We start from the raw sequence: 115,343 nt of genomic DNA on the forward strand, positions 1-115,343 counted from the left end.
AGGGTGGCGATCAGTACCTTCTTGCGGCCGATCACATCGCCGAGGCGGCCGAAGACGAAGCCGCCGAGGGGGCGGGAGAGGTAGCCGACCGCGTAGGTGGAGAACGCGAGGAGGGTGCCGGTGAGCGGGTCCTCGGAGGGGAAGAAGAGGTCGCCGAAGACGAGGGCCGCGGCGGCGGAGTAGACGGCGAAGTCGTACCACTCCAGGGCGGTGCCGGTGAGGCTGGCGACGAAGGCGCGGCGGACGCCGGATCGTTTCGCCGCGGCGGCGGTGTCGCTCCGGGGGGCGCCGGCGTCGCTCTTCGGAGCGTCGGTGCCGCTCTTCGGGGTGTCGTGCATGGTGCCCATCCTTGCTCGGAGACATCGACCTTCCGGCATACTTCTTGTATACAGGTCGTATGCGCAAGCCCTGCGCCGGAAGTCAACCGCGGAGAAACCAGATTCCGGGGACCGCTCTCGGCTCTCCGATCCCCGGTCCTCGGTCCCCGTTTTCCGTGGTCCGTTCCCTGTTCCCCGATCCCTGGGAGTGCCCTCATGTCCGTGCTGACCTTCGAACTGCCCGACGGATCGACGCGCGAGGTCGATGTCGTCCAGGTCCTCAACGCCGGGTACGCCGGGCGCAGCCAGGACGATGTCGCCGCGCACGTCGCGGAACTCGCCGAGCTGGGTGTGCCGGGCCCGTCCGTGACGCCGGCGCTCTATCCCGTCTCGCCGTACCTCGCCCAGCAGACGGAGCGGGTCGCGGTCCAGCACGGGCGCACGTCCGGCGAGGCCGAGTGGGCGCTGGTCGTCGCGGAGGGTGGGGAGCTGCTGCTGACCGCCGCGTGCGATCACACCGACCGCGAGCTGGAGGTGCACGGGGTGGCGTGGAGCAAGAACGCCGGCCCGGACGTCCTGGCGCGCCGCGCCTGGCGGCTGGCCGATGTGGAGTCCCGTATCGACGAGATCACGCTGCGGGCCTGGGTCGGTCATGCCGGCACGGAGACGGAGATCCAGACCGGCACGCTGGCCGAACTCCTCACTCCGGGCTACTGGGTCGACGTGCTGCGATCCCGCGGCGACCTGATCCCCGGGACCGTCCTGATCTCCGGAACCATCCCCATGGCCGCGGGTGTCGACCAGTTCGCCGACAGCTGGCGCGTCGAACTGGCCGACCCGGCGGGCGGGGACGTCATCGGCCTCTCCTACGACGTCCGGCCTATGCCGGAGCCCATCGGCTGACGAGGTGAGCGGGCGGGGCGAACTCCCGGCGCCCGTCCCTGTTTCCGCCCGATGCCCGATGCCCGATCAATCAGGGAGAGTTACCAAGGGAGTTGGGGAGCCAGGAAGCTGCTGAGGGAGCCACTAGGGGAAGTACAGCGCGGCCTTCTCCAGCACGTGCCCCGTGAACATCCCGCCGTACCTGCTCCCGCCCCGGTACATGGTGACCCGGGTGACTCCCGATCCCGACGTCTCCACGGTGATGGGCCGCCCGATCAGGGACGTTCCGAGGACCCGGGCGTCCTTGGCGGCCCACGTCCGCGCGTCGGGCTGGGCGGTGCCGGTGACCAGCGCGGGCAGGATCAGGGCGGCATTACGGGCGCCGGACAGTCCGCCGCGCAGGTTCTTCGCGTAGTCCAGCGCCCACCCGGTGTACTCGGTCAGCAAGGCCTGGTCGACCTGGGGGACCGAGGCGGCGAGGACGAACAGTTCCGCCTTGGTGCCGAACCACCGCGCCTTGCGGTCCGACCGGCTGCCTATCATCACCGGGCGGTCGCGCCAGGTGGTCCCGGTCACCACCGACCCGTCGGCGGCAAGCCGTTCACGAAGCCCCGCCAGATAGGAGTCGGCCGCGCCGGTCGCCGACGCCGGGTCGCTCTGATGTTGAGTCATACGGGGATCTTCCGTCACATCAAGGCCGGGGCACAGCGGATTCCTCGATTTCGACGACCGGGCTCCGGCCGCCAGAGTTCGGAGGATGTTCCCCACGGGTGAGGGGACGGTCGTAGACCACAGAGCACCGCTTTGTCCGATCCTGCGTGCTCCACGCGCCCGGGGTACCTTCCCCCTGGTTGTCTCCGGACCTCTGCCCTCTTTGAGGTGAAGACCCCCCAGGCCATGCGCGCAATCGCCCAGGACCGTGGCAGTCAGGAGATCGCGGACGAGCCCTTCATGGAAATGGAGATGACTTGTTCGCCACCTATGCCACAGCGAGCGGTTCAGCCCTCCAGGTAGGCGAGTACTGCCAGGATCCGGCGGTTGTCGTCGTCGGAGGGTTCGAGGCCGAGTTTGGTGAAGATGTTGGCGCTGTGTTTGCTGACGGTCTTCTCGCTGACGTACATCCGGCCGGCGATGGCCGCGTTTGTGCGGCCCTGGGCCATCAGGGAGAGGACCTCGTGCTCGCGCGGGGTCAGTTCCAGCAGGAGGGGGTCTGTGGAGCGGTGGGTGAGGAGGGCGGCGACCACGTCGGGGTCCATGACCGTGCTGCCGGCGGCGACCTGCCGGACGTTGGCGACGAACTGGTCGACGGCCATGACCCGGTCCTTCAGCAGATAGCCCACCGCCCCGGCGCGGTCGGACATCAACTCCCTTGCGTACAGCTGCTCGACGTACTGCGAGAGCACCACGACGGGCAGGGCGGGGATGAGCTTGCGAGCGTCGATCACGGCGCGCAGCCCCTCGTCGGTGAAGGTCGGGGGCAGCCGCACGTCGACGACCGCTACATCGGGCCGGTGGGTGGTCAACGCCCGCATCAGGGAAGGGCCGTTGTCGACGGCGGCGACGACCTCGAAGCCGTTGGCCCGGAAGATCCTGATCAGGCCCTCGCGGAGCAGGGCGAGATCTTCGGCTAGGACGATGCGCATGGCAGCGACATCCTTATCTCGGTGGGTCCGCCGGGCGGACTGTCGGCGGTCAGCGTGCCGTCGAAGGCCGACAGGCGGCGTGCGACGCCCCGCAGACCGGTGCCGGCGTCGAGGGCGGCACCGCCGCGGCCGTCGTCGTACACCCACATGGTCAGCAGTCCCGCCGTCGTGCCGGGGCGGGGCGTGAACTCCACGCCGATCTCGATGCGTTGGGCCTGGGCGTGCTTGATGGCGTTGGTCAGCGCCTCGGCGACGGCGAAGTAGGCCGCGGACTCGACCGGCGCGGGCAGCCGTCCGGGCAGGCTGGTGACCACCGTCGTGGATATCGGGTTCGCCAGCGCCAGGGCTTTCAGGGCTCCGTCGAGGCCACGGTCCGCGAGCACCGGGGGATGGATGCCGCGTACCAGGTCCCGTAGTTCGGCCAGGGCACCGGCGGTCGACGCACGGGCCTCGGCCAGCAACTCCGCGACGGCCTGCGGATCTTGGGGCAGGAGCTGTTCGGCCAGCCCCAGGCTCATGCCCAGTGACACCAGCCGGGCCTGTGCCCCGTCGTGCAGGTCCCGTTCGATCCGGCGCAGTTCGTCCGCCCCGGTGTCGACGGTCTCGGCCCGCGAGGCGGCCAACTGAGCCACACGCGCCCGTAGTTGTGCCTGCGCGGTGGGCCCGAGCAGGGAGTGGATCACCAGGGCGTTGAGGTTCGCCAGCCGTACGGCGGTGGTGTACCAGAGCAGAAGGAACACCGGGCCGAGCGGGACCATGGCGAACGACTCCCCGACGCCGTGCAGACGGAAACCGTTGCCCAGCGGTGTCCGGAACACCGCAGGAGGGGTCAGCGCGAACACCAGCGGATAGCTGAGGTAGAAGACGCCGCAGAGGAAGAGCAGGAACGACAGCCCGCAGGTGAACCACCCGGTGACCGAGTTGACCGCCAGCCAGGCCCAGTCCCGCCAGGTCGCCGGATCGCGCAGGACGGCCCACAGCTGTACCGGCCAACTGCCCTCCTGGGTGGGCGAGTAGGACCGGGCCACCGGTTCACCGAGTCGGTCGGCGGCCCACCGGCGGTGCAGGTCGGCGAACCAGCGCACCAGGACGGTCGAGAGCAGCGTCAGCGGGATACCGACCCAGAACGCGACGACCGTCAGCGAGGTGGTCCAGAGGGTGAGCAGGCCAAAACCCAGGACCGAACCGAGCAGCAGGACGAACGACCAGCCCAGCAGGCCCACTCGCAGGGTGAGAGCGGCCCTCCAGCCGACGCCGAGCGCGGGACGTTCCACCAACTTCCCTGCGCCGACCGGGACTTGCTGCTCGCCGGTATGGGTCATCACGCTCCATCGTCGTGCATCGGTACCGCGTCGAACGGACGGCCGACGGCAAGTCACCGTGACGGGGCGGCAGTTCATCATGCGCCGGAAGTTGATGATGACCCGCCGACTTGGGTCCGCGCACTGGGGATACCTCCACCATCGCCGGGGCCCAGCACCAGTGTTCTTCGTCCGCGTCACCGGAAGCCTGGAGCTGTCGGAAGGCGTCGGCGCGGCAGCCCCCTCAGGGATCCGCTCCCCGGCCGCCCCGGCAACCCATGCCCCGTATCGAGGAGGACACCTCATGCCCCGGAACACCCCCTGCCCGCGCTCCACTCGGCAGGTCTGCCTGACGCTGGCCCTGGCTGCGGCACTGACGTGCACGGTCACGGCCTGCACGGCGGCCGACGCGGCGCAGGACACCGCGCGCACCTCGACCGGACGGTCCGGCGTGACGGACGCTCAGGAGGCCCAACTGGCAATGCTCGCCCAGCAGGTCGTCGGCGCCGGGGCCCCCGGCGTTCTCGTGCGCGTCGACAACGGCCACGGGCGGGCGGCCACGATCGCCCGTCAGGCGTCCTGGGCCAGGGCCGACCACACGCTGACCGCGAGCGACGAGTTCCGGATGGGCTCCAACACGAAGACGATGGTTGCCACCCTCGTTCTCCAACTGGTCGCCGAACACCGGCTCAAACTGACCGACCCGGTCGAGAAATGGCTGCCCGGCCTCATCCCGAACGGCTCCGCGATCACCCTTCGGATGCTGCTCAACCACACCAGCGGCCTGTACAACATCATCCCGGACGACGCCGATGTCCTGAAGACGTTCACGGGTCAGGACGACCGGCAGTGGACCCCCGAGGAGCTGATCGCCGCGGGTGTCCGGCACGACCCGCTGTTCCCGCCCGGTACGAAGTACTCCTACAGCAACACCGGTTACATCGCGCTCGGCCTCGTCGCCGAGAAGGCCACCGGACACAGCCTGAGCGACCTGGTCCGGGAACGGATCGCCGAGCCGCTGCATCTGAGGAACACCTACCTGGTCAACGGCTCCGACACGACGAAGAGCCCCCGGCTCACCCACGGCTACGAACCCGACCCCGCCCACCTGGGCCCGGTGCTCTGGCCCGGCATCCCCGCAGGGACTGTGTTCGTCGGCCCCGCCCGCCCCGCCGGTCACGTCGACGCCACCTGGATCAACGAGAACACGGAGTGGGCCGCCGGGAGCATGGTCTCCTCCGCACAGGACTGGGCCCGCTTCGACACCGCGCTGCTGTCCGGCAAGCTCCTGCCGCCCGCCCAGCTCAAGGAGATGAAGACCACCGTCGCGGAGGAGAACGGCAATCCGAACCGCTACGGACTCGGCCTGGAGCGGAAGTTCACGCCCTGTGGCGCGGTCTGGGGCCACGACGGTCAGGCTCCTGGCTACTCCAGTTGGGACTACACCGACGACACGGGCCGACGCACCGTCTCGGTCCATGTCCCGACCATCTTCGGCATCGCGGCACCCAAGCCCGCCGCAGCCACCGAGGCCCTGCTGAACGCCGCGATCTGCACCATGCTCGGCAAGCCGATTCCCACCACGGCCCCTTCCCCGTCGACCGGTTGATGGACGTAGAAACCGTTCCGTCCCGCTTGCTCCTCTCCTCAACTCCCCACATATCAAAGGAAGTTACTCAGCCATGTCCGCACTGGCCAGATGGTGCTTCCGGCACCGCCTCCTCGTCGTCGGGATCTGGGCCGCCCTGCTGGTCGCGCTCGCCGTTCCGTACGCGACGCTCGGCACCAGCTACTCCGACGCGTTCAGCCTGCCGGGACTGGAATCGTCCAAGGCACAGGCTCGGCTCCAGACGTCCGAGCCCCGACAGGCCGGGGACAGCGATCAGATCGTGGTGCACGTGCGCCACGACGGGTCGGTCCGCGACCCCGCTGTCCGGCGGAAGGTCACCTCGATGCTGGACCGGGTCGCGGCACTGCCCTCGGTCACTTCGGTCAGCAGCATGTACGGCCCCGACGGAGCGGCCCGGATCAGTAAGGACGGCCGGACCGGCTACGCGACGGTGACGTTCGACGCGCAGGCCGAGCGGATACCGGCCGCCGACGTCACCCGGGTCATCGACACCGCCCGGGCCGTGCGTGACGGTGATCTGCGGGTGGAACTCGGCGGTCAGGCCATCAGCCTCGTGGCCGAGGGCGGGGGACAGGGCACCGAGGCCATCGGGCTGCTCGCCGCCGGCATCATCCTCTTCGTCGCCTTCGGCTCACTACTGGGCATGCTCCTGCCCTTGTTGGTCGCGGTCGCCGCTCTCGGTGCCGGGCTGCTCGCCGTCGGGCTGACCTCGCATGTGATGACCCTGGGCAGCGACGCCCCGACCGTCGCCGCCCTGATCGGCCTCGGCGTCGGCATCGACTACGCCCTGTTCATCGTCACCCGTTGTCGGACCGGCCTGCAACGGGGCCTGACGCCCGAGCAGGCAGCGGTACACGCACTGGACACCTCCGGACGGGCGGTGGTCTTCGCCGGACTCACCGTCGTCACCGCCCTCCTCGGTCTGCTCGTCCTGCGGATCGGCCCCCTCAGCGCAATGGGGATCAGCGCCGCGACGGCCGTACTGGCCACGGTTCTCGCGTCGGTGACCCTGCTGCCGGCCCTCCTGGGCCTCTTCGGCAGCAGGCTACTGACCAGGCGTCAGCGGCGAGTTCTGTCCACCCACGACCCGAGGGCCGGTGCGCAGCCGCAGGGAACGGCACGCTCCGGAGGCCGCTGGGCCGAACAGGTCGAGCGACGCAAGACCCTGTTCGCCCTGACCGCGCTCCTCATGGTCACCGTCCTCTCGCTGCCCGCGCTGTCACTGCGCCTGGGCACCTCGGACGCGGGGAACGACCCGAAGGGCACGACCACCCGTGCCGCGTACGACCTGCTCGCCCAGGGCTTCGGCCCCGGCTCCAACGGCCCGCTGGTGCTGGTCGCGCAACTGGACGCGCCCAGCGACAGGCCGGCCCTGAACAGACTGGTCGAGGCCGTACGCCGTACTCCCGGAGTGGCGTCGGCGACGGCCGGCCGGGTCACCGCGGCGACCGGACTGTCCGTCATCGACGTGGCGCCGACCGGCGCACCGCAGGACGAGTCCACCAGCACCCTGATTGCCCACCTGCGTAAGGAGGTTGTCCCCAGCGCCGAGCGGGGGAGCGGCCTGACGGTCTACGTCGGCGGTACCACGGCCGCCTCGGACGACCTCGCCGACCTGCTGACGGGCAAGCTGCCGCTGTTCCTCGGAGTGATCGTCGTACTCGGCTGCCTGCTGCTGATGCTGGCCTTCCGCAGCGTCCTGGTGCCACTGACCGCCGCGCTGATGAACCTGCTCGCCTCGGCCGCGTCCTTCGGAGTCGTGGTCGCCGTGTTCCAGTGGGGATGGGGCTCCGAACTCCTCGGCCTGGGGAAGGCCGGGCCGGTGGAGGCCGAGCTCCCGGTGATCATGCTGGCCATCCTCTTCGGCCTGTCCATGGACTACCAGGTCTTCCTCGTCAGCCGGATGCACGAGGAGTGGGAACGCACCCGCGACAACCACCGCGCCATCCGCACCGGTCAGGCCGAGACCGGTCGGCTGATCAACGCCGCCGCCCTGATCATGATCTGTGTCTTCACCGCCTTCGTCTTCGGCGGCGAGCGGGTCATCGCCGAGTACGGGGTGGGACTGGCCGCGGCCGTCGCCATCGACGCCTTCGTCCTGCGCACCGTGCTGGTCCCGTCACTGATGCACCTGCTGGGACGGGCGAACTGGTGGCTGCCCGCCTGGCTGGAGCGGACCCTGCCGCGCGTGTCCATCGAGGGCGCGCCGTCCCGCGAATCCGTCCCCGCCGCCCCCGCCCCCGCGCCCGCGGCTCGGGTGGAGCGGACGGGGTCGGTTCCTCACCACCCGGGCGTGGCGCCCGTTCGCCACGGGTCACCGCAACGACAGGACCGCGGGCCGCGTGTTCCGAAGTCGGTCCTGGCGGCGTACCTGTGGTGGTTCTTCTTCGGCCTGTTCGGCATGCACCACTTCTATCTCGGCAGGACCGGCCGTGGGCTGCTGCACCTGTGCACCCTCGGCATCTGCGGGCTCGGTTGGCTGGCCGACGCGCTCACCCTGCCCCACCAGGTCCGGAGTGCGAACGTCCGCATCGCCTTGGCGGACATCGCACTCCATGCCGACGCCACGGCCGACCCGGCCTCGAACGACTCGCTCCGCTGACCGAACCGACGCATTCACCGGTCACTGTCGATCCGGCCAGTCGCGAACCCGCTGACCCCGGCCGCGCCGGACACACCTGGTGGCCTGGCACCTGCCCGACTTCGTCGACCAGATCCGGCGCCCGGCCGCCCGGACCGCCGTCAGCGGACACGTGTACCTGGCCGAACTCGACGACCTCGGTCGGCCGTCAGGGACAGTCGTACGAGAAGTGTGCGGTGGTCGCCCGGTGACCGGGAGACAGGATGCGCAGTTCCGCCCGTGCCGCGCGGTGGCCCGGTCCCCGGTAGGTCCATCGAAGGTGCAGGCGCGCGTGTCGCTCCCCCCGGACCATCACCTCGTGCAGAACGTCGGACGCTGTGCCGTCGCTTCGGACCCATCGGTAGGAGAGGGTGCCGGGACGGCCGTTGGTGGTGACCAGACCGACGATGTCCGCGGTGCCGTCGCATCCCAGAACCGTCGGACTCGCCGTGACAGCGACCTGGGTGACCGCCACGGACTGCCCGAAGCGCTGCCAGGCCAGGAAGACGAGGACGGCTACCACCAGCAGCGTCGGCAGAGTGTTCCTGCGCAGCCTCCGACCGGAGGGCGCGGGAGCCGACGACGTCGCGGAAAGCGTCTGGACGGTGCGGTGCGCGACGGCGGCCGTCACGCCGGGCCCGAATCGCAGCACGCTGCCCTCGACGCGGTCGGGCCGGGTCGGGGAAGCGCTCGCCGGGACCGGCTCGACGAGGGTGTCGTCCGTTTCGGGGCGCTGGATCCAGTGGCTGGCCAGCACGGTGGCGCTGTACTCGCTGTCGGGGCCGGAGGTCCGGTCGTCGGGGACGTGGCCTTGGGTGGGCCCGAGACGGAGTGTGGTGCTGTGCGCGTCGGCGGGTGCGAGCGCCCACGTGGGCTCTTCACCGTTCACCGCCGGCGTGGGCGCGTTGTCGCTCTGAGCGGTCATCGGATCTCACACCGCCTGGTCAGGATCTGCTGCGAGGCGCCGCCGGAAGCCGGCGCCGGAGTGGTCGTGGCCTGGACCGTCCAGTAGCAGCCGTCGTTCTGGAAGGTGTGGTCGACGGTGATCGTGTACTGGGTGGCTCCGCTGCGCTCGAAGGTCTGGGACGCACCGTCGGGGGAGCCGGCCCCTCCGCTCGCCTGTTCCGTGAACCACGAGACGCTGACGGAGATCGGCCCGCTGCCGTCAGTGGTGACGGTGATGGTCGCGGTGGAGGTCGTGGGGCCCGTCTGGCTGAAGGCCGATACCGCGACGTTCTTGACGGCGGGAGCGACAGGCGGGGTGGAAGAGGCGGTCGTCGGTGTCGCCGGCGTGGACGTGGGCGCCTCGCTGGGCGTCGTCGCCTGTGTGGGGGAGCCGGTGGCGGAGGCGGTGGCGGAGGGTTGACCGGTCGGGGTGGCCGACGGGCCCGAGGGGGAGACGCCGGATGTCGGCGACAGGTCGCCTGACGGAGTGGGCGCCGTGGGCGGGGCGGTGGGCGGCGCCGCTCCGGTGCCGGCCCGGGCCGTGGTGGTGGCCAGGGCATCGACGGTCGGCTCGGCGGCGCCCGCCGAAGCCTGCCGCACTCCGTAGGTGAGCAGGAGGCCCAGGACTACGGCGGCAGCCGAGACGAGCATGCCGGCTCGGCCGGGCCGCCATGACCGGGCCCAGTCGTGCCGTGGAGCCTGCCTCAGGATCGTACGCGCGGTGTCCGTGGTGGATCGGGGGGAGCGGGCCGAGGGCAGCAGCAGCGCCAGAAGGGCCACCAAGGCGGCGAGCCGGGCGCGGCCCCGTGCCTCCCAATCGGCCCCGTACACGGCGCCGGCGATCGTCTCCAGTTCCGTCACGAACGCCTCGGCCTGTGCCGGCCGTTGGTCCGGTTCCTTGGCCAGACCGCGACGGACCAGCTCGCGCACCGCTGCGGGGACCTCGTCCACGGGGACGGGGGCGTCGACGTGCTGGAGGGCCAGTTCGGCGATGTTGTCACCCGAGTAGGGTCTGTGTCCCGTCAGGCACTCGAAGAAGGTGGCCGTGGCCGCGTACACGTCCGCGGCGCAGGAGGCGGGGGCGCCGGTCCACTGCTCGGGGGCCATGTAGGACGGGGTTCCGGCCACACCCGCGCTGGTGCCCGCGTCCACCGCGATACCGAAGTCGACGAGCTTGGACGATCCGTCCGTCTCGACCAGGACGTTCTCCGGCTTGTAGTCGCGGTGGACGACGCCGACGCGGTGTGCGTCGGCGAGACCGAGCAGCGATCCCTTGAGAAGGACGAGCGCGGCTTCGGGATCGAGTGGCCCCTGACGGGTCAGCAGCGTCCGCAACGAGACACCGTCCACCAGTTCCATGACGATGGCGGCGCCCTGCGGGCTCTCCACGTACTCGTACAGGCCAGTCACGTACAGGCTGTGCAGTCCGCCGAGCAGGCGCGCCTCCGCCCGGAAATCGTGCACGAAACCGGGCCGCGTGCGCAGGGACTCGCTGAGGTACTTCACCGCGACCCGTACGCCGGTGTCCGCGTGCACGGCCAGCACGACGCGACCGCTCGCACCAGACCCGAGCTCAAGAGACTCGGTGTATCCGGGCACCACCCATGTGCTCACGTCATCCCCCAGACGGCTGCCGCCGTACCTGACCGATTCCCGAGGCGGCTGGACCATTGCGTTGAGAGACACCTTTTCAGCCACGGCGGTTGCGGGACAGGACAATGCCGGTCCCTCTTCGTCGGCGTGAGCGGTCGGGTCTGCCGGTGGCGACAGCGCAGCCAACCAAAGTGCGCTTGCCACTCGTCCCCATCCGTCTGGCCCGGCGTCCCGATTCGCTGTGGGAGCTCGTCTGCGCCGCCTGCCGGCTGGGGACGCTCGTCCCGGCCGTCGGCTACCTCCCCGACTTCCTCACCCCGTCCGTTCCGGACGAGGGTCTGCCCGCGGCCCTCGCGCAGGTACGCGCGACGCCCCTCCGCCGTCTGCGGCGGGAGTCGGGCGTCCTCGCCGGCGCCCGCCTTCTCCCGGTGTGGACGACGGCGCTCGGCAGGCCGGGAGATCGCGGTATGGGATCGCTGGTCAGGGCGTTGGAGGTCTCCTCCAAGGCGCTGCTCGAACCGCGGTGGGGGCAGGTTCGCAGGGCCGTGCAGGACGAGGAGACAGATCCTCTCGATTCAGGTCTAGAAGAAGCCCAGCTTCTTCGGCGAGTACGACACGAGGAGGTTCTTCGTCTGCTGGTAGTGGTCCAGCATCATCTTGTGGTTCTCGCGACCGATGCCGGACTGCTTGTAGCCGCCGAACGCCGCGTGCGCGGGGTACGCGTGGTAGCAGTTCGTCCACACCCGGCCCGCCTGGATCGCCCGGCCCGCGCGGTACGCCGTGTTGATGTCCCGGGTCCACACGCCCGCCCCGAGGCCGTACAGCGTGTCGTTCGCGACCTTGATCGCGTCGTCGAAGTCGTCGAACGACGTCACCGACACCACCGGCCCGAAGATCTCCTCCTGGAAGATCCGCATCCGGTTGTCGCCCTCGAAGATCGTCGGCTGGACGTAGTAGCCGCCCTTCAACTCGCCGTCGTAGTCGAGGCGTTCGCCGCCCGTGAGGATCTTCGCGCCCTCCTGCCGGCCGATGTCCAGGTAGGAGAGAATCTTCTCCAGCTGGTCGTTGGACGCCTGCGCGCCGATCATCGTGTCCGTGTCGAGCGGGTGGCCCGGCTTGATCAACTCGGTGCGGGCGACGGCCGCTTGGAGGAAGTCGGCGTAGTGGCCGCGCTGGATGATCGCCCGTGAGGGGCAGGTGCACACCTCGCCCTGGTTGAGCGCGAACATCGTGAAGCCTTCGAGCGCCTTGTCGAGGAAGTCGTCGTTCGCCGACGACACGTCGTCGAAGAAGATGTTCGGCGACTTGCCACCGAGTTCCAGCGTGACCGGCTTGATGTTCTCGGAGGCGTACTGCATGATCAGCCGCCCTGTCGTGGTCTCGCCGGTGAAGGCGACCTTCGCCACCCGCGGGCTGGACGCGAGCGGCTTGCCCGCCTCGACGCCGAAGCCGTTGACGATGTTCACCACGCCGGGCGGCAACAGGTCCGCGATCAGGCTCATCCAATAGTGGATGGACGCCGGGGTCTGCTCGGCCGGCTTGATGACGACCGCGTTGCCCGCCGCGAGCGCCGGCGCCAGCTTCCAAGTCGCCATCAGGATGGGGAAGTTCCACGGGATGATCTGCGCGACGACCCCGAGCGGCTCGTGGAAGTGGTACGCCACCGTGTCGTCGTCGACCTCGCCCAGCGAACCCTCCTGCGCGCGGATCGCCCCCGCGAAGTAGCGGAAGTGGTCGATGGCGAGCGGGATGTCGGCGGCGAGCGTCTCGCGGACCGGCTTGCCGTTCTCCCAGCTCTCGGCGACCGCGAGCGGCTCCAGGTTCGCCTCCATCCGGTCGGCGATCTTCAGCAGGATGTCGGAACGCTCGGTCACCGACGTCCGTCCCCACCCCGGCGCCGCCGCGTGCGCCGCGTCCAGCGCCCGCTCCACGTCCTCCGCGGTGCCGCGCGCGATCTCCGTGAACGGCTGCCCGTTCACCGGTGACGGGTTCTCGAAGTACTGCCCGCGGGCCGGCGGCACGTACTCGCCGCCGATGAAGTGGTCGTAGCGCGCCTGGTAGGAGACGATCGCGCCCTCGGTGCCGGGTGCCGTGTAACGGGTCATCCTGGTCTGCCTCCCGGAACAGCGCTGCCCGCCGTTGGGCAGCTTTCGGCGCGAGGCTAGGGGGCAGGACGTTGCATGTAGGTTGCGCGGGTGTTGGGGTGTTGGGGTGTCGGGGTGTTTGGGGTGCGGGTGCCCGGTGCCGGGGGTGGAAGCCGGAAGGTGGACGTCCGAAGGTGTGCGGGGTGCTGGGTGCGGGGGTGCCGGAAGGCGGGGGTGGAAGTCGGAAGGCGGGCGGGGAGCCGGGAGCCCGGTGCCGGAAGCCAGAAGGCGGGCCGCGAGGTGGAAGGTGCGAGGCGGAAGGCGCGAACCAGGAGCCGGAGGGCGGAAGCTGGAAGGTGGGCTGGGTGCTGGGTGCTGGGTGCGGGGTGCCGGAGGGCCGAGACCGGAAGCCGGAAGGTGGAGGGTGGGAGCCGGAAACGAGGAGCCGGAGGGCGGAAGCCGGGAGGTGTGCCGAGAGCCGGAGGGCGGGCTGGGCGGCAAGTGGCTTGCGTCGAGCGTGAGTTACGTCAGCGGCCGGCCTGCCGTGACCACCCCGCCGGCGCCGCCAGCTCTGACTCCAGCGTGGCGAGTCGCGAACGTACCGGTGCCGTCGGCCGTATCGCCGCGAGGGCCCGCCACACGTCGAGGTCGTCCTCGCCCCACGGCGCGTGCGCCCAGTCCGCCAGCAGGTCGGGGTCGCGGCGGGCGATCAGCGCCGTCCGGAGGCCGTCGGCGAGGCGGGTCCTGAGCCGGACCACCGCCGGTGCCTGCGAACCGGGCAGCAACGGACCCGTGTACGCCGTCGCCGCCCCCATGACCGCACCCCCTTCCAGCCGCCGCTCTACGATCGCCACATCGGACTCGACCGGTGACGTGAGCCGGTACGGACGCGAGGCGAGCAGGCCCGGCCCCAACAGCCGCCGCAGCCGCGCCAGTTCGGCCCGCAACGTCACCGGCGGCACCGACTCGTCCTCGTACAGCGCGCACAGCAACTCGTCGCCGGTCAGCCCCTCGGGATGCCGGGCCAGCAGCACCAGGATCTCGCTGTGCCGGCGGCTCAGCCTCATCTTGCGGCCGTGGACGCACAGTTGGGCCTCGTCCCGGCCCAGTGCCGTCAGCTCGGGCCCGTCGACATACGTCTGTTCCGGTGCGAGCAGGGCCAGTTGGGATTCGGCGGCCCGCGCCACCGCCTGCACGAAGCCCAGGCTGTGCGGATGCGCCAGCCCGTTCCCGCCGGTGATGTCCACTGCACCGAGGACCCGCCCCGTGCGCGGATCGTGCACCGGAGCCGCCGCACACGTCCACGGCTGAACCTGCCGGATGAAGTGCTCGGCCGCGAACACCTGCACCGGCCGGTCCACGGCGACCGCCGTACCCGGCGCGTTCGTCCCGACCGCACTCTCCGCCCAGCGCGCACCCGGCACGAAGTTCATCCGGCCCGCCTTCCGCCGGGTCGCCGGATCACCCTCGACCCACAACAGCCTGCCCTGCGCGTCGCACACCGCCAGCAGATGCTCGCCGTCCGCGGCGAACGTGCCCACCAACTCCCGTATCAGCGGCATCACCCGCGCCAGCGGATGCTCCGCGCGATAGACACCCAGGTCGCCGTCCGTCAGCTCCACACTCGCCGTGCCCTCGGGACCGACACCGGCCCGCGCGGAACGCCGCCAGGAATCGGCCACCACCGACCGCACCGGCTGCGGCACCGTACCCGCCACGGCGAACGTCTCGTGCGCCCGGCGCAGCACCCGCACCCGCTCGGCAGGGTCGGCCCCCGGCTCCAGGGCCACCCATGGATCGGTCAACTCGGCCTCCCCTGAAGTCGATACGACGGCGGTGCGGCAGCGGTACAGCGGCGATACGGCGATGACACGACAGCGACACGGCGCCGCAACGGATGCGGACATCGTTACTCCACAGACGGATCCGGACAACCGTTTCGACCAGGTACGCCCCGAACGAACCGCGACGCTCGCGGAATGGGTTCGGAACCGGCTCGGAACCAGCCCGGATCTGCCTTGGCTCAGGCGAGATTGACCAGCCTTATATAGCGCGTCCAGTCCCAGTTCGGCCCCGGATCGGTGTGGTCCGTACCCGGCACCTCGTAGTGCCCGATGATGTGCGCCCGGTCCTTCGGGAGCCCGTACTTCGTGCAGAGCGCCGCTGTCAGCTTGGCCGACTGCTCGTACAACGCGTCGGTGAACCACTGGGGTTGATCCACCCAGCCCTCGTGCTCGATACCGACACTGCGCGTGTTGTAGTCCCAGTTCCCCGCGTGCCAGGCGATGTCGGCCTCCCGCACACACTGCGCCACATGCCCGTCGGCCGACCGCACGAGGTAGTGCGCGGACACCTTCTTCTGCGGATTCTGGAAGATGGACAGGGTGCTGGGATATGTCTCCTGCGTGACATGGATGATCACGTGGTCGACGTGATAGGCGCTGGGGCGTTTGGACGCCGTGTAGTTGGAGGTGCTCGCCGGCTGCCACTCGGCCGCCGGATAGTCGACGGCCTGAGTCTGCGCACCGGCCTCCGGGTCGGGAAGTAACGCATACGGTACGGCGGCCAGCGCGGCACCCTTGAGGATGCGCCGCCTGCTCGGAAGCGGAGTTGAACGGTCCACTGCGGGGTGCCTTTCAGAGGTCCTAGAGGTCCTAGAGGTTTTCGAGGTCTTATGGGCCGTTCGGAGTGAGCGGCGTGCTCAGTGCTGGAGTGCCGCCGCGGTCTCACGCAGCCGCGCGTGCAGTCCGCGATGCGTCTCGCGCGCGGGCAGCCACTCCTTCCGGATCTTCGCCACACAGGTGTAGTTGGTGTCGCACACGTTGGCCAACGGCGATTCGACCGCCTGGGTTGCGAATTGGTAGGCGTCCAGTTCACTGAACCCGTAGTCGCGCACCAGCCAACGCACCAGATCGAGCTGGGAGATCCGGAACGCGTCCTCCAACGGGCGGGCCGAACCCGTCGAGATGATGTGCGTGTCCGACTCGATGCGCGGCCAGGGCGTGGCTACCCCCTTGAGCAGTTCCACGATCACCACGGTGTTCATCGCGCACTCGACGGCCACTCCACAGGTCTCGCCCTCGCCCTGCCGCGCGTGCCCGTCACCGAGGCTGAGCAGCGCGCCCTCCACGTTGACCCCGAGGTAGCAGGTGACCCCGGCCCGCATCTCGGGCGTGTCCATGTTCCCGCCGTGCGCGTCCGGCACCAGCGCCGAACGCACCTCCAGGTTGGCCGGGGCCACACCCACCGTGCCGTGCATCGGGTCGAGGGGCAGCTCGATCTCGATGTCGTTGTCCCGCGCGCGGAACAACGCCGTACGCCGGGTCCGGTCCAACTGCCAGATCCAGACGGTCTCCGGAAGCGGCGGCTGCAATGTCGCCGTGGTGTGGGTCGAGGTGAGCGCGCCGAAGAGGGGAACCGTGGTCGAGGCGGCCCAGTCCCGGGCGGGTTCGATCGACACGAAGTGCACGGCGACCGTGTCGCCCGGCTCCGCGCCCTCCACATGGAAGGGACCGGTCTGCGGATTCAGGAACGGGAACTCGCACACCTCGGACACCAGGTCCTTCTCTGACCGTACCCGTCCGGCGAAACAGTCCTCCGTGAACAGGTCGAGGACCGTGCCGGGCGCGATGCGCGCCACGGGCGGGGCGCCGCCGAACGTCCAGGCGTACTCGCCCGGTTCGGGCCGCACCGTCAGGATCCGGGGGTCGTTCATGGCTGTACTGCTCCGTTCTGCGGATGACCGGTGGAGACGGGTTCGTCGAGATGGACACGGGCGGTATCGGCTATTCGCTCGGGGTGCCGTCGTAGCAGAACGAGCAGGACTACGACCCCGGCCGCCATCCAGATGCCGACGACCGGTCCGGCGTAGGACACGGGAGCGGTCAGTTCGGTCACGAAGTCGAAGGCGGGGATGCCCGCAGCGGTGAGCAGGGCGGGGACGAACGCGACGATCCCGAGGAGGGGGACCAGCAGGTGCCGCAGCGGCTTGAACAACTCGCGCCTGCGGCGCAGGAAGTAGCCCGCGCAGGCCAGGTTCACGACGATGTAGACCCCGATGACGACCGTGACGATCACGGTGGCCAGGAGGAGGAACGCGGTCACCGGGTCGTAGCCGAGACCGAGGCCGAGTACGGCTCCCACCGCGACGACGGTCTGCACGGCGATGCCGGCGACCGGGGAGCGGTGGCGTGGGTGCAGGGTGGCCAGGACGCGGGGGAGTACCCGGATGCGGGCCAGCGCGAAGGCGGTGCGGGTCGAGACGGTGGCGCACGCGTTGGCGTTGGCGATCGTCGAGTTGACCACGGCCAGGAACACCAGCACCCAGAACAGTCCGAACGACGCGCGGGCCACCCCCTCCCAGGACGCGGCACCGGAGGCTCCGAATCCACTGAAGCGGTCCGGCCCGAAGTACACCGTCATGGCGTAGGTCGTCAGCACGTAGAACAGGCCGATCCCTAGGGCCGCGCCGAGCACCGCGCGGTGCATCGTCCGACGTGGGTTCCGTGTCTCCTCGGCGAGCGGTGCCGCGGCCTCGAACCCGGCGAACGCGAGCACCGTGTAGACCGAGCCGGCGAAGACTCCGCCGAGCCCGGAGTAGTCCTTGCCGGTGTGCGAAGTGCCGAACACCGACAGCGTGTTGGCGCTACCGGCCTTGCCGATCAGCCAGACGGCGAACACCAGGAAGACGAGGATCTCGAAGACTCCGAGCACCGTGCCGAAGCGGGCAGAGGTGCGCACCCCGAACCAGCCCGCCGCCGCGATGATCGCGGCGCCCGCGAGTGCCCATGGCCACCACAGGTTCTCCGGGTACGAGGGCCACTCCTGGTGCAGTGTGCCCGCCGTGGTGAAGCCGAGTTGGAGGAGCAGGAGGGGTGGGATCAGCGCCTCCACGAAGACGTACCCCCAGCCGACCAGGAAACCGACGGCCGGATGCAGTCCTTGTGCCGCGTAGGTGGCCACCGAGCCGGCGGCGGGGAGTTCGCGGGCCAGCTCGGCGACGCAGGACGCGGTGAACAGGCAGGCCACCAGCGCGATCAGCACCGACAGCGGCAGACTTCCGCCCGCGAAGGCCGCGCCCGACGGGATCGACGCGGCGACCGCGGCGGCCGGCGCCATCGCCGTGACACTTTGGAACAGGACCTCACGCAGCCCGACGGCATCCCGCCGCAGCCCCTGAACTGTCTCCCCCGACACGTGAATCCCCCCTCGTCCACCCGCATCCGCAGCAGCACTCGCACACCGTCGTCACGACACGACGGCTGCGCCTCGCGTGAATCACGGTACGGCGGTTGCGGGTTGGGCAGTAGGGCGTGCCGTCCTTCCGTGGACGACGGGGATACTGTGGATAACTCGGTCACTCGGACGGGTGAACTCGGCCGTGTTTCAGGCCTGTTCGGCCACGTTGTCCCCAGCCCGTCCGGCCGCGATTCCTCCAGCCCGTTCGGCCACCGCCGCCGGATCGTCGAGGACGGCCCGCACCACCGAGTGCGCGGCCCCCAGCAGCGGACCCTCGGGCCCCAGCCGCGACACCGACACCGGACAGGCGGGCCCGGCCGTGCGCCGCGCCAACTCGGCCTCCAGCGAAGGCAGTAGCCAAGGCGCGAGACCCGACAGCGCGCCGCCGAGCACCACCAGCTGCGGATCGAGGAGGTTGACCGCGCCGGTCAGCGCGATGCCGAGCGCCGTACCGGCGTCGTGCAGGGCACGTCGTACCGCCTCGTCGCCGTCAGCGGCGCGGGTCGCGAGCAGACCGACCCGGTCCGCGCCGGGCTCCAGCCCCGCGGCACGCAGCACCGCCTCCTCGCCCGCGTACTGTTCGAGGCAGCCGCGCCCGCCGCACGCGCACTCCGGGCCGTCGGGACGCACCGGTACATGCCCCAACTCGCCCGCGAATCCGCGGGTTCCGCGCAGCAGCCCCCCGTCGACCACGACCGCGGCGCCGATGCCGATCTCGGCCGACACATGAAGAAAATCGCGCGGAGTGGTCTCGCCCAGCCAGAGTTCGGCGAGCCCGCCGAAGTTGGCCTCGTTGTCCACAGTGGGCGGGAGTTCGGCGGGCAGCAGGGCGCCGAGATCCGTGTCGTGCCAGTCGAGGTTCGGGGCGCGGACGACCGTACGGCCGTCGCGTGCGACCAGACCGGGCACGGCGACCGCGAGCCCGGCCGGCCACAGGCCCTCCGCGTCCGCCTCGGCGACGATCTGCCGTACCAGCGCGGTGAGTTCGGCGAGTACGGGTTCGGGGGAGCGGCCGCGGTTCACGCAGTGCCGTACGGCATGGGCCCGTATCTCGCCGCGCAGATCGACCGCGCAGACCGCGAGATGGTCGACGCCGATCTCCGCGCCGATCCCGGCCGGACCGCGTCCGCTGACGGCGAGCGCCGATCCGGGCCGGCCCACCCGGCCGGGCCGCTCGGGGCCCAGCTCTTCGAGGAGCCCCGACCGGATCAGCTCGTCCACCAGCGTCGACACCGCCGCACGGGTCAGCCCGATGCGGGAGGCCACGGCAGCGCGCGAGAGCGGGCCCTCGGCGCTCACCGTGTGCATCACGCGCGCGAGGTTGCGTCGGCGCATGCCCTGCTGGGTGTCGGGCAGGGCACGCCCGGACCCGGTGGGGTGCGCCTCGTGCAGCGGTGCGCTCATGCCTCCGTCAGTCCTCGGTCGGTGTGCGTCAACGGGCGTCCGGCCCCCGTTCGAGCAGCGGAGCCGCGTCGGAGAGTACCCCGGAGATCCTGGCCAGCGTCGCCTCGTCGCGCTCCACGGCGTCCAGCACCGGCCCGTCCGCGGTGTTCCAGCGCCGGGCCACCGCGGCCGGGTCTTCGCCGGTCAGCAGCCCCGCGGCCTGCGCGGCGGCACCGAGTGCGACGAGTTCCTTCGCCTCGGGCACCTGCACCGGACGCCCCGACAGCCGCCGTACGGTCTCCTGCCAGGCCGTGCCCCGGGCGCCCCCGCCGATCAGCAGCAACGGCGTGGTGCGGTCCGCGTCCTCGTCGAGGACCAGGTCGAGCGCGCCCAGCAGGGCGTGCACGGCGCCGTCGTAGGCGGCCTGGAGGAGCTGGCCGCCGGTGGTGTCGTGGCGCAGGCCGTGCAGCAGACCCGAGGCGTTGGGCAGGTTCGGGGTGCGTTCGCCGTCCAGGTAGGGCAGGAGGGTGACCGAAGTGCCGGGTTCTACGGCTTCCCGGTCCAGGCCCAGCAGCGCGGCGACCCGGTCCACGGCGAGGGTGCAGTTCAGGGTGCAGGCCAGGGGCAGCCAGTCGCCGTGCGCGTCGGCGAAGCCCGCGACCGTGCCGGACGGATCGGCGGGCCGGTGCTTCGACACCGCGTACACGGTGCCCGAGGTGCCGAGGCTGAGCACGGGCACTCCGGGGCGCAGCCCGAGACCCAGCGCGGCGGCCGCGTTGTCGCCGGTGCCGGGGGCGACCAACGTGCCCTTGGAGAACGGCAGATCGTGGCAGTCGCGCACCGTCCCCGCCACCTCGCCCGGCCGCACCACCCGGGGCAGCAGCGCCGGGTCGAGCCCGACATGCCGAAGGATCTCCTCGTCGTACGACTCGGTCCCCGAGGCCCACCAGCCGGTGCCGGAGGCATCGCCCCGGTCCGTGGTGCCCTGTCCGGTGAGCCGCTCCGTGAGGTAGTCGTGGGGGAGTCGTACGGCCGCAGTGGCGCGCACCGCCTCCGGCTCGTGCTCGGCGAGCCAGGCCCACTTCGTGACCGTGAAGGAGGCTCCGGGCACACTGCCGGTGCGCTCAGCCCAGGCCTTCGGGCCACCCAGTTCCTCGATCAGGCGGCGGGCCTGCGGCGCGGAGCGCACGTCGTTCCACAGCAGCGCCGGACGTACCGGCTCGCCCTGGGCGTCCAGGGTGACCAGGCCGTGCTGCTGGCCGCCGATCGACACGGCCGCCGCCTCGTGGGCCGCGTCCCCGCACTGGCGCAGGGCCTCCAGCAGGGCGTCCCACCACTGGCGGGGGTCGCTCTCGCGGCCCGCTCCCGAGGTGACGGTGTGCGGCGCCTGGCCGCTCGCGACGATCCGTCCGGTGGACACATCGACGACCAGCGCCTTCGTGGACTGGGTGGACGTGTCCACGCCGACGACGAGCGGACCCTCGGCTGCTGACATCGGGCTCTCCCTTTTTTCCGCGGCTCTGCGGGCTCTGACCTGGTGTTTTCAAGGCTTTCCGGGGTGCGGTGACCCGTACTCCACTCCTTCAGGGACACCTTGTCCCTTCCCAGAGCTGCGTGTGCATACTAATTTGTAAACCGCCATGACGAAATAGTCGCAGCGAAGCAACAAGGAGTCGCGTCATGAACTACCAGCCCACCCCCGAGGACAGGTTCACCTTCGGCCTTTGGACCGTCGGCTGGCAGGGAAGGGACCCGTTCGGCGACGCCACCCGCCGTGCCCTCGACCCGGTCGAGACGGTGCAGCGCCTGTCCGAGCTCGGCGCCCACGGTGTGACCTTCCACGACGACGACCTGATCCCCTTCGGGTCCTCGGACACCGAGCGGGAGGCGCACATCAAGCGCTTCCGCGAGGCCCTGGACGCGACCGGCATGAAGGTGCCGATGGCGACCACGAACCTCTTCACGCACCCGGTCTTCAAGGACGGCGCGTTCACCGCCAACGACCGTGACGTGCGCCGCTACGCCCTGCGCAAGACGATCCGCAACATCGACCTCGCGGTCGAACTGGGCGCCGAGACCTACGTCGCCTGGGGTGGCCGCGAGGGCGCCGAGTCCGGCGCCGCCAAGGACGTGCGCGTCGCCCTCGACCGCATGAAGGAGGCCTTCGACCTCCTCGGCGAGTACGTCACCGACCAGGGCTACAGCATCAAGTTCGCGATCGAGCCCAAGCCGAACGAGCCCCGCGGCGACATCCTGCTCCCCACCGTCGGCCACGCCCTGGCGTTCATCGAGCGCCTGGAGCGCCCGGAGCTCTACGGCGTCAACCCCGAGGTCGGCCACGAGCAGATGGCCGGGCTCAACTTCCCGCACGGCATCGCCCAGGCCCTGTGGGCGGGCAAGCTCTTCCACATCGACCTCAACGGCCAGTCCGGCATCAAGTACGACCAGGACCTGCGCTTCGGAAACGGCGACCTGCGTGCCGCCTTCTGGCTGGTCGACCTCCTGGAGAGCGCCGGTTACGCCGGCCCGAAGCACTTCGACTTCAAGCCGCCGCGGACCGAGGACCTCGACGGTGTGTGGGCGTCGGCGGCCGGCTGCATGCGCAACTACCTGATCCTCAAGGAGCGTTCGGCCGCGTTCCGCGGAGACCCGGTGGTCCAGGAGGCGCTGCGCGCCTCGCGTCTGGACGAGCTGGCGCAGCAGACCGCGGCGGACGGCCTCAAGTCGCTGCTCGCGGACCGCTCGGCCTTCGAGGACTTCGACATCGAGGCGGCCGCCCAGCGCGGGATGGCCTTCGAGCAGCTCGACCAGCTCGCCATGGACCACCTCCTGGGAGCACGCGGCTGACGGCACGCACGCGTGCGTCACTCACGGGCCCGTTGGTGTCCGCGAGTTGCCGATCGTGACCGACCCCCGCGCGGAATGCTCCGGAATCATGCGATCCATGGCATGAGCCCGTATCAACCACCGCGCGGGGGTCGCGCCATGACCTCCGCGAGGCGACTCTTGGCGGTATGGCCATGCCGCCCGTACCGCCTCGACCGCCCGGGCCGCCTCCGGGCGCCGCCCCGCCTCCCGGAGGCGGTTTCGGACCACCACCTCCCGAAGACTTCGGACACCCGCCGGGAGGGGACTACGGGGACGGGGACTATGGGCCGCCTCCCCGCAGGCGCCCCCGACCGCTGTTCATCCTGCTCGCCGTGATCGTGGCTGCCGGAGCCGTCGCCGCCATCGTGCTGATGGCTCGCGGGGGACATGACTCACCGGACAAGAAGACGCCCGCGGCGAGCAGTTCGAGCACCAGCCGCAGCCCGTCCCTCACCCTCCCGACCAAGCTCCCCACCAGCCTGCCGACCAAGCTTCCGACGAAGCTCCCGACCGCGCTTCCGTCGAACTTCCCCTCGGAACTGCCGAGCGAAGTCCCCAGCGACATCGAGTCCCTGCTCCCGTCCCTGTTCGGCTAGCCGCCTCAGGAGCCGACGGACGCTCAGATGCCGTGCGGCAGCCTCAGGTACACCACGGTCGTCTCGATACCGCTGTCGACCAACCGTCCTTGCGCGTCGAACGCGCCTGCGCCGTCCGTCATCCCGAAGTCGTTGTCATTCACGAGGGCGAGCGTGTCGTGATCCACACGCGCGACGCCCTCGATCTTCTGCGGTACCCCGGGGACGGTCCCCAGGTCGACGACCAGTTTCTTGGCCAGCACCGGGACACCGGCGGCGGCCGGGTCGTCGAGCTGCTCCAGCGACGGGGACGTCGTGTCGTCGTCGTAGCGACCGCCGAGAATGTTCGACTTCCGGCTCAGCCGGACCAGTTGGAGCCGGGCTGCCTTGTCGGTGCGCTCCTCGACCAGGAGCCGGTCGTCGCCCACGGCGACCACCGAGGAGATCTTGAGTTCGGAGGTGTCGTCCTCGCTGGGGTCGACCACGTTCACCGGGTCGAAGCGGTACGCGTACTCCGCCGTGACCGCCTTCCTCTTCGTGGAGAAGCGCAGCAGGCGGGTGTTGAGCGACGCGTCCCCGGCGTCCCCGTCCGGCAGCGACAGCGGGCTCTGCAGGGCCATCACCAGGTCGCCACCGGGCAGTTGGGCGAGCCCCTCGAAGCCGCGGTTGGTCTTCCGGTGCAGCAGGACGGCCGGCAGCGCCTCCACAACCGGGTAGTCGGCTCCGGTCAGATGCAGCCCCTTGGGCACGTACCGCGTGAGCACCTTCCCGCGCGCGGAGACATGCACCAGGGAGGGCCCGTACTCGTCGACGAGCCAGAAGGACCCGTCCCCGGCCCGCACGATGCCTTCCGTGTCCAGCCCGTTCGGGTTGTACGACAGCGGCGTCTGAGCGTTGTAGGAGTACGGCGCCTCGTCGCGTCCCTGCTGGTTCGACAGCCCGGTGACGGCCTTCCCGGAGGACGTGGTGATCGGGAGCGCGTCCAGGACCTTCACGGTGTCCCCGGAGACACGGATCTTCACGATCGCGGGGTCGAAACCGGGCACGGGGAACGTACGGCGCTTCGTCCCGCTCACCTTGATCTGGCCGTTGGGCCCGCGGTCGGTGACCGTCCAGTACTCGCCCTTGCGGCCGGCCGGATAGATGTCGCTGCCGATGCCGCCGAGGTCCACTCCCCGGTCGTTGTCCACCGTCCCGGGCAACAGCGCGTTGCTGAACGCGCCGAGCGGGATGTCGCCCAGCGTCGCCGTCCGCGTGACATGGGAGGCCTCGGCCTTCGCGGGGGCTCCTGCGGCAGTACCGGCGGCCACGAGGGTGACCACCACGGCGAGCGGAACACCCACCGCGACGGGACGACGGACGCGGCGCCGGACGGGGTCGTGCGGGGACATCGGGCCTCCTGAGGACAAGTTGGCTGACAGCGGCCAGAGTTGGGTGTCGTCAGGAACGACGCTCGACGGTGAGGTGAATCCGGGGTGTCGGCCGCTTGTCGGGCAGGCGCGGCACTCGCGACGGGGCGGCCGGAAATCCGATCACCATGTGCGGCTGCGGCAGCGGCCTGTCCGACGAGCCGCTGGTCCACGAGCGAGCCGCCGCTGAACGGCTCCGTACCATCGCCGCGTTAGACGGTTCCACACCGATCAGTGGAACTGCAGCGTGCGTGTGCTGACCGTTCCAGGCGCGCTGCTCCCGGTCGCCGCGGTCGCCGCCGCGGCATCCTCGCGTCGATGATGCGCAGCCGACCCGCCGACCTGCACACGTTCAGCGCTGAACCGATCGCCGCACTGCGCCCCTCCGAAGCGGGGATCTACGGTCGCTACGGATACGGCCCCGTGCCCCAGGGAGTGCGCCTCCGCTGCGACAAGCGCGCCCTGCGCTTTCGTCCCGGAACCGACTTCGGTGACGGAACCATCCGACTACTGGAACGGGCCGTTGGCAGCTGACGGCCGACCAAGGCGCAGCCGTCTGCGCATGGACCCGGGCCCCGGCCGATCTACGGTTGTCCGCCGCCGAACTCGGCGCGGTCTTCCTTGGCGGTACCACGCTCGCGTCGCTCGCCGCGGCCGGACTCGTCGAGGAAGTGCGAGCCGGAGCCCTGGCCCGAGCGACGGCGGCGTTCCGCGCGGACCGGGAGCCGTTCTGCCCGGGAGGCTGGGCGTTCCCGGCGTACTGAGCACAGGAGGCGGGGAGAGCCTCTAGTGGGGCGCGCCGAACCACTTGGGCAGTCGGCTGAACAGATCCTCCTGGTCGTCGCCGACCCACGCCACGTGGCCGTCCGGCCGCAGAAGCACCGCAGGTGCATCCAGTTCCTCGCTGACGTCGACTACGTAGTCGACGCGATCCGCCCAACCCGCGACCGAGAGCCGGCCGGTCTGGTCGAGCAGGAGGCCTCGGCCGGCGCGCATCAACTCGTAGAGGCGGCCCTGCTTCAGCTTCACGTCCCGCAGTCGTCGGCCGAGGAGTTCGTGGCCCTCGCCGAAGTCGTAGCGGATCCCGACCGCTGTGACCATCTCGGTCACGTACCGGTTCACCTCCTCGAAGTCCATCAGTGTCGAGAACAGTTCCCGTAGTGCGGTCGGGCCGGGATCGGTCCCCAAGAGGGTGATCTGCGCGCGCGTGTTGGCGATGACTCGGGCGCCTACGGGGTGTCGTTCGATGTGGTAGCTGTCCAACAACCCTTCCGGAGCCCAGCCGTTGACCTCGGCCGCCAGCTTCCAGCCGAGGTTGAACGCGTCCTGCACACCCAGGTTGAGTCCCTGCCCGCCGGTCGGCGGGTGGATGTGTGCCGCGTCGCCGGCCAGCAGCACCCGGCCGACCCGGTAGCGCTCGGCCTGCCGGGTGGCGTCGCCGAAGCGGGACAGCCAGCGCGGTGAGTGCACGCCGAAGTCGGTGCCCGCGACGGCCCGTAGCTGCTGCTTGAAGTCGGCGAGGGTCGGCGCGACCGCCCGGTCCTCGGCAACGCCGTCGGCGGGCACCACGACGCGGTACACGCCGTTCTCGCCGGGGCTGACGCCGAACCGCAGTTGGGTCTTGCGGACTTCCTCGACGGCGGCGGCAATGGTCGCAGGATCCTCGGTCACCTCCATCTCGCCCAGCAGCGTCTCGACGGTCGCGGGCTCGCCGGGGAAACCGACACCGAGCACCTTGCGTACCGTGCTGCGGCCGCCGTCGCATCCGACGACGTAGCGAGAGCGCAACTGCGAGCCGTCCGCCGACTCCACGGTCACCCCGTCCTCGGCCTGACTCAACCCGATCACCTCGTAGCCGCGCCGGATCTCGGTGCCGAGTTCGACGGCGCGCTCTTCGAGCAGGCGCTCGGTGACCGGTTGCGGGGTGGCGACGCCGTACGGGTGGGCCGTGTCCAATCGGTCCGGCCACGGTTTGACGATGCCTCCGAAGAGACCGCCCACCTGGAACTTCTCACTGACCGCGAGGAACCGGTCGAGGAGGCCGCGCTGGTCCATGATCTCGACACTGCGCGCGTGCAGACCCTGCCCGCGGGACTCCCCGGTCGGCTTGGTCAACTTCTCCACCACGACCACGTGCACGCCGTGCAGCCGCAACTCGCAGGCCAGCATCAAGCCGGTCGGTCCGCCGCCGACCACGATCACGTCAATCATCAGAACGCCCATCCAACGAGATTGGTTTCCGGCCCGCCGATCCGTGGACCTGCGCTCGCGAATCTTTCGTTTCCGCAGGTCCCGGCCTCGTTCGGCCATTTTGCGGGACGACCCGGGCCTTGCCGCAAGCCCCCGACTGCGCTATACCTTGGGTATGGCGAGGAGTGCGCGAACTCCTTGCCATTGCCTTTTCCGGGTACCTCTTCGCAGGCTCGATCCCTGGAGACCGCGCCGCCGAGGGTGTCGTCACCCCCCCCTGTGAGGACCTGGCTGACCCCCGTACGGACACGGGGGGTTGCGCCATGGTCGCGACCGGTCACCGATTCGTACGTTTGCTCAGGTCAGCCCGTTGCCTGAGAGAGCCGGAGATCGGACATGTCCCAGACCACCGCAGTCATCGGCGTGCACGATCGGGGGGATACCGTCGCGGCGCCCCCAGGAAGCGAGTTCGCGCCCCTCCTGCGCACGGTCAAGGGCAGAGGTCTACTGGAGCGACGGTACGCCTGGTACGCGCGCTGTATCGCTGCCAACGCCCTCGCGCTGGGCGGCATCGTCACCGGCATCGTCCTGATCGGTGATTCCTGGCTGACGCTGTTCCTGGCCCCGTTGCTCGCTGTGTTCGGTGCCCGCACGGCCTTCATAGGCCACGATGCGGGCCATTCCCAGATCGCCGGCGGCAAGGCCGTCAACCGCGTCATCGGCCTGATCCACGGCAACCTGCTGCTGGGGATGAGCTTCTCCTGGTGGAACGACAAGCACAACCGTCACCACGCCAACCCCAACCACATCGACAAGGACCCGGACGTCGTCGCCGACATCCTCGTCTTCACCGGGGAGCAGGCCAAGTACCGCTCAGGATTCCGGCGCTGGCTCACCCGTAACCAGTCGTGGCTGTTCTTTCCGCTCACGCTCCTCGAAGGCATCGCCCTCAAGGTCCACGGTTTCCAGGACCTGCGGCGCCAGTCCCGTCGCGAGCGCGTCGTCGAAGGCGCTCTTCTGGTGAGCCATGTCGTGGCCTACGCGACGCTGCTCCTCATCTCGATGTCCCCGGGGAAGGCACTCGCGTTCGCCGCGCTGCACCAGGCCCTGCTCGGCCTGCACCTCGGCCTGGCCTTCGCGCCCAACCACAAGGGCATGGAGATGCCGGACCCGAACGGCGAACGGTGGGGCCATTTCCGTCGTCAGGTCCTCACCTCGCGGAACATCCGCGGCAGCATCCTGACCGACTGGTTCCTCGGCGGCCTCAACTACCAGATCGAACACCACCTCTTCCCGGGCATGCCGCGACCCAATCTGCGGCTCGCACAACCCCTGGTGCGTGCCCACTGTCAGGATGTGGGTATCCCGTACGTGGAGACGGGGCTCGTCGACTCCTACCGGCAGGCCCTGCGCCACCTTCACCAAGTGGGGGAGCCGCTGCGCATGGAGTGGACGGAGTGACGGAACAGCCGACGGCCCGGATACCAGTAGGGGAAGCGCCTCAGGGATGTCTCAGGGTCGCGATCCGGAACTGTGAGGAGCGCGGACCCGTTCTCAGATCAGAGTGCGGCTACGGCCGCGGAGGAGGCGACATATGTCGAGGAACGCGAAGATCGCCGTAGGAGGTGTGGCGGTCGGACTGATCTTGTTGATCTGGCTGCCCTGGTGGGTCTCATTCCTGATCGTCGTGGGAGTGCCGACGGCCGCATATCTCACGCTGGACCCCTCGCAGCGGCGTCGGCTGCGCCGCGCGGCGGGCAAGGAGATCGGCCGCTGACGCACGGATGCCCGGTTGTGATCCCGGATGGCGTACGGGAGCAGAGCACAGCGCCGTTCGCGGGACTGCCGATAGCGGCCCTGCGGACGGTGCGCTGCCGAGCACCGTCCACGAACCGAGGCTTCGTTGTCGATCCGGTCGATCGAGCGTGACCCGGGCGTCCGGGCCCGAGGCCGCTCGGATCCGCGCCCAAGGGCTCAACTCGGCCGTACGGCCAGCTTGTCGAGTGCTTCCAGGAGGCCGGGCAACTCGGGGCCACGGCCGACCGGTAGGACCTCGCCGGGCTCGTCGTCGAGGAGGACGAACGCTATGTCGTCGGTCCGGGCGACCAGCGACCAGCCGGGGCCGTCGGCGCGCAGCGTGCGTGCGTCGCCCGGTGCGAAGGACGATCTGACGCGCCCGAGGGGCGGCGGGGAGTCGACGTACGCGCGGACCTCTGTCAGGACCCGGCGGACCCCGCTGTGGCCCGCCTGAGAGCCTTCGCCGGTGCCGCCTGTCGTGGTGCCGTCCGAGGCGTTGTCGTCGGACGGTGTCCCGCCCGTCTCGGTCGCGGCGTCGGAGGTGGCGGCATCGCGGGCGGCGTCCGAGGCGGCCTCGTCGGTCTTCGACGCGTCGCTCGCCCCGTGCTGGGCCTCCTGCGCCTCCTGAACCTCCTGCGTCGAGAAGGCTGAGTCGTCGATCTGCTCGCGCCACAGGGCCCATTGCAGCGCGATCTCGTCGGCACCCAGCCGTCGTTGGGCCGGACCCCAGGTGGTGGTGTCCGGCGGAGTCAGCGGTGGCCGGTCCACGATGTCGGGGTCCGGATCGTGCGGCGCGGGCACGTTGGGAGCCGCCACGGCGACCGCGAGCGGCCAGCCCGGCAGGGCGGCGACCACCGTGCGCTCGCTCGGCGACAGGTCGTACTCCATGCCGCAGTCCCAGGACGCGATGGCGACCGCGACCAGCGACACGTCGTCGATGACGACCGTCCATCGCGACCCGTCGCCGTCCTGGCCGAGAACCAGGCCGTACCCGTCGGCGAGCGGCGCCATACCGAGCGCCGCACAGGCCTCCGGGTAGTCGTCGCCCAGCACACTCGGGAACTTCGCCGGCGTCAGCAGCACCGCCGTGAGCACATAGAGCGCATCGTCCTCGGCGGCGACGGCCTCTTCATCCGTGTCGGCCATCCCAGCCTCCCCATCATTCGTCCAACCGCGCGCACCCTAGTGTGCGCGGAAGCCGCTTGTCACGACTCCCAAGTACACCCGGAGCTGCAGTTTTCCGGCTGGACGGGGCGAAATGACCTCCGGTGACCCGAACTGTCAGGCCGCGGGGAGCCCAAGAAGCGCACGGGCCACCGTCCTTGGCGACTCGTCACGTTCCCTGGCGAGCGCGACGACGGCCCGGCATGCCAGCTCGCTCACCCCGAAGGACAGCGCCTCCGGCGACACCCAGCCCGCGGCCTCGTCGATCCGGTCCTGGTCGTCCTCGGCGCGGGCCGACACGTACACGGCGGCGGCCTCGAAGAGATTGTGCGGGCGCCGTTGCGGGCCGCTGCTCGGCTCCGCGCGCGTGGAAGTGAGAAATCTGGCGAAGGTCTTACGGGGCCTGTCGAACATGCTGACCACCTTCCCCCTGCGTACTTCTCTGTCGCTGACCGTTCATCTACTGCCACCCAACGTAGAGTTGGAGTTGCGGCGGCAGAAGAGGGCCGGTGCGGTGAAGCGCGCATCGAGCGCTCCGCACGGAGACGGGTCAGCTGTCGAGTGAGTCCAACACCGTGCGCGGCACCGGGTGCAAGGTCATGTTCGACGACCCCGAGTCTTCGCGGCGACGGTCGCGGGAAACGTCCGACCCGCGCGCGGGCTCAGCTCTCGCGCACGGCCAGTGCCAGGAAACGGGCGTCCTCGTCGTCGTACGACGTCATGCGCCACCCCGAACCGGCCAGCAGCGGGCGGAGATTGGGCTCCGCGCGCAGGTCGTCCGGTGTGATCCGGCGCCCCTGACGCGCCGCGAGCGCCGCCCGGCCGATCGGATGGAACAGAGCCAGCGTGCCACCGGGACGCACCACACGTGCCAACTCCCGCAGATTCACCTCGGGTTGGGGCAGATGAGCGATCAGGCCCGCCGCGAACACGGCGTCGAGCGATTCCGACCGCACCGGCAGCGCGGCGACGTCGGCGAGTAGCAGGTGCCCGTCGTGGCCCCGTCCGGCCCGTACGGCGGCTTCCAGCATGGCCGGGGTCGCGTCGGCCCCGAGCACCACTCCGGACCGGCCCACGGCCCCACGGAGCGGCGGCAGCGCACGCCCGGTTCCGCAGCCTGCGTCGAGCACCCGGTCTCCCGCGCGCAGCCCGAGTTCGGCGACCGCGGCGGCGTAGGCGGGTCCGTCGTCGGGAAAGCGGCTGTCCCAGTCGGCGGCGCGTGCACCGAAGAACTCCTGGAGATGCTTGTGGTCGTCGCTCATGTTCCGCATGATCCCTCACCGACACGGATGATGCTTCGGCGCACATGTTCGAGCGTGACGCGGTCGTTCAGGTACCTCTCCGCGTCAGATTGCAACACCTTTCGAAATGCGCCCCCTTTGTGCACCCATGCCCCTACTAGCGTCCCCTGGTCATGGGACACCTGGACCACGCCACCTTCGGCTGGCTGACCCCCGTGCTGTCATACGTGATGGCCTGCATGGGCTCCGCACTCGGGCTGCGCTGCACCGTCCGCGCGCTCGGCGCCACCGGCCGGTCGCGCCGCAACTGGCTCATCACCGCGGCCTCCGCGCTCGGCACCGGCATCTGGACCATGCACTTCGTGGCCATGCTCGGCTTCGGCGTCAGCGGCACCGACATCCGCTACGACGTCCCCCTGACCATGCTCAGCCTCCTCGTCGCCATGGTCGTCGTCTGCGCGGGCGTCTTCGCGGTCGGCTACGGCCGCGACCGGGGCCGCGCGCTCGTCCTCGGCGGTCTCACCACCGGACTGGGCGTCGCGAGCATGCACTACCTGGGCATGGCGGCGATGCGGTTGCACGGAGATGTGAGCTACGACCCGATGCTCGTCGGGCTCTCCGTGCTCATCGCCGTCGTCGCGGCGACCGCGGCCCTGTGGGCGGCCCTCAACATCAAGTCGCCCGTAGCCGTCACCGCCGCCTCCCTCGTCATGGGAGCGGCCGTCAGCAGCATGCACTACACCGGCATGTTCGCGGTGCGTGTGCACGTCACGCCCTCAGGGGCGGTTCTGCCCGGCGCGACGGCGATGCAGTTCATCTTCCCCCTCGCCGTTGGTCTCGGGTCCTACCTGTTCCTGACCTCGGCGTTCGTCGCGCTGTCGCCGAGCACGGGAGAACGTGAGGCCACCGCCTCGGCCCAGCGGCCGGTCGAGAGCGCCGCCCGCTAGCCCGGCCCGCGCAGCACGCCCCTGAGAACCACTTCCGAGCGAGGAGGCCATGCGTACCCCCCGTAGGACCCCGAGAGCCGGCGCCGAGGCGCCGCCCGTGCGCGGTCGTCGCGCGCACGCCGGACCACCCGCCGACGAACTCTTCGACGACCCCCTGGACGCCCCGTCGGAAGCCATACCCCCGCGCGCGGGACGTTGGCGGATGCGTCCCCGCACCGTACGAGCCAAGATCGTCTGCCTCCTGATGGTGCCGGTCGTCTCCCTGCTCGCCCTGTGGGCGTACGCCACCGTCAGTACCGCCCAGGACGTTTCCCGGCTACGGCAGTTGCAGCGCGTGGACTCCGCGGTGCGCAGCCCCGTAGCAGCGGCCGTCGCGGCGCTGCAGGCCGAGCGGTCGGCCGCCGTGCGCTACGCGACGGACCCCGACGCCGAGCAGAGTGGGGATCTGAAGAAGCTGGCGGCGAGCACGGACCGGGCGGTCGCCCGGTTGCGGCTCGGCGACGACAACACCGTTGCCGACGGCGAGGAACTGCCCGCCGGAGTCGCCCGCCGCCTGAAGACCTTCGTCACCGGAGCCGAGCAACTGCGCTCACTGCGGACCGACGTGCTCGCCCACCGCGCGGGGTGGGACGAGACCTACGGGCAGTACACGAAGACCATCGCGACGGCCTTCGCCGTGGGCGGCGCGCTCACCGGAATCCAGGACGCCGACCTCGGATCCGACGCGCGCGTGCTCCTCGAATTCTCCCGGGCCGGGGAATCACTGTCCCAGGAGGACGTGATGCTCGCCGGCGCCCGTCTCGACGGCAGGCTCGACGGGGAGCGGCGGAGGCTGTTCACCGGTGCCGTCGACACCCGACGCACCCTCACCGACTCCGCCGTCGAGGACCTGCGCGGCTCCGAACGCGCCGCCTGGCAGCAGCTCGCCGACACCAGCGACTACGCAGCGGTCGGCACCGTCGAGGACAAGGTCCTCGCCACCAACTCAGGCACCAGGGCGATCGCCGCGGCTCCGGAGACCACCTGGAACAACGCGCACGCACGCGTGCAGGACGGCATGCGCACCATCGAGTCGGACGCGGGCAGCGGGGTGGCCGATCGCGCCGATCCCTTCACCCGCGGGCTGCTCACCTCCGCCGGTGCCGCGGTCCTGCTCGGACTCGCCGCCGTCATCGCGTCGCTCGTCATCTCGGTGCGCATCGGACGCGGCCTCGTCGTCGAACTCGTGAGTCTGCGCAACGACGCCCTGAGCATCGCCCGTCACAAACTCCCCGAGGCGATGCGGAGGCTGCGCGCGGGGGAGGAGATCGACATCAAGGCGGAAGCCCCACCCGGTTCGCCCGCGGAGGACGAGATCGGCCAGGTCGTCGAGGCCCTGAGCACAGTGCACCGCGCGGCTCTGCGGGCCGCCGTCGAACGCGCCGAACTCGCCAGCGGCATCTCCGGGGTCTTCGTCAACCTCGCCCGCCGCAGCCAGGTCCTGGTGCACCGTCAACTCAACCTCCTCGACAGCATGGAACGCCGCTCCGAGGACCCGAACGAACTGAGCGACCTGTTCCGCCTCGACCACCTCACCACCCGTATGCGACGGCACGCCGAGAGCCTGATCATCCTCTCCGGAGCGGCACCCGGCCGGGCCTGGCGCATGCCGGTCTCGCTGACCAACGTCGTCCGCGCGGCCGTCTCCGAGGTCGAGGACTACGCACGCGTGGAGGTACGTCAACTCCCCGAGGCGGCCGTCGTCGGCGCGGCCGTCGCCGACCTCACGCACCTGCTCGCCGAGATCGTGGAGAACGCGGCCCAGTTCTCGCCGCCCCACACGCGCGTGCGGGTCACCGGTGAACCAGTGGGCAACGGCTACGCCGTAGAGGTCGAGGACCGGGGCCTCGGCATGGGCGCGGATTCCCTGGGCGACGCCAACCGCCGCATCGAACAGTCCGAGGCCCTCGACCTCTTCGACAGCGACCGGCTCGGCCTCTTCGTGGTCAGCCGGCTCGCCGCCCGACATGGCATCAAGGTGCACCTGCGGACCTCGCCCTACGGCGGAACGACTGCGGTCGTCCTGCTGCCGACGGCGCTGCTGCACGGCGGCGCGGCGGAACGTGCCCCGCGCGCGGCGGTCGAGGACGGGGAGCGGGCCGTGGAACGCGAGTACGCGCGCGTACCCGCCGCGCCCCAGCACCAGGAGTCCGTTCCGGCGTCGGCCGACCGGCCCGCCCTGGCGGTCTCCACACGGGCTGCCGCGGAGTCGGCGAACGACACCCCACCTCCCGGAGTCACCGCCTTGCGACTGCACCGTCCCCCCGAGGACACCGAAGGGACCGACGAGAACGACGACCTCCCACGCCGCGTACGCCAGGCGCACCTCGCCCCCCAGCTCCGCGAAAAGCCCACCGCGGAACGGGAACAGGCGTCGGCCGCCCCACGCGACGAGCACCGCACCCCGGAGGTCGTACGGGACCGGATGTCGGCCTACCGCGAGGGCTGGACGCGCGGCGGCGGCAGACAACCGGGCCGCGGTGCCACCCCAGGCCCCGCGACGGGCAGCGACAGCAGTGAAGGAGACCCCACGTGATCCAGGACCCGAGCATGAGGACCGCTCAGCGGTCCGGCGAACTCGACTGGCTGCTGGACGACTTGGTGCTGCGCGTGAGCGAAGTACGGCATGTCGTGGTGCTGTCGAACGACGGCCTCGCCGTCGGCGCGTCGACCGATCTCAGGCGCGAGGACGCCGAACACCTCGCCGCGGTCGCCTCCGGATTCCACAGCCTGGCCAAGGGCGCGGGACGGCACTTCGGAGCCGGCGGAGTACGGCAGACGATGGTGGAGATGGACGACGGGTTCCTGTTCGTGGCCGCCGCCGGGGACGGTTCCTGCCTCGCCGTCCTCACCGCCGTCACGGCCGACATAGGCCTGGTGGCGTACGAGATGGCGCGGCTGGTCAAGCGCGTCGGCGAGCACCTCTACACGCCGCCGCGCGTCGGTGCGCGGCCGCCCGCAGCCGGATGAGGCGAGAGGGCGAACCGCTCCGATGACCGAAGACACGACCGGCGCCCAGCGCGAGCCGGGCAGCCAGTGGTACGACCAGGAAGCCGGGCCTCTCGTCCGCCCCTACGCGATGACGGGCGGGCGTACCAAATCAGGCCCTACGGGGGTGCGTTTCGACCTGATCGCACTCGTCACGCTGGACGCGGGCGCGCCCGGCTTCGACGACGACACCGGGCTCGGACCGGAACACCGGGCCCTCATCGACCTGTGCCGCCCCGAAACGCAGTCCGTCGCCGAACTCGCCGCCGGAGCGGACCTCCCACTGGGGGTGGTCCGGGTGCTCCTGGGCGACCTCCTGGAGCTCGGCTGCGTCACCGTCAGCCGTCCGGTGCCGCCCGCGCAGCTGCCCGACGAACGGATCCTGCGCGAGGTGATCGAGGGACTACGGGCACTGTGACGAAACTTCAGAACCACTCGAACGCGTACGACGCCGACTTGCGCACCCTTTCGCTCACCGAACGGGTGCGAGGCGGTCACATCGGGCAAGTAGCGGTCCAACCCCCCAGGGGGAGGCCGCACTTGTCACGATGCACACCTACGGACGTCGAGCGTTGCCGGCACTCCCGAGAGAAGTGATCGATGGTCTCCGAGCAGTCCGACGCCGAGGACGGCGAGACGACCGCCCTGGCGTTGAAGATCCTGGTCGCCGGCGGGTTCGGCGTGGGCAAGACCACCATGGTGGGCGCGGTCAGCGAGATCAGGCCGCTGCGCACCGAGGAACTGCTCAGCGAGGCCGGCCAGTTGGTTGACGACACCGGCGGCGTGGACCAGAAGGTCACCACGACCGTCGCCATGGACTTCGGCCGTATCACCATCAGGTCCGGCCTCTCCCTCTACCTGTTCGGCACACCGGGCCAGGACCGCTTCTGGTTCCTGTGGGACGAACTGTCGCAGGGCGCCCTGGGGGCCGTGGTCCTCGCGGACACCCGGCGACTTGAGGACTGCTTCCCCGCGGTCGACTACTTCGAGCACCGGCACATCCCGTTCGTGGTGGCCGTCAACTGCTTCACGGGCTCCCGCAGTTACGGCGCCCGCGACGTCTCCCGCGCGCTGGACCTCGACCAGGGAACACCCGTGGTCCTCTGTGACGCCCGTGACCGCGACTCCGGGAAGGAGGTGCTGATCCGGCTCGTCGAGTACGCCGGGCGGATGCACACCGCCCGGCTGCTCGACTCGGTTAGCTGACGCCGGCGGCGGTCCTCAGTCCGCGACGCGCTTCTGCGCCAGGACCTTCTCGACCGTGACGCGCACGAGGAGTTCGCCCGGCACCCCGTTGCGGGCGCCGAACTCCTCGGCGCGCTCCTCGCCCATGTACCTGGCCCCGATCCGGGCGGCCCAGTGGCGAAGTTCGACCGGATCCTCCGACAGATGGGCGCGCCCCTGCAGCACCACGAAGTCGAACGGCGGCCGATCGTCGTCCACACACAGGGCGACTCGCCCGTCACGGGCTAGATTGCGCCCTTTTACCGTTTCCTTCGCGGTGTTGAACACCACATCGTCTCCGTCCAGCAGGAACCAGATCGGCGCCACATGTGGGCTCCCATCGGCGCGAACGGTCGACAGCTTGCCGGTGCGCGTGCCGTGCGAGACGAACGCCCGCCATTCCTCGTCGGTCATCTTCTGTGCCATGCCCCCATCCTCCTTGCCCGGGCGACAGCGGTGGGGAAGGCTGGCGAGAGATCCTCCGGCCAGGGGGGAGAGGCGACACGGGGAGCCCGGAACATGGCACAGAACCAGGGACTGAGCTGGCTGCTGGACGATCTGACCGAGCGTGTCGAGCACGTACGCCACGCCCTGGTCCTCTCCAACGACGGACTGGTGACCGGCGCGAGCACGGGACTGCGCCGCGAGGACGCCGAACACCTCGCCGCCGTCTCGTCCGGACTGCACAGTCTGGCCAAGGGCTCGGGACGCCACTTCGGCGCGGGCGGTGTGCGGCAGACGATGATCGAGTTCGACGACGCCGTCCTGTTCGTCACCGCCGCGGGCAGCGGCAGTTGTCTCTGCGTCCTCAGCGGCGCGGACGCGGACATCGGCCAGATCGCCTACGAGATGACACTCCTCGTCAACCGCGTCGGCGAGCACCTCGGCGTGGACGCCCGCCAGCCCGAGCGGACCCCCGTCACAGACCTCTGACCTGTGACTTCTTCGGCTTTCGCAGAGTTATCCACAGGCCTGCCACGAGATCCGCCGGACCGGTTACGGTTTGTTCATCGCAAGCGCACACAGCGTGAGCATTGGACTCCGCGGGGGAGATCGACCATGACAGGAAACACCATCACCAAACCGTCCGACCTCTCGTGCACGCCCAGTCGAGCGGCACGGGAACTGGGGCTCAAGCGAGGCGAGTTCGACCTCGCCGTACATCTCGGACGCATCCGCACCGCGCCCGACGAAGGGGGCGGCGGCCGACGTGTCGCCCATGCCGAGATCGACCGACTGCGCTCGGCGGACGGATTCCCCGAAACATTCCTGGAAAGCGTCAGGACCGTGGGCACCACGGACGGCGCGGCCCTCATGCAGGTCACCTCCGTCAGGTTCACCCGCCTCGCCCGGCTGGGACTGGTGGTGCCGGTGAGGTTTTATCTGAACCGCTATCGGGCCGTTGTCTGGTTCTATCTCGCCGAAGAACTACGGCAGTTCGCGGCCGACAAGAACCACACCGCGTTGCTGAACGGCCGTACGCCCGAGGGAATGAGGGACCAACTGCAAGAGGGCCTGGATCTAAGGCCCCGCAACTGGCGCGGACGGCATCTCGGGTTCCTGCTCCGCCAGGCCGACGGCCCGTGGGAGCGCGCCGGCGCCCTGGCCGCGTTGCTCGACCCCGTCCAGGTCGCGGAAACCGTCCAGGACCCGTACGAGCGCGCCTACTTGAACCGCTTCCGGCCCGACCCGCCCGCCTCCGGGGCTCCGGGCTCGCCCGCCGCCCACCTCGCCGAGCGGATCACGACGGCGGAGGACCCGGACGAGATCAGCTGGCTGCGAGCGGATCTGGCCCAGGTGTTGGAGGAGGCACGCGGCCACCGTCCCGCACCACGACCGACCTCCGAACCGACCGCGTCACAGTCGGCCGTCGAACGGGGCGCACCACGACCGACCGCCGAACTGACTGCATCACGACCGATCGTCGAACCGGCTGGAGCACCGCCGATTGCCGACCTTGTCGGACCACCGCAGTCCCCGAGCGAGCACCCACCCGAGCCGGCGCCGGAACCCGGGCGATCACGAGGCATGTTGGGCTGGCTGCGCCGCGGAAGCGTGTAAGCCACAGCGCGGCACGTCCACCAGTAGTTACAGCGCTCTGAACAGCCCTTCCTGGACGACCGAGACGAGCAGGCGTCCCTCCAGGTCGTAGATGCGCCCGCGGGCCAGACCGCGGCCGCCCGTCGCGATCGGGGACTCCTGGTCGTACAGGAACCACTCGTCCGCGCGGAACGGCCGGTGGAACCACATGGCGTGGTCCAGCGAGGCCATGTCGAAGTTCCGTGGTCCCCACAGGGGTTCGACGGGGATGCGGACGGCGTCCAGGAGCGTCATGTCGCTGGCGTACGTGAGCGCGCAGGTGTGCACCAGCGGATCGTCGCCGAGCGGCCCGACCGCGCGCATCCACACCGCGCTGCGCGGCTCGGCGTCCTTGATCTCCTCGGCGCTCCAGCGCAGCCCGTCCGCGTACCGGATGTCGAAGGGCTGACGGCGCGCCATCCGCTCCAACTGCTCGGGCAGTACGCCCAGATGGGCCCGGACCTCCTCCGACACCGTCGGCAGGGACTCCGGGTCCGGGACCTCGCGGGCCGGCAGCTGGTGCTCGAAGGGACCTTGCTCAGGCTTGTGGAAGGAGGCGGTGAGATTGAAGATCGTGCGGCCCTGCTGCACGCCGGTGACCCGACGGGTGGTGAACGACCGCCCGTCCCGCACCCGCTCGACCTGGTACACGATCGGCACGCCCGGCCGGCCCGGGCGCAGGAAGTACGCGTGCAGCGAGTGCACGGGCCGGTCGCCCTCCGTGGTGCGCCCCGCGGCGACCAGCGCCTGGCCCGCGACCTGGCCGCCGAAGACCCGTTGCAGGGACTCGTGCGGGCTGCGGCCACGGAAGATGTTGACCTCGATCTGCTCCAGGTCGAGCAGGTCGACGAGCCGCTCTGCCGGGTTCGTCATCGGTGGGATTCTCCTGTGCTCACAGCTGGCCGACGTCGGTGACACGGACGACCGCACGGCCCTCCGTGTCGGAGGCCGCGAGATCGATCTCCGCGCTGATGCCCCAGTCATGATCGCCGTTCGGGTCGGCGAAAATCTGCCGAACGCGCCACAGGTTGTGCTGGGGCTCCTCCTCGATGAGCAAGAGCTTGGGCCCGCGGGCGTCGGGGCCGGTGCCGAGGTCCTCGTACTCGTCCCAGTACTTGTCCATCGCCTCGCCCCAGGTGTCCGCGTCCCAGCCCGACTCGGCGTCCAACTCGCCCAGCTCGTCGACGTGGTCGAGGGCGGCGAGTTCGACGCGGCGGAACATCGCGTTGCGGACGAGGACGCGGAAAGCGCGCGCGTTCGCGGTGACCGGCTTGACCTGGTCGGCCTTCTCCTGGGCCTCCTCGGCGGTCATCTCCGCCGGGTTGGCGAGCTGCTCCCACTCGTCCAGCAGGCTGGAGTCGACCTGGCGCACCATCTCGCCGAGCCAGGCGATCAGATCCTGCAGGTCCTCGGACTTGAGGTCGTCCGGGACCGTGTGGTCGAGGGCCTTGAAGGCGCCGGCGAGGTAGCGCAGCACGATGCCCTCGGTGCGGGCCAGCTCGTAGTGCGAGGTCAACTCCGTGAAGGACATGGCCCGTTCGTACATGTCACGGATCACGGACTTCGGGGACAGCGGGTGGTCGCCGACCCACGGGTGGCTCGTGCGGTACGTGTTGTACGCGTGGAAGAGCAACTCCTCCAGCGGCTTGGGGTAGCTGACGTCCTGGAGGCGCTCCATGCGGTCCTCGTACTCGACGCCGTCCGCCTTCATCGCCGCCACGGCCTCGCCACGCGCCTTGTTCTGCTGGGCGGCCAGGATCTGCCGCGGGTCGTCCAGGGTGGACTCGACCACGGACACCATGTCCAGCGCGTACGAGGGCGATTCGGGGTCCAGCAGCTCGAACGCGGCGAGCGCGAAGGTCGACAGCGGCTGGTTGAGGGCGAAGTCCTGCTGCAGGTCGACGGTGAGGCGCACGATGCGGCCCTCGGCGTCCGGGGTGTCGAGTTTCTCGACGATGCCGCCGTCCAGGAGCGAGCGGTAGATGGCGATCGCGCGCCGGATGTGCCGCAACTGCGCCTTGCGCGGCTCGTGGTTGTCCTCCAGGAGGTGCCGCATCGCGTCGAAGGCGTTGCCGGGGCGGGCGATCACCGACAGCAGCATCGTGTGCGTGACCCGGAAGCGGGACGTCAACGGCTCCGGCTCGGAGGTGATGAGCTTCTCGAAGGTGGTGTCCGACCATCCGACGAAGCCCTCGGGCGCCTTCTTGCGGACGACCTTCCGGCGCTTCTTCGGGTCGTCGCCCGCCTTGGCGAGCGCCTTCTCGTTCTCGACCACGTGCTCGGGGGCCTGCGCGACCACGAGCCCCGCCGTGTCGAAGCCGGCGCGTCCGGCGCGTCCGGCGATCTGGTGGAACTCACGGGCGCGCAGCGTGCGCACCCGGATGCCGTCGTACTTGGCCAGCGCCGTGAACAGCACTGTGCGGATGGGTACGTTGACGCCAACCCCGAGGGTGTCCGTGCCGCAGATGACCTTCAGGAGACCGGCCTGCGCGAGCTTCTCCACCAGGCGCCGGTACTTGGGCAGCATGCCGGCGTGGTGCACACCGATGCCGTGCCGTACGTAACGGGAGAGATTGCGGCCGAACTTTGTGGTGAAGCGGAAGTTGCCGATCAGCTCGGCGATCTGGTCCTTCTCCTCGCGCGAGCTCATGTTGATGCTCATCAGCGCCTGCGCCCGCTCCACGGCCTGCGCCTGGGTGAAGTGCACGATGTAGACCGGCGCCTGCCTGGTCTCCAGCAGCTCGGTCAGGGTCTCGGTGAGCGGGGTCAGCCTGTACTCGTAGGACAGCGGCACCGGTCGGATCGCGGAGCGGACCACCGAAGTGGGGCGCCCGGTGCGGCGGGTGAGGTCCTTCTCGAACATCGCGACGTCGCCGAGCGTGGCCGACATCAGGATGAACTGCGCCTGCGGCAGTTCCAGGATCGGGATCTGCCAGGCCCAGCCGCGGTCCGCCTCCGCGTAGAAGTGGAACTCGTCCATGACGACCTGGCCGACGTCCGCGTGCTTGCCGTCCCGCAGCGCGATCGACGCGAGGACCTCCGCGGTGCAGCAGATGATCGGGGCGTCGGAGTTGACGGACGCGTCTCCGGTCAGCATGCCGACGTTCTCGGTGCCGAACATCTTGCACAGTTCGAAGAACTTCTCCGAGACCAGGGCCTTGATCGGGGCGGTGTAGAAGGTGACCTCGTCCCGGGCCAGCGCGGCGAAGTGCGCACCGGCGGCGATCATGCTCTTGCCGGAGCCGGTGGGCGTCGACACGATCACGTTCGCACCGGAGACCACCTCGATCAGCGCCTCCTCCTGATGGGGGTAGAGCGTGAGACCGCGTTCCTTTGCCCACGACTCGAAGGCTTCGTAGAGGGCGTCGGGATCTGCGGTCGGCGGCAACTGGTCGATGAGGGTCACGACCCCATCTTGCCTGGCGCCGTGGCCGATGGGGGAATCGGCTGCGGGGACGAAGATCGCTACCGCTACGCTGTGTCGCCGACAGAGTGTCAGGGCGCCCGAGCAACTGACCGGCGGCGTAAGAGGAATGGGGCGGGGAACGGCCATGATGGGACCAGCACACTCACTGTCGGGAGCGGCGGCCTGGCTCGGCGTCGGAGCCGCGGCCGCAGCGGCCGGACACCCGATGCCCTGGCCGGTGATCCTCGTGGGCGCCCTGATCTGTGCCGGCGCCGCGCTCGCCCCGGACCTCGACCACAAGGCGGCGACCATCTCCCGGGCCTTCGGACCCGTCTCCCGGGGCCTGTGCGAGATCGTCGACAAGCTCTCCTACGCCGCGTACAAGGGCACCAGGAAGCAGGGCGACCCGCGCCGCTCCGGCGGGCACCGCACCCTCACGCACACCTGGCTGTGGGCGGTCCTGATCGGGGCGGGAAGCTCGGCCGTGGCGATCATGGGCGGCCGCTGGGGAGTACTGGCGATCCTCTTCGTGAACATGGTGCTGGCCATCGAGGGCCTGCTGTGGCGGGCGGCCCGCGGCTCCAGCAGCGACATCCTGGTGTGGCTGCTGGCGGCGACCAGCGCGTGGATCCTCGCCGGCGTGCTGGACAAGCCGGGCAACGGCTCGAACTGGCTGTTCACGGAGCAGCACCAGTACTTGTGGCTGGGACTGCCGGTCGTGCTGGGCGCGCTGGTGCACGACATCGGGGACGCGCTGACCGTCTCCGGCTGCCCGATCCTGTGGCCGATCCCGTTGGGCCGCAAGCGCTGGTACCCGATCGGGCCGCCGAAGGTGATGCGGTTCCGCGCGGGCAGCTGGGTCGAGCTCAAGGTGCTGATGCCGGTGTTCATACTCCTCGGGGGAGTGGGCTGCGCGGCGGCGCTCAACGTGATCTGAGGCCCGGCCTCGGTTCCGGCGCGGGTGCTCGTGCCCGTCCCCGCGCCGGCTCACGCCCCGTCCGAACCCTGGCCCGCCTCGCCGCTGCCGTAGCGCCGCTCGAACTGGGCGATGCGGCCCTCCGTGTCCACCGTCCGTGCCTTGCCGGTGTAGAAGGGGTGGCTCTCCGAGGAGATCTCCACGTCCACGACCGGGTAGGTCTCGCCGTCGTCCCACTCGATGGTGCGGTCGCTGGTCGCGGTGGACCGGGTCAGGAACGCGTATCCGGCGGCGCGGTCCCGGAAGACCACGGGGTGGTAGTCGGGCTGCTTGTCCTGCTGCATGGCTGCTCCTCCTGCGACGGTGGTGCGGTGGACGGCGAAGGGGCGGCGAGGTCAGCCGTAGAGGGAGTCCTCGTCCTCGTCGACGATGTGCATCGCGGCCTCCTCGGCGGAGGCGGCGGCACCGTCGATGCCCACGTCCGTGGCGATCAGGCCGCTCTCCTCGTCCTCGTGTGCTCCTTCGTCGGGTGCCACGAGCCGGCCCGAGCGGGCGTCTCCGACCTCGGTGTCCAGGAGTTCGCCGTCGGTGTCCTCGGAGTCGCCGATGCCGTCGCCGTCGGACACGGCGAGATCCGGGACCTCCTCGGCGAGGCGCTGGTCGAGCGTCTCGCCGTGCTCGCGCTCGGCGGCCGTCACGTCGTCGCGTTCCACCGCCCAGGGGCGGTCCGGCGGGGACCAGCCGCGGTCGAGGGGGTCCTCGACGCCGTCGGCCATCAGGGTGTCCTCCGCGTCGAGCAGACCCGCGTCGTCCTGCACCTCGGATCCGTCGGGCTGGTAGACGTCGTCTCCCCATCCGTCGGCGCTGTTCACGGGTACCTCCAGGTGGTGGGGACCGGCCCGTTCTCACCGCGGTCGGCGGCGGGTCGCCGCTGTGCGGGGCCCAGCCGGCGCCCGGCACGAACCACATGGTCCCCGGGCACTCCCCGAACCGGTGCCACTCCCCAGCCTTCCACCCCTTTTCCCCCGGGCGCAACGGCAGGCGTCCGGTTCCGGCGCGACACAGCGCCCCGAAAGGGGCGCGGGGCTGTGATACATGCGGCTCAACCGCGTGGGCTCGACCAGCCCCCACCGGCCCGCAGGCACTCGCCGGCAGGCCGGTCGGTCACACCCTCACCGACCAGCCCCTCACCGACCCGCACCCCAGTCCCCGCTCCACCAGCGGAGCTACCCGTGCCACGACCGCCACAACGCCGCGTACGCCCCGTCCGCCGCCACCAACTCGTCATGGCTGCCCAGCTCGCTGATCCGCCCGTTCTCGACGACGGCGATGACATCCGCGTCATGGGCGGTGTGCAGACGGTGCGCGATCGCGACGACCGTACGGCCGTCGAGGACGCGGGCCAGCGACCGTTCGAGGTGCCGGGCCGCACGCGGGTCGAGGAGCGAGGTCGCCTCGTCCAGGACCAGCGTGTGCGGATCGGCCAGCACCAGCCGGGCCAGCGCGATCTGCTGAGCCTGGGCCGGGGTGAGCGCGAGCCCGCCCGAGCCGACCTCGGTGTCCAGGCCGTCGTCCAGAGCCCGCGCCCACCCGTCCGCGTCGACCGCGCCCAGCGCCGCCCACAGCTCGGCGTCCCCCGCGTCGGTCCTGGCGAGCAGGAGGTTGTCGCGCAGGGAACCCACGAAGACGTGGTGCTCCTGGTTGACGAGGGCCACATGGGAGCGGACGTGCTCGGCGGTCATCCGGGAGAGTTCGGCGTCGCCGAGGGTGATCCGGCCCTCCCGGGGGGCGTAGATGCCGGCGAGCAGCCTGCCCAGGGTGGACTTGCCCGCGCCCGAGGGGCCGACCAGGGCCAGCCGGGTGCCGGGCGCGACCTCCAGCGACACCTTGCGCAGCACGTCGACGCCCTCGCGGTAGCCGAAGTGCACCCGGTCCGCGTGCACGTCCCGGCCCTCGGGGGACAGCCCGGCGTCCCCGGCGTCGGGCTCGATGTCGCGGACACCGACCAGCCGGGCCAGCGAGACCTGGGCGATCTGGAGCTCGTCGTACCAGCGCAGGATCAGGTTCACCGGGTCGACGAGCATCTGCGCGATGAGGGCGCCCGTCGTCAGTTCGCCCACCTCGATCCAGCCCCGCAGGACGAACATCCCGCCGAGCATCAGGACCGAGCAGAGCACCGTGACATGGGTGACGTTGATCACCGGGAAGAGCACCGACCGCAACCAGAGCGTGTAGTTCTCCCAGGCGGTCCACTCCTTGACGCGGCGCTCGGAGAGGGCGATGCGCCGGTCGCCGAGGCGGTGCGCCTCGACGGTGTGACCGGCGTCCACGGTCTCGGCGAGGGCCGCGGCCACGGCGGCGTACCCGGCGGCCTCGGAGCGGTAGCCGGCCGGTGCGCGCTTGAAGTACCAGCGGCAGCCGATCACCAGCACCGGCACCGCGATCAGCACGGCGGGCGCGAGCGGCGGCACGGTGACGACGAGACCGCCGATCAGCAGCACCGCCCACACCACACCGATCGCGAGCTGCGGCACGGCTTCCCGCATCGCGTTGGCGAGCCGGTCGATGTCGGTGGTGATGCGGGACAGGAGGTCGCCGGTGCCCGCCCGTTCCAGGACACTCGGCGGCAGCCCGACCGACCGGACGAGGAAGTCCTCGCGCAGGTCGGCCAGCATCCGCTCACCGAGCATCGCGCCCCGCAACCGCACCTGCCGGGTGAACAGGGCCTGCACGACGAGCGCGACCACGAACACCCCGATGGTCAGGCCGAGATGGAGTTCCCGCGCTCCGTCCGACACCCGCTCGACGAGATCGCCGAGCAGATAGGGACCCACCATCGAGGCGATCACGGCGACCGTGTTCACGGTGACGAGAAGGAGGAAGGCACGGCGGTGCCGGTGGAACAGTTCGGACACGTACGCGCGTACGGTCGCGGGGGCGCCGACCGGCAGGGTGTTGGCCGTGGTCGGGGCCGCCGGGTCGTAGGCCGGGGGCGCCACGCCGATCATGCGCTCTCCTCGATTTCTTCCAGCGCGCTCCGCAGAGCGGCTTCGTCGTCCAAGGCGCCTCGGAGAGGAGCCTCGTCCTGCTTCAACTCGCCCCCCAGGAAGGCCTGTTCATTCAGCGACGCGGATTCCTCCTCGGTCTCGCGCGTCACCACCGCCCGGTACCGGGCCTCGCTCCGGAGCAGGTCGCGGTGGGTGCCGACCGCCACGACCGCACCCTCGTGCACCAGCACGACCCGGTCCGCGTGGTCCAGGAGCAGGGGCGAGGAGGTGAACACCACCGTGGTCCGGCCGGTCCTCAACTCCCGTACGCCGTCGGCGATCCGGGCCTCGGTGTGCGAGTCGACGGCGGAGGTCGGCTCGTCCAGGACGAGGACCTCCGGGTCCGTGATCAACGACCGTGCCAGGGCGAGCCGTTGGCGCTGGCCGCCCGAGAGGGAGCGTCCGCGTTCGGTGATGCGGGCGTCCATCGGGTCCTCGGTGTCGAGCGAGCCCTGCGCGAGCGCCACCAGCACGTCCCCGCACTGCGCGGCGGCCAGGGCCTCCGCCGCGCCGACCGCACCCGAGGCGGGCACGTCGAGCAGCTCGCGCAGCGAACCGGACAGCAGCACCGGGTCCTTGTCCTGGACGAGGACGGCGGTGCGCGCCGAGCCGAGGGGGAGCTCGTCGAGCGGTACGCCGTCCAGGAGCACGGAGACGCCCGCCTCGGCGGGGTGTCCGCCGAGGCGTTCCGCCAGCCGTCCGGCCGCGTCCGGGTCGCCGCACACCACAGCGGTGAGCCGGCCGGAGGGCGCGAGCAGACCGGTGTCCGGGTCGTACAGATCCCCGGCGGGCACCTCGGCCGCGCGCGTCCCCCCGATGTCGGTGACCCGCTCCAGGGACAGCACACGCGCGGCGCGTTTGGCCGAGGGCCGGGAGAAGGAGTACGCCATGGCGATCTCCTCGAAGTGCCGCAGCGGATAGGTCATGATCATCACCGCGCTGTAGACGGTGACCAGTTCGCCGACGGTGATCCGGCCTTGGCGGGCAAGCTGCACGCCGTGCCAGACGATGGCGATCAACAGCAGACCCGGCATCAGCACCTGGATCGCGGAGATGACCGCCCACATCCGGGCACTGCGCACGGCCGCGTGGCGCACCTCCTGGGAGGCACGGCGGTAGCGGTCGAGGAACAGCTCCTCGCCGCCGATGCCCCGCAGCACCCGCAGTCCGGCGACGGTGTCGGAGGCGAGTTCGGTGGCGCGGCCCGCCTTCTCACGCTGCACGTCGGCGCGCCGGGTGGCCCGGGGCAGCAGCGGCAGCACGGAGACCGCCAGCACGGGCACGCCCACGGCGACGACGACACCGAGCTCGGGCTGGTAGACGAACAGGCCGACGCACACGATGACGAGCGTCAGCGCGGCGGCCAGGAAGCGGGACAGCGCCTCCACGAACCAGCCGATCTTCTCGACGTCACCCGTCGACACGGCCACCACCTCACCGGCGGCGACCCGCCGGGTCAGTGCCGAGCCGAGGTGGGCCGCCTGGCGGGCCAGCAGTTGCTGGACGCGGGCGGCGGCCGTGATCCAGTTGGTGACGGCGGCCCGGTGCAGGAAGGTGTCGCCCACGGCGATGCCCGCCCCGCACAACACCATCAGCCCGCCGGTCTGGGCCAGCCGGCTCCCGGAGCGGTCGACCACGGCCTGCACGGCGAACCCCACACAGAACGGCAGCGCGGAGACGGACACGAAGTGCAGCAGCCCCCAGGCCAGGGCCTTGAACTGGCCACCGAGCTGATTCCGGCCGAGCCACCACAGGAATCGGGGCCCCGAGCGCGCGTCCGGCACACCCGGGTCGGGATACGGAAGGTCTTGAATCTGCATGACGTCCCAGTGGCTCTTGTTCAGGCGGGAAGGGGGAGGAGGGAGCCGCGGAGCGCGGCGACGGACCGCGAGCGGAACGCGGCAACAAACCGTGACAGGTTCGCGTCGCAGCGTGGTCGGAAGCAAGCGGTTTTCCCCGCTGGGGGTCAGAACCGGCGTTCACCCATCAGGGGTGAGATGTCCGTGACCTCACGCAATGGCACCGTATGCGATGTGACCATGGCCCGATGCAGAGTGGCGGCACACGACGTGCGACGGTCGCGATGGCGGCTCTCGGTTCCCTCCTGACGATGACGACCCTGTCCGCGTGCGGAAGCGCGCACTCCGGACGCCCCGGCGGCACGGAAGGGAGACCCGGCGCCCAGGCGACCCACCCGAGACCGGCCGTCACCACCTCCGCCCCCGACCCCACCCGCATCCCGGGCGTCGGCGACCGGCTCCAGCGCACCATCCCCACCGACACGAGCCAGGTCCTCACGGTCTACGGCAACGGCAAGGACTCCCCGGACTCCACCGCCGTCCTGTTCGCCAAGAGCGGCAACACCTGGTCCCGGGCCGCCAGTTGGCCCGCGCACAACGGCAAACTGGGCTGGACCACCGACCATCACCTCGGCGACAAGCGCAGCCCCGTCGGCGTGTTCACGCTGACCGCCGCGGGCGGTGTGCTCGACGACCCCGGCACCGCGCTTCCGTACTCCCAGGACGAGTCGTACGAGGCGCCGCGCGACTGGGACGAGTCGCACTGGCACGACTTCGACTACGTCATCGCCATCGACTACAACCGCGTCCCCGGCACCCCGCCCGACGACGCGGAGCAGCCCGAGGGCGAGGACAAGGGTGGCGGGATCTGGCTGCACCTGGACCACGGCAGCGGTACGTCGGCCTGCGTCAGCCTCTCCAAGGAGGCGATGGAGTACCTGCTGCGCACACTCGACCCGGCCCGGCATCCCGTGGTGCTGATGGGGGACAGGGCGGACCTCAAGGGGTAGAACACCGCTCATGAGAAGCCGGATAGTCATGTCCATGCTCGTCGGAGCGACCCTCCTGGCGAGCACCCTCGTTGGCGCGAGCCCCGCCCAAGCCGCCGACACGAAGACCCGGTCGGTCGAGACGAAGGCCCAAGGCGCGGACGTCCCCGCCGAGTTCGGCACCGACTGGCACGACCCCATCACCGCCGCCCCGCCCCTCTCCAAGCCCGCGACCAAGTCCTGCCAAGTCACCCTCGCCGACACCGAGTTCCGCGACTTCACCCCGTACAAGGGCACTTACACCCCGCCCAAGGCCTGCGGCGACCGCTGGAGCAAGGTCGTCCTCCGCCTCGACGGCACGGTCAAGGGCCGGCAGTACGACCGACTCGGCTATCTGCACGTGGGCGGCGTCGAGATCCTCCGTACCTCGACGCCGGAGCCGTCCCCCGACGGCATCGCGTGGTCGGTCGAGACGGACGTCACCCGCTACAGCGCCACCTTCCGCAGCGCACAGGACGTCGAGATGCTCATCGGCAACGTCGTCGACGACACCTACACCGGAGTCATCGGCGTCAAGGCCACACTGACGTTCTACGAGGGCAGACCCGCGGCGGCGCAGACCCCCGGCCGCGTCCTCACCCTCGCCGCCGACTCGACCCTCACCACCCCGCGCAACACCGAGCGCGTCGTCGCCGAGGTCTACGCCACCGGATCCGGCGGCGGCTGCGAGGAGTTCTGGTATCTCGCGGTGCCCGACTCGGCGCCGTACTCCTGCCAGGCCGACAAGGGTCCCTACCGCGAGGTGCAGATCAAGGTCGACGGTCAACTCGCCGGAATCGCCGCCCCGTTCCCGAACGTGTGGACCGGGGGCTGGTCCGACCCCTTCCTCTGGTACGTCATTCCCGGCCCGCGCGCCTTCGACGTCAAGCCGATCGAATACGACCTCACCCCCTTCGCCGGGCTGCTCAACGACGGCCGCCCGCACCACATCGACGTCTCCGTCGTGGGCGTGCCCGAGGGGCAGAGCGGGTGGAGCGCGCCTGTGAACGTACTCGTCTGGCAGGACGCGCAGCGCGCCCACGTCACCGGAAAACTCACGCTCGACCGGGCGGGCACGCTCGCCAACTCCTCGACGTACACGCCCGGTTCGGAGGAGCGCGTGGACACCGACGCGGGCCATCGGCTGACCACGGCCGGGTACGTCGACACCTCGCACGGCCGGGTGCGGACCACCGTCGACCGGACGCTCGCGAACACCTCCGTCCATCGCTGGACCGACGGCGAGAACATGGACGGGCTCGACGCGACCTGGACGGACGACGAGTCGGTGACCGTGGACGGGCGTGGACCGGCCCGGACGACGGCCACGCACCGGACGTACACGATGAACGGTGCGACGACGATCGGGACGGACGACCGGCTACGGACCGTACTCACGCTGGGCGACCGGGCGGCGGTCGTCGACACGCGGGACGGGCGGCGGACCGGGTTGTCGCGGCTCGACGACACCTACACCGGGGACGCGACCTACACGCTGAACGTGCCCCGCGACCAGCGGCACGCGGTCGGGACGTCGAGTGAGCGCTACCGGCTGCACGGCTCGGGCGGCTGCTACGACCGTTCGCTGGCGACCGCGCAGGGGGTGCTCACCGAGGACCGCAGCGGCTGCTGAGGCGTCGTGCGTGCGATGCGTCACTCAGGTGGGTGATTTACACGGCCGTCACACGGAGGTTTTCCGGACGATCAACAACGGCTTCAAAGTGTCCAGTCGGAAGCCGCTTTCCGTATCGCAGAAGTCGCCCCCATTCGACTTCCGCGAACGACCGTCCCCCCTCAAGGAGTGCCCGTGCCGCCGTCCGTCCCGCCCCTGCCGCGACGCGTCGCACGCATACTGCGTACCTCACTCTTCGCGCAGGTCGCCTGCGCGCTCGCCCTCGGCATCCTCGTCGGGAAGCTGTGGCCCGACGTGGCAACGGACCTTCAGCCGCTCGGCGACGGATTCACCCGGCTCATCAAGACGATCATCTCGCCGCTCGTGTTCTGCGTGGTAGTCGTCGGCATCGCCAAGGCCGGTGACCTCAAGGCCTTCGGCCGGATCGGTCTCAAGGCGCTGATCTGGTTCGAGGTCGCGAGCACCGCGGCGCTGATCATCGGGCTGGTCCTCGCCAACGTCGTCCAGCCCGGTTCCGGGATGCACGTCGACCCGTCGACGCTCAACACCTCGGCGGTGGACGCGAAGACGGGCGGCGCCGCGCTGCCCTCGACGACCGAGTTCATCGTCAACGCGCTCCCCACCAGTTTCATCGGCGCCTTCGCCGAGAACTCCCTGCTCCAAGTCCTCATCCTGGCCTGCCTGGTGGGCGCCGCGCTGCTCCACCTCGGCCACACCAAGGTGCCGCAGATACTGCCCGCCATCGAGCAGGCCCAGGAGATCATCTTCGCGATCGTCGGCTTCGTCATGCGGCTCGCCCCGCTCGCCGTCTTCGGCGCGATGGCCGTCCTGGTCGGCCAGTACGGGCTCGGCGTGATCAAGACCTACGCCAAGCTGATCATCCTCTGCTACGTCGCCGCCGCGCTCTTCGTCGCGCTGCTCGCCGTCGCCCTGCGGCTGGTCACCGGGCTCAGCCTCTGGAAGTTCCTCCGCTACATCCGCGAGGAGATGCTCCTCGCGCTCGGCACCGCCTCCACCGAGTCCGTCATGCCGCGCGTGATGCAGAAGCTGCGCAAGGCCGGCGCCCGGGACGACGCGGTCGGCCTGGTGCTGCCCACCGGCTACTCCTTCAACCTCGACGGCGCCTCCCTCTACCTCTCCATCGGCACCCTGTTCATCGCGCAGGCCGTCGGCGTCGACCTCAGCCTCGGCCAGCAGATCACCGTCGTCCTGGTGCTCATGCTCACCAGCAAGGGCATGGCCGGCATCCCCGGTTCCGCCTTCCTCGCCCTGTCCGCGACCGCCTCCTCCCTGGGCGCGATCCCGGCCGGCGCGGTCGCCCTGCTCCTCGGCGTGGACCGCATCATGGACTCGATGCGCGTCGTCACCAACCTCCTCGGCAACTGCGTCGCCGTCTTCGCGGTCTCCCGCTGGGAGGGAGCCCTCGACATCGAACGGGCGAAGAAGGTCCTCGACGGCGAGATCACGGACGTAGAAGAAGGCGAGACCACGGCCATGGAGGAAGAAACCGTGCCGGAAGAAGCCGTTCGGGAAGACGCTGAGATTCCCGCGCAGCGCGTCAAGGAGACTGCCCCCGAGGCCGGTTGAGGGTGAGTCGGTTCGTCGTGGCGGGCTGCGGCCTCTGCTCCGTTTCTACGGTGGGGGAGTCGCGGCCCGTTTTTCGGTGGCCCGGGTGGGGCGGTTTCCTATGCCTTGGTGTCTATGAGGTCGACCGGGTAGTCCTGGTCGAAGTCGGCCGAGCGGCTCACCGGCTCCCACGCGGCCGCCTGCGCGATCTGGTCGCGTGAGTAGTTCTGCGCCATCTCTACGGCAACGGCGCCCAGGAGGAGGTGGGAGGGGAGGTCCGGCTGCTTGACGACGCGGACCAGGATCTCCCCGGCGCGCTTCGGGTCGCCCGCGGCGACCACCGGACCGTCGAAGAGGCGGATCATCGCGCCGACGGTCTCGTCGTACTCCGGTGCCACCTCCGGGATCTGCATCGACGAACCGGCCCAGTCTGTCGCGAAGCCGCCCGGTTCCACGACGAGGTACCTGATGCCGAACGGCGCGGTCTCGGCCGCGAGCACGCGCGTGAAGCCGTCGACCGCGAACTTGGCCGCCTGGTACGACCCGAGTCCGGGATTCCCGCCGACCCGGCCGCCGATGGACGAGCACTGGACGACCGTGCCCGCGCCCCGCGCCTTCAGGAACGGGAGCGCCGCCGTCGAGACGTTGTAGACGCCCCAGAAGTTGGTGTCGAACTGTCGGCGGAAGTCGTCCTCGGGTGTCGTCTCGACCGGGGAGAGATTGGCGTACCCGGCGTTGTTGACGACCACGTCGATCCCGCCGAAGCGGTCAGTGCCCGCCTGTAGGGCCGCCGTTGCGGCCGCCCGGTCGGTGACGTCGAGGGCGACGGGGAGGACGCGGTCGCCGTACTTCTCCACGAGGTCGTCCAGCTGCTCCGGCTTGCGTGCCGTGGCGACGACCTGGTCGCCGGCCTCCAGGGCCGCGACGGTGAGGTTGCGGCCGAAGCCGCGGGACGAACCGGTGATGAACCATGTCTGAGTCATACCTCTAGCGAAACACTGTTTCGTTATTAGTGCAACCCGGTTGCGCTAAATTAATGCAACCAAGTTGCGCTACGCTCTGGGTCATGAGCACGCCCAGTCCCCAGCGCGCCCGGAGCGCGGCGGCCAAGCAGCAGCGCGAGCGGGCGATCCTCGACGCCGCCCGGTCCCTCGGTGCCGAACGCAGCGTGCGCGAGGTCACCCTCACAGACATCGCCGCCGCCGTGGGCATGCACAAGTCCGCGATGCTGCGGTACTTCGAGACCCGCGAACAGATCTTCCTGGCGCTGACCGCCGAAGGGTGGGAGGACTGGTCGGCGGAGCTCCGCGAGCGGCTGAGCGAGGCCGCCGACGGCGATTCCGAAGCGGTCGCCGCCGTTGTCGCGCAGACGCTCGTCGCGCGGCCGTTCTTCTGCGACCTGCTGGCTCAGGCGCCGTTGAACCTGGAGCGCAACGTCTCACTGGACTCGGTGTACGAGTTCAAGACGGTCGTCCTGAGCGAAGTGACCTCGCTGGCAACCGAGTTGTGCCGGATGCTCGCGATCAACGAGCGTTCGGCCATCGATGTGATCGCCACGGCGACCAGCATGGCCGGGGCGCTGTTGCAGATGGCCGCGCCCGGCACCCGCCTCCGAACGCTCTACGAATCCCGCCCCGAGTTGGCGCATGCGCTGGTCGATGTCGAACCCCAACTGACGCGCATCCTCGCCGCGTTGCTGACAGGCCTGCGTGCTCCAGCGGCGCCAACACGGCCTTCCGCGCCGACGGGAGTTGAAACCGGGCAGGCGTGAACCGAAGCCGGTTGGTCGCGGCTCATGGCATCGGTGTCTGGCCGCGTGTAGTGGCGAACCGGCTGCGATAGTGCGTCGGCGTCGTGTCCAAGTGGCGGGCGAAGGCGCGGCGCAGGGTCTCATCCGTGCCGAGCCCGCTGTGGTGCGCGGCCGAGGTGACGCTGTGGCCTTCGAGGAGGAGATGCCGGGCGCGGTCGAGACGGACCCGTTCGACCCAACGGGCGGGCGTGGTACCGAGTTCGGTGCGGAAGAGGCGTGTCAGGTGGCGAGGGCTGACTGCCACGGTCGCCGCCATCATGGGGAGGCTGTGGTCGGCGGCCGGGTCCGCCAACACCGAGGCGATCAGCGACCGTAGCGGATCGGTGCGCGGTGGTGGGGTGGCGGTCGCGGCGGAGAACTGCGACTGCCCGCCCGGGCGTTGCATGAAGACGACCAGTTCGCGGGCGATGTCCCTGGCCACGTCCGCGCCGTGGTCGTCCTCTACGAGGGCGAGCGCCAGGTCGATCCCGGCGCTGATGCCCGCCGAGGTGACGAAGTGCCCGTCGCGGATGTGGATGGCGTCCGGCTCGACGCGCACGAGGGGGTGGCGGCGGGCCAATGTCTCGGCGTGCCGCCAGTGGGTCGTGGCCGATCGGCCGTCCAGCAGGCCGAGTTGGGCGAGGAGGAAGGCGCCCGTGCAGACGGACGTGACCCGGGCGGCGTGCTCGGTGAGGGTACGGGTCGCGGTCAACAGCCCTTCCTCGGCCGGCTGTTGGGCCAGTCGGTCGCCTCCGGTGACCACGACCGTGTCGACCGGCCCGGCGTCGGCCGCCGTCACCGTACCGGTCAGCGTCAGCCCGTTCGAGGCGGTCACCGTGCCGCCGCGAGGCGAGACCAGGACCAGCTCGTACGGGTGTCCCAGCTTGCCGGACTGGTGCAGCACTTCGGCGGGGCCGCTGACGTCGAGCATGGTCACGCCGTCGAAGACGAGGAATCCGACCCGGTGTGTCATGCCGGAAGCCACGGCTGAAGTCGCGTCTGGAGCCATGTCCGAATCTGTGGTTTTCCTGGCTGTGAGGACATGGCCCCAGCGTACGCCGCTGACGATCCTGGAGTCACAGGTGATCGAGAGACCGAGTCACACGGCATCGAGGAGAGGCGAGAACGATGAGTGAAGTGATCGCAGGCGTGGAGATCCCGGACACCGCCCTGGTGCGGGAGGCGACCGAGCTGGTGCGTGAGGCGGCGACGCCACTGCTGTTCGACCACTCCCGGCGGGTGTTCCTGTGGGGCGCCCTGCGCGGCCGGAAGCAGGGGCTCGACTACGACCCCGAACTGCTCTACGTGGCCGCGATGTTCCACGACCTCGGGCTCACCGAGAAGTTCCGCCGCACCGACCAGCGCTTCGAGATCGACGGTGCCGACGAGGCCCGCCGGTTCCTGCACGCGCACGGCATCACCGGCGAGCCGGCCGACCGGGTCTGGGCGAGCATCGCCCTGCACACCACGCAGGAGATCCCGCTCCACATGGCGGCCGAGATCGCCCTGGTCAACCGGGGTGTGGGGCTGGACGTCGTGGGGATCGGCTACGACGCCGTCACCGACGAGCAGCGCGCGGCCGTCGTGGCGGCACACCCCCGCCCGGACTTCAAGAACGGCATCCTCGCCGCCTTCACCGAGGGCATCAAGGACCGCCCGGAGACCACGTTCGGCAACATCAAGGCGGACGTACTGGCCCACTTCGTACCGGGCTTCGTGCGCGGCGACTTCGTGGAACGCATCAAGGCGTCGAACTGGCCGGAGTGACGCGAACCCGGTCTCCGGCCGCGCCCTTGAAGCGGGTCGGCGGGTCGGCGGGTCAGTGGGTCAGCGGGTGTCGAGGGGGCAGCGGGTCAGCAGGACCGCCCGTGCCCATGCCCCTCGTGCACCCCATGGGCGTCATGCCCCTCATGCGCGCCAGGCGCCCCATCCACCAACGTGTCCAGCAACGCCCGCAACACCTCCCGCTCCACATCCGTGAGCGGCGCCAGAATTTCATCGGCCGCCCCCCGCCGCGCACCCCGCAGCTCCTGCAGCGCCTTGCGGCCGTCGTCCGTGATCTCGATCCGGATCACCCGACGGTTGGACGGATCGGGCACCCGCCGCACCTTGCCGCTCGCCTCCAGCCCGTCGACCAGCGTCGTCACGGCACGCGGCACCACCTCAAGCCGCTCGGCGAGGTCGGCCATGCGCGGCGGGGCGTCGAAGTGTGCGACGGTGCGCAGCAGCCGCGACTGGGCGGGGGTGATGCCGAGGTCGCGCTGCTCCAGATGGCGCTTCTGGATGCGGTGCACCCGGCGGGTGAGCCGCAGCAGCTGCTCCGCGAGCAGGCCGTCGGAATCGGGGGTGGTCATACGGGAACAATATCAGGACCTGGTTCATTGTGAGTATAGGTAACAATGAGCTATGCTCCACCAAGCCTCATCGCTCCACGAGTTCTGAGTGCTTGACCAGTCCTGATCGCCTCACCATCCGTAGGAGACCATGCCCCGCGACGACATCAACTGGACACCGTCCCCCGGCACCTCGACCGACCAGCCTCGGCAGGTGCGCCGCATCCTCAAGCTCTTCAAGCCCTACCGCGCCCGGCTCGCGGTCGTCGGCCTCCTGGTTGGCGCCGCGTCCCTGGTCACCGTGGCGACCCCGTTCCTGCTGAAGGAGACGCTGGACGTCGCCATTCCGCAGAACCGCACCGGGCTGCTGAGCCTGCTCGCGCTCGGCATGATCCTGAGCGCCGTCCTGACCAGCATCTTCGGCGTGCTCCAGACCCTGATCTCCACCACGGTCGGCCAGCGCGTCATGCACGACCTGCGCACAGCGGTCTACGGCCGCCTGCAGCGCATGTCGCTCGCCTTCTTCACCCGGACCCGCACCGGCGAGGTCCAGTCCCGCATAGCCAACGACATCGGCGGCATGCAGGCCACCGTCACCTCCACGGCCACCTCCCTGGTCTCGAACCTCACCAGTGTCGTCGCCACGATCATCGCGATGATCGCCCTGGACTGGCGGCTGACCGTCGTCTCGCTGCTGCTGCTCCCGGTCTTCGTGTGGATCAGCCGCCGCGTCGGCAACGAACGCAAGAAGATCGCGACCCAGCGCCAGCGGCAGATGGCCGAGATGGCCGCCACGGTCACCGAGTCGCTGTCCGTCAGCGGCATCCTGCTCGGCCGCACGATGGGCCGCTCCGACTCGCTCACCCGCTCCTTCTCCGAGGAGTCCGAGGGTCTGGTCGACCTCGAAGTCCGGTCGAACATGGCCGGACGCTGGCGCATGTCCGTCATCTCGATCGTCATGGCCGCGATGCCCGCCGTCATCTACTGGACGGCCGGCATGACCCTGCACCTGGGTGGCCCGGACGCCTCGATCGGCACCATCGTCGCCTTCGTCTCGCTCCAGCAGGGCCTGTTCCGCCCGGCCGTCAGCCTGCTGTCGACCGGCGTCCAGATCCAGACCTCGCTGGCGCTCTTCGCCCGCATCTTCGAGTACCTCGACCTGCCGATCGACATCACCGAGCGCGACCACCCGGTCCACCTCGACACCATCAAGGGCGAAGTCCGTTTCGAGGACGTCGAGTTCCACTACGACGACAAGAGCGGTGCGATCCTCGACGGCCTCGACATCACCGTCCCCGCGGGCAACAGCCTCGCGATCGTCGGCCCGACCGGCGCCGGAAAGTCGACCCTCGGCTATCTCGTGCCCCGGCTCTACGACGTGACGGGCGGCCGGGTCACCCTCGACGGGGTCGACGTCCGCGACCTGGACTTCGACACGCTCGCGCGTGCCGTCGGCGTCGTCTCCCAGGAGACGTACCTCTTCCACGCCTCGGTCGCCGACAACCTCCGCTTCGCCAAACCCGACGCCACCGACGAGGAGCTGCACACGGCAGCACGCGCGGCGCAGATCCACGAGCACATCGCGGGCCTGCCCGACGGGTACGACACGGTCGTCGGCGAGCGCGGCCACCGGTTCTCCGGCGGCGAGAAGCAGCGACTGGCCATCGCCCGCACGATCCTGCGCGACCCGCCGGTCCTCATCCTGGACGAGGCGACCAGCGCGCTGGACAACCGCACCGAGGCCGCCGTCCAGGACGCCATCGACGCCCTGTCGGCCAACCGCACCACGCTCACCATCGCGCACCGGCTGTCCACCATCCGGAGCGCCGACCAGATAGTGGTCCTCGACTCCGGGCAGATCGCGGAGCGGGGCACGCACGAGGAACTGCTCGATCGGGACGGGCGGTACGCGGCTCTCGTACGCCGGGACGCCCAACTGGAACCGACAAGCTGAAGATATGCCGGGTTTGTGACGATATGCGGGTTACCGTGCCCGCATGCAGATGAACACTCCGCCACGGAGCACGATTCGACTGACCCGCAGGGGCCGGGTCGCCCTCATCGCGACGGGGGCCGTCGTCGCCGGCACCGCCGTGGCGGTGCCGCTGCTGAGCCTGGAGAGTGAGGGGGACACGCGCCCCACCTCACTGGTGATCCCGGAGGGTTGGCGCTCGGGCCAGATCTACGAAGCCGTGGACAAGGTCCTCACGCTGCCGGTCGGGACCACCAAGAAGTCGATCGCGAAGGCCGGCCTCAAACTGCCGAACGACGCGGAGGGCAACCCCGAGGGCTATCTCTTCCCGGCGACGTATCCGCTGGAGAAGAAGTCGACGCCCGCGTCGCTCCTGTCGTTCATGGTCAACACCGCGAACAAGAAGTTCAACGGCGCCCCGGTCGCCGCAGGCGCCCAGCGCAACGCGATGAACGTCTATCAGGCGGTCACCATCGCGAGCATCGTGCAGGCCGAGGCGGCGTCCACGGCCGACATGGGGAAGGTGGCCCGGGTCATCTTCAACCGCCTCGAACGCGGCATGCCGCTGCAGATGGACTCCACCATCAACTACGCGCTCAACCGCGCCACGTTGAAGACCACCGGCAGCGACACCCGGCTCGACAGCCCCTACAACTCGTACCAGCGCATGGGTCTGCCGCCCACCCCGATCGACAACCCGGGCGAGGACGCGATGCGTGCCGCGATCAGCCCGCCCCCGGGCGACTGGCTGTACTTCGTCACGGTCAAGCCCGGCGACACCCGCTTCGCGGCCACGTACGAGGAACACCAGCGCAACGTGGCCGAGTTCAACGCGGCCCAGAAGAACACCGCGTCGCCCACGAAGTGAACCGGGCGGGACGAGGTCGGGCGGCGCTCGGCATTCCGGCCGGCGCCGCCTGATGTGTCGGGGGAGGGCTCGGCGTCAGACTCATGTGCGCGTCTCGGGGTGGGTGACTTGTGTTTCGTTGGCGGGTGCGGGTGCGGGTGCGGGTGCGGGTGCGGGTGCGGGTGCGCTGTGGCTGGTCGCGCAGTTCCCCGCGCCCCTTGAAGGCCCTCGGCCAGCCGGTACTTTTCGGTTCTGCCATGCTCGAAACAACCTCGAACGGGACCGTGAATCTCACCGTTCGCGCGTCGACGCCGGCAAGCGCGCCCTCCCTGCGGCCCCGCCCGAACAACCTCAGACCCCCACCGGCTCCCCGGCCAGCAGTCGCCGGATGTCCCGTACAGCCGCCCGCCCCGCCCGGTTCGCTCCGATGGTGCTCGCGGACGGTCCGTAGCCGACGAGATGGACACGTGGATCGGCGACCGCCCGTGTCCCCTCGACGCGGATACCCCCACCCGGCTCGCGCAGCTTCAGTGGTGACAGGTGGTCGATCGCTGCCCGGAAGCCGGTTGCCCAGAGGATGACATCGGCGTCCACATGGCGGCCGTCGTTCCAGTCGACCCCGTCCGGTGTGATCCGGTCGAACATCGGCTGCCGGTCCAGGACCCCCTCCGCGATCGCCTGCCGGATCGCGTCGTTCAGCGGCAGCCCGGTCACGGAGACGACGCTCTTCGGCGGCAGCCCCTGCCGCACCCGTTCCTCGACCAGCGCGACGGCCGCCCGGCCCACGTCCTCGGTGAACGGACCCTCGCGGAAGACCGGTGGACGCCGGGTCACCCACGTTGTCCTGGCCGCGTACGGGGCGAGCTCCATCAGATGCTGTGTACCGGACGCGCCCCCGCCCACCACGACCACCCGCAGCCCGGCGAACTCCTCGGGCCCCGGATACTGCGCGGTGTGCAACTGCCGCCCCCGGAAGGTCTCTTGACCCGGATAGCGCGGCCAGAACGGCCGGTCCCACGTCCCGGTCGCGTTGATCAGCGCCCGCGTCGACCACGTACCGTCCGACGTCTCGACGAGCAGCCGCCCGTCCACGCCCTCCCGCACGGCCTTCACGTCCACCGGCCGCCGCACCCGCAGGTCGAAGGCGCGCTCGTAGGCGGCGAAGTACTCGGCGATCACCTCGGCGGACGGGCGGGCCGGATCGGCGTCCGTGAGTTCCATGCCCGGCAGCGCGTGCATCCCGTGCACCTTGCCGTACGTCAACGACGGCCACCGGAACTGCCAGGCCCCGCCCGGCGCGGGCGCGTGGTCCAGCACCACGAAGTCGTGCTCCGGCTCGAAACCGGTGCGCCGCAGGTGATAGGCGCCGGCCAAGCCTGCCTGCCCGGCGCCTACGACGACCACGTCGACCTCACGCGTGTTGTTCACGTTTGTACGAACAGTGCCGGGGCCGTGGATCTTCCCGCCCACTCAGCGCCCGCCGCTCACGAGCAACGGCAGGCCGGCCTCCGTCCTCCCCTCGACCAGCCCGCGCGCCGCCAGCTCGGGAATCACACCCTCGCCGAACCAGTACGCCTCCTCCAGATGCGGATACCCGGACAGCACGAAGTGCTCGACGCCCAGCGAGTGGTACTCCTCGATCAGATCGGCGACCTCGGCATGGCTGCCCACGAGCGCGGTCCCCGCGCCACCCCGGACGAGACCGACCCCCGCCCACAGGTTCGGGTGGATCTCCAGCTCGTCGCGCGAACCGCCGTGCAGGGCCAACATCCGCTGCTGGCCCACCGATTCACTGCGCCCGAGCGCCGCCTGCGCGGCCGCGATGGTGTCCGCGTCGAGGTCGTCGAGCAGCCGGTTCGCGGTCGCCCACGCCTCGGCCGACGAGTCCCGCGAAATGGTGTGCAGCCGTACCCCGAACCGCACGTCCCGCCCCTCCCGCTCGGCCAGCCCGCGAATCCAGTCGATCTTCTCCCTGACCTGCGCCGGCGGTTCTCCCCAGGTGAGATAGACGTCCGCATGCCGGGCGGCGACCGGTCCGGCCGCCGCCGACGAACCCCCGAAGAACACCTGCGGCACCGGGTCCGGCGGCAGCGCCGTCAGCCCGCCCTCGACCTGGTAGTGGACACCGTCGAAGTCGTACGGCGCTCCCCGCCACACCCCTCGTACGACCGACAGGAACTCGTCCGTACGGGCGTACCGCTGATCATGGCCGAGATGGTCGCCGAAGCGGCGCTGCTCGGCCGAGTCGCCGCCGGTGACGACGTTGAGCAACAGCCGCCCCCGCGTGACCCGTTGATAGGTCGCGGCCATCTGCGCGGCCAGCGTCGGTGAGATCACCCCCGGCCGGAACGCCACCAGGAACTTCAGCCGCTCGGTGTGCTGGGCCAGCGCCACGGTGGTCAGCCAGGCGTCCTCGCACCAGGTGCCGGTCGGCGTCAGCACCGCCTCGAAGCCCAACTGCTCGGCGGCCTTGGCGATTTGGGCGAGGTACTCGATGTCCGGCGGCCGCACCCCGCGGACCGCGCCCGCGCGGTTGGGCCCGTAGGCGTGCCGGTCGACGAGCGTCCGGCCGTCGCCGCCGGTCGGCAGGAACCAGTGCAGGTGCACGCTCATGTCACGAACCTCCCGTGGTGCGCGGAGCGGAGGTGGAGGCCGGCAGGTTCCCGTTGTAGCGCGTGTCGACGAAGTCGGCGAAGTCCACCTTCCGCGGTATCAGCTTGAGTTGGGTGAACGTGTCGGCGATCTGCTGCTCGGAGGCGATGAGCGGCTTGTCGACCGCGACCGACACCCGGGTGGAGTTGGTCCGCTTCACCGATGCCAGCGCCACCTCGTACGGCAGCCCGGTGTCCTTCGACCACACCGTGGCCCACTCCTCCTGATGCGTGAACACCCAGGTCTGGGCGCGGCGCAGCCGGTCGAGGTAGTCCCTGATGGCGGCGGACTTCTTCTTGTCCGCCAGCGCGCCGGGCGCCGCCACCTGGAAGCTGAGGCCGTTGGTCACGCCCTCGCCGGTGGTGAGGACGCGGCCCTTCCTGGCCTGGAGGACCTGCGAGGTGTACGGGTCCCACACCGCCCACGCGTCGACCTTGCCGGAGGTGAACGCGGCCAGGGCGTCGGCCGGTTGGAGGTACTTCACCTTGACGTCGCCGATGCTGAGCCCGGCCGCCTTGAGGGAGGCGACCAGCTGGAAGTGCGCGGACGAACCCTGCGCCACGGCGATGGACCTGCCCTTGAGCTGCCGCGGTTCGCTGAGCTTGGAGTCCGTCGGCACGAGGACGGCGTCGCCCTCGGACGTGCCGTGCCAGGCGGCCACCACCTTGATCTTCGAATCGGCGCCCGCCGCGAACACCGGCGGGGTGTTGCCGACCCCGCCGATGTCGACGGCCTTGGCGTTGACCGCTTCCAGCAGGGGCGGGCCGGAGGTGAACGTGGACCACTTGATCTTGTAGTCCAGGTTCTTGAGTTCACCGGCGGCCCGCAGCACCGCCTCCGAACCACCTTTCTGGTCACCGACGTTGAGCGTGAGGGAGCCCTTGCCGTCGGTGCCCGTCGAGGTCTCGGCGGCCGAGTTCCCGCCGCAGGCGGTGAGCAGGATGGTGAGGGGGAGAAGCAGGGCGGCGGGGACGAGACTTCGTCGCATGGGGGGTCCGTTCTCGGTAACTGGGTTGACGCGTGGGGGAGTTCAGACGGCTTCGGCGGCGGTGTCGACGCCGAGGCGTTCCAGGAGTCCGGCGCGCAGTGCGGCGAACCGGGGGTCGGTGATGCCGCGCGGCCGGTCCAGGTCGACGCGCTGCTCGTGCGCGATGACACCGTCGTCCATCACCAGGACCCGGTCGGCCAGCAGCACGGCCTCCTCGACGTCATGGGTCACCAACAGCACGGCACAGCCCCGCCGTTGCCACAGCTCGCCCACCAACCGCTGGGCCCTGATCCGGGTGAGCGCGTCGAGCGCGCCGAACGGCTCGTCGAGCAGCAGCAGATCCGGCTCGCGCACCAGGGCTCGGGCCAGCGAGGCCCGCTGCGCCTCACCACCGGACAGCGTCCTGGGCCACGCGTCGGAGTGATCCCCGAGCCCGACCTCCGCCAACGCCCGCTCGGCCACGGCCCGTTCGGGCTTCCCGGGCAGCCCGAGCAGGACGTTGCGCCACACCTTCTTCCACGGCATCAGCCGGGGCGCCTGGAACGCGACGGCCTTGCGGCGCGGGACGAGGACGGTGCCCTCGATGTCCCGGTCGAGCCCGGCGAGGATGCGCAGCAACGTGGACTTGCCGCAGCCGCTGCGGCCCAGCAGCGCCACGAACTCACCCTGCCGTACGTCGAGTTGGAGCTTGTCGATGACGGCGCGGCCGTCGAAGGAGCGGGTCAGCCCCTCGACGCGTACCGCCTGCGTGGTCAGCGGCGACCGGGTCGCCGAAGGGGTGGTCACCGGCCCGTGAACGTCGGTCGCCATTGCAGCAGCAGCCTTTCGAGGGTGCGGACGAGGAAGTCGGCCAGTAGGCCGAGGAAGGCGTAGACGATCAGACAGACCACGATGACGTCGGTCTGCAGGAAGTCCCGGGCCTGCACCATGAGGAAACCGATCCCGGCGTCCGCGTTGATCTGCTCGGCGAAGACGAGGGCCAGCCAGGCGATGCCGAGGGAGTAGCGCAGCCCGGTCATCGCGTTGGGCAGCGCGCCCGGCAGCACCACATGCCGGACGAGCCCCCAGCGGGACAGCCCGAGGGACTCCCCGGCCTCGATCAACTGGGTGTCCACGCCCCGGATTCCGGCGTAGACGTTGAGGTAGAGCGGGAAGGTCACGCCCAGCGTGATGATGGCGACCTTCGGCGCCTCGCCGATGCCGAACCAGATGATGAACAGCGGGATCAGCCCGACGAAGGGCACGGTCCGCAGCATCTGCACGGGGGCGTCGACCAGGTCCTCGCCGACCCGGAACAGGCCGGAGAGCAGGGCGAGTCCGGTGCCGATGACGGTACCGAGCAGCAGCCCGATGGCGACGCGCTGGAGCGAGGTGGTCATGGCCGAGGTCAGTGAACCGCTGTCGATCAGATCCCAGCCGACCTGGGCGATGCGTCCGGGCGAGGCGAGTACGTCGGAGGTCAACACGCCTGTGCTGCTGAGGAGTTGCCACAGTGCGAGCAGGACGAGCGGGCCGGTGGTGCGGCGCAGCCAGCGGGGGACGCGGGTGCGGCGCGAGGAGGTGGGGACGAGGGGGACGAGTTCCAGAGGAGCGGCATCGCCGGACTCGGCCTTCGATGCGGGTACAGGGGAAATATCGGGCCCGGAGGAACCGGGCGGTGCGTGGCTGATGCTCATGGGTGCTCCACGGGTGGGGGAGAGCGTCCGGTGAGGAGGGGGGTACGCCTCAACGCCGCCGTGTCACGACGATGCGCACGGGCACGGCAGAGTGCGGGAAAAGGAGCGGTGAGGCGGAAGAAGGCGTCAGCAGCCGCGGCGACACGCGGCGGAGGCCACCCGCAGCAGGTCGATGTGACCGCGCGTGGTGAGCAGAACTGAACGCAACATGCGCCGAAACTAGGTCAGATGGCGTGGCCCGGTCAACGGTGTCTCGCGGACTGGACCTTGTGTATCAAGGGCCGGGCGAACGACCGGGCGAGGCGCCCGCCGGACGGGTTTCGAACGTTGAACCCGGCGGATGGTTCAGGATGGGAGGCATGTCAGCTGCCTTCACCACCCGCGTCCTGAACGTCGCCACCGGTTCCAGGGAACGGGTCATGGACCTGACCCGCGACTGCGAGGCCTTCCTCCGGGAGGCGGCGGCCGGCCGCGACGGCCTCCTCAATATCTTCGTCCCCCACGCCACCGCGGGCGTCGCGATCCTGGAGACGGGCGCCGGCAGCGACGACGACCTCCTCGCCGCCCTGCGCACCCTCCTCCCCGCCGACGACCGCTGGCAGCACCGCCACGGCAGCCCCGGGCACGGCCGCGACCACGTCCTCCCCGCCTTCGTACCGCCGCACGCGACGCTGCCGGTGGTGGGCGGGCGGCTGGAGTTGGGGACCTGGCAGTCGGTGTGCCTGGTCGACACGAACAGGGACAACCCCGAGCGGAAGGTGCGCCTCACCTTTCTCGCGGGGTCTTGACGCTGTCTCCGATCTCCGGGTGCCGCCTCAGGTCGAGCTGCCCGGACCGGTGACCGTTCCGGGCAGCCGTACCGCCTGGATCAGGTGGTGAAGCGGTGGGTGCCGGAGCCGACCCGGTACACCGCGCAGCCGTCCTCCTGGCGCAGGTACGTCCCGTGCGTGCGGGTAACCGCGTCCGGGGTGGACGCGGGGATCCACACCTCGGCGGTCGTGTTGGGCGGCACCGAGCAGGTCAGCGTGAAGCGGCCGGACCGTTGCCGCCAACGGGTGGAGACCGCGCCGTAGACCGAAGTGAACGTGGCGCGGGCGGTGTTGACGGCTCCGCCGGGGCGCGGACGGATGACGATCTCGCGGTAGCCGGGCCGACCCGCCGAGATGCCGGCGATGTTCGTGTACATCCATTCCCCCACCGAGCCGTAGGCGTAGTGGTTGAAGGAGTTCATGCCGGCGTCCTGGAAGCTGCCGTCGGGCCGGATGGAGTCCCAGCGTTCCCACATCGTGGTGGAGCCCCGGTCGATCTGGTACCCCCAACTGGGGAACGAGCGCTGTTGCAGGAGGCGGTAGGCGACGTCGGTGTGGCCCGTGTCGGTCAGGACGGGCAGCAGTCGGGGAGTGCCGAGGAACCCTGTCGATAGGTGCCAGTCCTTGGCCTCGATCAGGGCGACGAGGCGGTCGGCAGCGGGCTTCCGTGACGCGTCCGGGAGCAGGTTCATCGACAGCGCCAGGACGTACGCCGTCTGCGTGTCGCCCTTGACGCGGCCGTCGGAGGTGACGTAGGCGTCCTGGAAGGCCGCCCGGATCCGCTCGAAGAGATCGCGGTACGGGGCGGTGTCCTCGCCGAGTTCGCCGGCCATCCGTGCCGCGAGGTCGGCGCTGTGCGCGAAGTACGCGGTGGCGATGACGTCCTTGGGGGTCTCGTCGTCGACGTTCAGCCAGTCGCCGTATCCCTGGTCCGGGCGCAGCAGCCGGTCGCTGTTCTTCTCCAGGTACGTCAGCCAGGACTGGACGGACGGCCAGGCGTCCGCGAGGACCTGGCGGTCGCCGTACGCCTGGTAGAGGGACCAGGGGACCGTGACACCCGCGTCGCCCCAGCCGGCCGTGCCGTTGCCGACCGTGCCGACCATCGGTGCCACGTCCGTGAACGCGCCCTCCGCGGTCCGGGAGTCCCGGAGGTCGACGAGCCATTTGGACAGGAAGCGGGCCGACTCCATCGTGTACGCGGCCGTGGGTGCGAAGACGTTGATGTCTCCCGTCCAGCCCAGGCGCTCGTCGCGCGCGGGTGTGTCGGTCGGAACGGAGAGGAAGTTGCCGCGCTGGCCCCAAGTGATGTTGTGGTGCAGCTGGTTGATCATCGGTACGTCGGTCTCGAAGTCGAGGGTGAAGGGGGCGGACGTATGCATGACGCGGCCGGTGACGGCCCTGGCGGTGGGCGTGCCCGGGAAGCCGGTCACCTCGACATAGCGGAATCCGTGGAAGGTGAACCGTGGTTCGTAGACCTCCTCCTTCCCGCCGCCCTTGAGGGTGTACGTGTCGGTCGCCGCCGCGGTCCGCAGGTTCGCGGTGTAGACGGTGCCGTCGGGGTTCAGCACCTCGGCGTGTCTGAGCCGGACGGTCGTCCCCGCGTCGCCCGACACGCGCAGCCGTACCGAGCCGACCATGTTCTGGCCCAGGTCCAACACGTAGACGCCGGGCTTGGGTTGGGTCACGCTCTTCGGTGTCAACTCCCGCTCCACCCGCACCGGAGCGTCCACCTGCGCGACGATCAGGTCGGGACCGATGTCGCCGACGCCCCCCATGCCCCGCACGCCGAGCCAGCCCGTGTCGTCGAAGCCGGGCGAGGCCCAACCAGGGGTCTCCTTGCGCGCGTCGTACGTCTCGCCGTTCAGCAGATCGGCGGCGACGATCGGTCCGGCGGCGGCCCGCCAGTCGGCGCCCGACACGACGCGCTCACTCGTCCCGTTCGCGTACTCCACCTCCAACTGAGCAAGGAGTGATGGGACTTGGCCGTACTGACCGGGCCCGAACATGCCCACGTTGCCGGCGTACCAACCGGGTGCCAGATACGCCCCGATGGCGTTGGCGCCGGGCCGTAGAAGTTCGGTGACGTCGTACGTCTGGTACTGGACGCGGGTGCGGTAGTCCGTCCAGCCGGGGGCGAGTTGGTCGAGGCCCACCCGACTGCCGTTGAGGTGGCTCTCGTAGAGGCCGAGCGCCGTGGTGTACAGGCGTGCGCGGGCCACCTTCCGGCGCGGCAGCCGGAATTCGTGCCGCAGTTGGGTGACGGCGTACGACACCGGGACGACTCGCCCCCACGGTCCGCCGCCCCAGGCCGCTGTCACCCGGACCGCCGGCCAGCCCGCGTCGTCGAAGCCCAACTCCTGCCATCCGGTGACCGGTTCCTGGTCCGTGGCCTTCCAGAAGGCGTCGGTGAACACCTTCTGCTCACCGGAGGCGGTCCGGACGACAAGCACCGCGATGAGCCCCGCCGGGCCTTCGGTCGCGTTGGTGGCCGCGACGGCGATAACGTTGTCACCGGCCCGCACGCGCGCAAGTACGTCGATCACCGCCGGGCGTTTCCAGTCCTCGTTGTCCGTGTCGAGATCGGTGTGGGCGACCTCGGCCCCGTTCACGGAGACGGAGTACACGTTGTCGGCGGTGATGGCGAGAGTGGCCGACGTTATCCCGTCGGGCAGTTGAGCGGTACGACGGAACCAACGGGTCGCCGCCGGAACGCTGTTGGCCGGATCGCCCTCGGGGAACCAGATCCAGGAACCGCCCTCGAAGGACGGCGCGTCCACGAGGCCCGCCGGTGCGGAGATCCAGTCGGCGCTCCACTGCCCGGCGTCCATCAGTCCGGTCTCCCACCACGAGGGCGCGCTCCAGCCGGAGACGTGGCCGTCGGCGTCCCAGACGCGGACGGACCAGTGGTAGCGCGTACGGGGCTTGAGTCCAGGACCTCCGTAGGACACCAGGACCGACTCGCCGGACGTGACCTTCCCGCTGTCCCAGACGTCCGGGTGGGACAGCCGCGACGGGGTGGTGGCGACGCGGATCTGATAGGCGCTCTGCCGCGCACCCGTCCGGTCGGAGGCCAACGGCCAGCTCAGGCGGGGGCGTTGGGCATCGATCCCCAGCGGATGCTGGACGTACTCCACGGTCGGCGCCGTGACGCGCAGTCCGTCGCGCCGCGCCTGTGTCTCTGCCTGGGCCTGAGCCTGTCCGGATGCCGGCGCGGCCATCGCCGGCACGCTGTCCACGGTCACTGCCGCGACCGTGGCGACCGCGCCCGCGAGCATGTTCCTCCTGCTGATCACTACGACTCCTCACTCGCACGGAATGCATGAATCGATTCAAACTTGAGAGGCGTGGGTAACGTAGAGCCTGGTGAGGTCGGGGTCAATCGTCCTGCAACTGTTTTCGTGACAGGGGCACTTCGCGATCGCTCCGGGAGGAGTCGGCGAGCGAGGTGGACGCGAGGGTATTGAACGGTTTCAATCTCGGCCCGCCAACCCTTGTGCTGGGCAGGGCGCATCACGTCGTGAACAGGGTCCGTTGTCCAGGACGGCGGATCCTGATGCGGATGCGGGTGGGTCTGACGGGCCTCGACGTACAGCAGGTCCGCCGCTACGCCTCCTGGGCCGGCTCGGTCACCCTGGCCGTGCTCACCGGATGGGGAGGGCCGTGTCTACTCGTGCGCTGTATAGACGGTCGCGGTCATCGGCGCCGTCACGGGACCGGTGCCGAGTCGGTCCGTCATCTTCTGCGTGACGGCGGCCTGGAGGGCCTCCGCGTCTTCGCGGGCCTGCACGGCGGCGTTCACCGGCGTGCCGGTGAGGAACCCGGTGGCGACGGAGGCCGCGGATTCCGCGACGCCTTCCAGTGTGACCTCCTCGGCGGTGGCCAGGGTCAGTCCGGCGGCCGTGAGGTCCGCGGTGACCACGGCCGGGTCGGAGTAGCCGTGGGGCACGTCCTTCAGGAACGGGGGTGTTCCGTCGGGCATGAACTGTTCCAGGGCGGATTGGAAGGCGGCTCCGAATCCGTGCGAGGCCAGTGGGCCCCAGCTGTTGAACAGGAACCGCCCCTGCGGGGCCAGGACCCGGCGCACCTCGGCGTAGGCGGCGGGTCTGTCGGGGAAGAACATGACTCCGAACTGGCACACGACGAGGTCGAAGCTGCCGTCCTCGAAGGGCAGGTCCTGGGCGTCCGCCTGCCGCCAGTCCGCGCGCGCTTCCCGTGCCGATCCTGCGGTGACCATCGCATCGTTGAGGTCGGTCGCCACCACCGAGGCCGTGGGCACCACGGTGAGCAGGGCCGAGGTCAACGCCCCGGTCCCGGCGGCGAGTTCGAGGACCGTGCGAGGTCGCAGCGCCGCCGCCCTGGCGGCCAGGTCGATGGCGAAGGGACGGAAGAAGACCGGCACCAGGTGACGTTCGTAGGCCTCCGGCATGGACCGTGTCCAGCGCCGGTTCGCATCGTCTGTGCTCACCCGGCAGACACTAGCCCCGCGGGAGGTCCGAGGGCGGACCGCCGCAGCCACCGTGGCTTCGTGTCGGTGTCGCCGCCCGGCCACAGGGCACGGCCGACGACCTGACGGAGTTCGGCGGACACGAACCGCGACAACCCGAACAGGCGGGTTCGCCCTCGCGGATGGCGGAGAGCAGCCCCCGGCGTGGTGACCACGTGTCGATGTGGTGTCGTAGACGCGATGCCGGCCGCCCGGCGCAACCGGGCCGCACCGGATGACGTCGAGACCAGTGACACCACTGAGGGAATCGCCGACTCGCGTTCCCGCTGCGGGAGTTGTGACGTCCGGTGGGTGATGCTGGAGGCTTCCGCACAGTGGTTCGGGCAGGCGTCACCCCGCACGTCCGCCTCAGGGCACTACATACAAGGGAAAGATCCTTGCAGCAATCCTCGCGTAGAAGGTCACCCCGGAAGGTGCTGGCCGGGATCCTGGCCGGCGGCGCCGTGGCCGCAGGCTGTTTCGCCGTACTGCCGTCCACGGCGCAGGCCGCCCAGACCCCGGGCGGCGACCGGCAGTCCTCCTTCGCCGACGCGGCAGAGGAGTTCGGTGTACCGCTGCCCGTGCTCCTGGCCGTGTCGTACCAGGAGTCGCAGTGGGACGACCACGACGGGCACTACAACACCTCGGGCGGATACGGCCCGATGAACCTGACGGACGTCACCGCCAAGATGGTGTCCGGGGGCGCGGCGGGTGCCGCAGGCCGCGGTGACCTCGCCGAGCTGACGTCGGACCCGGCGCTGCACACCCTCGACGCGGCGGCGAAGCTCACCGACACCCCGGCGACGGGACTGCGCACCGACGACCGCGAGAACATCCGCGCCGGTGCCGCCCTACTCGCCTCGTACCAGCGGGAGTTGACGGGCAAGAGCTCCACCGACGCGGCCGACTGGTACGGCGCGGTCGCCAAGTACAGCCAGTCGTCCGACAAGAAGGCCGCGCAGCTCTTCGCCGACCGCGTCTTCAAGACCGTCTCCACGGGTGCCTCGCGGACGACCGTCGACGGACAGCACGTCGAACTATCGGCGCAGCGAGGGATTCAGCCCGAGACCCGACAACTGTCAGAACTGAAGCTGAAGACCGCCGCGGCGGCCACCGACACCGAGTGCCCCACCACGGTCGACTGCACCTTCCTCGCCGCGGCCGCCTCCAACGGGCAGGTCGCGGGCCGCCCGGGCGACGGCGTGCAGATCAAGTACATCGTCCTGCACGACACCGAGTCGTCCTACGACGCGGCGATCAAGACCTTCCAGACCGTGGGCTCCGGAGACTCGGCGCACTACGTCATGCGGGCCTCGGACGCGGCCGTCACGCAGATGACGCACACCAAGGACATCGCGTTCCACGCCGGCAACTACTGGTTCAACATGCACTCGATCGGCATCGAGCACGAGGGCTACGCCGCGCACGGTGCCACCTGGTACTCGCAGGCGCAGTACCGGGCGACGGCCGATCTGGTGAAGTACCTCGCCGCGAAGTACGACATCCCGCTCGACCGCGAACACATCATCGGCCACGACAACGTGCCCGGCCCGCAGGACAGTTACGTGCCCGCCATGCACTGGGACCCCGGTCCGTACTGGGACTGGACGGCGTTCATGAACATGGTCGCCCCGTCGAGGGCGGTCCACGCGCAGAGCGCCTCCCGGCACGCCCCGAGGGTGGGTTCGGCGGTCACCATCAGCCCCAGGTTCGCGACCAACCAGCAGACCGTCCAGGTCTGCCCGGCCGACGACCCCACGGGCGCCACCACCGCGTGCACTGAGAGCACCGCGCCCTCCAACTTCCTTCCGGTGCGCACCGGTCCGAGCGCGGACGCGCCCCTGTTCGCCGACCCGGCCATCCACCCCGGCGCGAGCGCGGGCACCGACTCGATCCACGACTGGGGCAGCACCGTCCAGGCCGGCCAGCAGTTCGTGGTCGCCGACGTCGACGGCGACTGGACCGCGATCTGGTTCAGCGGCGCGAAGGTGTGGTTCCACAACCCCCACGGCGTCAACACCTGCGCCGCGCCGGGCGCCACGATCCTCCACTCCGGCGACCAGGCCGCGACCCTCTACGGCTCCGGCTACCCGCAGGCGTCGGAGTACCCCTCCGGCCTGTCCCCGTCCACCCAGAAGCCCCTGACCGTCTACGGCTTCCCGGCGGGCCAGGCCTACGTCGCCACCCAACCCCCGGTCAGCGCCGACGACTTCTTCGTCTCGGGCGACACCTACGTCACCGGCGCGGCCAAGTACTACACGATCCAGTACAACCACCGAGTCGTCCTGGTCGACGCCTCACAGGTCTCCTGAACCGGCCGGTGCGGGCAGCACACGTACGACCTGCCCGCACCGGTCGAGCTCTTCGGCAGGGTGCTCTGCGAGGATCTCCCCATGAGCGACAACCCCCTGCGCCAAGTCACCGTCGACCGCACCGCCCCCGGCCGCTTCACCGCGACCAACGTCCGTGGCGGCACCATCGACTTCGGTACCGCCGTCGGCGGCGGCACCGAGTTCACCCCTGTCGAGCTGCTGCTCGCCGCGATCGGGGGCTGCACCGCGGCCGACGTCGACGTGGCCACCACCCGGCACGCGGAGCCGGACGGGTTCACCGTCACCGTGACCGGCAACAAGGTCAGCGACGACCTCGGCAACCGGATGACCGACCTCGCGGTCACCTTCGCCGTGACCTTCCCGGAGGGGGAGGCCGGGGACCGGGCCCGCGCGATCCTGCCCCGGGCGGTCACCGTCTCGCACGACCGGCTGTGCACCGTCAGCCGTACGGTCGAGACCGGCACGCCCGTCACCGTGACGATCAAGGACGCCTGACCCCACCCCGTTGTCCGCGAGGTTCTCTGCGAGCAGGTGACAAGGGCACCGGCATGCGCTGCGTTCTTGTGAGCACCGCCTGATCCCGCGGTCCCGGCCGTCCTACGGTCCGGCCATGAACACGAGTCGCAGCAAAGGAAGTTCGTGGCGCGGAGCCGCGAGCACAGGACGTACGTGGCGCGGTGCCGCGCTCGCGGTGTTGTTGACCGCGGGCGCGCTCACCGCCGCCGCTCCCCAGGCCCAGGGCGAGAGCGCCCGCACCGAGACCCCGGTGGCGTCGACGCATCCCGCCGACGGTGTGGCCGAGTCGCTGGTGCGGGTCGAAGCGCCGCTACCGCGGTCGTTCGGCGCCCGTCCGGCGGCGTGCGACTGGCTGTCGTATCTGCGCTACCGCTCCGCCGACGGCCCGAGTGCCTCGGCCGACGCCGACCGGATCCTCGTAGCTCAACCCGGCATCCTGGAAGGGGCCGGCGCCTTCGACAGCGTCGCCCGCGACACGGTCGCCCAAGCCGCGGCGCAGGGACGGCACATCGAGTTCTGGGCCCTGGACCGGCGCTCCAACTGCCTTGAGGATCCCACCGGTATCGCCTCCGGCGACCAGCACACGGCCGTCGACTACTACTACCGGGGCAAGTCCGTCGGCGGCCGGACCTTCGCCGGGTTCGTCGGCAACGACCAGCTCGGCTGGATGGCCAAGCTCGGCATCGAACAGACCGTGCGCGACGAATACGACCTGCTCGTCGCCGAGTTGCCCGACCCGACCCTGCGCAAGAGCAAGGTGCTCTGCGGCGGGCACTCCCTCGGCGGCGTCGTCACCGGCTACTTCGCGGCGGCCGACTTCGACGGCAACCCCGCGACCACGACGGACGCCGGGCAGAACCAGTGCGCCGGGTACTTCGCCCTCGACACGACGGTCTCCACCGACCTGACGGACCTCAGCGGCAGCATCCCGGACGACACCAACCTGCCTGACATCGGGCTCGGTTACGCCGTCGTACAGGCCGGCCTCGACAGCGGCGTGCTGTCCCGCTCGCTGTCCGCGCCCGTGCTGCTCAACCCCGAGACGATGACCCTGCTCGCCATCGCCGGCCTGGGCGCCGTACAGAACCCGGACGGCGAGGCGGACCTGCCGTCCTACCTTCCCTCCAACGTCAACATCGAGGCCACGAACCGCTTCCTGTTCTCCAAGGACGCCGCCACGTTCCTCACCGGCTCACCCGCGGTGAAGGACTTCCGGCTCACCAACGACGCCGTGCTCGGGTCACTCATGGACGACAACTCCGTACCCCTCGCGTTCCTGCAGAGCAGCGTCGGCTTCTTCGACGGCGGCCCGATCGTCGACAAGAACTTCCCTGTCGCCAACGGGAGTTCGGACCAGTCGCAACTCGTCGGCGTCGAGTACAAGGCGATTCCCGCACAGCCGCACGGCCCGCTCTACACCTGGCGCGACTACGACCGTGTCGGCGCCGCCGACGACCCCGGACATCGGTCGGCGGACGGCACCCCCTTCACCAACGCGTCCAAGGAGGTCACCGACATCCACGAGCTGGCCCGCAGCATGGGGCAGCAGCCGCTGGACTTCACCGAGCAGTACTTCCCGACCAAGCTGGTCACCGACATCGAGCTGGCCACCTCACCGCAGGTGAAGCAACTCCTCGTGCACCCCGGTGGGTTGACAGCCAACCCGACCCTCACCGTCCTCGCGGGCGACGGACTGCTGGCCGGTCACATCCCGGCCGGCCTGCACCCCGTGATCGCCCCCGGCTACCAGCACCTCGACGTACTGACCGCGGCCCCCGTCCAGAACAACGGCCGCCCCGAGGTTGTCTCCAGCAGCCTCGCAGCGTTCGCCCTGTCACCCAAGTAGCGTTCCCCGCCCACCAGTAGGGCCCAGGAGGATCAACTCCCGGGCCCTGCAGCGTCGCTACGGCTCAGACCTTGCCCGCGGCGAACGTGGCCGCCGCGTCCGCGTCGGAGGTGTAGCCGAGGTGCGCGAGGACGTCGGTTCCGCCGTTCTGGCAGATGGGGTCACCGTTGGCGCAGAAGTCGATGGTGCGGCTCTGGTAGGTGCCCGTGACGCTCTTGCCGAGGGCCCGGATCGGGTTGCCGAACAGCAGCACGGCAGCGACCTTCGGCTCGACCGTGGCGGGGATGGTCGCCACGATCGGGCTGCCGACCACCGCGCCGTCGCTGCTGATTCCGATGGAGTTGTCGACGACATTCGCTCCCTGCGAATAGCCGACGAGAATGAAGCGCTGATTGGGGCAGGCCGCCGCTTGTGCTTTGACGTGGTTCACCACATCGAGGTTTCCCGTCGCGGCGGACGTCAGGGAAAGGTCGGCGGGGTAGTTCACCGCGTAGCCGGAGAGAGTCTTTCCGGTGATTTTCTTCTGGAGTGCGGAGAACACCGGGTCGCCGACGATCAGTCCGAGTGTGCCCGGCTCGAAGGTGCCGCGAGCTGCCACGACGTCAAGGTCGGAGCAGGTGGCGGCCGACGCGGCGGGTGCGGGGAGAGTGGCGAGCCCGGCCCCGCCGACCAGCGAGAGCGCGGCGAGGCATAAGCGAATACGCATGGGAATCCTTTGAGGGTGGGGCGCTTGCGGCGCCTGTGGAAAGGACTGCCCCGAAGGTATTCGCGTTATCGTGCCCGGTGTTATGGACGGGAATTCAGAAACTCTCCCTGTTTTTGTCGCCCCGTGAGTCGCGGTCACCGCTTCGTGAGTCGCGGTCGCCCTCCCGTAAATCCGCCGAACGCAGCGCGAGGATCAGATCCAGCCGGGTGCCGGGATCGTGCAGCGACGCGCCGAAGAGTTTCTCCAACTGGCGCAGGCGATAGCGGACCGTCTGCGGGTGGATGTGGAGCCTGGCGGCGACATCGGGGACGTTGCTGCCGCTGAGCAGCCAGGCGAACAACGTCTCGGCCAGCCGCGGGCGTTGACCCTCTGAAGCGGCGTCGAGCGGTGCCAGGGCCCGTAACTCCAGCTGGGCGAGCAGCGGTTCGTCGCTGTGCAGCAACAGCGTCGACAGATGGTCGGCGCACAGCACCACGCCCTGCCGGGGCAGCACCCCGCGACCCATCAGCCCCAGCGCCCGCGTGGCCCAGCGCAACGACCGCGCGGCCTCGACGACCGGGACCGTAGGACCGATCGCCGCCGGACGGCCGCCCAGGCCGAGGACGAACGACCGCCCGCCGAACCGGCCGTAGCCCTCCGGGTCCGGCACCAGCACGCGCGGCGGCCGTGACTCCATGTCCGCCAGCGCGCCCGGCATCGACGGCGGCCGGTCCTCCGCACGCGGGTCGGCGGGGCCCGCCAGCGCGATGACGGCGACCTGCGAAGGCACCCGCCACCGTGCGCCGTGCGCCAGGTCCTGCAACGCCTCCGGGGCCACCGGCCTCTCGCCCAGCAGGAGTTCTAGCAGCCGGCGGCGGCGCCGCTCCACTTCGTCCGTGCTGCGGGACTGCGCCTCCGCATACCCGGCGGCGGCCGCCTCCGCGACCTCGTGCACGGTCCGGAACGCCAGCTCGCCCAGCGCGGCCACCACCGCCGAATCCAGGCCGAGTTCCTCCGCGGTACGCCCCATCAGCCGCCAGGCGTGCAGCCCGCCGACGCGGATCGCCGACTGAAGTGCCTCCAGGCTGCGGCCCTCCAGTGCCTCGCCGCGCCCGAGTTCCGCGTAGTACGCCGCCGCCATCGCGGCGTTCTGGCCGTGCGGGTCCGCGATGTGGTCGACGAACAGCGTGAGCGCCTGCACCACCCCGGACCTGAGGTTCTCGCGATAGGTGCCGTCGGCCGGCCGCGCGTACTCGGGGACCTCCCTGCGCACCACGTTCTCCACCTCGTCGGAGACGACGGCGAGTTGGGCGCGCAGCAGCTCGGCAAGGTCGGGCGGAACCAGGGCGGTTCGGGGCTCGGTGGGTACTCCGCGCGGGGTGGGGACAGCCACGACGGACACTCCTTTCCCCCGGAGGCGGCTCGCCCACGGACTGTTGCCCGTGGGACGAGGGGGACGTCCCGTGTTGGACGGTCGTCCCCTGCGCTCCGTTCCGTGCCCCGGCTGCACCGACATCACTCCGGCAGCCCCAGCGCACCGGCGAGCATCGGCCACGACGTGGTGAACTCCCCTTTCCAGTAAGCCCAGCTGTGGCCTCCTCCCGAGTAGAAGTGCGTGGTCACCGGAATGCCGAGCAGGGCGAGAACGCCGGTGAAACTGTGCGCGGAGGGCCACAGCAGACTCTCCAACGCCTCGGGCAGCCAGTCGCCCGAACCCCCGGCCACACCACTGCCGTTGGACACGTACAAGGGTGTCCCGCGCAGCCCGCCGGCCCGGGCACGCGGATTGGCGGCCTGCCAAGTCAGCAGGTCCAGAAGGGGATTGCCCCAGAGGGTGCGCGGCGCCAGGTTCTCGCGGGCCACGATGGCGTCCACCAGCGAGGGCACCCCGGGGGCCGTGGTGTCGAGGATGCCGCTGTACGACGCGGCGGCGGTGAACGCGCCCGGGTGACGGGCCGCGTGCGCCATCGCACCGTAGCCCCCGGTGGACACCCCGGCGACGGCCCGCACACCGGACGCCCGGTAGTCGCGCGCCAACAGCGCCGGAACCTCCGTGAGTTGGAAGGTCTCGTAGTCGGGACCGTCCCGCCAAGCGCTCGGGATGCCGGTCGGTCCGGCGTCCGGCATCGCCACGATCAGGTCCCGGCCCTCGGTGAACGCCTCGATGTCCGTCTCCCGCGTCCAGGACGTGTAGTCGTCGTGCGCCCCGTGCAGCAGATACAGCACGGGATACGTCCGCCCGGGCTGCGCGTCGAAGTCCGACGGCAGGATCAGCCGCACCGGCGCGCTGCGGCCCAGCGCGGGCGACGACACGGACACGTCGAACGTCCGCGCCGAGATCTGTGTCGCGGCCCGGGCCCGGCCCACGGCGGCCGTGGCACCGAACAGGAGGGCAAGTCCCGTGGCCGCGCCGGCCCTTGTGACGGCGCGTCGGGACATCCCGTGGGGGTGGTGGTGCGGCATGGCGGCTCCTCAGGCTGGTTCGGCGGGTCCCTCCGGAGAGGCGAGCACCCGCCGCAGATGGGCGGCGATCTCGTCGACGTACGGCGGGTCGAGCAGCGACAGGTGGTGCCCCGCCACCGGTACGACCGTCAGACGCGGGCACACCTCGTCCCAGCCGAGCGCGTCGTCGTCCCGTTCGTACGCCGGGTCGCGCACGGTGTGCGGAGCCGGTTCGGTGGCCCGGTACAGCACCACCGGCCCCTCGTACCGGCCCGGTTGATGTGCCTCGCCGATCCGCAGATCCAAGTACGAGGCACGCTGGTGCTCCAGCGCGGCCGGCGGCACTTTCACGGCTCCGCGCAGGGTGCGCAGCACGAGGTCGATGCGCTCGTGGTCGTCGTCCAACGCCACGAGTTCGTCGTAGGGCAGGGGGAGTTGGACCCCGTACGTGTCGGCGATGTGCCGGGCGAAGCCCGTGAGATGCGCGCGGGTGCGGTCGGCGGGGGTGCGGTCGGGCTGGGGGAGGGGCCGTACGGAGTCGATGAGCACGACGAGTTCGACGTCCCTCCCGGCGGCGGTGAGTTGTCGCGCCGTCTCCTGCGCCACGAAGCCGCCGAAGGACCAACCGGTCAGCACGCAGGGCCCCTTGGGATGAGCGGCGGTGATCGCCTCGACGTAGCGACGAGCCTTCTCGGAAACGGTGTGGGCGTCCTCGATCCGGTCCAGTCCGTGCACCGGCCGGTCCTCGCCGAGGTGTTCGGTGAGTGCGCGGTAGACGTCGGTGGTCCCACCGGCGGCGTGGAAGAGGAAGAGCGGCGGGAGATGGGATGGCGTGTCAACCAACTGACCCATCCGGTCCGCCACTTCGGCGACCGTGACAGCGTCGAACAGATCGCGCAGGTGCAGCTCGACACCGAAGTCGCGTTGCAGGGCGGTCCGGATGCGAACGGCCATGAGGGAGTCCAGACCGAGGTCGGTCAGCGCCGTGGCGGGGGTGATTCGGGCCGCCGGGTGGCCGGTGACGGCGGCGATGTGATGGCTGACGCGAGAGGTCACCGAGTCTTCTACGGCTGTTGGGCCCGGCTCGGTCCAACGGTGTGCGGCGGTCGCCACGACGGGAGTTCGGCCGTCGGTCCACCAGTACCGGACGTGCCGCCAGCGCGGAGCGGGGAGGTCGATGACCCGGCCGGGTGGTAGGGGCAGGTTCAGTCCAGCCGCGTACAAAGCCCCCAACTGGCCGAGAAACGCCGCGGATCCGTCGGCGTCGCGGCGCAGTGTGCCGACGGTGAGAGCGCCGGGCACATTGTCGGCGATGGATCTGGCCAGGACCGGATGCGGCGAGATCTCGACGAAGGCGGTGTGTCCGTCCGCGGCGGCGGCGGCGAGGGCACGGTCCAGACGTACCGGCCGACGCAGGTTGGCGGCCCAGTGATCGGCATCGAACTCGCAGGCGCCGCGCGGGTCGTGGAGCACGGTGGAGTAGACAGGGATGCGCGGTGGCCGCCTCCGGACATCCGCGAGGGCCTCGGTCAGTTCCGGCAGCAGCGGGTCCACCTGAGGTGAGTGTCCGGCGCCGACCACCCGCATGACCCGGGCGGCACGCCCCCGCTCCTCCAGCCGCCGCACCAACCGCGCGACCGCCATCTCGTCACCGGTGACGACCTTCTGTCGGGGCGAGGAGTGGACGGCGACATTCACACCCGGAAAGTCCCGCTCCAGGGAGGCGAGTTCACCGTCATCCAGGTCTACGACGGCCATCGCGCCCCCGTGTAACCGCCCCAGCAGCCGCGCCCGTACGGCGACGACCCGGGCCGCGTCCGCCACGTCCAGCGCGCCCGCGCAGACGGCGGCGGCCACCTCGCCCAGGGAGTGGCCGATCACGGCGACCGGCTCGACGCCGTAGGACCGCCACAGCTCGGCCAACGCCAACTGGACGCCGAACAGGACGGGTTGTGCGACGTCCAGGTGGTCGAGCTCCCCGGCGGAGACCAGGCGCTCGTGGAGGGAGAAGCCGAACACGTCAGCCACCTGCGCGTCGAGCTTCTCCACGGCGGCGGCGAAGGCCGGTTCCTCCAGGAGCAGTTGGCGACCCATGCCGGTCCACTGGCTGCCGTATCCCGAGAACACCCAGACCGCACCCCGTCCTACGAGATCACGGTCACCGGTCACCACGCGCGCATCCGGGCCGCGCTCCTGGGCCAACGCGCCGAGCGCAGCGGCCAGTTCGCCCCTGTCCCGCGCGACGACCGCAGCGCGAACAGGCCCGCGCCCCACCCGTCCGGCGAGCGTGCGCGCCACATCGGCGGGACGGGCGGCGATCCCTTCGGGCGTACCGAGCCACGCGGCGAGACGGGACGCCGTGTCGCGGACCCGCTCGGTGTCGACGTCGGAGAGGAGATGGAGACGGGCGGCGGACTCTTCCGACGGGGGCAGCGCGGGCCGCCATTCCTCCAGTACGGCATGGGCGTTGGTGCCGCCGAACCCGAAGCCGGAGATGCCGGCGGTGGCCGTACCGCCGTAGCGGGGCCACGGTTCGGGCTCGGTGACCACGCGCAGCCGTGTGTCGCTGAGGGAGTTGCCGTGGAGTGATGGTGGGACGAGGTCGTGGTGGAGGGCGAGGACCGTTTTCACCAGGCCGGTGATGCCCGCCGCGGATTCCAGGTGACCGAGGTTGCCCTTCACCGAGCCGAGCAGCAACGGCTGTTCGGGGTCACGGCCCGTACCCAGTACCGCGCCGAGCGCGCCCGCCTCGATCGGGTCGCCGAGCGGGGTGCCGGTGCCGTGCGCCTCGACGTAGTCGATGTGGGCCGGGGTGAGTCCGGCGCGTGCGTACGCGGTGGCCAACAGGGCCTGCTGGGCAGCCGGGTTGGGGGCGAGCAGGCCGCTGGAGCGCCCGTCGGAGTTGACGGCGGTCGCGCGGATCACCGCGAGGACACGGTCGCCGTCCCGTTCCGCGTCGGACAGCCGCTTCAGCAGCACCGCCGCGCAGCCCTCGCCACGTCCGATGCCGTCGGCCGCCGTGGAGAACGGTTTGCAGCGGCCGTCCGGGGCGAGGGCACCCGCTCGTTCGAAGGCGATGCCGACGACGGGGGAGAGGAGGACGTTGACTCCGGCGGCGATCGCCGTGTCGGTCTCGCCGGTGCGAAGGCTGACGCAAGCCTGGTGCACGGCGACGAGGGAGGACGAACAGGCCGTGTCCACAGCCATGTTGGGGCCGCGGGTGTCCAACACGTACGCCAGTCGGCCCGCCGTCACGCTGAGCGCCGCGCCCGCCGGGGCCCACGGGTCGACGGCGTTCGCGTCGGCGCCGGTGAGCTGTCCGTACTCCGGGGCCGAGACGCCGACGTAGATGCCGGTTGCCGTGCCCGCCAGGGAGGTCGCGGGGACGGCGGCGTGGTCGAGGGTCTCGCGGACGACCTCCAGGAGGATGCGTTGCTGCGGGTCCATCACCGCGGCCTCGCGCGGGGTGATGCGGAAGAAGTCGGCGTCGAACCCGGCGATGTCGTCCAAGTAGCCGCCGTGCGAAGGGGTTTCGGGGGGCGGGAACGCCGTGAAGTCGGCCCATCTGTCCTCGGGGACGCGGCCGATCGCGTCGACACCGTCGATGAGCAAGCGCCAGTAGTCGGCCGGGCCACGGACCCCGCCCGGCAGTCGGCAGCCCACCCCGATGACCGCCACCGGCTCGCCCGGTGTCATAGCAACAGGGCGCTCTGGTACGGCAGTTGCCGTGGCCGTACCGCACACCCGCTCCACCAGCGCGTCCACCGTCGGCGCCTCCCACAGCAGGGTCGCCGGCAGCTCGTGGCCCGTCAGCGAGGACAACTCGCCCGCCAGCACGACCGCGTCCCGCGAGGACATGCCGAGGTCGGCCAGCGGTCGGTCCAACGGGACGTCGTCGACAGGGGTGTTGTTCCACTCGGCGGCCCGTTCCGCGATCCGGCGGCGCAGCAGCGCTCTCGTGTCGGCGGCCGTCATGGCGCGGTCTCCGCCGTGTAGGCGCCTTCCAGGTACCGGGTGCGGGTCAGGGACCTGGACACCTTGCCGCTGGAGGTGCGGGGGACCGTGCCGGGCGCGACGAGGACGATGTCGGCGAGCCGGAGCCCGTGCCGGGCGGAGACGGCCGCGCGCACGGCACGCGTCAGGGCCGGTACGTCGATGTCGGCGAGGCTGGTCGTGCGGGCATGCTCGGCGACGACCACCACCCGCTCGCCCGCGCCGCCCGGCACGCCGAACGCGGCCAGCCGGTCGCGTCGTACGGCGTGATGCGCGTCCTGGGCGGTGGCCTCCACGTCCTGCGGATAGTGGTTGCGTCCGTCGACGACGATGAGGTCCTTGAGCCGGCCGGTGACGATCAACTGCCCCTCCAGCACGGTCCCGAGGTCGCCGGTGCGCAGCCAACCGCCCGGCGCCTCCTCGCCGAGAACGGCGCCGAAGACGCGCTCGGTCTGCGCCGCGTTGTTCCAGTAGCCGCGCCCCACATTGGGACCCTGCACCCAGATCTCGCCGACCTCCCCCTCGGCCAGCGCGGCGTGGGCGACCGGATCGACGATGCGCACCCGCTGCCCAACTGGCGTTCCGCAGGCGGCCAGTAGTACGGCGCGCGGGTCCTCGGGCCGTGCGGGCAGGGCTTTTCCGGCGGCGAGCGCGTCACGGTCGAGGGCGAACCGGCCGAGCGGGCTGCCGGGCCGGGCGGCGCTGACGAAGACGGTGGCCTCGGCGAGCCCGTACGACGGACAGTGCACCTCCGCCGCGAGCCCCTGCGCGGCGAACGCGGCCTGGAAACGGTCGGCGGTGCCGGGCCGGACGGGTTCGCTGCCGTTGATCAGTGCGGCGACCCCGTCCAGCCGCAGCCCCTCCTTCTGCGCCCCGGTGACGGCGGAGGCGCAGTAGTCGTAGGCGAAGTTGGGCGCGGCGCTCAGCGCCTGCGGATGGGCGGCCAACAGCCGCAGCCAGCGTGCCGGTTCGCGCAGGAACGCGGCCGGGTCCATGAGCACCGACAGCAGGCCGCGTACGACCGGGGCCGCGACGCTCAGCACGAGCCCCATGTCGTGGTAGAGCGGCAGCCAGCCCACGCACGTCATCGGATGCGTGTCGGCGCCGTAAGCGGCAAGCGCCTGGCGGGCGTTGGCGACGACGTTCGCGTGCGTGATCTCCACGCCGGCTGGAGCGCGGGTGGAGCCGGAGGTGTACTGGAGGTAGGCGATCGCGGCCGAATCCGGTACCGGTGCCTGCCAGTTGAGGGCGGCGGAGTCCGGGACCTGGTCCGCCGCGAGGACTGTCACCCGCGCGCGCTCGCAGAAGTCCGTCACCTCGGGCAGGGCGCGACCGGTGGTCACCACGACCGACGGGCGCGCGTCGCCCAACACCTCCACCAGCCGGTCGCCTTGACCGGGCAGTCCGGGCGGATACAGCGGCACGGCGACCATCCCGGCCGTCAGCGCGGCCAGAAAACCCGTGATGTAGTCCGTCCCCTGCGGGCACAACAGGGCGACCCGCGATCCGGGTTCGGCGTGGTCGGCGATCCGGGCGGCCAGTGCCCGTACCCGCAGATCCAGGCGCTGCCAGGTCAGAGTGCGGTGCACACCAAGGGAGTTGGGGGCGGGATGGTCGACGAACGTGAACGCCCGGCGGTCCGGGGTGAGTTCGGCCCAGTGCCGTACGTACTCGGGCAGAGTCCGGTACGCGGGCGCGAGCGGGGGGCGGCGGCTGTCCATCGGGCGTGACTCCTCACATCGCGGAACATCGCGGTGTCGGCTGACGAGCGAACGAGGTGAACAGGGCGGTCAGAGCGGGATGTTGCCGTGCCGCCGCTCCGGCATCGGGGCACGCTTGCCACGCAACGCGCGCAGGGCACGGCCGACATGGACGCGGGTGTCGCGCGGGGCGATCACGTCGTCGACGTACCCGCGCTCGGCTGCGAGGTACGGCGTCCCGTGCGTCGACTCGTACGCGGCGACCAGGTCGGCCCGCAGCGCCTCGGGGTCGGCGGAGGCGGCGAGTTGGCGCCGGTGCAGGACGCCCACGGCACCCTCCGCGCCCATCACGGCGATACGGGCCGTGGGCCAGGCGAGGTTGAGGTCCGCGCCGAGATGCTTGGAGCCCATCACCGCGTACCCGCCGCCGTACGCCTTGCGCACCACCACGGTGACCTTCGGGACGGTCGCCTCGGCGTACGCGTAGAGGAGTTTGGCGCCGCGCCGGATGATGCCGCCCCGCTCCTGACGCACGCCGGAGAGGTAGCCGGGGACGTCGGCGAAGGTCAGCAGCGGGATGCCGAACGCGTCGCAGAACCGTACGAACCGTGCCGCTTTCTCGGAGGCGTCGATGTCGAGGACACCGGCCGAGTGCAGCGGCTGGTTGGCGACGACCCCCACACTCGCCCCCTCGACCCGGGCCAGTGCGCAGATGATGTTCGGCGCGAACAGCTCCTGCACATACAGGAGTTCACCGTCGTCGACGACCGCGTGCAGGATGTCCCGCATGTCGTAGACCTGGCCCAGCCGGTCGGGCACGATCCCGTCGAGCGGCGACCCGTCGGCGACGGAACCGGGCGCGAACTCCGGTGGCCGCTCCAGGTTGTTGGCGGGAAGGTACGACAGCAGGTCGCGTACGGTGTCGAGCGCGTCGCCCTCGTCGGCGGCCAGGAAGTGGGCGTTGCCGTTCACGGAGTTGCTGGTGCGGGCGCCGCCCAATTCCTCGGCGGTGGTGCGTTCGCCGGTGACCGCCTCGATGACGTCGGGCCCGGTGACGAACATGTGCGAGGCGCCGTCCACCATCACGGTGAAGTCGGTGATCGCGGGGGAGTACGCGGCACCGCCCGCGCACGGGCCGAGGACGACCGAGATCTGCGGGATCACCCCCGACGCCTTCACGTTCCGGCGCACCAACTCGGCGTAGAGAGCGAGGGAGTTGACGCCCTCCTGGATGCGGGCGCCGCCGGAGTCGTTGAGGCCGACGACCGGGCAGCCGGTCTTCAGGGCGAGCTCCATGAGGGCCACGGTCTTCTCGCCGAAGGCCTCGCCCATGCTGCCGCCGAAGACCGTGGAGTCCTGCGCGAACACGCAGACCGGCCGTCCGTCGACCGTGCCGTACCCGGTCACGACCCCGTCGCCGTAAGGGCGTTGGGCACCGTCGCCGACCGCTCTGGCCCGCACGAAGCCGCCGGTCTCGGCGAACGAGCCCGCGTCCAGCAGCCGTTCGATGCGCTCCCGCGCACCGAGCGCGCCCTGTCTTCTCGGCGCGGCCGTGGCAACTGCCCGCGCCCGACGGCGTTCCAGATCACCGATGCGTCCGGCGGTGCCGTCCGCCGCGGGTGTCACCGCCGTCAGGGATGTCGTCGCCTCTAGCGTCACAGCCACCTCCGAAGTGGTTCTCGAATATGGCAGCGATTCGGGAGCGGACCGAGGGATCGCCGTTCTGTTTGCGGGAGTTGAGTCCTGGGCGACGGAGGTTCGTCCTGAGGTGACAAGGGAGTGACGCCGGTCGGCACAGCACAGAGGCGACAGCGGTCCAGACCATTAGTGTGGCCCTGTCGCTGCTAACGTTTCCATCCCGTCTTACCTGCCCGCCGTCCAACGCGAGCCGTACGGTCCGTGCGGGCGGCGGGATCCACCGACACGAACAGGGCCGCACCCGAGCGCGCCACCAGGTCCGGGAACTGCCGGTTGAGGTTCCAGTCGGTCCGCGGTGTGCACGGCACGTAGCCCGCGTCCACGGTGAACAGCCTGTTGTGCTGGGCCAGTCGGAACGCGAGCGTGTTCACCCCCGTGCGCCGGGTCCGCTCCCAACTCCGCCCGGACGTGTCATCATCGCACCGCCGCACCGTTGTCAGCCCCGCGGCCAGATGCCCGACCGTGTCGCAGCCGATCACCACGGCGTCGTCCCCGGCGGCCTCGACGATCGTGCGGTAGAGCCGGACCAGGATCTCGGCACCGGTACGGGACCTGTCGCGCTTGATGAGTTCGCACCCCAAGTCCCGGAACCGGGTCACGTCCTCGGCGACCGCATCGAGCGCCACGCCCAGCGAGGGATCGAGCGGTAAACCGGAGTCCCTGAGCATGCCGGGCCGGACGGCACCGGTCTCGGTCCTCGGCAACAACGGCCGGAACCACAGCCCGGGCCGAGCGCCGATCTCCGCGACCCGGGCGGACATCTCCGCCATGTCCTCGAACACGCCCGGCAGTCCGGTGTCCAGGGGCCCGCCGGGCGCGGAACCGCCACCCTCGGTCCAGCCGTCGTCGATCACGCGGTACGGGCGCACGGGATGCCCGTCGGCGTACTCGACGATCGTTGTTGGTTCGGTTGGGGGCGGCGGTACCGACGCTTGGTGGCGAAGCCGAGTCAGGAACAGGCCGTGCGGCAAGGGGAGTTCCCAGCCCGGGCCCGCTCAATTGTGCGGGCTCGGTCGACGCCCGATCATCAGCCCCGGCGGCTGCCGCAGCGTCACGCCACCCCGCCCCCCGCCCCCGACCCGCCGGGCAACGCCCGCGGATGCACCGGAAAGAAATGCCGCACCCCACCCCCGCACACCTCCAGGGCAAGCTCGCAGAACATCGCGTTCGCCCAGCCGAACCAGTCCCGCGTGAACCGGCCCGGCGCGTCGACATGGAAACTCTCGTGCATCAGGCCGGTACCGGCGGTGGTGGCGGCCAGGGTCTCCAGGGCCCGCGCCGCCTCGTCCGCGCTGCCTGTCAGGCCGGCTGTGGCGATTGCCAGCGGCCAGATGTGTCGGTCCGGCGTGTGCGTGCTGCCGATTCCGGACGCGTAACTCCCCCTGAAGTACGAGGGGTTCGCCTCGGAGAGCGCGAAGCGTCGGGTGGCCCGGTACAGCGGGTCCTCGGGAGTGCACCAGCCGCTCAACGGCAGGCTCAGCAGGCTCGGGAGGTTCGCGTCGTCACTGAGCAGGGCCGCGCCGAGGCCGTCGACCTCGTAGGCGAGGACGGAGGCGCCGTCTGCCTCGACTACCCCGTGCGCCAGGATTCCGGCATCGATCTCGTCGGCCAACCGCCGGCATTCGTGGGCGAGTTCGGTGTCGTCGAGGACCGCCGCCGCCAACTCCGCGAGCCCGTGCAGACTCGTCGACGCCAGCGCGTTGGCCGGGACCAGGTAACCATGGACGCACGCGTCGTCGCTCGGCCGGAAGCCCGACCATGTCATCCCGGTCCAACCGACCGGCGCACCACGGCCGTTGAGGGGCAGACTGTCCCCGGCGAAGGGTCCGGTCGGCCGGACGAACCGGTAGGGCCCGTGCGCGTGCGACTGCTCAGCGCGCCACAGCCGTACGATCAGCCAGGCGGCGCGGTGGAACGCCTCGTCGAGATGGTCCTCGCGGCCCGTCGCCCGGCGGAGCGCGTACGCGAGCTGCAACGGCGCGCAGAGGGAGTCGAGTTCGTACTTGCGCTCCCACACCCAGTCGCCCGGCGTGGGCAGATCGCCGGGTTCGCCGTGCGCGCCGGTGGGGCCGTCGTTGAAGGCGTTGGCGTACGGGTCCATGAGAACGCAGCGGATCTGACGGCGCGAGACGGCGGCCAGGACGTCACCGACCTCCGGGTCCGTGGCCACGGCGAGGTAGGGGCGGACCTGTGCGGTACTGTCGCGCAGCCACATCGCCGGGATGTCGCCGGTCTTCACGAACACCTCCGACGGCGCGTCCGACACCCTGGCCGTCACCCCGTGCGCCGGACCGTCCGACATCCCGGCTGACAATCCGTGCGCCGGACCTCCCGACATCCCGGCCGCCCATCCCCGTGCCGGATCTCCCGACAACCCGTCCGGTCCCCCGTGCGCCGAACGCCTCCGCAATCCCCCCGCCACGTCGCCCGGCAGATCGCTCGCCAACCCGCGCGCCGGACCGTGCGGCAATCCACCCGCCGGACCACTCGACACCCCGTCCGGCAGACCGCTCGCCGGCCCACCTGACGGCCCACCCGCCGCACCTCCCGAGAAACCGTCGGACAGACCCCCCGACACCCCGCCCGCCGTAGCCCCCCAACTCATCGACGTGGCCCACGTGTTGGTCAGGCACCGCTCGACAATCTCCCCCGCCGGACCGCCCCGCAACTCACCGGCCAGCCGCCGCCCAAGCGTGCTCAGCGACTCCGGAACTGCCCACACTGTTCCGGATGTTGATCCGGGAAACGTTACCATCGCGCCTCTTGACTCCCTCATGTGGCGTGCGCCACGGTGTGATCGCCAGGGAATGGAAACGTTACCTTGAGCGGGCCGACGACCACCAGACGATCGGGTCCGCGTGATCCGAGTGATCGTCAGCTCCTCGGAGGAAGAAGGTGAGCGCGTGTGACAGCCGCTCCGCACCAAGAGACGCGAACCGCCGTACCGCCCGTGGACAGGCCGCCCGGCCGGAGGAGTCCGGGCCGCCTGGGACGACCCTGGCGACGATCGCCCAAGAGGTCCTCGGACACCTTGGCCGCGTACGTGTTCCTGGCGCCGGCGCTCATCGGCTTCACGGCGTTCGTCGTCTACCCGCTGTTCCGGTCCGCGTACTTCGCGCTGACCGCCTACAACGGCCTCACCGACCCGAAGTTCGTAGGCCTCGACAACTTCCACCGCATGTTCACCACCGACCCGTCCTTCTGGCCGTCGGTGCGTGCCACGCTGCTGCTCGTCGTCCTGTACGTGCCGCTGTCGCTGGCCATCGGGCTGGCCCTGGCGGTGTTCTGCAACCAGCGGATGCGCGGCGTCGGACTGCTGCGCACCCTGTGCTATCTGCCGGTCGTGCTGCCCGTGGTCGCCACGATCACGCTCTGGAAGTTCGTGTTCAACCCCCAAGTCGGTCTGGCCAACCAGGTGTTGGGCTGGCTACACCTGCCCACCAGTGAGTGGCTGTCGGGGGACGACTCGGCGATGCCGTCGATCGTGATCGTCATGCTGTGGAGCGTCGGCTCCACGATGATCATCTTCCTCGCCGCGCTCCAGGCCGTCCCCACCGAGCTGTACGAGGCGGCCAGGCTCGACGGCGCCGGCCCCCGCACCGTGTTCTTCCGGATCACCCTGCCCCTGATCAGCCCGATCATGGTCCTGCAGGTCGTCCTGCAAATGGTGACGGCTCTGCAGGCGTTCAACCAGCCGAAGATCCTCTCGCCGGACAACCAGGGCGGCCCCGGGTTCAGCACCAGGACCCTGATGCTGTCGATCTACGACAACGGCTTCCCCCGGCTGGGGCAGGTCTCCCAGTTCGGCTACGCCTCCGCCCAGGTGTGGGTGCTCTTCCTCGTCGTCGTCGTCGTGATCGCCGCCACCGCCCGCTTCTCGTCGATATGGACCTACAGTGACCACGTCTCCTGACGTCACCAGGGCGCCGACGACCGCGCCGACACCGGCCGCCCCACCGACGAAGCCGCCCCGCAGAGCCGTACGCAGAGCATCCTGGTACGCGACCGCGCTGCTGATCAGCTCGGTGATGATCCTGCCCATCCTCTGGATGCTCACCGTCGCGCTGAAGGGCCCCTCGGCGGTCTTCGAGGTCCCGCCGAAACTGCTGCCGCACGAGTTCCACTTCAAGAACTTCATCGACGGCCCGAAGGTCATCCACTTCCCGCGCCTGCTGCTCAACTCCCTTGTCATCACCGGTCTTTCGGTGATCGGCGGGGTGATGACGTCGATGATGGCGGGCTACGCGCTGGCCCGGCTGCGCTTCCCCGGCCGGAAGGTGTGGTTCTACGTCTTCGTCGGCAGCATGCTGCTGCCCCCGGTGATCGGCATCATCCCGCTGTTCCAGCTCTTCAAGGACATCGGTTGGTACGACACCTGGCTGCCGCTGATCGTCCCGGCCTTCCTCGGCGGCAATCCGCTCTTCATCTTCCTGGCCCGGCAGTACTTCCTGTCGATCCCGCACTCCATCGACGAGGCGGCCAAGGTCGACGGCGCGGGGCACGCGCGGATCTTCTTCAGCGTGATGCTGCCGATCACGAAGCCCGCCTGGATAACGATGTCAATCCTGGCCTTCCAGATGTCCTGGAACGACTACCTCAACCCGCTGATCTACCTGTACTCGTCCCAGAAGTGGCCGCTGAGCGTGGGCATGGCCTCCTTCGTCACCCAGTTCGCGGGCCAGACCCCGGACTGGAACCTCTACATGGCCACCAACCTGCTCTACATGCTTCCGCCACTGATCGTGTTCTTCGTCGCCCAGCGCTACTTCATCCAAGGACTGAGCGCTCTGGGCACCGTCAACCAGCGCTGATCCGCAACCCGTCCCGTCCCATCCCGTCCCACCTACGAGCCGTATGCCAGCCAGGTATCAGGAGGCCACGATGAAACGATGGATCCGTTGCGCCGGAGTGTTGCTGTCGGCGGGGGGCCTGCTCGCGACGGCGGCCTGTGGCGGCTCGTCCGGGAAGCAGTCGGACGGCAAGGCCACGGTCACCCTCATGACCTGGGAGTCCGCAGCCACCAACAAGGCCATCGACCAGGCCCTGACCGGCTTCCACGACCCGAACATCACGGTCAGGCGCGTCGACACCCCGAACGGCAACTACAGCGACAAACTCGCGGCCCTGACCCAGGCCAAGAAGCTGCCCGACCTGTTCTGGTGCGGCAACGACACCGAGCAGCAGTACACCAGCCAGGGCCTGCTCACCGACTGGGCCTCCCGGCTCTCCGGTTCCAGCGACTTCGGCGCGAGCAGCTTCGTCTCGTCCACGATGAAGAACTGGAAGACCGCCGACGGCAGGATAGGCGGCGTCCCCTCCCTGCTGAACACCTACGGCATCTGGTACGACATCGACGCCTTCAAGGCCGCCGGCGTCACGGTGCCCACCGCCGGCTGGACCTGGGACCAGATGTTCGCCGCGGCTGCCGAACTGCACGCGAAGGGCGCCAAGTACGGCCTGGTCGCCGACGCGCTGACCTCCACCGACGGGCCGTTCTCCCTCAGCACGTACGCTCTGTCCGCAGGCGGGAAGCCCTTCGCGGACAACGTGCACCAGCCCACCAGGACGACCATCGACCCGACCTACACCGAGGGCGTCGGCAAGGTGGTGGCGGGCATCAAGAGCGGTGCCATCGCGCCGCCCGGCTACGACATCAGCAACCAGCAGGGTTTGTTCGCCGCCGGACAGATCCCGATGCTGTGGAGCGGCCAGTGGCTGGCCGCCGGCTTCCTCACCGACAAGCCGAAGATCAAGTACGGCTTCGCGCCCCTGCCCCAGGTGACCAAACCCGCCACCCTCTACGACGCCGTGGGCATCTGCACCCCGTCGTACACCCAGAACGCGGACGCCACCTTCAAGGTCCTCAAGTACCTCGACTCCACGGTGTGGACCAAGGTGCTGCCCGACTCCCCGGTCGCGGCCCCGGCCTATCTCTCCGCCCAGAACGCCTACTTCGGCGCCCTCGGCAAGGCCGGGCAGGCGACCGTGGCGGCCACCGTCAAGGCGGGACTGAACACCCCGACCACCATCGGCGTGCGCTTCACCACCCAGTGGGCCAGCCAGTCGAATGACTTGATCACGGCCTACTGGCCGGACATCCTCAACGGCAAGAAGCCGCTCTCCGACCTGCAGACGATGACCGACAAGATCAACGATGTGATCAAGAACAACGGTTAGCGTCCCGGGCCGAGCGGCGGGCCGGGACCCGATACGTATCCTGAGGGCGGTCCCGGCCCCGGTACGCGATGGAAGGTTGGTCTTCAACTCACGTGAGCAGTCGTCCCCCGCACCGTCAGAACACCAGGCCCACGATGCGCGATGTCGCGGAGCGGGCCGGAGTCGCCGTCGTCACCGTCTCCCGCGTCGTCAACGGCATCGGCACGGTCCGCGAGGAGACGGCCGAGCGCGTGAACGCGGCGATCACCGCGATCGGCTACCAGCGCAACGAGATCGCGCGCTCCCTGCGCCCCGGCCAGAACTCCATGACCATCGGGCTGCTCCTCGGCGACCTCACCAACCCGTTCTACGCCTCCCTCGCCAAGGCCGCCGTCGAGGTCGCCAACGAGGCCGGCTACGCGGTCCTGTTGAGCACCGCCGACGAGGACCCCGAGGTCGAGCGCCGGGCCGTGGGCGAGCTGATCGGCCGCCGGGTCGCCGGGCTCATCATCGTCCCCGACCAGGGCGACCACGCCTTCCTCAACGAGATCAACGGCCACGACCACGTGCCCATCGTCTTCGTGGACCGGCCGGCCACCGGCGCCGAGGCCGATGTCGTCCTGGTCGACAACGAGGACGGCGGACACAAGGCGACCCAGCATCTCGTCGAGCAGGGTCACCGCCGTATCGCGATCCTCGTCGCCCCCTCGTACTACAGCACCGGCCGACGGCTGCGCGGCTACCGCAAGGCGCTGCGCCGCAGCGGCATCGAGCCGGACAACAAGCTGGTCGTCACCCTGCGCCGCGGCACCACCGAGGAAGCCGAGGTCGCCGCCCGCGCCCTGCTCACCTCGGCGAACCCGCCCACCGCGGTCTTCTCCACCACGGGCTTCCTCACCGAGGGCGTCCTGCGCGCCTGCCGTGACCTCCAAGTCTCCATCGCCGTCGTGGGGTTCGACGACTTCAAGCTCGCCGACATGCTCCCCACCCCGGTCACCGTCGTCACCTCCGACACCGAGGAACTCGGCCGCCGGGCGGCCCACATCCTGCTGGACCGCATCGACGGCGACGACAGCCCGTCCCACCGGACCGTCCTCCCGGTGCAGCTGATCGCACGCGGCACCGGGGAGATCGGACACCCGTAACGTCAGTACAGCGTCCGCCACTTGGCGCGCGGCCAGGCGAGCACGGCGTAGAGCTGCACGAGCGCGGCCTGCTGGATCGCCTGGGTGCCACCGGCCGTGTCGAAGTGCACGAGGCCGGTGGCGGGATCGCGCATCGTGTCCCACACCTGGTCGGCGTAGTCGGCCATCGCCCGGTGGTAGGTGTCCTTCCCGGTCACCGACTCCAGGAGCAGCAGGTTCTTGAAGAAGATCGAGTTGAAGAACACCGGCTGCGTGAACAGCCGCCCCTGTGTGACGTAGTAGGCGTACGCGGCGGCGGCAACCCGCTCCGCCTGGCGCAGGTAGGCGCGGTCGCGGGTGACCTCGTACAGCAGCACGGCGACACCGACGGGCACGCCCTGGTTGTAGGACCAGACGGTCTTCTCGATCGTCCCCCGCAGGTCGAGGTGGTCCCAGTACAGGCCACTTGGGCTCTGCACATGCGCGTTCGTCCAGTCGTAGAAGCGTCTCGCCCAGGCCAGGTAGTCGGCCTCGCCGGTGATCTGGTGCAGGCGCAGGGCGAGTTGGGCGCCCGGCATGTTCGACACGGTGTTGCGGTCGTGGCTCCAGTCGGCCTGCGTCCAGAAGACCCCGCCGGGTGCGGCATGGCTGCTGTCGGTGTCCCAACCGGACTTGACCAGGGCGAAGATCTCCTTGGCGCGGGCCAGCGCGGCGGCGTCCCCGGTCTGCAGATACCGCTGGACCTTCGCCAGCCCCACCCACTCGTTGTCGTCGTAGAACATGTCCCCGCCCGCCCCGTACGGCGCGACCGGGTAGGAGGCGTAACCGGGCAGCTTGGTCGTCCCGCCGCCGGCGTTCCAGTGGTGCTCCTGCGCCGCCGCGCGCCGCGCCAGCTCCGGCTCGAACTCCGCGTCCACGACGGTGAGATCGAGTGCGGCGGTGTGCACCTGCGAGAAGGGCCATTCGTACGAGTACGGGTTGTCGCCGGCCGCCGCCGGAATCTGCTCGCGGACCAGCCCGGAGCCGTCGGTCGCGTCGAAGTGTCTTCTCAGCGCGGAGTACGTGGCCTTGGCGCGGGACAACGCCCGTGCGGAGCTTGGGCGTTCGGCCGCGAAAGCGGGTGTGGCGGCCGTCGCCGTCAGGGCGGCCAGGCCGGAACCGATCATCACGCGCCGGGAGGGACGCAGCGACATGGAGGCCTCCAAGTCATGAGTCGAGGGGTGCGGGTGGGTGCGGGATGGATGCCGATGATGGAAACGTTGTCATTGACTCATGAGGTCGTCAACGCATCTGACGGCACGGGTGGTTCACGCCCGGGGACATTTTGGTCCGGACCATTGACGATGCAGCTCCGCTGATGGAACCTTCACGATGGTTACGTTTCCAAAGGTGAGTTCGACCGGCCCCACACGGCGAAGCAGGAGACCTCGACATGACCGTCCCGTCACCCTTCAAGAGACGTCTGAGCGCCGCCCTCACGATGGTGCTGCTGCTGGCCCTCGTCCCGGCCCTGCTGGTGCTGCGCGCCGCGCCGCCCGCGCAGGCCCTCGACAACGGCCTCGCGAAGACGCCCCCGATGGGCTGGAACGACTGGAACGCCTTCGGCTGCAACGTGACCGAGCAACTCGTCGAGCAGACCGCCGACTACCTCGTCTCCTCCGGGCTGAAGAACGCCGGGTACCAGTACGTCAACATCGACGACTGCTGGATGACCTCGGCCCGCAACTCCGCCGGCCAACTCGTCCCCGATCCGGTCAAGTTCCCGAACGGCATCAGCGGCACCGCCGCCTACGTGCACGGCAAGGGTCTCAAGCTCGGCATCTACGAGAGCGCCGGGACCGCCACCTGCGCGGGCTACCCCGGCAGCCTCGGCCATGAGCAGACCGACGCCAACAGCTTCGCCGCGTGGGGCGTCGACTACCTCAAGTACGACAACTGCAACCACCAGAACGTGCCCGACCAACAGCGCTACACCGCGATGCGCGACGCCCTCGCCAACACCGGCCGCCCGATCGTCTACAGCCTCTGCAACTGGGGCCTCGCCGACGTGTGGACCTGGGGCGCGGGCGTCGGCAACAGCTGGCGCACGACCGACGACATCAACGTCAACTTCTCGACGGTGGTGTCCATCTACAAGGCCAACGTCAAACTCGCCGCGTACGCCAAGCCGGGCGCCTGGAACGACCCCGACATGCTCGAAGTCGGCAACGGCATGTCGTTCACCGAGGACCGCTCCCACCTCAGCCTCTGGTCGGAGATGGCCGCGCCCCTGATCGCCGGCACCGACCTGCGCAAGGCCTCCGCCGCCACGCTCTCGCTCTACGGCAACAAGGAAGTCATCGCCGTCGACCAGGACTCCCTGGGCAAGCAGGGCACCGAGATCTCCAACTCCGGTGGCCTGCACGTCCTTTCCAAGCCCCTCGCAGGCGGCGACGTCTCGGTGGTCCTCTTCAACGAGAACTCCGCCGCCGCCACCATCACCACCTCCGCGACGGCGGCCGGACTCCCCTCGGCGTCCTCGTACCAGCTCAACAACCTCTGGTCGCACGTCGTCAGCAGCACCGGCGGCGCCATCTCGGCGAGCGTCCCCGGCCACGGCTCGGTCATGTACCGGGTCTCCGTCGGCAGCGGCACCAGCGTCGGCAGCACCCACCCGCTGATCGGCGCCTCCTCCAACCGCTGCCTCGACGCCTACGACGGCGAGACCACCCCCGGCACCAAGATCGAGATCTGGGACTGCGGCGGCGGCACCAACCAGGCCGTGACCATCACCGCGGCCGGTGAACTCCGGCTCTACGGCGGCACCCAGTGCCTGGACGCCTACGACAACCAGACCAGCAACGGCACCAAGGTCCAGCTCTACGGCTGCAACGGCGGCGCCAACCAGAAGTGGAGCGTCAACCCCAACGGCACGATCACCGGCACCCAGTCGGGCCTCTGCCTCGACGTCACCGGGGGCGACCAGGCCGCCGGAAACGTCAACGGCACCGCGCTGGAGCTCTGGTCCTGCAACGGCGGCGCCAACCAGCAGTGGCGCCTGGGCTGACCTCCCGCATCCCCCCACCTCGATGGAGCCGGCATGACCTCAACAGCACGACGCGTCAGGAGGGTTGGGACCGGCCTGATCGCCGCCCTGACCCTGTTCATGCCGGTGTCCACCGGCGTCGCGACCGCCGCCGCCCAGGCGTCGATCTGCAACAAGTACTGCGACGCCCGCGACCCGGCGCTGTCCCCGGGTGACCGCCAGCCGGTGACCGCCACGATCTACTCCCGCAGCATCGCCCTGCACTTCGACGACACCGACGCGATGGGCTGGGCCTCGATCACCAACGGCAGCCCCGGCGACGAGGTCTGGCTCGACCGCTCCTTCGACGGCGGCCGAACCTGGAGCTCGGGCAGCAAGCTCGGCGACACCACCGTCCCCGCGGGGCAGGGAGGTTGGCGCACCCTGATGTACAACGTCGACGACTGGAACGCCCTCGGCGTGGGCGCGCTCCGTGCCTGCGGCAAGGCGGGGGACCGAGCCGAGATCGCCTGTACGGCGTGGGCCCGGACGACGTGGAACGCGGGCAGCCGCCCAACCGCCGCCGCCACCGCGCTGATGCAGTCGTACAACCTGGGCACCGGTCTCTTCGACACCACCGGCTGGTGGAACTCGGCCAACGCCCTGACCGCCCTCATCGACAACGCCCGCGTCACGGGCATGGGCAGCTACAAGTACGCGATCGCCAACACCTACGACCGCAACCTCTCCGCCCAGGGCGGCAACTTCACCAACGACTACATCGACGACACGGGCTGGTGGGGGCTGGCCTGGGTCGACGCCTACGACCTCACCGGCGACTCCCGCTATCTCAACACCGCCCGCGCGGACGCCGATTACATGGCCCGGTACTGGGACAACACGTGCGGCGGTGGTGTGTGGTGGAGCACGGCGAAGACCTACAAGAACGCCATCGCCAACTCCCTCTACCTGGAGCTGAACGCGGCCCTGCACAACCGCGTCTCGGGCGACACGACGTATCTCGGCCGGGCCAACGCCGAGTGGTCGTGGTTCAAGGGCACCGGCATGATCAACGGCTCCCATCTGGTCAACGACGGCATCAACCTGGCGACCTGCGGCAACAACGGCGACACCACGTGGTCGTACAACCAGGGCGTGCTGCTCGGCGGCCTGTCGGAGCTGTACCGGGCGACCGGGGATTCCGGGTTGCTCACCACGGGACGCCAGATCGGTGACGCCTCGACCACGTCGACGGCTCTCAACTCCGGTGGAATCCTGCGGGAACCGTGCGAGACGAGCGGCTGCGGGGGCGACGGCCCGTCCTTCAAGGGCGCGTACGTCCGGGGCCTGAGTGCCTTCAACTCCCGCCTGTCCGACCGTCCTTACACCGCCTACATCAAACGCCAGGCGGACACGGCCTACGCGAACGACCGCAACTCCCTCGACGCGTACGGGCTGCACTGGGCCGGACCGCTGGACTCCACCGACGCGGCCCGGCAGCAGAGCGCGCTCGACCTGATGAACGCGGCGAACTGACGGACCGTCACACCTCCCCGGTGAGGAGCCGTCTCGGATTGGCGATGCGAAAGGCGTAGGCAGCCGCCCCGCCCAACCCGTACCCCGGGTGGCGGGGCGGCTCGGCGTAGGGACGGTCCGAGCCCTGGACCACGGCGTCGACGCCGAGAGCGCGCACGATCGCCTCGACGGCGGTCGGGCCGTAGGACGACGTCTCGACGAACACGCCCTGGTCGCCCGCCTGTTGCTGCCCGCCCCGGGCCGACAGGCGCTCGCCGTGGAGCGGGGCGAGTCCGGCCAGCAGGGCGAAGCACACGCGGAGGCGTGGATGGCGGGGACGGCCGAAGGCACGGAAGGCGTACCAACTGGCGTGCATCTGCTGGACGTACGGAACCATCGCGGGCCACCAGGCGGGGTCCGCCGAGGAGCCCACGGCGGGCCCCGGGTGGACGAAGAGCGGGAGGTCGCGTTCTTCGAGCAGGTCGAGGAGCGGGGCACAGCGGGCGTAACCCGCCGCGTCGGCGAGGGAGTTGGCGGGCAGTTGCAGGCCGGCGAAGCCCTGGTCGAGGTCCTTGGCGGTCGCGTCGGCGTCGATGTCCCGTACGCAGGCGGCGGCCCACGCCCCGAAAGGCTCCGGCAGCGCGGCCACGCCGTCGTGATACGCGTCGAGCAGGGGCCGTGCCTCAGCCTCGGGCAACCACTCCACGCCGATCGGGGCGGACAGCGAGACGAGCACCCGGCCGAGGCCGTCGGCGGCGGCGAGTTCCGCGCGCCGGGCGATGTCGTGGTCGGCGGGCGGTATCTCGAAGGGCGGCTCACCGTCCAGGAACAGCGTCCAGCCGTCCAGGAACGGCGGTTCGCGGCGGGCGCGCAGAGCCGTCACCAGCGAAGGGGTCCACAGATGCTGGTGTACGTCGACGTTGGTCATGTCGCTTCTCCCGCCAAGGCGTGCAGTGTGCTGCGGACGTCGTCGGACCCCTGGATGTCGCGGCTCACCGTCTCCACGCCCACCCCGTGCGGCCGGCCGTCGCCCAACGTGCGCGGCGCGGCAACACCCTGTCCGCCAGGGGGACTTGGGTGCCGTGGTGGGCGACGGCGACGACATCGCCGTAGGGCAGCGTCCGTCCGTCTGCGACGACCTCGGTCACCAATGGTTTCTCCCCATGTCCTGTCATGTGTGAACCTAGCGCCTGGGCCTGTGATGATCGAGTGGTGGGGAGCGGGGGGCGGGCGTACCGTCGAACGGTGGGTATCCGGTGGACGGAGCCGTTCACCGGTCTCTCGTGAGTGCGATCCGCCATGAGCAGCAGTCCTCGGCAAGCCTCCGCAGCGCAGACCACCACCCGGAACACCGGCGGTGGCGGCAGCACGATGGCGCTGCTGGTCATCGCGTCCTGTCAGCTGATGGTGGTCCTCGACATCACCATCGTGAACATCGCCCTTCCGCACATCCAGAGCTCGCTGGGGTTCTCCACGACCGGCCTGGCCTGGGTCGTCAACGCGTACACCCTCACCTTCGGCGGTCTGCTGCTGCTCGGCGGACGGGCCGGGGACATCCTCGGGCGGCGGCGGGTGTTCGTGTTCGGGGTGGTGCTCTTCGTACTCGCCTCCCTGCTGGGCGGGTTGTCGCAGAACTCCGGTGAACTCCTCGCCGCACGCGCCCTCCAGGGCGTCGGCGGTGCCATCGCCTCGCCGACCTCGCTCGCCCTGATCAGTACGACGTTCCGCGAAGGCCCGGAGCGTAACCGGGCGTTCGGGGTCTTCGCCGGTGTCTCGGCCGGCGGCGGCGCGATCGGACTCCTGATGGGCGGGATTCTCGTCGAGTGGCTGAACTGGCGCTGGGTGCTGTTCGTCAACGTCCCGATCGGACTGCTCATCGTCCTCGCCACCCCGCGCTGGATCAAGGAGTCCGAACGCCACCCGGGCCACTTCGACATCACCGGCGCGCTGACCTCCACCGTGGGATTGGTGTTCCTCGTCTACGGCTTCATCCGGGCCGCGCAGGAGGGCTGGCGGGACTGGCTCACCCTGGCCTCGTTCGGTGCGGCCGTGGTCGTCCTCGCCCTGTTCGTCCTGGTCGAACGGCGTTCCCGGCAGCCGATCACCCCGCTGCACATGTTCCGCGACCGCAATCGGGCCGGGACGTACGGCATCATGCTCTGCCTCTCCGCCGCGATCTTCGGGATGTTCTTCTTCCTCACGCTCTTCGTGCAGGACGTGCTGGGCTTCAGCCCGCTCATGGCCGGCTTCGCCTTCCTGCCGGTCAGTGCCGTCATCGCGGTCGGCGCGGGCCTGGCCTCACGGTTCCTGCCGATCTACGGGCCCAAGCCGTTCATGGTGGAGGGCGCGATCCTCGCGGCGGGCGGCCTGTCCTGGCTGACGCTGACGGACGTCGACTCCACCTACCTCGGCAGCGTGCTCGGCCCGATGCTGGTGTTCAGCCTCGGCATGGGCATGGAGTTCGTCTCGCTGACCCTGATGGCGCTCTCCGACGTGCCGGTCCAGGAGACCGGCGCGGCCTCCGGACTCCTCAACGTCATGCAGCAGGTGGGCGGTTCGCTCGGACTGTCCATCCTGGTCACCATGTTCGGCACGGCCAGCCGCGACGAGGCGAAGGACCGGATCCCCGCGTTCCTCGCGCAGGCGACTCCGGCCGAACGCCTCCGCTTCCAGCGCACCGGCCAACTCCCGGGCACCTGGGGCGATCACGTCCTCACCGCCGGGGTCTCGGCCGCGTTCGTGATGGCCGCGATCTTCACCGTCGTCGCCGCGCTGATCGCCGTCGTCGTGATCCAGGTTCGAGCCTCCGACCTCGAACGCCTCAAGGGCGACACGGGAGTTGGGCCGGTCTGAGCGTCAACGCCCGTCGAATCAAGGGCCCTTCGGGATCTGCTGCTCGAACCACACGACCTTCCCCGTGCTCAACCGGGTCGCCCCCCAACGCTGCGCGAGCCGGTCGACCAGGAACAGGCCGCGACCGCCCTCGTCGCCCGGCGCCGCCTGTCGCATCCGGGGCACCTGGGGCGAGTCGTCGGTCACCTCGCAGCGCAGCACGTCGGTGCGCAGCAGCCGTAGGGAGATGGGGCGGGAGGCGTACCGCACGGCGTTCGTGACGACCTCGCTGACCAGGAGCTCCGTGGTGTCGACCAGGTCGTCCAAGCCCCAGCGGCGCAGCACCCTGCGGGTCAGCCGGCGGGCCTGGCCCGCGGTGAGCGGGTGGGGGTCGAGGTGCCAGTAGCCGACGCTGTCCGGCGGGAAGCCGTCGAAGCGGGCGGTGAGCAGGGCGATGTCGTCGTCTCGGGGACCCGGCGCCAGTGCGGCGAGGACGCGGTCGCACAGTCGCTCCAGCGAGGAGAGGCGGTGGTGGTGCGGGGTGGACTGGAGGTGGGTGCGCAGGGCCTCGACGCCCGTGCCCACGTCGGTGTCGCGGGACTCGACGAGACCGTCGGTGTACAGGACCAGGGTCGTGCCGGTGGGCGCGGGCATCTCCACGGACTCGAAGACGACGCCGCCGACGCCGATCGGGGCGCCCGGCGGGACCTGGAGCACCTCGGCGTGGCCGTTCGGGCGCAGCAGCACGGCGGGCGGGTGGCCGGCGTTGGCCATGAGCAGGCGGTGCGAGATCGGGTCGTAGATCGCGTACAGGCAGGTCGCGATGTGGTCGCTGCCGAGACGTTGGGCCTGTTCGTCGAGGTGGTGGAGGACCTCGTGCGGGGGCAGGTCGAGGCCGGCGAGGGTCTGCACGATGGTGCGCAGCTGGCCCATGATCGCGGCGGAGGTCATGGAGTGCCCCATGACGTCCCCGACGATCAGCGCGACCCGGCTGCCGGGCAGCGGTATCGCGTCGTACCAGTCGCCGCCGACCTGCGCGGTCTTCGAGGCGGGCAGATAGCGGCTGGCGAGCTGGATGCCGGTCGGCTCGGGCAGCGAGGATGGGAGCATGGTGTGCTGGAGGGTGTCCGCGACGGAGGCCTCGTGGCCGTACATCACCGCCTTCTGGACGCCGATGGCGGTGTGGGTGGCGAGCTGGGAGGCGACGAGCAGGTCGTCGGTGGTGAACGCGGAGCGGTCGGGGCGGCGCAGTAGTACGACGGTGCCCATGACGTGGTGGCGGCCGTGCAGCGGCGCGATGATCAGGCGGCGGCCCGGCGGGAGGGTGCCGTGCGCGCTCGCCGCGGGGCCGAGCAGTTCGGCCACGGCGGGGTGGATGCCCGGGGCGTCGCCGAAGGCCGGCCGCCCGGCCAGGAGCAGCTTCGCGAGCCGTCCGGCGAGCACCGGCTGCACCCGCTCGGCCACGCTCGCGTACTCGGCGTGCGGCATCAGCAGCGCGGACCTGGCCTCCGGCGCCCGGTCGATGCTGTGCAGCCGCAGGACGACGGCCGCGGCCGACTTCTCGTCCCCCACGGGCAGCGGATCGTGCAGGTGGATCACGATCGCGTCGGCGAAGGCGGGCACCGCCGCCCACCGCAGTTCCCGCAGCGTCTCGTCCAGGTCCATCCCGCGGGCGATCCGCCGGGTGGCGACATCGAGGTACTGGAGCCGGTCCATCTGCTGCACGGGCGTCCGGCCGAGCGGTACGACGGGCGCCGGGCCGCTCGCCGAAGCGCCTCGCCGGGCGGTTCCGGCGGGGCCTTCGCGGGGGCTGGGATGCTCCGTCACACGCTTCGTCCCGTCACTGGTACGGCAGCGGCCGCCGGGTCGGTCCTACGGCCTCAGTCGCGCCGTCGGCAGCAGAGGAAGACCTGTTCCTCCGGCGGGACATCGGCGGTCGCCGGGGCGTAGGTGTAGGAGTTCTCCTTCACGATCTCGAAGCCGGCCGTGTCGAGGATCTTGTGCAGGTCTTCGAGGAGATAGCCGGAGACCCTGATCGTGTGCCCGAGGAAGGGGATCTCGAAGTCGTCCACGTGGGCCTCCACCATCGACAGGGCGAACAGCCCGCCCGGACGCAACAGGTGGTGGATCGTGCGCAGGGCGAGCGGGATCTCCGCGCGCGGGAGCATCAGCAGGGAGAAGAACGCGGCGACACCGTCGAACCTGCCCAGGTCACGGGGGCCGTCCGGGCGCAGGTCCGCGAGGTCGAGCCGGTGGAACGCGGCGGCCGGGACGTACTCGCCGGCCAGCGCCACCATCCGGGCGGACAGGTCCACGCCGACGACCTCGAAACCCGCGTCGGCCAGCTGCCGGGCGGTCGGCACACCCGTGCCGGAGCCGAGGTCCAGCACGCGGGCGCCCGGATCGAGGGACTCGATCAGCCACTCACCCGCGCCGACCTGGCCCTCCTTGTGCGGGAAGGCCTCGTCGTACCGGTCCCCGATGGCATCGAAGGCCTCGGCCTGACCGGTGCGGTCGAGCCGAAGGCTGTCGTAGCCGGACCCGTCGTGCGTTCCGCTCACTGAAGTGGCCTTTCGTCCGCGCATAGAGGATTGTCCCACAAGTCTGTGAAGTGAGGTTTCGGCGGAAAAAGAACGTGAGGGGCGCCCTGGGGCACCCCTCACGGAACGTCGAGGGCGAGGAAAGCGGACGGACTGATTTCAAGGAGTAGTTGAGAAGGAAGTCCGTCCATGGCCTCGCCGGGGTCGACGTTAGCAGTCAGGCGGGGATCAGGTCGCGCAGATTTTCGAGAGTGATGACAACAGATCCGGCGGGCAGTTCGGCCGGGCGGCTCATACCGATGAAGGTGACCGGCCCGTCCGGGACCGTCTCGCCGTCCCACAGGGTCACCTGTGTCGTGTCCCCGCTCATCAGGTCGACGAGATGGCGCACGGTGAGCTGCTCGCGCTCGACGATGCCGCGCAGCAGGTTGGCCACCGTCACGCGGTTCTCCTCGACCCGGTTCGCCGACGGGCTGCCCTTGAGATACAGGTGCAGCCACTTCGCCCGCCAGGCACCGTCCTCCCCGCGCAGGAACACCAGCGGCAGCGCGACCCGCCCCGCCCCGCGCAGCTCCGACTTCATCCGCACGGTACGCGGCTCGAACGGCCGTCCCTGCTGCTCGCCTTCACGCAGCATGAACCCGAAGAACGACTCCTCGACCTCCTCGAAGCCCTCGCCCGCGAAGATGTTGACCTGCGGCACGACGAACGTCCCGCGCACCGCGCCCAGCCGCAGATTGATGAACTCCGAGGCCCCGTCCGGTGCTTCGACGATGTCACCGGAGTGCTCGCCCTCGACCTCGGTGAGCGAGGTGTACGACAGCCACGTGTTCGTCGAGTAGTCGGCGTTCAGCATCAGCGCCGACAGGTCGAAGTCGGTGCGCCGCTCGGTCTCCTTCCAGTACACGAAGAAGCGCAGCAACTCGCCCTCGACCGCCGACAAGGACCCACGCGGCAGCACGCCGAGCCCGGCCGCCGTCGCCTTCCCGCTCAACGGCAACGCCACGTCCAGCACCTCCGGATCCACCAACAGCCGCTCCGGAGAAGGCAGTCGACGCCGCGTCTCGCCGTCGAGCGCGGCGATCAGCCGTTCCCGCTCCGCCGGTCCTACGACCGACCGCTCGTCGTCGGTCACCCAGGCCCGGCCGCGCCGGTTCACGAAGACCCGCAACTCCCCGGTGTCCCTGGCCCGGTTGTGCAGATGCTCGCGCACCGACAGCACGACCCGGCCCGACACCGCGGGCGCGACCTGCTCGGCGGCGGCCACCACGGCGTCGCGCTCCTCCTGCGTGAGTGCCGTGCGCAGCAGCCGGTCCAGCGCGCGGAACAGCTTGCCGGGCGCGGACTTCAGCAGCTCCACCGCGCCCAACAGGTCGGCCTCCGCGAGGAGTTCCTCGACCCGGCCGTCGAGCGACCGCGCTGTCAGCTCTCCTCGCGCGACCGCGAACACGTCGGCCGCGTGCGGCCATCGCGGGTACTCGTGCGGGTGCAGCCGCTCGCCGAGCCGCTTCCACTCCTCGCGGTGCGCGTGCACGTCGGCGAGCTTGGCGGGGGACGCGGCGATCACGGAGTCCAGCCCGGCGAGCAACGCCCGCCGAACCGGCCGGGACAGCGAACGGAAACGGGTCGGCTCCACCAGCGTCACATCGCCGTCCGACAGCGCGCAGGCCAGCCGCAGCACATCGGTGACCGTGTCCAGCAACAGCTCCGAACCCGCCTTCAGGCGGGCCTCGTTGACGATCGCGCGGTTCTCCCGGACCGGGATCACCTCGGGCTGCGGCCCGTCGACACACCGCTCGGCCAACGCCCGCAGATCAGGCCTGTGCTCGTCGCTCAGGGGTGTGGTGCTGCTCGCCAACGCCAGGTAGAGCGCGGTGAGTTCGTCGGCGAGGTCGCCGCCCGCGTGCAGCACCGTGAGCCGGTCACCCGCCGCCGCGATCAACTCGTCCTGCGCGGCGAGCAGTTCGGCGTACGTGTGCTGATATCTGCCGTACGTCGGCAGGCCGAGGAGGTTCACCACGCCGGTCCGCAACTGCTTGAGCGTGGAGGCCGGTGTCTCCTTGTCGAAGAGCGCCTCGGCGACACACGACATCCAGAAGTCCACGGTGTCGGGCACGTTGGCCGGGAAGTCGATGAAGTAGGCGTTGTGCCGCACGTGATCGCCGACCAGCTCGCGGACGGTCCGCAGCGTGCGTCCCGCGATACGGACGACCGTCTCCTCGGGCAGCTCCGAGAGCCGGGCCAGCAGGTCCGGGGAGAGCTTGAAGCCCACGGAGAGCAGCGCGGCGTCGAACTGCCGCGCGGCGGTGGCGCCTTCATCCTCGGGACCGGTGACTTCACCTGAGGGACCTGTGGGAAGGGGGATGCGGAACGTGTGCCGGAGGACCAGTGGTGCGAGACGGTCGATCATTCCGGCATGGTCCCAGAACCGAACAAGCGGGCGCATTCGGGTTTCTCGCGGGGGGTGCGGTGAGGGACGCGGTTCAGCGTCCCGGCGCTCCCGCCCGCAGTCCGTCCATGACCAGGTCCAGGAGCCGTCCGGCACGCCCCTGCCAGTCGCCGTGCGGTTCGATCTGCCACAGGCCGGCGATGGCGAGAAAGAAGTCGTCGGGGGTGACGCCCGGGCGGATGGTGCCGGCCTCGTCGTTCGCCCGCAGGAGCAGCGCGACGGCTTCGGTCACCGCGCCGTGCCCAGGCTTGGCCGGGGTGCCGGAGGCTCCGGCCGCCTGCCGCAGCGCGCCGGCCAGGCCGACCTTGGCCCTGGCGAACCGGGCGAGGCGGTCCATCCACTCCCGCAGCGCCCGGTCCGGCGCGCCCGTCTCCAGCAACGGGGCCGCCGCTTCGGCGACCTGCTGCATCTCGTGGCGGTAGATCTCCAGCAGGAGCGCTTCGCGGTTGGGGAAGTTGCGGTAGAACGTGCCCTGTCCGACACCGGCCTTCCTGGCGATCGCGCTCAGTGGGACGTCCGCCGCGAGCGTCAGCTCGGCGAGCGCGACTTCGAGGATGCGCTCGCGGTTCCGCTGGGCGTCCGAGCGCTGGGGCGTGCCCAACTCCTCGCGCACTCCTCCTCCTTCGGGGAAATACGGCAGAGCCGACCTTGCTAAGCGGACAGCTGTCCGTTAGGTTCCTGGGTAACGGACAGCTGTCCGCTTAGAGCTCACTCTACCGGCAGAACGGGCCGCGCGAACGGCCGGACCGGTCGCCGACCGGCATTCTCGTGCGACCCGTGGGCTCACGGATCTCCTCGTCCAACTTCGACGCGCCCCCCATCCGCGAGAGAAGGCTGATCATGGCCCCATCGACGTCCAGCGTCATCACCCTGAACATCAACGGAGAGAAGCACACGCTGCCCGTCGATCACCGCACCACCCTGCTCGACGCCCTGCGCGAACACCTCGACCTCACCGGCACGAAGAAGGGCTGCGACCAGGGGCAGTGCGGGGCCTGCACGGTGCTGCTCGACGGCCGCCGGGTCGTCTCCTGCCTCCAGTTGGCGGTGGCCGCCGAGGGGCGCTCCGTCACCACCATCGAAGGCGTGGCCGACGGCGGTCGGCTGCATCCCGTGCAGCAGGCGTTCCTCGACCTCGACGGTTACCAGTGCGGCTACTGCACCCCGGGCCAGATCTGCTCGGCCCTCGCGGTGATCGAGGAGCACGCAGCGGGCTGGCCCAGCGCCGTCACCGCCGACGTACGGCCCGAGGCGGGGCCGCCACCCCTCACCGCCGAGGAGATCCGGGAGCGGATGAGCGGCAACCTGTGCCGGTGCGGCGCGTATGTGTCCATCGTCCAGGCGGTAGCCCGGGCGGCCGAGGAACGGCGGACGGAAGCACCGCGGGCCGAGGAGGAGCAGGACGACTTCAAGGAGGCCGTGGCATGAGGGAGTTCGAGTACCGGCGGGTGCTCGACGTCTCCGGCGCGGTTGCGCTGCTCGACGCCGAGCCCGACGCCCGTTTCCTCGGCGGCGGCACCAATCTCGTCGACCTGATGAAGGCCGGGGTGGAGCGTCCCACGCGGCTCGTCGACGTACGCGAACTGCCCCTGGACCGCGTCGAGACGACGCCGGACGGCGGCCTGCGCATCGGCGCCACCGTCACCAACAGCGACCTCGCCGCGCATCCCGAAGTACGGCTCCGTTACCCGGCGTTGACCCAAGCGGTGCTGGCCGCCGCCTCCGGCCAGTTGCGCAACATGGCCACGGTCGGCGGAAATCTGCTCCAGCGCACCCGCTGCGCCTACTTCACCGACGTGACCCAGCCCTGCAACAAGCGCGTCCCCGGCAGCGGTTGCCCCGCGCTGAAGGGCGAGCACCGCAACCACGCGATCCTCGGTGCCTCCGAGCACTGCGTGGCCACCCACCCCTCCGACATGGCGGTGGCGCTGGCGGCCTTCGACGCGGTCGTGTCGTACGAAACCGCCGCCGGGCCGGGGGAGTTGGCGCTCACGGACCTCTATCTCCCCGTGGGCGACACCCCGCACCGCGAGACCGCGCTGCCGCCGGGCGCGCTGATCACCGGGGTCACGCTGCCGCCCGCCCCGGTCGCCGCCAACTCCCGCTACCGGAAGGTGCGCGAGCGGGCCTCCTTCGCGTTCGCCATCGGCTCGATCGCCGCTGCCCTCGACGTGCGCGACGGTGTCGTGCGCGAAGTACGGCTGGCCTTCGGTGCGGTGGCGTCACGGCCCTGGCGGGCGCGGCGGGCCGAGCGGGCGCTGACCGGGGGACCGGCGAGCGCCGAGGCGTTCATGGCGGCCGCCGACGCCGAACTGGCCGCCGCCGAGCCGCTGTCGGACAACGCCTACAAGGTCACCCTGCTGCGCAATCTCGTCGTGGCCGTACTGACCGAACTCGCCGAGGAGACCGCTCGATGACCACCACGACTCAGGCCGTCCGGTCGACGGGTGCCTTCGGAACCGCCCACACCCGCGTCGAGGGACGGGACAAGGTCACCGGCGCGGCCCGCTACGCGGGAGACTTCCCCTTCGACGAACTCGCCCACGGCTGGCTGGTGTTGTCCACCGTCGCCCGCGGCCGCATCCGCACCGTCCAGGCCGACCCGGTGCTCGCGATGCCCGGAGTCCTCGCCGTCCTGCACCACGAGAACGCACCGCGTGTCACCACCGACTACATGAGCGTCGTGGGCCCGCCGGACCCGGCCCTCGGACTGTTCCAGCACGACCAAGTCCCTTACGTGGGCTGGCCGGTGGCGCTGGTCCTCGCCGAGACGTCCGAGCAGGCCAGGGAGGCCGCCGAGGCGCTGGTGGTCGACTACGACGAGGAACCGCACGACATCGCGTTCTACGCCGGGCACCCCGACGCCTATCTGCCCGCGGGCTCGCCCGCCGGACCGGCCGAGGTGGTGAAGGGCGACGTGGAGGACGCCCTCGCCCGGTCCGCCGTGGTCGTCGACGAGGAGTACACGACACCCGAGGAGCACCACAGTCCCCTGGAACCCCATGCCGCGACGGCCCGTTGGGAGGCCGGACGGCTCGACGTCGTCGACTCCAACCAGAGCACCGTGTGGGTGGCCGGCGAACTCGCGAAACTCTTCTCCCTCGACCCGGCGGCCGTGCGGGTGCGGTCCGAACACGTCGGCGGCGGCTTCGGATCCAAGGGAGTACGGCCGCACCAGGTGGCCGCCGCGATGGCCGCGACCCTTCTCCAGCGCCCGGTCCGCGTGGTGTTGACGCGCCGTCAGATGTTCTCCCTGGTCGGCTACCGCAGCCCCACCACCCAGCGCGTCAGGCTCGGCGCCGACCCCGACGGCCGGCTGCGCGCCCTCGACCACCAGGCACTCAGCCTCACCTCGACCGTGCACGAGTTCGTCGAACCGAGCGCCGCGTTCGGACGCCCGCTGTACGACGCCGACGCCCACCGCACCGCTTTCCGGGTCGTACGGCTCGACCTGCCGACCCCCACCTTCATGCGCGCCCCGGGGGAGGCGCCGGGCTCCTTCGCGCTGGAGTCGGCGCTCGACGAACTCGCCGAGAAGTGCGGACTCGACCCGATCGCCCTGCGCGTCCGCAACGAACCCGCGGTGGGGCCCGTCTCCGGACTCCCCTTCAGCAGCCGCAACCTGCTCGCCTGCTTCGACGAGGGCGCCCGGCGCTTCGGCTGGGCCGACCGCGACCCCCGCCCCGGCGTGCGCCGCGACGGGCGCTGGCTGCTCGGCACCGGCATGGCCGCGGCCACCTTCCACGTCGGGATCGGCCCCTCGACGGCGGCCGTCACCGCCGAGGCGGACGGCACCTACACCGTGCGGATCAACGCGACGGACATCGGCACCGGCGCCCGCACCGCGCTGACCCTGGTCGCCGCGGAGTCGCTGGAGACGGAGCCGGCCCGGGTCCGGGTGCACATCGGGGACAGCGACCTCGGAGCCGCGATGTTCGCGGGCGGCTCGATGGGCACCCGCTCCTGGGCCTGGGCGGTGATGCGGGCCGCGGCCGACCTGCGGGAGCAACTGGCCCTGGGCGGCGACATACCGCCCGACGGCATCACCGCGCGAAGCGACACCGCCGAGGCCGTCGCCGCGCTCGCCAAGAAGGAACGGCACTCCTTCGGGGCGCAGTTCGCCGAGGTCGCCGTGGACGTCGCCAGCGGTGAGGTCCGGGTACGACGGCTGCTCGGCATCTTCGCCGCCGGACGCATCGTCAACCCGCTGACCGCGCGCGGTCAGTTCGTCGGCGGGATGATCTGGGGCATCTCCATGGCCCTGCACGAGGAGGCGGTCCGCGACAGGGCGTCCGGCGCCCAGGTCGGACCGGACCTCGCCAACTACCACTTCTCCGCCAACGCCGACGTACCGGCCATCGAGGCGGACTGGGTCGACGACCCCGACCCGGACGACCCGGTCGGCATCAAGGGCATCGGCGAGATAGGCGTCGTAGGGACCGCCGCGGCGATAGCCAACGCCGTCTGGCACGCCACCGGCGTCCGCCACCGTGCCCTGCCGATCCGCCCCGACCGGGTCCTGACCGCGGGCGGGTCGTCAAGTGCTTGACATCGCCGAGGAGTTGGACCGCTGGATGCGGGACGGCCGGGACTTCGCCGTCGCGACCGTCGTCACCGTGGGCGGCAGCGCACCGCGCCCACCCGGCGCCGCGCTCGCCGTCGACACCGACGGCACGGTGATCGGCTCGGTCTCCGGCGGCTGTGTCGAGGGCGCGGTCTACGACCTGTGCGTGCGGGCACTCCAGGACGGCGAGCCGGTCCGCGAACGCTTCGGCTACAGCGACAAGGACGCCTTCGCCGTCGGCCTGACCTGCGGCGGGGTGATCGACGTCCTGGTCACGCCGGTGCGTGCGGGCGACCCGGTGTACGCCGCCGGGTTGGCTGCGGCGGCAAGGGGCGAGCCGGTGGCGCTGGCCCGGGTGGCCCGGGGGCCGGCCGAACTGCTCGGCAGGGCGCTGCTGGTGTATCCCGACGCGAGGCACGAGGGCAGCCTCGGCGCGAGGGACGCGGACGGCCCTGGCGAGAGCGGCTCGGGCGAGGACGTCTCGGGCGGGGTGGACGCGTGCGGCCTCGGTGAGGCAGACGAGAACGGCCGCCACCGACCGCACGAAGGCCCCCGAGCCGCCCGGTCCCACCTGGACCGCACGTCGGTGGCCCAGGCCCGCGCGCTGCTGGACCTCGGCCGTACCGGATCCGTCGAGATCTCGGAGGACGGCTCGCACTGCCCCGGTGGTCTGACCCTCTTCGTCGAGTCCAGCGTGCCCGCACCCCGCATGATCGTCTTCGGCGCCGTCGACTTCGCGGCGGCGCTGGTGCGGGCCGGCAAGTTCCTGGGCTATCGAGTGACCGTGTGCGATGCCCGGCCCGTCTTCGCCACCCGGAGCCGGTTCCCGGACGCCGACGAGATCGTGGTCGACTGGCCGCACCGCTACCTCCAGCGCACGGCTACGGACGAGCGCACGGTCCTGTGCGTACTCACCCACGACGCCAAGTTCGACATACCGCTCCTCGGAGAGGCACTGAGGCTGCCCGTCGCCTTCGTCGGAGCCATGGGCTCGCGCCGAACCCACGAGGACCGCAACCGCCGACTCCGGGAAGTCGGCGTCAGCGAGCGGGAACTGGCCCGGCTGCGCTCTCCGATCGGCCTCGACCTGGGCGGCCGTACGCCCGAGGAGACGGCCCTGTCCATCGCGGCGGAGATCGTCGCCCTGCGCAACGGCGGCTCGGGCGTCCCGCTGACCGGCTCGGCGGCACCGATCCACCGCGACCGGGACAAGATCGTGCTGGGGGTGTCCTGAAGCGGACCGGTCAGTCCTCGGCCAGCCAGTCGTACGCCCCCTGCGCGCTGAACTCCGCCTGCCCGCCCCGCAGTAGCAGCCCCGCCGTCGCGAACTCGGGGGCGTCGGCCTGCGCGGCCACGTACGGGATCGCGATGCAGCGCATCCCGGCCGCGTGTGCCGCCGCCGCGCCCGGAGCCGCGTCCTCCAGGACCACACAGTCGGCCGGGGCTGCCCCGAGCCTGCGCGCGGCCTCCAGGAAGACGTCCGGCGCGGGCTTGCCCCGGGCTACCTCGTCCGCCGAGACCGCGGTCCGCAGCGACGCGTCGAGCCCGGTGCCGGTCAGGATCGCCTCGATGGCCTCCGGCGACGAACCCGACGCCACCGCCATCGGCACCCCCTCGGCCGCGAGCAGCTCCACGAACTTCCGCATCTCCGGGTACACGCGCGTGGCGGCCCGGGCCAGCGCCAGATAGCGCCGGTTGGTCTCCGCGAGCAGCTCCTCCACCGGCGCCTTCAGGCCGTGGCGTTCCTTCAGGAGGACGAGGGTCTCCTGGGTGCTGATGCCGACGAAGCGCTCGTGCTGGGCCCAGGTGAAGTCCGGGACGCCGTGCTCGGCGAGGGTCTGCCGGGTGGCTTCGTAGTAGTTCGGCTCGCTGTCCACGAGTGTTCCGTCGAGATCGAAGATGACCGAGAGGCCGCCGAGGTTGCTCATGGGTTCAGGATGCCAAGGGTCAGGTGCCGGCCGCGCGGCCGATCGACTCCACCAGCGGCAGCAGGCGGTGCGGGACGCGCTCGCGCAGCGCCATCTCGGTCCGGGTGCGGACCACTCCCGGCAGGCTGATCAGCTGCTGGATCACGTCCTCCAGGTGGCCGTTGTCCCGCGCGACGACCCGGGTGAGCAGGTCCCCGCCACCGGTGATCGAGAACGCCTCGACGATCTCCGGTACGGCGGCCAGCGCGTCCCCGACCTCGTCGAGATGCCCCTGCGTGACCTCGATGTGCACGAACGCGAGCACCGGATGCCCGAGCGCGGCGGGCGAGAGGGAGGGGCCCGTACCGGTGATCACCCCGTCCCGCTCCAGCCGGTCGAGCCGTGCCTGGAGCGTGCCGCGGGCGATGCCGAGCAGTCGGGCGTACTCGCGCACGCTGGTACGCGGCTGCTCCAGAAGCAGCCTGAGGATGCGGGTGTCGAGTTCGTCCACGCTCATGACGCATGACTGTACCAATGGCCCAGTGCCGAGGGGGCATGCCATTGGACCAGTGGATCGGCAGCCACTTGAGCCACCCGCCCCGATGATGCTCTCATGGGCATGTCGATGGCGCTGCGGACCTCCGCGGCGCCTTTTTCATGCCGGTGTCCACCGGCGTCCAGGGGTATGCGCAGGGGCGGGAAGCAGTGCTGAAAAGGGTGTTCGTGGCTCCTGACCCGGGACGCGTGCGGCTGCGGTTCGCCGCTCGGGCCGTCCTCGGCATCGGCCTCGCGGTCGTCGTCTGCGGGCTGACCGGGCAGTCCCTCGCGGGCGCCGTCACGGGTGGTCTGGCCGCGCTGCTCGCCCTGTTCACGGTGACGGACGCCACGGTGCGCGGGCAGGCCGTCACCACCGCGCTGCTGCCCTGCGCGGGCCTGCCGGTGCTCGCCGCCGCGGCCGAACTGCACGACCACGCCGTCGCCCGGGACCTCACCTTCCTCGCGGTGGTCGGCGCCGGCGTCTACGCGCGCCGCTGGGGACCGCGCGGCCACAGCCTCGGCGTCTTCGCGTTCATGACCTTCTTCGTGGCGCAGTTCCTGCACGCGACCACGGACCAACTACCCATGCTCTACGCGGCAGTTGGCCTCTCCGTGCTCACCGCGGCGACGGTCCGCTTCGGCTTCTGGTGCTACGAACGCCGACTGCCCCCCATCGCCGTACCCGCCCCAACTGCCGCTCGTGGTCTGGCCCGTGTGACCACGAGGCAGGCCGTCCAGGCGACCGCCGGCGCCGGATTCGCCCTCGTGGTGGGCCAGTTGGTGTCCGGGCAGCGCTGGTACTGGGCCGTCGGCGCCACCTGGTGGATCTTCGTGAACACCGCCTCGCGCGGCGAGACCGTGGTCCGCGGCTTCCGTCGCGTCCTCGGCACGGTCCTCGGCATCGCCCTGGGTCTGCTCGTCGCCGTACCGGTCCACGGCGCCCCGGTACCCACCGCGATCCTGGTCGCCGCCTGCGTCTTCGGTATCTTCTACTCGGCCGCCGTCTCCTACACCTGGATGATGCTCTCGGTGACCCTGATGGCAGAGCTGCTCTACGGCCTCCTCGGCGTCCTGAACCCCGGCCTGCTGGCGTTGCGGTTCGCGGAGACCGGGATCGGCGCGCTCGGCGCCGTACTGGCCGTCCTCCTCGTCCTCCCGGTGACCACCCACACCACCACCGACGCCTGGATCCAACGCGCCCTGCGCTGCGTCCACACCTGCACCGCCGAGGCCGCCGCCCGCCTCGCCGGTTCCGCCGCGGCCGACCCCGCCGGACGCGTGGCCGAACTGGAGCAACTCCTGGGCCGGGTACGGCTCTCCGTAGCCCCCCTCATGCACCCGCTGAACCCCGCGCTCGGCCGCAAGCACCGCGCCCGCCGGGTGCTCGCCCTGCTCGACGACTGCGCCCGCGAGATCCGCGGCCTGGTCGCCGTGGCCGCCGACCCGGAGGCATCCCACGATGCCCGCCTCGCCGCTGCCTGTTGGCGCGTGGAGACGGCCGTCGAGGCACTCACCGACGGCGACGCGTCACACCTCACGACCACTGCGGCCCGGCCACCCGTGGAGCCCGCGCTGGCCCACCTCCACGGCCTGGAACGCGCCCTCGCCGAACTGGCGGAGCCTCTGCGCGCACGGTCCGGTTCACGGCTCGTCGGAGCGTGAGCCGGTACGGGAGCGAGACCGATACGGCAGAGCGGAGAAAGCTCCGGGATTTGGTCTAGACCGGTCATGATCGACTGCTACCGTCACCCCCACAGCACGCAACCGGCGCGCGGATCCGGTGCGCTGACCGGAGTACGGACCGAGAGGGGACAGCGGTGGCAGACGGCGACAGGCGGGGGCGGCGGGCCTTCATCGGGTCGTTCACGGCGGCGGGCGGCCCGGGTGTCGTCACAGCGGCGGTGGACGCGGACAGCGGCGCGCTGACTGTCCTGAGCAGTGTCAACGGCGTCCCCGACCCCTCGTACCTGGCCCTGGCGCCCGACGGGGACACCCTCTACGCCGTCAGCGAGACGGCAGAGGGCGCGGTGGCCGCGTACCGCGTGAACGGCGACAAGCCCGAGCCGCTCGGTTCGCCGGTGCGCGTGGGCGGCGCGGGGCCGACCTACCTGAGCCTGTTCGCGGGGCACGTCCTCACCGCCGACTACGGCTCCGGCAGCGTCACCGCCGTGCCGGTCCGCGCGGACGGCACCCTGGCGAGCCGCCCTTCCGGACAGCTCCGGCACACCGGCTCAGGCCCGCACCAGCAGCGCCAGCAGGGCCCGCACGCCCACCAGATCCAGCCCGACCCGAGCGGCCGCTGGGCGGTCAGCGTCGACCTCGGCACCGACTCCGTGCGGGTGTGCACGCTGGAGGACGGACGCCCCGTACTGCACCGCGAGATCGCGCTCCGACCCGGCTCGGGCCCTCGCCACCTGGCCTTCCATCCCGACAGTGCCCACGCCTACGTCCTCAACGAACTCACGCCGACCGTCACCGTCTGCCGCTGGGACGCCGAGAGCGGCTCACTGAAGCCGCTGACCGAGGTGCCGGTCCTGCCCGGCCCGCCGGACGGCGACGCCGCCTACCCGTCGGGCATCGTGACCTCGCCGGACGGCCGCTTCGTCTGGACGGCGACCCGCGGCGAGGACGTGCTGTCCGTCCTCGCCGTCGAGGGCGACGGGCTACGACTGGTCGGCACGGTGCCCTGCGAAGGCCACTGGCCGCGCGCGCTCACCGAGGCCGGCGGCCACCTGTACGTCGCGAACGAGCGCTCCGGTGACGTGACGTGGTTCACCATCGACCCCGCCACGGGCGTCCCGCGTCGCGGCGGCTCGATCAAGGTGACCGCCGCGTCCTGCGTGGTCTTCGACTGACCCGCTGCCGTCCCCACGGCATGCCGAAGGGCCCACTCCCGCGTGAGGAGGGGCCCTTTCGGCGCTACGGCGTACGCGTGCGGGGGTCGATCAGCGAACCGGAGCGCCCTGCGGCTGCGGCGGGGCGATGCCCAGCGCCGTCGTGTACTTGGCGAGCGCGAGCTTGCCGATCGCGGGGTACGGACCGAGCGCCTCGGCGGAGGCACAGCCGGCCTCGGCGGCGGCCGCCTCCAGCAGACCCGCGTCGATCTCGGGACCGATCAGATACGGCGCCAGCGCCAGGTGCTGTGAGCCGGATCCGCGCAGCTGCTCCGCGATCGCCGCGATCGAACCTTCCTGGTCCAGAGCCGCCGCCATCACCGGCACGGCGAGCCGAGCGGCGAGCAGCATGCCGGTGATCCCGGCCGCCTGCACGGCCTCCTCGCCGCCCACGGACGCGAGGACGATGCCGTCCGCGGCGGTGGTCACGGTGAACAGCCGGGCGCGGTCGGCACGGGCCAGACCCGCCTCGGACAGCCGCACGTGCAGCGCCTCGGCGAGCAACGGGTGCGGGCCGAGCACATCGGTCAGGTCGGCCGCGACACGGCTGTCCATGACGGCCTGGCGGACCTGACGCAGCAGCGCGCTGTCCGGACCGGCGAGCAGCGGCACGACGACGGCCACCGGCCCGTCGGGCTCCTTGACGTCGGCGCCGGCGGCCCTGGCCTGCTCGAAGCGGGCGGTGCGCTCCTCAGCGGCGTGCGCGAGCACGGACGTCAGCGTGGGGAACTCGGAGTCGTCCCCGTCGAGATAACCGATGCGGCCGTCGAGACCGGGCAGCTCGGAGCGCGCGATGCTCACGACCTCCTCGGCGAGGCTGCGCGTGGCGGCGCTGGGCGTGCCCGGCACGGCCAGAACCAGCGCGGGCGCGCCCTCGGGAGCCGCCAGCTGCTCGGGTCGGCGGTGCCGCCCGGGCTGGCGAGGTCGCGGCATTCGTACTGGCAGGCCGGACGCGGGCCCAGTGGGGGAGCTCATGGCGAGGCATGTTACTGGCTTCCTGGGCTCCCCTGTTCGGGGAGGGTGCAGGTGAGCGGTATCCGTCCTGTTTTGTCTGATGAGTTACGTACGGATCAGAAGCGATCACCTTGTCCGTTTGGGCTCAGCACGGACAACATCACGTCGTCACACGGCAGTGCGAGCGCGCCCGCGGCAAGATCACGCGCGATCCGCACGGCACCGTCCAGCGGATCACCCTCGGCCGGAACCACCCGCGCATGCGGCAGCCGCTTCGCCAACTCCTCGTGCAGCGGGACGAGGAGAGGCTCGCCCATCTTGAACAGGCCACCGGTGAGCGCGACGTGGGGCTCGCCGGTGACCGGGCAGACCGCGACGGCGGACTCGGCCATGTGTCCGGCCGCCGCGCGCAGGATGCCGGCCGCCACCGGATCGACGGCGGCGCACTCGGCGACACGTGGCGCGAAGGCCGCGAGTAGGGCGGGCCGATCCGACCGCGGATACAACTGCCCCGGCAACCCCGCCATCGCCCCGAACTGCTCCTCGGCACAGC

The 115,343-nt window shown here is 70.6% G+C and carries 96 protein-coding genes (2 of these 96 cut by a window edge); 41 read left to right on the top strand and 55 right to left on the bottom strand.

The window, feature by feature from the left end:
- Positions 1–338, bottom strand: partial view of an MFS transporter gene (locus OG226_RS42350; RefSeq protein ID WP_329352051.1) — the 5' portion only. 1,060 nt of this gene lie to the left of the window's left edge; 338 of the gene's 1,398 nt are visible here — the first part of the coding sequence; it begins with the start codon at positions 336–338; the stop codon falls past the left edge of the window.
- Positions 339–533: 195 nt separating this feature from the next.
- On the opposite strand from OG226_RS42350, the gene OG226_RS42355 reads away from it, so the two are divergent.
- Positions 534–1,220, top strand: a complete 687-nt coding sequence (locus tag OG226_RS42355) for a DUF2848 domain-containing protein (protein WP_328684826.1) — start codon at positions 534–536, stop codon at positions 1,218–1,220.
- 123 nt (positions 1,221–1,343) lie between these two features.
- Here OG226_RS42355 and OG226_RS42360 read toward each other — a convergent pair whose 3' ends face one another.
- The 3 genes from OG226_RS42360 to OG226_RS42370 all read right to left on the bottom strand — a co-directional run bounded on the left by OG226_RS42360 (position 1,344) and on the right by OG226_RS42370 (position 4,164).
- Positions 1,344–1,871 carry a hypothetical protein gene (locus OG226_RS42360; protein WP_328684827.1) on the bottom strand — a complete coding sequence of 176 codons (528 nt, stop codon included), beginning with the start codon at positions 1,869–1,871 and terminating at the stop codon, positions 1,344–1,346.
- A gap of 326 nt (positions 1,872–2,197) precedes the next feature.
- Positions 2,198–2,842, bottom strand: coding sequence for a response regulator transcription factor (locus OG226_RS42365; protein WP_328684828.1), 645 nt, complete (start codon positions 2,840–2,842; stop codon positions 2,198–2,200).
- Entirely contained in the window at positions 2,827–4,164 is a 1,338-nt protein-coding gene (locus tag OG226_RS42370; protein WP_329352052.1) for a sensor histidine kinase, read from the bottom strand. Before OG226_RS42370 ends, OG226_RS42365 begins: the two co-directional genes overlap by 16 nt.
- A 283-nt stretch (positions 4,165–4,447) precedes the next feature.
- On the opposite strand from OG226_RS42370, the gene OG226_RS42375 reads away from it, so the two are divergent.
- On the top strand, positions 4,448–5,752 hold the full coding sequence (locus OG226_RS42375; RefSeq protein WP_329352053.1) for a serine hydrolase domain-containing protein: 1,305 nt from the start codon (positions 4,448–4,450) through the stop codon (positions 5,750–5,752).
- A gap of 73 nt (positions 5,753–5,825) precedes the next feature.
- Positions 5,826–8,375 (top strand): MMPL family transporter, encoded by a 2,550-nt coding sequence (locus tag OG226_RS42380; protein WP_329352054.1) that lies wholly within the window; start codon positions 5,826–5,828, stop codon positions 8,373–8,375.
- Positions 8,376–8,562: 187 nt separating this feature from the next.
- Here OG226_RS42380 and OG226_RS42385 read toward each other — a convergent pair whose 3' ends face one another.
- From OG226_RS42385 to xylB, 9 genes are all read right to left on the bottom strand, one after another.
- Positions 8,563–9,318 carry a hypothetical protein gene (locus OG226_RS42385; protein WP_329352055.1) on the bottom strand — a complete coding sequence of 252 codons (756 nt, stop codon included), beginning with the start codon at positions 9,316–9,318 and terminating at the stop codon, positions 8,563–8,565.
- Positions 9,315–10,952 (bottom strand): serine/threonine-protein kinase, encoded by a 1,638-nt coding sequence (locus tag OG226_RS42390; protein ID WP_329352056.1) that lies wholly within the window; start codon positions 10,950–10,952, stop codon positions 9,315–9,317. The genes OG226_RS42385 and OG226_RS42390 overlap by 4 nt, the downstream gene beginning before the upstream one ends.
- A gap of 560 nt (positions 10,953–11,512) precedes the next feature.
- Positions 11,513–13,036 carry an acetaldehyde dehydrogenase ExaC gene (exaC, locus tag OG226_RS42395; protein WP_328684874.1) on the bottom strand — a complete coding sequence of 508 codons (1,524 nt, stop codon included), beginning with the start codon at positions 13,034–13,036 and terminating at the stop codon, positions 11,513–11,515.
- Between the two features lie 506 nt (positions 13,037–13,542).
- The gene (locus tag OG226_RS42400; RefSeq protein ID WP_329353680.1) at positions 13,543–14,820 is read right to left on the bottom strand and encodes a GAF domain-containing protein; all 1,278 of its coding nucleotides are present in this window, start codon (positions 14,818–14,820) and stop codon (positions 13,543–13,545) included.
- A 218-nt stretch (positions 14,821–15,038) separates the two neighbouring features.
- Positions 15,039–15,638: an N-acetylmuramoyl-L-alanine amidase gene (locus OG226_RS42405; RefSeq protein WP_328684875.1), complete on the bottom strand. Its 600-nt coding sequence runs from the start codon at positions 15,636–15,638 to the stop codon at positions 15,039–15,041.
- A 78-nt stretch (positions 15,639–15,716) separates the two neighbouring features.
- Positions 15,717–16,730 carry an acetamidase/formamidase family protein gene (locus OG226_RS42410; protein WP_328684876.1) on the bottom strand — a complete coding sequence of 338 codons (1,014 nt, stop codon included), beginning with the start codon at positions 16,728–16,730 and terminating at the stop codon, positions 15,717–15,719.
- Complete coding sequence (locus tag OG226_RS42415) at positions 16,727–18,211, bottom strand: APC family permease (protein ID WP_329352057.1); 1,485 nt, start codon at positions 18,209–18,211, stop codon at positions 16,727–16,729. Before OG226_RS42415 ends, OG226_RS42410 begins: the two co-directional genes overlap by 4 nt.
- Positions 18,212–18,400: 189 nt before the next feature.
- Positions 18,401–19,657 (bottom strand): ROK family transcriptional regulator, encoded by a 1,257-nt coding sequence (locus OG226_RS42420; RefSeq protein WP_329352058.1) that lies wholly within the window; start codon positions 19,655–19,657, stop codon positions 18,401–18,403.
- A gap of 28 nt (positions 19,658–19,685) precedes the next feature.
- Positions 19,686–21,131: a xylulokinase gene (gene xylB, locus OG226_RS42425; protein ID WP_329352059.1), complete on the bottom strand. Its 1,446-nt coding sequence runs from the start codon at positions 21,129–21,131 to the stop codon at positions 19,686–19,688.
- Between the two features lie 185 nt (positions 21,132–21,316).
- On the opposite strand from xylB, the gene xylA reads away from it, so the two are divergent.
- Both xylA and OG226_RS42435 read left to right on the top strand, forming a co-directional pair.
- Complete coding sequence (gene xylA / locus OG226_RS42430; protein WP_328684880.1) at positions 21,317–22,483, top strand: xylose isomerase; 1,167 nt, start codon at positions 21,317–21,319, stop codon at positions 22,481–22,483.
- Positions 22,484–22,836: 353 nt separating this feature from the next.
- Positions 22,837–23,100 (top strand): hypothetical protein, encoded by a 264-nt coding sequence (locus OG226_RS42435; RefSeq protein WP_328684881.1) that lies wholly within the window; start codon positions 22,837–22,839, stop codon positions 23,098–23,100.
- 23 nt (positions 23,101–23,123) lie between these two features.
- Here OG226_RS42435 and OG226_RS42440 read toward each other — a convergent pair whose 3' ends face one another.
- Entirely contained in the window at positions 23,124–24,470 is a 1,347-nt protein-coding gene (locus OG226_RS42440) for an esterase-like activity of phytase family protein (protein WP_328684882.1), read from the bottom strand.
- A gap of 336 nt (positions 24,471–24,806) precedes the next feature.
- Here OG226_RS42440 and OG226_RS42445 point away from each other — a divergent pair, with 336 nt between their 5' ends.
- Both OG226_RS42445 and OG226_RS42450 read left to right on the top strand, forming a co-directional pair.
- Positions 24,807–25,022, top strand: coding sequence for a hypothetical protein (locus tag OG226_RS42445; RefSeq protein ID WP_329352060.1), 216 nt, complete (start codon positions 24,807–24,809; stop codon positions 25,020–25,022).
- On the top strand, positions 25,019–25,252 hold the full coding sequence (locus OG226_RS42450; RefSeq protein ID WP_328686588.1) for a sterol carrier protein domain-containing protein: 234 nt from the start codon (positions 25,019–25,021) through the stop codon (positions 25,250–25,252). The genes OG226_RS42445 and OG226_RS42450 overlap by 4 nt, the downstream gene beginning before the upstream one ends.
- A gap of 22 nt (positions 25,253–25,274) precedes the next feature.
- Here OG226_RS42450 and rox read toward each other — a convergent pair whose 3' ends face one another.
- Positions 25,275–26,699 (bottom strand): rifampin monooxygenase, encoded by a 1,425-nt coding sequence (gene rox, locus OG226_RS42455; protein ID WP_329353682.1) that lies wholly within the window; start codon positions 26,697–26,699, stop codon positions 25,275–25,277.
- 375 nt (positions 26,700–27,074) lie between these two features.
- Between rox and OG226_RS42460 the strand changes: the two genes are divergently transcribed.
- Positions 27,075–28,139, top strand: a complete 1,065-nt coding sequence (locus tag OG226_RS42460) for a fatty acid desaturase family protein (protein ID WP_329352061.1) — start codon at positions 27,075–27,077, stop codon at positions 28,137–28,139.
- 133 nt (positions 28,140–28,272) lie between these two features.
- Positions 28,273–28,455, top strand: coding sequence for an NfeD family protein (locus OG226_RS42465; RefSeq protein WP_328684885.1), 183 nt, complete (start codon positions 28,273–28,275; stop codon positions 28,453–28,455).
- A 197-nt stretch (positions 28,456–28,652) separates the two neighbouring features.
- On the opposite strand, the gene OG226_RS42470 is transcribed toward OG226_RS42465, so the two are convergent.
- From OG226_RS42470 to OG226_RS42480, 3 genes are all read right to left on the bottom strand, one after another.
- Entirely contained in the window at positions 28,653–29,621 is a 969-nt protein-coding gene (locus OG226_RS42470) for a hypothetical protein (RefSeq protein ID WP_329352062.1), read from the bottom strand.
- 135 nt (positions 29,622–29,756) lie between these two features.
- Complete coding sequence (locus OG226_RS42475) at positions 29,757–30,053, bottom strand: hypothetical protein (protein WP_328684887.1); 297 nt, start codon at positions 30,051–30,053, stop codon at positions 29,757–29,759.
- Positions 30,054–30,301: 248 nt separating this feature from the next.
- Complete coding sequence (locus tag OG226_RS42480) at positions 30,302–30,901, bottom strand: class I SAM-dependent methyltransferase (RefSeq protein ID WP_329352063.1); 600 nt, start codon at positions 30,899–30,901, stop codon at positions 30,302–30,304.
- Positions 30,902–31,053: 152 nt separating this feature from the next.
- Between OG226_RS42480 and OG226_RS42485 the strand changes: the two genes are divergently transcribed.
- From OG226_RS42485 to OG226_RS42505, 5 genes are all read left to right on the top strand, one after another.
- The gene (locus tag OG226_RS42485; protein WP_329352064.1) at positions 31,054–31,827 is read left to right on the top strand and encodes an MHYT domain-containing protein; all 774 of its coding nucleotides are present in this window, start codon (positions 31,054–31,056) and stop codon (positions 31,825–31,827) included.
- A 49-nt stretch (positions 31,828–31,876) separates the two neighbouring features.
- Positions 31,877–34,402, top strand: coding sequence for a sensor histidine kinase (locus OG226_RS42490; protein WP_329352065.1), 2,526 nt, complete (start codon positions 31,877–31,879; stop codon positions 34,400–34,402).
- Complete coding sequence (locus OG226_RS42495) at positions 34,399–34,836, top strand: roadblock/LC7 domain-containing protein (RefSeq protein WP_329352066.1); 438 nt, start codon at positions 34,399–34,401, stop codon at positions 34,834–34,836. Before OG226_RS42490 ends, OG226_RS42495 begins: the two co-directional genes overlap by 4 nt.
- Before the next feature lie 22 nt (positions 34,837–34,858).
- Complete coding sequence (locus tag OG226_RS42500; RefSeq protein ID WP_328684892.1) at positions 34,859–35,272, top strand: DUF742 domain-containing protein; 414 nt, start codon at positions 34,859–34,861, stop codon at positions 35,270–35,272.
- A gap of 182 nt (positions 35,273–35,454) precedes the next feature.
- Complete coding sequence (locus OG226_RS42505; protein ID WP_329352067.1) at positions 35,455–36,060, top strand: GTP-binding protein; 606 nt, start codon at positions 35,455–35,457, stop codon at positions 36,058–36,060.
- Between the two features lie 15 nt (positions 36,061–36,075).
- Here OG226_RS42505 and OG226_RS42510 read toward each other — a convergent pair whose 3' ends face one another.
- Positions 36,076–36,504 carry a PPOX class F420-dependent oxidoreductase gene (locus OG226_RS42510; protein ID WP_328684894.1) on the bottom strand — a complete coding sequence of 143 codons (429 nt, stop codon included), beginning with the start codon at positions 36,502–36,504 and terminating at the stop codon, positions 36,076–36,078.
- A gap of 93 nt (positions 36,505–36,597) precedes the next feature.
- Here OG226_RS42510 and OG226_RS42515 point away from each other — a divergent pair, with 93 nt between their 5' ends.
- Positions 36,598–37,011, top strand: coding sequence for a roadblock/LC7 domain-containing protein (locus OG226_RS42515; RefSeq protein ID WP_019062680.1), 414 nt, complete (start codon positions 36,598–36,600; stop codon positions 37,009–37,011).
- 126 nt (positions 37,012–37,137) lie between these two features.
- Positions 37,138–38,139, top strand: a complete 1,002-nt coding sequence (locus OG226_RS42520) for a DUF6397 family protein (protein WP_329352068.1) — start codon at positions 37,138–37,140, stop codon at positions 38,137–38,139.
- A 27-nt stretch (positions 38,140–38,166) separates the two neighbouring features.
- Here the strand turns inward: OG226_RS42520 and OG226_RS42525 are convergent, their stop codons facing one another.
- Together OG226_RS42525 and OG226_RS42530 are read right to left on the bottom strand one after the other, a co-directional pair.
- Positions 38,167–39,030 (bottom strand): acyl-CoA thioesterase, encoded by an 864-nt coding sequence (locus OG226_RS42525; RefSeq protein ID WP_327405782.1) that lies wholly within the window; start codon positions 39,028–39,030, stop codon positions 38,167–38,169.
- A gap of 19 nt (positions 39,031–39,049) precedes the next feature.
- Positions 39,050–41,563 carry a DEAD/DEAH box helicase gene (locus OG226_RS42530; protein WP_329352069.1) on the bottom strand — a complete coding sequence of 838 codons (2,514 nt, stop codon included), beginning with the start codon at positions 41,561–41,563 and terminating at the stop codon, positions 39,050–39,052.
- A 145-nt stretch (positions 41,564–41,708) separates the two neighbouring features.
- Between OG226_RS42530 and OG226_RS42535 the strand changes: the two genes are divergently transcribed.
- The gene (locus tag OG226_RS42535; protein WP_328684898.1) at positions 41,709–42,500 is read left to right on the top strand and encodes a metal-dependent hydrolase; all 792 of its coding nucleotides are present in this window, start codon (positions 41,709–41,711) and stop codon (positions 42,498–42,500) included.
- Between the two features lie 50 nt (positions 42,501–42,550).
- Here the strand turns inward: OG226_RS42535 and OG226_RS42540 are convergent, their stop codons facing one another.
- The 4 genes from OG226_RS42540 to OG226_RS42555 all read right to left on the bottom strand — a co-directional run bounded on the left by OG226_RS42540 (position 42,551) and on the right by OG226_RS42555 (position 47,346).
- Entirely contained in the window at positions 42,551–42,823 is a 273-nt protein-coding gene (locus OG226_RS42540) for a type B 50S ribosomal protein L31 (protein WP_328684899.1), read from the bottom strand.
- Between the two features lie 51 nt (positions 42,824–42,874).
- Complete coding sequence (locus OG226_RS42545) at positions 42,875–43,351, bottom strand: DUF5709 domain-containing protein (RefSeq protein WP_328684900.1); 477 nt, start codon at positions 43,349–43,351, stop codon at positions 42,875–42,877.
- A gap of 354 nt (positions 43,352–43,705) precedes the next feature.
- Entirely contained in the window at positions 43,706–45,487 is a 1,782-nt protein-coding gene (locus tag OG226_RS42550) for an ABC transporter ATP-binding protein (RefSeq protein ID WP_328684901.1), read from the bottom strand.
- Positions 45,484–47,346: an ABC transporter ATP-binding protein gene (locus OG226_RS42555; RefSeq protein ID WP_328684902.1), complete on the bottom strand. Its 1,863-nt coding sequence runs from the start codon at positions 47,344–47,346 to the stop codon at positions 45,484–45,486. The genes OG226_RS42550 and OG226_RS42555 overlap by 4 nt, the downstream gene beginning before the upstream one ends.
- A gap of 227 nt (positions 47,347–47,573) precedes the next feature.
- On the opposite strand from OG226_RS42555, the gene OG226_RS42560 reads away from it, so the two are divergent.
- The 3 genes from OG226_RS42560 to OG226_RS42570 all read left to right on the top strand — a co-directional run bounded on the left by OG226_RS42560 (position 47,574) and on the right by OG226_RS42570 (position 51,573).
- Positions 47,574–48,335 carry a L,D-transpeptidase family protein gene (locus OG226_RS42560; RefSeq protein ID WP_328684903.1) on the top strand — a complete coding sequence of 254 codons (762 nt, stop codon included), beginning with the start codon at positions 47,574–47,576 and terminating at the stop codon, positions 48,333–48,335.
- Between the two features lie 10 nt (positions 48,336–48,345).
- Positions 48,346–49,986: a peptide-N4-asparagine amidase gene (locus tag OG226_RS42565; RefSeq protein ID WP_329352070.1), complete on the top strand. Its 1,641-nt coding sequence runs from the start codon at positions 48,346–48,348 to the stop codon at positions 49,984–49,986.
- A 174-nt stretch (positions 49,987–50,160) separates the two neighbouring features.
- Positions 50,161–51,573 (top strand): cation:dicarboxylate symporter family transporter, encoded by a 1,413-nt coding sequence (locus OG226_RS42570; protein WP_329352071.1) that lies wholly within the window; start codon positions 50,161–50,163, stop codon positions 51,571–51,573.
- Between the two features lie 98 nt (positions 51,574–51,671).
- Here the strand turns inward: OG226_RS42570 and OG226_RS42575 are convergent, their stop codons facing one another.
- Positions 51,672–52,535, bottom strand: coding sequence for an SDR family NAD(P)-dependent oxidoreductase (locus OG226_RS42575; protein WP_329352072.1), 864 nt, complete (start codon positions 52,533–52,535; stop codon positions 51,672–51,674).
- Positions 52,536–52,618: 83 nt separating this feature from the next.
- On the opposite strand from OG226_RS42575, the gene OG226_RS42580 reads away from it, so the two are divergent.
- Positions 52,619–53,323 (top strand): TetR family transcriptional regulator, encoded by a 705-nt coding sequence (locus OG226_RS42580; RefSeq protein ID WP_329352073.1) that lies wholly within the window; start codon positions 52,619–52,621, stop codon positions 53,321–53,323.
- Positions 53,324–53,345: 22 nt separating this feature from the next.
- Here OG226_RS42580 and OG226_RS42585 read toward each other — a convergent pair whose 3' ends face one another.
- Entirely contained in the window at positions 53,346–54,350 is a 1,005-nt protein-coding gene (locus OG226_RS42585; protein WP_329352074.1) for a GlxA family transcriptional regulator, read from the bottom strand.
- A 119-nt stretch (positions 54,351–54,469) separates the two neighbouring features.
- Between OG226_RS42585 and OG226_RS42590 the strand changes: the two genes are divergently transcribed.
- The gene (locus OG226_RS42590) at positions 54,470–55,108 is read left to right on the top strand and encodes an HD domain-containing protein (protein ID WP_328684909.1); all 639 of its coding nucleotides are present in this window, start codon (positions 54,470–54,472) and stop codon (positions 55,106–55,108) included.
- 86 nt (positions 55,109–55,194) lie between these two features.
- Here OG226_RS42590 and OG226_RS42595 read toward each other — a convergent pair whose 3' ends face one another.
- On the bottom strand, positions 55,195–55,695 hold the full coding sequence (locus tag OG226_RS42595) for a MarR family winged helix-turn-helix transcriptional regulator (protein ID WP_329352075.1): 501 nt from the start codon (positions 55,693–55,695) through the stop codon (positions 55,195–55,197).
- Between the two features lie 130 nt (positions 55,696–55,825).
- Here OG226_RS42595 and OG226_RS42600 point away from each other — a divergent pair, with 130 nt between their 5' ends.
- Positions 55,826–57,628, top strand: a complete 1,803-nt coding sequence (locus tag OG226_RS42600; RefSeq protein ID WP_329352076.1) for an ABC transporter ATP-binding protein — start codon at positions 55,826–55,828, stop codon at positions 57,626–57,628.
- A gap of 43 nt (positions 57,629–57,671) precedes the next feature.
- Positions 57,672–58,514: an endolytic transglycosylase MltG gene (mltG, locus tag OG226_RS42605; protein WP_328684912.1), complete on the top strand. Its 843-nt coding sequence runs from the start codon at positions 57,672–57,674 to the stop codon at positions 58,512–58,514.
- 330 nt (positions 58,515–58,844) lie between these two features.
- Here the strand turns inward: mltG and OG226_RS42610 are convergent, their stop codons facing one another.
- The 6 genes from OG226_RS42610 to OG226_RS51715 all read right to left on the bottom strand — a co-directional run bounded on the left by OG226_RS42610 (position 58,845) and on the right by OG226_RS51715 (position 64,019).
- On the bottom strand, positions 58,845–59,921 hold the full coding sequence (locus OG226_RS42610) for an NAD(P)-binding domain-containing protein (protein ID WP_329352077.1): 1,077 nt from the start codon (positions 59,919–59,921) through the stop codon (positions 58,845–58,847).
- Between the two features lie 42 nt (positions 59,922–59,963).
- Positions 59,964–61,106 (bottom strand): LLM class flavin-dependent oxidoreductase, encoded by a 1,143-nt coding sequence (locus OG226_RS42615; RefSeq protein WP_329352078.1) that lies wholly within the window; start codon positions 61,104–61,106, stop codon positions 59,964–59,966.
- A 1-nt stretch (position 61,107) separates the two neighbouring features.
- A complete protein-coding gene (locus tag OG226_RS42620) occupies positions 61,108–62,133 on the bottom strand; it encodes an ABC transporter substrate-binding protein (RefSeq protein WP_329352079.1) in 1,026 nt (341 codons plus the stop codon).
- Between the two features lie 42 nt (positions 62,134–62,175).
- Positions 62,176–62,943: an ABC transporter ATP-binding protein gene (locus OG226_RS42625; RefSeq protein ID WP_329352080.1), complete on the bottom strand. Its 768-nt coding sequence runs from the start codon at positions 62,941–62,943 to the stop codon at positions 62,176–62,178.
- Complete coding sequence (locus tag OG226_RS42630) at positions 62,916–63,809, bottom strand: ABC transporter permease (RefSeq protein WP_329352081.1); 894 nt, start codon at positions 63,807–63,809, stop codon at positions 62,916–62,918. The genes OG226_RS42625 and OG226_RS42630 overlap by 28 nt, the downstream gene beginning before the upstream one ends.
- A gap of 126 nt (positions 63,810–63,935) precedes the next feature.
- A complete protein-coding gene (locus OG226_RS51715) occupies positions 63,936–64,019 on the bottom strand; it encodes a putative leader peptide (RefSeq protein WP_350495123.1) in 84 nt (27 codons plus the stop codon).
- Between the two features lie 149 nt (positions 64,020–64,168).
- On the opposite strand from OG226_RS51715, the gene OG226_RS42635 reads away from it, so the two are divergent.
- Positions 64,169–64,597 carry a secondary thiamine-phosphate synthase enzyme YjbQ gene (locus tag OG226_RS42635; RefSeq protein ID WP_329352082.1) on the top strand — a complete coding sequence of 143 codons (429 nt, stop codon included), beginning with the start codon at positions 64,169–64,171 and terminating at the stop codon, positions 64,595–64,597.
- Between the two features lie 80 nt (positions 64,598–64,677).
- Here OG226_RS42635 and OG226_RS42640 read toward each other — a convergent pair whose 3' ends face one another.
- Together OG226_RS42640 and OG226_RS42645 are read right to left on the bottom strand one after the other, a co-directional pair.
- A complete protein-coding gene (locus tag OG226_RS42640; RefSeq protein ID WP_329352083.1) occupies positions 64,678–67,911 on the bottom strand; it encodes an alpha-L-rhamnosidase in 3,234 nt (1,077 codons plus the stop codon).
- 371 nt (positions 67,912–68,282) lie between these two features.
- Positions 68,283–69,044: a class I SAM-dependent methyltransferase gene (locus tag OG226_RS42645; protein ID WP_329353683.1), complete on the bottom strand. Its 762-nt coding sequence runs from the start codon at positions 69,042–69,044 to the stop codon at positions 68,283–68,285.
- Positions 69,045–69,535: 491 nt separating this feature from the next.
- On the opposite strand from OG226_RS42645, the gene OG226_RS42650 reads away from it, so the two are divergent.
- From OG226_RS42650 to OG226_RS42660, 3 genes are all read left to right on the top strand, one after another.
- Positions 69,536–71,413 (top strand): peptidoglycan recognition family protein, encoded by a 1,878-nt coding sequence (locus tag OG226_RS42650; RefSeq protein ID WP_328684920.1) that lies wholly within the window; start codon positions 69,536–69,538, stop codon positions 71,411–71,413.
- A gap of 81 nt (positions 71,414–71,494) precedes the next feature.
- Positions 71,495–71,929, top strand: a complete 435-nt coding sequence (locus OG226_RS42655; protein WP_329352084.1) for an OsmC family protein — start codon at positions 71,495–71,497, stop codon at positions 71,927–71,929.
- Positions 71,930–72,125: 196 nt separating this feature from the next.
- Positions 72,126–73,796, top strand: a complete 1,671-nt coding sequence (locus OG226_RS42660) for a hypothetical protein (protein WP_329353685.1) — start codon at positions 72,126–72,128, stop codon at positions 73,794–73,796.
- A 64-nt stretch (positions 73,797–73,860) separates the two neighbouring features.
- Here OG226_RS42660 and OG226_RS42665 read toward each other — a convergent pair whose 3' ends face one another.
- From OG226_RS42665 to OG226_RS42700, 8 genes are all read right to left on the bottom strand, one after another.
- Entirely contained in the window at positions 73,861–74,502 is a 642-nt protein-coding gene (locus tag OG226_RS42665) for a cutinase family protein (RefSeq protein ID WP_328684922.1), read from the bottom strand.
- Between the two features lie 94 nt (positions 74,503–74,596).
- Positions 74,597–75,874, bottom strand: a complete 1,278-nt coding sequence (locus OG226_RS42670) for a PucR family transcriptional regulator (protein ID WP_329352085.1) — start codon at positions 75,872–75,874, stop codon at positions 74,597–74,599.
- 122 nt (positions 75,875–75,996) lie between these two features.
- Positions 75,997–76,944 (bottom strand): alpha/beta hydrolase, encoded by a 948-nt coding sequence (locus OG226_RS42675; RefSeq protein ID WP_329352086.1) that lies wholly within the window; start codon positions 76,942–76,944, stop codon positions 75,997–75,999.
- Between the two features lie 9 nt (positions 76,945–76,953).
- Positions 76,954–80,898, bottom strand: coding sequence for an acyltransferase domain-containing protein (locus tag OG226_RS42680; RefSeq protein ID WP_329352087.1), 3,945 nt, complete (start codon positions 80,896–80,898; stop codon positions 76,954–76,956).
- Complete coding sequence (locus OG226_RS42685) at positions 80,895–82,637, bottom strand: fatty acyl-AMP ligase (protein WP_329352088.1); 1,743 nt, start codon at positions 82,635–82,637, stop codon at positions 80,895–80,897. The genes OG226_RS42680 and OG226_RS42685 overlap by 4 nt, the downstream gene beginning before the upstream one ends.
- Positions 82,638–82,706: 69 nt before the next feature.
- The gene (locus OG226_RS42690) at positions 82,707–84,242 is read right to left on the bottom strand and encodes an acyl-CoA carboxylase subunit beta (protein ID WP_329353686.1); all 1,536 of its coding nucleotides are present in this window, start codon (positions 84,240–84,242) and stop codon (positions 82,707–82,709) included.
- Positions 84,243–84,460: 218 nt separating this feature from the next.
- On the bottom strand, positions 84,461–85,183 hold the full coding sequence (locus OG226_RS42695) for a hypothetical protein (RefSeq protein ID WP_329352089.1): 723 nt from the start codon (positions 85,181–85,183) through the stop codon (positions 84,461–84,463).
- Between the two features lie 182 nt (positions 85,184–85,365).
- Positions 85,366–86,616, bottom strand: coding sequence for a glycoside hydrolase family 125 protein (locus OG226_RS42700; protein ID WP_329352090.1), 1,251 nt, complete (start codon positions 86,614–86,616; stop codon positions 85,366–85,368).
- 729 nt (positions 86,617–87,345) lie between these two features.
- On the opposite strand from OG226_RS42700, the gene OG226_RS42705 reads away from it, so the two are divergent.
- The 4 genes from OG226_RS42705 to OG226_RS42720 all read left to right on the top strand — a co-directional run bounded on the left by OG226_RS42705 (position 87,346) and on the right by OG226_RS42720 (position 91,615).
- Positions 87,346–88,227, top strand: coding sequence for a carbohydrate ABC transporter permease (locus OG226_RS42705; RefSeq protein ID WP_329352091.1), 882 nt, complete (start codon positions 87,346–87,348; stop codon positions 88,225–88,227).
- Positions 88,211–89,125, top strand: coding sequence for a carbohydrate ABC transporter permease (locus OG226_RS42710; protein ID WP_328684930.1), 915 nt, complete (start codon positions 88,211–88,213; stop codon positions 89,123–89,125). The genes OG226_RS42705 and OG226_RS42710 overlap by 17 nt, the downstream gene beginning before the upstream one ends.
- 70 nt (positions 89,126–89,195) lie before the next feature.
- Positions 89,196–90,491, top strand: a complete 1,296-nt coding sequence (locus OG226_RS42715) for an ABC transporter substrate-binding protein (protein ID WP_329352092.1) — start codon at positions 89,196–89,198, stop codon at positions 90,489–90,491.
- Positions 90,492–90,583: 92 nt separating this feature from the next.
- Positions 90,584–91,615 (top strand): LacI family DNA-binding transcriptional regulator, encoded by a 1,032-nt coding sequence (locus OG226_RS42720; protein ID WP_329352093.1) that lies wholly within the window; start codon positions 90,584–90,586, stop codon positions 91,613–91,615.
- A 2-nt stretch (positions 91,616–91,617) separates the two neighbouring features.
- On the opposite strand, the gene OG226_RS42725 is transcribed toward OG226_RS42720, so the two are convergent.
- Entirely contained in the window at positions 91,618–92,787 is a 1,170-nt protein-coding gene (locus OG226_RS42725) for a glycoside hydrolase family 76 protein (RefSeq protein ID WP_329352094.1), read from the bottom strand.
- A gap of 239 nt (positions 92,788–93,026) precedes the next feature.
- Between OG226_RS42725 and OG226_RS42730 the strand changes: the two genes are divergently transcribed.
- Both OG226_RS42730 and OG226_RS42735 read left to right on the top strand, forming a co-directional pair.
- Complete coding sequence (locus OG226_RS42730; protein WP_328684934.1) at positions 93,027–94,640, top strand: glycoside hydrolase family 27 protein; 1,614 nt, start codon at positions 93,027–93,029, stop codon at positions 94,638–94,640.
- Positions 94,641–94,673: 33 nt separating this feature from the next.
- Entirely contained in the window at positions 94,674–96,134 is a 1,461-nt protein-coding gene (locus tag OG226_RS42735) for a glycoside hydrolase family 76 protein (protein WP_329352095.1), read from the top strand.
- 7 nt (positions 96,135–96,141) lie between these two features.
- Here the strand turns inward: OG226_RS42735 and OG226_RS42740 are convergent, their stop codons facing one another.
- Complete coding sequence (locus tag OG226_RS42740) at positions 96,142–97,041, bottom strand: amidohydrolase (protein ID WP_328684936.1); 900 nt, start codon at positions 97,039–97,041, stop codon at positions 96,142–96,144.
- A gap of 64 nt (positions 97,042–97,105) precedes the next feature.
- On the bottom strand, positions 97,106–97,261 hold the full coding sequence (locus tag OG226_RS42745; protein WP_329352096.1) for a hypothetical protein: 156 nt from the start codon (positions 97,259–97,261) through the stop codon (positions 97,106–97,108).
- Positions 97,262–97,484: 223 nt separating this feature from the next.
- On the opposite strand from OG226_RS42745, the gene OG226_RS42750 reads away from it, so the two are divergent.
- On the top strand, positions 97,485–98,966 hold the full coding sequence (locus tag OG226_RS42750) for an MFS transporter (protein ID WP_329353687.1): 1,482 nt from the start codon (positions 97,485–97,487) through the stop codon (positions 98,964–98,966).
- Positions 98,967–98,984: 18 nt separating this feature from the next.
- Here the strand turns inward: OG226_RS42750 and OG226_RS42755 are convergent, their stop codons facing one another.
- From OG226_RS42755 to OG226_RS42770, 4 genes are all read right to left on the bottom strand, one after another.
- Positions 98,985–100,772 carry a SpoIIE family protein phosphatase gene (locus OG226_RS42755; RefSeq protein ID WP_329352097.1) on the bottom strand — a complete coding sequence of 596 codons (1,788 nt, stop codon included), beginning with the start codon at positions 100,770–100,772 and terminating at the stop codon, positions 98,985–98,987.
- Between the two features lie 53 nt (positions 100,773–100,825).
- Entirely contained in the window at positions 100,826–101,506 is a 681-nt protein-coding gene (locus OG226_RS42760) for a class I SAM-dependent DNA methyltransferase (protein ID WP_329352098.1), read from the bottom strand.
- Between the two features lie 196 nt (positions 101,507–101,702).
- Entirely contained in the window at positions 101,703–103,895 is a 2,193-nt protein-coding gene (locus OG226_RS42765; RefSeq protein ID WP_329352099.1) for a hypothetical protein, read from the bottom strand.
- Between the two features lie 73 nt (positions 103,896–103,968).
- Entirely contained in the window at positions 103,969–104,547 is a 579-nt protein-coding gene (locus tag OG226_RS42770) for a TetR/AcrR family transcriptional regulator (RefSeq protein WP_328684940.1), read from the bottom strand.
- Positions 104,548–104,774: 227 nt separating this feature from the next.
- Between OG226_RS42770 and OG226_RS42775 the strand changes: the two genes are divergently transcribed.
- Genes OG226_RS42775 through OG226_RS42790 form a run of 4 tightly spaced genes read left to right on the top strand, consistent with a single transcriptional unit; the run spans position 104,775 to position 109,732 of the window.
- Entirely contained in the window at positions 104,775–105,362 is a 588-nt protein-coding gene (locus tag OG226_RS42775) for a (2Fe-2S)-binding protein (RefSeq protein ID WP_328684941.1), read from the top strand.
- Positions 105,359–106,351, top strand: coding sequence for an FAD binding domain-containing protein (locus tag OG226_RS42780; protein ID WP_328684942.1), 993 nt, complete (start codon positions 105,359–105,361; stop codon positions 106,349–106,351). Before OG226_RS42775 ends, OG226_RS42780 begins: the two co-directional genes overlap by 4 nt.
- Complete coding sequence (locus OG226_RS42785; RefSeq protein ID WP_329352100.1) at positions 106,348–108,483, top strand: xanthine dehydrogenase family protein molybdopterin-binding subunit; 2,136 nt, start codon at positions 106,348–106,350, stop codon at positions 108,481–108,483. Before OG226_RS42780 ends, OG226_RS42785 begins: the two co-directional genes overlap by 4 nt.
- Positions 108,476–109,732 (top strand): XdhC family protein, encoded by a 1,257-nt coding sequence (locus OG226_RS42790; protein ID WP_329352101.1) that lies wholly within the window; start codon positions 108,476–108,478, stop codon positions 109,730–109,732. The genes OG226_RS42785 and OG226_RS42790 overlap by 8 nt, the downstream gene beginning before the upstream one ends.
- A gap of 10 nt (positions 109,733–109,742) precedes the next feature.
- Here OG226_RS42790 and OG226_RS42795 read toward each other — a convergent pair whose 3' ends face one another.
- Positions 109,743–110,426, bottom strand: a complete 684-nt coding sequence (locus tag OG226_RS42795) for an HAD family hydrolase (RefSeq protein ID WP_329352102.1) — start codon at positions 110,424–110,426, stop codon at positions 109,743–109,745.
- Between the two features lie 19 nt (positions 110,427–110,445).
- Positions 110,446–110,922 carry an Lrp/AsnC family transcriptional regulator gene (locus tag OG226_RS42800; protein ID WP_328684946.1) on the bottom strand — a complete coding sequence of 159 codons (477 nt, stop codon included), beginning with the start codon at positions 110,920–110,922 and terminating at the stop codon, positions 110,446–110,448.
- 188 nt (positions 110,923–111,110) lie between these two features.
- On the opposite strand from OG226_RS42800, the gene OG226_RS42805 reads away from it, so the two are divergent.
- Together OG226_RS42805 and OG226_RS42810 are read left to right on the top strand one after the other, a co-directional pair.
- The gene (locus OG226_RS42805; RefSeq protein ID WP_329353689.1) at positions 111,111–112,604 is read left to right on the top strand and encodes an FUSC family protein; all 1,494 of its coding nucleotides are present in this window, start codon (positions 111,111–111,113) and stop codon (positions 112,602–112,604) included.
- Between the two features lie 155 nt (positions 112,605–112,759).
- Positions 112,760–113,797: a lactonase family protein gene (locus OG226_RS42810; protein WP_329352103.1), complete on the top strand. Its 1,038-nt coding sequence runs from the start codon at positions 112,760–112,762 to the stop codon at positions 113,795–113,797.
- A gap of 90 nt (positions 113,798–113,887) precedes the next feature.
- Here OG226_RS42810 and OG226_RS42815 read toward each other — a convergent pair whose 3' ends face one another.
- Positions 113,888–114,811, bottom strand: coding sequence for a sirohydrochlorin chelatase (locus tag OG226_RS42815; protein ID WP_329352104.1), 924 nt, complete (start codon positions 114,809–114,811; stop codon positions 113,888–113,890).
- A gap of 95 nt (positions 114,812–114,906) precedes the next feature.
- A protein-coding gene (locus OG226_RS42820) for an N-acetylglucosamine kinase (protein WP_329352105.1) crosses the window boundary here: on the bottom strand, positions 114,907–115,343 show its final stretch. The gene runs 595 nt beyond the window's last position; the window shows 437 of its 1,032 coding nt (coding positions 596–1,032); the start codon falls outside the window, past its right edge; it ends in the stop codon at positions 114,907–114,909.

The organism is Streptomyces sp. NBC_01261, assembly GCF_036226385.1.
Classification (GTDB): Bacteria; Actinomycetota; Actinomycetes; order Streptomycetales; family Streptomycetaceae; genus Streptomyces.

Coding starts and splice junctions, on each gene's coding strand:
- OG226_RS42355 (WP_328684826.1), top strand. CDS start 534: ATGTCCGTGCTGACCTTCGAACTGCCCGACGGATCGACGCGCGAGGTC.
- OG226_RS42360 (WP_328684827.1), bottom strand. CDS start 1,871: ATGACTCAACATCAGAGCGACCCGGCGTCGGCGACCGGCGCGGCCGAC.
- OG226_RS42365 (WP_328684828.1), bottom strand. CDS start 2,842: ATGCGCATCGTCCTAGCCGAAGATCTCGCCCTGCTCCGCGAGGGCCTG.
- OG226_RS42370 (WP_329352052.1), bottom strand. CDS start 4,164: ATGACCCATACCGGCGAGCAGCAAGTCCCGGTCGGCGCAGGGAAGTTG.
- OG226_RS42375 (WP_329352053.1), top strand. CDS start 4,448: ATGCCCCGGAACACCCCCTGCCCGCGCTCCACTCGGCAGGTCTGCCTG.
- OG226_RS42380 (WP_329352054.1), top strand. CDS start 5,826: ATGTCCGCACTGGCCAGATGGTGCTTCCGGCACCGCCTCCTCGTCGTC.
- OG226_RS42385 (WP_329352055.1), bottom strand. CDS start 9,318: ATGACCGCTCAGAGCGACAACGCGCCCACGCCGGCGGTGAACGGTGAA.
- exaC (WP_328684874.1), bottom strand. CDS start 13,036: ATGACCCGTTACACGGCACCCGGCACCGAGGGCGCGATCGTCTCCTAC.
- OG226_RS42410 (WP_328684876.1), bottom strand. CDS start 16,730: ATGAACGACCCCCGGATCCTGACGGTGCGGCCCGAACCGGGCGAGTAC.
- OG226_RS42420 (WP_329352058.1), bottom strand. CDS start 19,657: ATGAGCGCACCGCTGCACGAGGCGCACCCCACCGGGTCCGGGCGTGCC.
- xylB (WP_329352059.1), bottom strand. CDS start 21,131: ATGTCAGCAGCCGAGGGTCCGCTCGTCGTCGGCGTGGACACGTCCACC.
- xylA (WP_328684880.1), top strand. CDS start 21,317: ATGAACTACCAGCCCACCCCCGAGGACAGGTTCACCTTCGGCCTTTGG.
- OG226_RS42440 (WP_328684882.1), bottom strand. CDS start 24,470: ATGTCCCCGCACGACCCCGTCCGGCGCCGCGTCCGTCGTCCCGTCGCG.
- OG226_RS42445 (WP_329352060.1), top strand. CDS start 24,807: ATGATGCGCAGCCGACCCGCCGACCTGCACACGTTCAGCGCTGAACCG.
- rox (WP_329353682.1), bottom strand. CDS start 26,699: ATGATTGACGTGATCGTGGTCGGCGGCGGACCGACCGGCTTGATGCTG.
- OG226_RS42460 (WP_329352061.1), top strand. CDS start 27,075: ATGTCCCAGACCACCGCAGTCATCGGCGTGCACGATCGGGGGGATACC.
- OG226_RS42465 (WP_328684885.1), top strand. CDS start 28,273: ATGTCGAGGAACGCGAAGATCGCCGTAGGAGGTGTGGCGGTCGGACTG.
- OG226_RS42470 (WP_329352062.1), bottom strand. CDS start 29,621: ATGGCCGACACGGATGAAGAGGCCGTCGCCGCCGAGGACGATGCGCTC.
- OG226_RS42475 (WP_328684887.1), bottom strand. CDS start 30,053: ATGTTCGACAGGCCCCGTAAGACCTTCGCCAGATTTCTCACTTCCACG.
- OG226_RS42480 (WP_329352063.1), bottom strand. CDS start 30,901: ATGAGCGACGACCACAAGCATCTCCAGGAGTTCTTCGGTGCACGCGCC.
- OG226_RS42485 (WP_329352064.1), top strand. CDS start 31,054: ATGGGACACCTGGACCACGCCACCTTCGGCTGGCTGACCCCCGTGCTG.
- OG226_RS42490 (WP_329352065.1), top strand. CDS start 31,877: ATGCGTACCCCCCGTAGGACCCCGAGAGCCGGCGCCGAGGCGCCGCCC.
- OG226_RS42500 (WP_328684892.1), top strand. CDS start 34,859: ATGACCGAAGACACGACCGGCGCCCAGCGCGAGCCGGGCAGCCAGTGG.
- OG226_RS42505 (WP_329352067.1), top strand. CDS start 35,455: ATGGTCTCCGAGCAGTCCGACGCCGAGGACGGCGAGACGACCGCCCTG.
- OG226_RS42510 (WP_328684894.1), bottom strand. CDS start 36,504: ATGGCACAGAAGATGACCGACGAGGAATGGCGGGCGTTCGTCTCGCAC.
- OG226_RS42515 (WP_019062680.1), top strand. CDS start 36,598: ATGGCACAGAACCAGGGACTGAGCTGGCTGCTGGACGATCTGACCGAG.
- OG226_RS42520 (WP_329352068.1), top strand. CDS start 37,138: ATGACAGGAAACACCATCACCAAACCGTCCGACCTCTCGTGCACGCCC.
- OG226_RS42525 (WP_327405782.1), bottom strand. CDS start 39,030: ATGACGAACCCGGCAGAGCGGCTCGTCGACCTGCTCGACCTGGAGCAG.
- OG226_RS42535 (WP_328684898.1), top strand. CDS start 41,709: ATGATGGGACCAGCACACTCACTGTCGGGAGCGGCGGCCTGGCTCGGC.
- OG226_RS42540 (WP_328684899.1), bottom strand. CDS start 42,823: ATGCAGCAGGACAAGCAGCCCGACTACCACCCCGTGGTCTTCCGGGAC.
- OG226_RS42550 (WP_328684901.1), bottom strand. CDS start 45,487: ATGATCGGCGTGGCGCCCCCGGCCTACGACCCGGCGGCCCCGACCACG.
- OG226_RS42555 (WP_328684902.1), bottom strand. CDS start 47,346: ATGCAGATTCAAGACCTTCCGTATCCCGACCCGGGTGTGCCGGACGCG.
- OG226_RS42560 (WP_328684903.1), top strand. CDS start 47,574: ATGCAGAGTGGCGGCACACGACGTGCGACGGTCGCGATGGCGGCTCTC.
- OG226_RS42565 (WP_329352070.1), top strand. CDS start 48,346: ATGAGAAGCCGGATAGTCATGTCCATGCTCGTCGGAGCGACCCTCCTG.
- OG226_RS42575 (WP_329352072.1), bottom strand. CDS start 52,535: ATGACTCAGACATGGTTCATCACCGGTTCGTCCCGCGGCTTCGGCCGC.
- OG226_RS42580 (WP_329352073.1), top strand. CDS start 52,619: ATGAGCACGCCCAGTCCCCAGCGCGCCCGGAGCGCGGCGGCCAAGCAG.
- OG226_RS42585 (WP_329352074.1), bottom strand. CDS start 54,350: ATGGCTCCAGACGCGACTTCAGCCGTGGCTTCCGGCATGACACACCGG.
- OG226_RS42590 (WP_328684909.1), top strand. CDS start 54,470: ATGAGTGAAGTGATCGCAGGCGTGGAGATCCCGGACACCGCCCTGGTG.
- OG226_RS42595 (WP_329352075.1), bottom strand. CDS start 55,695: ATGACCACCCCCGATTCCGACGGCCTGCTCGCGGAGCAGCTGCTGCGG.
- OG226_RS42600 (WP_329352076.1), top strand. CDS start 55,826: ATGCCCCGCGACGACATCAACTGGACACCGTCCCCCGGCACCTCGACC.
- mltG (WP_328684912.1), top strand. CDS start 57,672: ATGCAGATGAACACTCCGCCACGGAGCACGATTCGACTGACCCGCAGG.
- OG226_RS42615 (WP_329352078.1), bottom strand. CDS start 61,106: ATGAGCGTGCACCTGCACTGGTTCCTGCCGACCGGCGGCGACGGCCGG.
- OG226_RS42620 (WP_329352079.1), bottom strand. CDS start 62,133: ATGCGACGAAGTCTCGTCCCCGCCGCCCTGCTTCTCCCCCTCACCATC.
- OG226_RS42625 (WP_329352080.1), bottom strand. CDS start 62,943: ATGGCGACCGACGTTCACGGGCCGGTGACCACCCCTTCGGCGACCCGG.
- OG226_RS42630 (WP_329352081.1), bottom strand. CDS start 63,809: ATGAGCATCAGCCACGCACCGCCCGGTTCCTCCGGGCCCGATATTTCC.
- OG226_RS51715 (WP_350495123.1), bottom strand. CDS start 64,019: ATGTTGCGTTCAGTTCTGCTCACCACGCGCGGTCACATCGACCTGCTG.
- OG226_RS42635 (WP_329352082.1), top strand. CDS start 64,169: ATGTCAGCTGCCTTCACCACCCGCGTCCTGAACGTCGCCACCGGTTCC.
- OG226_RS42645 (WP_329353683.1), bottom strand. CDS start 69,044: ATGCCGGAGGCCTACGAACGTCACCTGGTGCCGGTCTTCTTCCGTCCC.
- OG226_RS42655 (WP_329352084.1), top strand. CDS start 71,495: ATGAGCGACAACCCCCTGCGCCAAGTCACCGTCGACCGCACCGCCCCC.
- OG226_RS42665 (WP_328684922.1), bottom strand. CDS start 74,502: ATGCGTATTCGCTTATGCCTCGCCGCGCTCTCGCTGGTCGGCGGGGCC.
- OG226_RS42675 (WP_329352086.1), bottom strand. CDS start 76,944: ATGCCGCACCACCACCCCCACGGGATGTCCCGACGCGCCGTCACAAGG.
- OG226_RS42680 (WP_329352087.1), bottom strand. CDS start 80,898: ATGACGGCCGCCGACACGAGAGCGCTGCTGCGCCGCCGGATCGCGGAA.
- OG226_RS42685 (WP_329352088.1), bottom strand. CDS start 82,637: ATGGACAGCCGCCGCCCCCCGCTCGCGCCCGCGTACCGGACTCTGCCC.
- OG226_RS42700 (WP_329352090.1), bottom strand. CDS start 86,616: ATGTCGGACGGTCCGGCGCACGGGGTGACGGCCAGGGTGTCGGACGCG.
- OG226_RS42715 (WP_329352092.1), top strand. CDS start 89,196: ATGAAACGATGGATCCGTTGCGCCGGAGTGTTGCTGTCGGCGGGGGGC.
- OG226_RS42725 (WP_329352094.1), bottom strand. CDS start 92,787: ATGTCGCTGCGTCCCTCCCGGCGCGTGATGATCGGTTCCGGCCTGGCC.
- OG226_RS42730 (WP_328684934.1), top strand. CDS start 93,027: ATGACCGTCCCGTCACCCTTCAAGAGACGTCTGAGCGCCGCCCTCACG.
- OG226_RS42735 (WP_329352095.1), top strand. CDS start 94,674: ATGACCTCAACAGCACGACGCGTCAGGAGGGTTGGGACCGGCCTGATC.
- OG226_RS42740 (WP_328684936.1), bottom strand. CDS start 97,041: ATGACCAACGTCGACGTACACCAGCATCTGTGGACCCCTTCGCTGGTG.
- OG226_RS42750 (WP_329353687.1), top strand. CDS start 97,485: ATGGCGCTGCTGGTCATCGCGTCCTGTCAGCTGATGGTGGTCCTCGAC.
- OG226_RS42765 (WP_329352099.1), bottom strand. CDS start 103,895: ATGATCGACCGTCTCGCACCACTGGTCCTCCGGCACACGTTCCGCATC.
- OG226_RS42775 (WP_328684941.1), top strand. CDS start 104,775: ATGGCCCCATCGACGTCCAGCGTCATCACCCTGAACATCAACGGAGAG.
- OG226_RS42780 (WP_328684942.1), top strand. CDS start 105,359: ATGAGGGAGTTCGAGTACCGGCGGGTGCTCGACGTCTCCGGCGCGGTT.
- OG226_RS42785 (WP_329352100.1), top strand. CDS start 106,348: ATGACCACCACGACTCAGGCCGTCCGGTCGACGGGTGCCTTCGGAACC.
- OG226_RS42795 (WP_329352102.1), bottom strand. CDS start 110,426: ATGAGCAACCTCGGCGGCCTCTCGGTCATCTTCGATCTCGACGGAACA.
- OG226_RS42800 (WP_328684946.1), bottom strand. CDS start 110,922: ATGAGCGTGGACGAACTCGACACCCGCATCCTCAGGCTGCTTCTGGAG.
- OG226_RS42815 (WP_329352104.1), bottom strand. CDS start 114,811: ATGAGCTCCCCCACTGGGCCCGCGTCCGGCCTGCCAGTACGAATGCCG.